This window comes from Thermosynechococcus sp. HY213, from assembly GCF_031460975.1.
Taxonomy (GTDB): Bacteria; Cyanobacteriota; Cyanobacteriia; order Thermosynechococcales; family Thermosynechococcaceae; genus Thermosynechococcus.
Genome location: NZ_JAVKVB010000004.1, coordinates 113,425 through 228,767 on the forward strand (window position 1 = coordinate 113,425; position 115,343 = coordinate 228,767).

The window sequence follows — 115,343 nt, forward strand, 5'->3', positions numbered from 1 at the left end:
TCATAAATGCGAACTTTACCAATGCTCATGCTGTCTCTCAAAGGCTCTGAAATCTCTACGAAGGGGCAAACGGTAGGGCGATCGCGATCGCTCAGGTAAAGGCTACCGTCAAGGTGGAATTAATGGGTTTTAAGGGATGGGTTGGGGCAACTCACTCAACAACAATCTCAAGAGTCGGGGCTAAAAAAATAGAAGTATCCCTATTATTAACGATTTTGGTAGGGATTGATCAGGGCAACAGCCCTAAGGGGGGATCAATTTCAATTCTGCGGGCTGCTAGATCAACCACCGGCACGATGGCTGGCACAAAGGGAATATACACTGATCGGCGGGCTTCTTGCGCTGGGTCGAGTAACTGCACTTCTAGTAAGTCATTGCCGGCATTGACCAAGCCCACCACTTCGCCAACTCGCTCACCGTGGTGATACACGGCGAGTCCAATCAAGTCCATGAGGTGGTATTCATTTGCGGCAAGGGGTGGGCGATCGCTGGCGGGGACTAAAATTTCTGCCCCCTTGAGTGCCTCCGCTGCGGTGCGATCGCTGACTTCGGCAAAGGTAACCACAAACTGTTTGGCACGGGGTAAAAGTCGCCCGCGCACGAGGGTCACCGCATGGGGTTGGGGCTGCCGGGGCGATCGCAACCAACGAGAACCCGCCACGGTAAAGCGTTCGGGAAAATCGCTAAAGGGCTTGACCTTGACCTCCCCCCGCAGGCCGTGGGCACCGACAATTTGGCCGATACAGAGCCATTCACTTGTCTCAGGGAAGGGGGTCACCATAGGCCGTCCAAGCCAACTTGAGTAAACCGTTCATAATTGCTGTGGCAACGCTCACGCCCCCCTTGCAACCCTTAATGGAGATGTGGGGCACCCAAGACTTTTGCAGGCGATCCAAAATGGGGGGGAGAAAATTGGGGGCAGCGTCAATAATTAAGGCAGGGCGAATTTCCTGAGCCTCCACTAAAGTCAGGAGGGGTTCTAGGGCTGAATGATCACTACTGAGGACAAAAATAGCCGTGGGATGGCGTCGTGCCAAGGTTTCTATGCCAAAAGCAATGCGGGACTTTTCCTGCTGCGGACGGGTGAAGGTTTCTGCCCCACAGTAAATGGGATTGCCAAAGGTGTTTTGGGTGTAGGAGAGCACCCCCACCTGCACCATCGTCACATCCACCACAATCGGGGTATGAGCGGCAAGGGCAGCCACACCGGATTGCAGGGCCTGCTCTGAGTAAATAATCAAATTCAGATACTCTAAATCCCCCGTCGCATAAATCACACGGCGCGTAATATCGTATTGTGCTGGACTCAGGTTGTGCCCGGCCAGCAACTGGTCAATAACCCGTAGTTGTGCAACGTCAGACTGGTGCCATTCCATCAAAGGTGCCGCAAGGGAGCTAGGGAATAATCAATATACCAACAAAATTTCTGCCCCACTAGGCGAGGTGGAGCCGTGACATCCTCTAGTGTACGAGGCGATCGCCCGATTTCATGCATGGTGTGGCGATCCACGATTTCAGCGAGACTGGTATGCTGGAAACAGCGTCCTTGAACTTGTGCCACTGTGTCTCAGATTTTCTGTCCTGTCCCGGCAGATCAACGACCGATCAACGAATATCGTGACCTCAAAGCCTCTTGGTTTTTTGAATGGTCGAGTTGGCCGCGGCCGCGTTTTCAAAGGCGTTTGCTACTGCTGTGGGGGATGGCTTGGCTCATTAGTGGTCCGGTGGCGATCGCCAGCTTTTCAGTGCAAGAGGCACCCCTACATGTTTTCTTCGCTGGGGTGCTAGGAGCAAACTTCCTGCTGTTGCTAATTCTTTTGCGCCTTGTACTCGGTTGGGCTTATGTGGGCGATCGGCTGCACCGTCCCACGGTCATTTATGAGGAAACGGGCTGGTACGACGGTCAGGAGTGGCAAAAACCCGAAACTGAATTGGCTCAAGATCGCCTGATCTATACCTACGAGTTGCGCCCGATTTTACAACGGTTACAGGTAACCCTTTTGGCGCTCGTGATCTTTTCTTTGGGACTGACCCTTGCTTGGGCACTCCTGTAGCTGCTGCTGATATTGTTGCTCATTGACCTGCATGACCGAACCTATGTCCAAACGCACCCAAGCCCCTCTGCTCGATGTTTGCTTACTGCGGGAAGGGATTGTTGAGTCGCGCCACCATGCCCATGCCGTGGTCTGTGATGCCCGTGGCCGAATTCTTGCCCTTGCAGGAAATGCGGAAACCGCTGCTTTTATCCGCTCTGCCCTCAAGCCCTTTCAAGCCTTGGCAGTGACAACAACGGGAACGATGGAGCGGTTTGACCTGAGCGATCGCGACCTCGCGATTATCTGTAGTTCCCACCAAGGGCGTATTGAGCAAGTCCGCCAAGTCTTTAACATCCTCTGGCGTGCCGATGTGGATCCCACTGCCTTGCAATGTCCCGTTCCCCCCGGCCGCCAAGGGGCACTGCAGCACAACTGTTCGGGTAAACATGCGGGGATGTTGGCGGTTTGTCAACAGCGCAATTGGCCATTGGCAAGTTATCTGCACAAAAATCACCCCGTTCAGGCTCTGATCCTCTCCAAGGTGGCAGAACTACTGAAGATGCCCGCCGCAGAATTTATCTGTGCCCACGACGACTGTGGGGCGCCCACGTACTTGATGCAACTGGTGCAGATGGCCACCCTTTACGGCCAACTGGCCTCGGGCAATGACTGGGCAATGGAGCGCGTCGTTCGTGCCATGACCCACCACCCTGATTTTGTTGCCGGTCCCGGTGCCTTTGATAGCGAGCTGATGCGCCTCACGGAGGGGGAAATCCTCAGTAAGTCCGGAGCTGAGGGGATTCAGTGTGTGGGTCGTGTGGGCGAAGGGATGGGATTGGCGATTAAGGTGAGTGATGGTGCGAAGCGTGCTAAGTATGCCGTTGCCATTCAATTGTTGAAGCAACTGGGCTGGATTACTCCCAGTGTGGCGGAAGCCTTGGGGGAGCAGTTTCTGATTCCCAACCAATTTACCCGTCTCGAGGTGAATGGTGAACTGACCTTTGCCTAGGGGGCTAAATTCTAGCCTGAATAGGTTCTCCCTTGGGTTATGATTTGTATTCAATTTTAGTGAGCACGGAGGCTGTTGTGGCTGTCACAGCAAATGTCGGAACCATCTTTCCTGTGGTGTGGGCGGGCGATCGCGTGCAGTTAATTGACCAAACCCGCTTGCCAGAACAGTATGAACTCAAGGACATCACCACCGCAGCGGAGATGGCCACCGCCATTCGGACAATGATTGTACGGGGTGCGCCAGCGATTGGGGTTGCCGCTGCCTTTGGCATGGTCTTGGGGGCACGGGAATACACAGGGAGCGATCGCGAGGGCTTCTTGGCTCACCTAGAGAATGTCGCTTCCGAATTGCGGCAAACCCGCCCAACGGCAGTGAATTTATTTTGGGCCATCGATCGCATGCTTGGGGCAGCCCAGCAAGCCACAGCCAGCCTTGAGGAACTGCAGCAGCACCTTCTTGAAACCGCCCAAACCATTGCCCGTGAAGATGTGCAAACCTGTCAAGCCATTGGTGAAAACGGCCTTAGTGTCCTGCCGAAAACGCCCGAGAAGTTGCGCCTGCTTACCCACTGCAATGCCGGTGCCCTAGCGACAGCAGGCTATGGAACAGCGTTAGGGGTGGTTCGTGCGGCTTGGGCGGCGGGTCGCTTGGAGCGAGTCTATGCCGATGAAACTCGTCCTCGTCTTCAGGGAGCGAAATTAACCGCTTGGGAATGTGTGCAAGAGGGCATTCCTGTCACCCTGCTGGCGGATACGATGGCGGCGCACTGTATGCAGCGGGGGATGATTGATGCGGTGGTGGTGGGCGCCGATCGCATTGCCCTGAATGGGGACATGGCCAACAAAATTGGTACCTATAGTGTTGCCCTCGCCGCCAAAGCCCACAACATTCCCTTCTTTGTCGCTGCACCCCTTTCTACAATTGATACTAAAATTGCCACTGGGGCGGAAATTCCCATTGAGGAGCGCCACCCCCAAGAAATTTATCAGGTGGGGTTTAGCCGCATTACACCCGCTGGGGTAGATTTTTACAATCCGGCTTTTGATGTCACCCCTGCCCATTTAATTAGTGGCATTATTACGGAGCTAGGGGTTTTTGCTCCCGCTGACCTTGCACAGGGTATTGGTGCAGCAGCAGGTTAACGGCGGCAGACTGCACGGGCAATATCACCCGCTATCGTACCGGGAGGATAGCTTTTGGTTCCCGTCCAATCCCAACCGTAATAATCACTCTTAACATCGTAGGGATTACAGGACGCCGTTGCCCGATGCCAGTAATCGTCGCCAAGGGTCGAGAGGCTAAAATCCACTTGGATAATGCCATTCCTATTTCTATAAAAGCGACGGGAATCCATATCCACAGTGTAAACACGGCCTCTACTGTCGCGAGCCACTTCCACTTCCATTTCTGCGAAACTAGGCGGGGCGATCGCCAGACTGAGGCTCAACGTTGCTGCCCCCACAAGGGCAACAGGTGTCCGAAACATGGTCACAAAACCTCTTTTTTTGCTAACACGATCGTAGCAACTGTGGTAGAAAATCGTTATTCCCAATTCAAAAAGCTTTATAGAAAAGATGATTTCCTCGCCATCCTCTTTAAGTACAACCGACCTCAACGCCCTTGCTGAACGGATCCGTATCGCGGCTGAGCGAGCCAATGGAAATGTCCATGACCTGTTGGCATTGCTGCGGCTTTTAGAGCAATTGCATCGCGAAATTTGTGACAATCAGTTTCAAGCGGCCTTGCCCACCAACCGCCAAGCGCTCTATCAACTACTGCGGGATATTGAAACCAATGGCGGCTGGCCCTACATTCCCCGCAAACGCCTAGAGTCTTTTTTGGGGGCAATTCAAGAGGAATCAGATAGTCATGAATGTTGAACGCTGGCTGATCCGCCAAGAGCCGCAGTGGCTAGAGCTAGAACACCTCCTCAACCGTGCTGAGACAGAGGGGATTCAAGCGCTATCGGCAACGGAGATTTGCCGCCTCAGTCAGTTGTACCGCTTGGTTAGTGCGGATTTAGCGCGGGCAAAAACTCGCCGCTTGGGCAGTAGCATCGTCAACTATTTGCAGGGTCTCACCTTGCGGAGCTACAGCCAAGTCTATCAGGGTCAGCGCTCCCAAGATTGGCGCAAAGTTTGGTGGTTTTTCCAGCGGGGCTTCCCAGCGGTTGTCCAGCAAACATGGGTCTATACGGCCTTTGCCTTGGGGGTATTTCTGGTGGCGGCGGAGATCGCTTGGTGGTATGCGTGGAGCGATCGCCAATTTTTGGAACTAGTGGTACCCGCAGACATCCTTTCCCTTGTGGAAGAGGAGGGCAAGCTCTGGATGGGATCGATCGTCGGGGTTGAACCCCTAGCCTCCAGTGCCATTATGACCAATAACCTGAGTGTGGCTTTTGCAATGCTAGCGGGAGGTATCCTAGGGGGGCTAGGGACGCTTTATATCCTCTGGAACAACGGTCTGCACATGGGGGCGATCGCTGCCTTGGTGGCTCAAAACAATCTAGGGTATCCCTTTTGGGCTTTTGTCAGTCCCCATGGTGCTTTGGAGCTGCCTGCAATTTTTCTGGCCGGCGCTGCGGGTCTGTTGTTGGGGCAAGCGATTCTCTTGCCGGGGCGTTACCGTCGCCTGAGCGCACTCAAAGGCAATGGCGCCTTGGCAGCACAACTGATGTTTGGCATTGTTCCCCTCTTGGTGATTGCCGGTATTATCGAGGGCTTTTGGTCGCCCAATCCGCTAATTCCCAACAGCGTTAAATATCTTTCTGGCTTAGGGTTATTTGCGGCTTTAGTGCTCTATTTGGCTTGGCCGCTAGAGCGATCGCCCACGGGTGAGGGAAAATAGAAGGATGCTTTATTGACGTTTAGGCCGATCGCGAGAACACTATGGCAGAAAACTGGCGCAGTCGCATCATTACAGAAGGCGTTCAACGCACCCCCAACCGAGCCATGCTGCGAGCCGTGGGCTTTGGCGATGAGGATTTCAACAAGCCGATTGTTGGGGTGGCCAGTGCCCACAGTACGATTACCCCCTGCAATATGGGGATTGCTGCCCTTGCCAGTCGTGCCGAAGCAGGCATTCGGGCAGCGGGGGGAATGCCGCAGTTGTTTGGCACAATTACGGTCAGCGATGGTATTTCCATGGGCACGGAGGGGATGAAATACTCTCTCGTCTCGCGGGATGTGATTGCTGATTCGATTGAGACCGCCTGTAATGCCCAAAGTATGGATGGGGTGCTGGCGATCGGTGGCTGCGACAAAAACATGCCCGGCGCGATGATTGCCATGGCACGGATGAACATTCCCGCCATTTTTGTCTATGGGGGCACGATTAAGCCCGGTCATTGGCAGGGTCAAGACCTGACGGTGGTTAGCGCCTTTGAAGCGGTGGGTCAGTTTAGTGCCGGCAAAATGGATGAGGCGACGCTCCATGCCATCGAGCACCATGCTTGTCCGGGGGCGGGTTCCTGCGGCGGTATGTTCACGGCCAACACAATGTCCTCAGCCTTTGAAGCCATGGGCATGAGCCTAATGTACTCGTCAACAATGACAGCGGAGGATGCTGAAAAAGCCGACAATACAGAGTTGGCGGGCAAGGTGCTGGTGGAGGCGATTCGTAAGAATATTCGACCCCGTGATATTATCACCCGCAAATCCATTGAAAATGCCCTCAGTGTGATTATGGCGATCGGTGGCTCGACAAATGCCGTGCTGCACTTTCTGGCGATCGCCCACAGTGCCGAGGTTCCCCTCACCATTGATGACTTTGAAACCATTCGCCAGCGGGTGCCCGTCCTCTGCGATCTCAAGCCCTCGGGTAAATACGTGACTGCGGATCTACATCGGGCAGGGGGCATTCCCCAAGTAATGAAAATGCTCCTCAATGCTGGCCTACTCCACGGGGATTGCCTCACGATTACGGGGGAAACCATTGCCGAGCGGCTGCGGGATGTGCCCGATACCCCCGACCCCAACCAAGAGGTGATTCGTCCGTTTGACAAGCCTCTCTACGCCACCGGCCACCTGACCATTCTCAAAGGGAATTTAGCCACTGAGGGCGCTGTCGCCAAAATCTCTGGGGTAAAAAATCCGCAGATTACCGGTCCGGCGCGGGTCTTTGACTCTGAGGAGGCCTGTTTAGAGGCCATTTTGGCCGGTAAGATCAACCGCGGCGATGTCATTGTCATTCGCTATGAAGGCCCTGTGGGTGGTCCGGGGATGCGAGAAATGCTGGCTCCCACCTCTGCCATTATTGGTGCCGGTTTAGGGGATAGTGTTGGCCTCATTACCGATGGTCGCTTCTCTGGTGGAACCTATGGCATGGTCGTGGGTCACGTTGCCCCAGAGGCGGCAGTGGGTGGCACGATCGCCCTTGTGGAAGAAGGAGACTCGATCACGATTGATGCCCATCGGCGGCTGCTGCAACTGAATGTCAGTGAGGAAGAACTGGCAGCGCGGCGGTCTAAATGGCAGCCCCCGGCACCTCGCTATACCCGTGGGGTATTGGCCAAGTATGCCAAACTCGTGTCTTCTAGTAGTCTGGGGGCAGTGACTGATCGCTTTGTTTAGAGGTGGCTAATTCCTGCAAAAAGGCCTCGATACCGGCGCGATCGCTCGTTTGGCGCGGATAGACCAGAGCAGGGCGTTGCAGGGTAATCAGCTTCACCCCCAGCTCACGGGCAAGGGTCTGCTTGATCTGCTCACTCTCGGTACCCGAGGCCTTGGTCACCACCGTTGTAATCTGCCACTGTTGCCAGAGGGCACGCTCTAACTCTCGCGATACGGGGGGGAAAATGGCAATTAAGCGCTGGCGATCGAACCCCGCCGCCAAGGCAGCCTCCAGTGCGCTTGTTGTGGGCAAAATCCGTGCAAAGAGGGTAGCCTGACGCTGGAGGGGCGCAAAAGCTGCCAAATGTTTGACTCCTAGGGTCAGCAACACCCGCTCACCCATGAGGAGATCCCCTTGCAGCAGTGTTGGCAAATCAGTATAGATGCCAAGAGCTGGCGGAAATGCTGGGCGTTCAAAGCGCAGGTAGGGCAAGCCAAATTCTTGGCTGATGGCAATGGCAAGGGCAGAGATTGCCACCGCAAAGGGATGGGACGCATCCACCACGGCTTGAATCGAATGTTGCTCGATAAACTCACGGGCACGCTCAGGGGTCAAGCGCTCGATATGGCAACTCAACAACGGATGCGCGTCATAAAGATGGCAGGCCGCCGCTGTGGTCACGCTCACCCAGCAGGGAAACCCTTGGCAGACAATTAATTGGGCAATCCAGCGACTCTCTTGGGTGCCGCCAATCAGCCAAATCGCTCCAGTCACCTAGCCCAGCAACGCTCGGCGAAAGTTTTCTCGATAGGACTTATTCATCAGTAGCGGTAGCCACAGCACGCTGAGAACAAAGCGCGATTGTGTGTAGTAGGTGCGGTGAAACCCTTGCCAAAAGCGCAGCGCAATCAAGAAGTAGAGAACAATTGCACCCAGACCGAGGAGTTCCATAAAGACGTTAGTGGATCTGAACTACCACTTCCACATTACTGGATTCTCCGGATCAAGGGTAGCAATGACCGGCCGGCTAATTTCATCGAGCATGGCCAAAATGGACTTATCTAACTGAAGGTCAGCCGCTTTGATATTTTCTAGCACTTGTTCCGGATGGCGGGCACCAACAATGGCACAGCTTTGCGGTTGATGCAGTAGCCAAGCCAACGCCAAATTCCCGACACTGCTGCCCAAGCTCTGGGCAATCGGTTTCATCAACTCAATCGCTTCAAGGGCACGGTCGTAGGTTTCTCCCTGAAAGAGCTGGTTTTTAGCACGGTTATCCTCAGGGTCAAACTGGTGGCCGGGACCAAAGCGACCCGTGAGCAACCCTTGGGCGAGAGAGGAGTAGGCCAAAACGGTAATCTCATGCTCAATACAGAAGGGGATGAGTTCTGTTTCTGCCCAGCGCCAAAAGAGGGAATAGGGGGGCTGGACACTCTCAATGCGTCCGTACTGCATCGCCTCCGCCAGTTGAGCACGGGAAAAGTTGGAGACCCCAATGGCACGGATTTTGCCCGCCACTTGCAACTCCACCATGGCTTGCATGGTTTCCTCGATGGGCACGATTTCTGAGCCAAAGGAGCCGGCAGGCCAGTGAATTTGGTAGAGGTCAATGTAATCAGTGTTCAGGTTGCGCAGCGATCGCTCGCAGGCGGCAATGACCTCCTTGTAGCGCAAGTGGTTAGCAAACACCTTTGTTGCATAGACACAGCGATCGCGCAAATCACCGACCGCTGCGGCCACAATCCGCTCTGAATGCCCATCGCCATAGACCTCAGCCGTATCAATGGTAGTCATCCCTGCTTCCACAGCCGTGCGGATCGTGCGAATGGACATCTCATCTTCTATACCGACCCACCAACGCTTGCCCGCTTGCCACGTGCCAAGAATGAGTGGCGTAATTTGGATATCTGTACGACCAAGGGGACGAGTTTGCATACAATCCTTCTCTTAAAGGAACAGCTAGGGGGGATGGTGGGAGACTGCACAATGGGTTTGACGATGACGTGATTGCGCTCTTGGTGCTTGGCTTCATAAAGCGCCTAATCCGCTGCATTAAACAGCTCTAAGGGGGAATCATTTCCCCGCGGAATCAGTAAGGCCACCCCAAAGCTCAGTCTCCCACAGCAACCCGCTGAAGAATATTCATGGACAATGTATCTCGCTTGAATCGCCTCCTGCAACTGCCACGCCACCAACTCCGCACCACCAATGTCTGTAAATGTCAATTTTTGTGACAAACCAAGAAGAGTACTGTCGTGCTGCCATAGATTTTAATGCGTTGCTGCTGCCAGCCGATCGCCAAGATCGCCTCTAAATCTGGTGGATTTTTTGTGCGACACTCAACAGCAATTTCTCCCTCAGGGCTAAGACACTTTTGCTGCCAAATTAACTGGAGAACGGGTAGATATAAGTCACTATTATAGGGAGGATCAAAGTAGATGAAGTCAAACTGAGGCACAGGGACTTGGGTCAATTTCTGGCGCACATCTCCCCGCAAAACTAAAGTGTGCTGATGGGGCTGGGCAAGGGTTGACCAGTTTTGGCGGATGACTTGACAGGCTTGGGGAGACTGTTCGATCGCCACCACCCACTGGGCACCCCGCAGCAGGGCTTCTGCTCCCATGGCACCGGTACCAGCACACAAATCCAGCCAGCAACATCCTTGGAGGCGACCTTGCCAAATATTGAAAATGGCTTGGCGAACTTTGGCACGGGTGGGACGGGTACTGTGACCGGAAAGGGTTTTGAGCGATCGCTGGCCAGAAATTCGCAGAGGCATACGCTTAAGGTAACGGCTTTCGCCCAAAATAAAAAGCCCCGGGAGTCTTGCCGTGTTTCGACCCCAGGACTTTTGTTTGCGAATCACTCCTCACTACCTACAAGATACTCTGAGTCCTTGGGAACTCCTGTAGCGACACATGACACTTTCTGAAGCGGCACCCTTTTGGCTTTAGGCTGCGGGCGTTGACTGCATTGTCGTGGTTCCTTTGGTTTGGGCAAGCCTGCCAATTTCCTGATCAATAAAGAAGAGTCCTTGCCCCTCCGTGCCAATCAGTTCAATCTTGTCAAGGATACTCTTGAACAAAAACTCTTCTTGGTGCTGCTCGGCCACATACCACTGCAAAAATTGCAACGTCGCATAGTCAGGCTCCGTATCCGCTAACTGCACTAACTCATTAATTTTGTGAGTTACAAACTGTTCATGCTCATAAACTTTACTGAACATCTCCCGCAGGGACTGAAATGTGTGTGGGGGAGCTTCCATACCGCCTAGGATTGCCAAGGCACCGGTTTCATGCATGTAGTTCAAAAGCCGCCGCATGTGTGCCATTTCTTCATCAGCATGTTGACTGAGGAACGCCGCACAACCCTCAAGGGCTTTGTGGGCACACCAGGAACTCATCTGCAAGTAGAGATGTGCTGAATAAATCTCAAGGTTGATTTGCTCATTGAGCCGGTTGGTCATTGCTTGGGATAGCATTGTTGATTCTCCATTCGTAAAGTTCAAGAGGGTAAAAACCACACTGATGACAGCCGCCACAGTGGCTAGGGATGATTTTTTTCACCCGTCCTTTGCGGATGAGTTGGCTAAGGATCAGTTCAATCATCGCTGGCGGTACCTGAAAATGGGCAACCAATTCTTCCAAGGAAACCACGTGGTGCTTCTGAATATAGTCCTGCAGTTGCAAGAGCATAATTATGTCCCCTGTGGCGAGGAAAACCGCTGGCGATCGCCCCAATATTTCAAGGCCATGATTACCATCCCCATCACTGCCCCTAGAGCCAGTAACCAAATTAGCGAGAACATCGGATGCGCCGCAAAGGTCATGAGTTGGTAGTAAGCAGTGGCGACCCAGTAGGCCAATCCCGTTGTCCAAGCCGCTACAAAGATAGTCCAGCCCAAATTGGTTTCTCGATAGACGGCGGCAGTGGCCGATACACAGGGAAAGTAGAGCAAAACAAAGAGCAGGAAGGCGATCGCTGCCGTTGTCGTGCCAAACCGTTGTGCCATCTGGCCAAATGTTGTGTAGTGCACGCTCTGAAGTTCAGCTGCGGCTTCGGGGTTATCTGCCTCTTGCAACACATGGAACCCTAAAGGATCAAGCACCCGTTGCCCCAGCTCACTGAGATTTTTGGGAATGCTGAGCACCGCTTCCTTTAATCCCCCCCAAACTGAAAAGGGTTCTTCTGGTCTATCTCCAGCTTCAGTGCTTTGGGCTTCTTGGCGAGCTAACTCTGTATAGAGGGCATCCATCGTTCCCACCATCACTTCCTTGGCAAAGATCCCCGTAAAGAGTCCTACGGTTGCTGGCCAGTTGTCGGACTGAATCCCCATTGGCGAGAAAATCGGCGTAATTTGGCGACTAAAGGCGCTCAAAATTGATTGAGTACTATCCTTTTGGCCAAAGCGACCATCGGTGCCGACAGAGTTGAGCAGTCCGAGAATGACCACAAGGACGACAATCATCTTGCCCGCTCGACTAATAAAGGTTTTTAGCCGCTCCCAAGCCCGCAGGAGTACCCCTCTGAAGGTGGGTAAACGGTAGGGGGGCAATTCCATTACAAACGGAGCAATCTCTCCTTGAAAGAGGGTGCGCTTCAGCAAGAATCCCGTGAAGATGGCTGTGGCAATTCCCACCATATAAAGCAAAAACACGATATTTTGGCCGCTGCGGGGGAAGAAAGCAGCAACAAACAGGGCATAGACCGGTAGGCGGGCACCACAGGACATAAAGGGATTCATCAAAATCGTCATCAGGCGATCGCGCCGATTCTCGAGTGTGCGGGTGGCCATAATGCCGGGGATATTGCAGCCAAAGGAAACCATCATCGGTACAAAGGACTTACCGGGTAAGCCCAGCCAGCGCATCAACCGATCCATGACAAAGGCTGCCCGTGCTAAATAACCAGAGTCTTCAAGAAGTGTGAGAAAAATAAAGAGCAAGCCAATTTGAGGAATAAATGTTGCCGTTGTTTGGATACCGCCCCCCACTCCCTCTGCCAGAAGACCAATGAGCCAACCGGGGGCATTAAATGTTTCCAGCACTTGGGTCGGCCAACCCACGACCAGCGTTCCGACACCAATATCAAAAAAGTCAATAAAGGCACCCCCCACGTTAATTGAGATGAGAAATATCAAGTACATGACGGCCAAGAAAATGGGAATTCCCAACCAGCGGTTGAGTGCAATGCGGTCAATGCGATCAGAGACTGTTGTTGTCAGGCGATCGCCCTGTTCCAGAACCTCAGCCATTAGGTGCTGAATCCAGCAATAGCGACTATCGGCAATCACAAGGTCTATGTCTTCTCCTAGGGTCTGGTGAATCCGCTCTCGCCATTGGCGCAGTGGTGCTACAACATCATTGGGAACTGATTCAATATATTGCAGCCAAGCCAAGGCCTGTGCCCGATTTTTGAGGCCTTGAGTCAGCAAATCAGCAATAGCCTCTTCAATCACAGGGGGTTGGGGCACACTAACGCTAGAAACAGGTGGTGCTGCCAAGGCAGTGCGAATAGTTTGCCGCAGTTGAGCAAAATGCTGTTGTTGTTTGGCACAAAAAGGCAGCACCGGTAGACCTAAGCGCTGGCTCAAGGCTGGGATATCCATCTTGATTTTGGTGGCACGAGCCACATCCATCATGTTGAGGACAAGGATGAGGGGGACTCCTAGATCAAGCAATTGTGATGTGAGGTAAAAATTGCGCTCTAAGTTAGCGGCATCCAGAATATTCACTACCAAGTCATATTCCCCCGCCAATAGAAACTTGCGGGCAATCTGCTCGTCTAAGCCAGTGCTATCCTCAGCATCGAGGGCATAGACCCCCGGTAGATCCACAACTTGGACAGTGATGTCGCGATCCCGATAGCGGCCTTCCTTGCGCTCAACAGTAACTCCTGGCCAGTTCCCTACCCGCTGATTTGCCCCCGTAAGACCATTGAAAATTGTTGTTTTGCCACAATTTGGGTTACCAATTAACGCAATTGTTGCTGCCATGTCACACTCCTTTGCTAGAGCAGATGGACTTTGAGGGCATCAGCTTCATCCTTACGCAAGCTCAAATGAAAGCCTCGCACCTTAATATCTGTGGGATCACCCAAGGGGGCATGGCGGACAACCTCAACTTCGGTGCCGGGGGTTAAACCCATGGCTAATAATTTGCGTTTGTAACTGGGGGTGGTAGGGGCATAGCCGATAATGCGCAGGCGAGCACCAAGGGGGGCACTGCGTAGGTTTACAGCTGCCAATTCCAGCTCTTTGAGCAAGATGTTTTGGGCTAGCTCGTGGTTCACACAAAACCGCTTTGAGTCAAGAGCCACCATGACTGCCCCGCGATCGCCCCGATGTAAGATGCTAATTATCGCCCCCGGTGCCAGACCCATCCCCAACAGTTGCTGGGTATTGCTGCACATTAACTTCACAATGCAGTAGCGATCGCCCACCTTAGCTTCAGCAAGGGAAATCAGATTAGACATGCCTCGTCTCCATCGCTGTCTTCGAGAATGGGGGTCGGCGATATAGGTAAAGGGTGGCCACAAAGGTGATGACATATTGCATTTAATGATTTTTTGAAAGCTAGTTATTGCATATAATTCTCAATTTATAGCACAGCTTTGCAGTGGCACCGTGACTTTAGCAAGTCTTAACCTATCTCCAATCATCCTAAGAGCTGAGCCTATTTGAAAGTTTTGGTGTGAATTTTGTCTTAAGTGAGATATTGAGACTTGCAATAAGTCTTTTATTAAGATATTTAATCTCATAAGAGATTTTACAAAGAGCGTTTTTTATGGATGCGCAAAGCTCCTGCAAGTCACGGCGATCAAATCCGCTCAAAACGACGAAAGTCCCTATGGGTTTAGAAATCACCCTTGCTCATAAAGGCAGCTTGAAAATTTGCCTAAGTTTTGTCGTTAGCCAAGTTTTGATGCTGTTTTTCTACGATTGGGTCATCTCCGCCTCGATAAAACAAATAAACAGGCCAGCGAGGTCAGAGCTTGTGATGTCCAAGTAGCGTTTGAACTCATTGGGTTTTTCAGGTCAGTGGGGTAAGGTGTCATCCCCCGTTCCCAGCGCTTTGGCAGCAACGATTAAATCGTAGTAATCGGTGTACCACACCTGCGGATCGTCCATGTCGGGAAAAAGCCGAGCGTTGCCAATCAGGTAAAGAAGAGCGACTAGGATCGTTTTTCTGGTGCGGTAGAGCTGTCTCGGCGGGCAATGTTCTGCTGTGAGCAGATGAACAAGACGAATCAGGGCAAACACGCGACTTAAGGTGATCTCGAAATCTGACCGTACTTGAGAGGGGGATGTTCTTCTCCTTAAGGTTTACAGTTGCCATCCCCAGAGACAAGCGTTGCTATTAAACCCTTGGAAAACGGCTCTACCTGACTGGTTCTGTTTGACCGATTGTGGGTGCCGCAATAGAGCAGATTTTTCAAACTCCCTTTTGAAGAGGGTTTTCACTGCCATAGTTTGAACTATGGACTAAAACTGGACTAAATTTCCTAGGTTGTGCCAACCGCTCCATCGCCATTGAGGAAAACCCCAGCAAGTGTTATCTTAGATAAGTTATCGGGATGTAGCGCAGCTTGGTAGCGCACTTCGTTCGGGACGAAGGGGTCGCAGGTTCAAATCCTGTCATCCCGATTGGTTAGCCTTCAACTGTTAAGATAGGTAATACATACCCTAGGATTGTGTTGTGCTATGACCTCGGCTGCATCCTCAGTTGCCCGTTCTGACTTAGCAGAATTGCGTCGTCTCAAGTCTCTCTTGCCACCAGAGCTGCAAAGCTGGGTGACGATCGAACCGGCCAGTGGGGTGAATCCTCCCCTCATTACCTGCGAAGAAATTGGCAAAGATGAGGTGGAGATTCAAATTGATTTAGCCCGTTGGGATCAATTGGCCAAGGATCAGCGCAATCTCCTCTTTTGGCATGAGGTCGCCCGCATTCAAAATGACACGATTCCCCGCGATGGCTGGGAGATGGCAGCACTAGCGATTGGTTTAGGGGGTGCTGTGGGAGAACTCTGGGTGCAGGATGGCCTGTTGCTGCTGCTTGCCCTTGGGCTGTGTGGCTTTTCGGGCTGGCGGCTCTACCAGCGCAATAATGGTGAAAAGGTTCTCAAGGAAGCCATTGCTGCTGATGAGCGGGCGATCGCCCTTGCGACTCGTTTTGGCTATGAACTCCCTAACGCCTACAAAAGCCTTGGCAGTGCCCTCAAGCTCCTAATTGAGCAAGCCCCCAATCGCCGCCAACGCAAACGCTATGAGATGCGTCTGCAAGCCCTGAAAAAGAGTGCGGCCAAAGCCAAAGCCCGCATGCAGGCCATGCAAAACGACACTCCAGCAGAATCTTAATCATGGCTCGGCCAAAACGCCAACTGCTGCTGCCAACCCTCATTCTCCTATGGACAGTGGCCAGTCTAGGGTTTATGGCGCAGTGGGATTTACATCCTGTCCTGCGGTACTATGGCTGGGTCTTCACGGCGCAAGTTGCCTTTTTGATTTTCTTTGCGCCAGCGATCGCCCGACAGCTCAGGGGTACCAAACGTTCCCAAAAAAATGAAAGCCTGCCTTGAATTCATAAAAAACCCTCGATCGCTCTGACCGAGGGCAGCACCTATGGCTCAAGAGGGGAACTATTGCAATTAATTTTCAAGAGCTGGATTGAGAAAAGTCTCCAATTGTTTGAAATTGAATCCCATGGCGCGCAGGGCATGCCAAAGGTGACCCTGTAGGAAGAAAAAGGCAAGGAAGAAGTGGGCATTGGCCAACCAAGCCCGCGGGGTATGCTGCCCAAGGGGTAAATCAATGGTGTCCGCAAAGTAGGGAGCAATTCCCAGTTTCACTTCTAGGGGTGGTCCGTAAAACTCTACGGGATAGGCGAGGGTATTCACCGCACAAAAATAGGCCGCCACAAATCCCGCGAGGGCAATGCCGCCAAGGGAGTAGGAAAGGATAGCTTCAGCATTAAACATCAGCACTTTCCGTGCCCAATTCAGCGGCGGCACAAGAATATGCCAAATGCCACCCGCAATGAGCAAGAGGGCAACATAGATATGCCCGCCCACGAGATCTTCCAAATTGTTAATACTGGCGAAGTGGGTTTGATAGCCATAGATGACAAAGGGATCCAAGGTGGGCTGGGTGACAAGGCGTACCGTCTGCAAATTGGCATCGTACAACCCGCCCCAGATGGTTGCTTTGAGCACTAATAGCAAGGCACCAAACCCTAAAAAGAGCAAATGATGCCCCAAAATAATCCCCAGTTGTTTCGGATCGTCCCAGCGGAAATGGAAGCGCCGCGCCCGCCCTGTGGCGGTACTGAGATCGTGAGGGGCACGAAAGGTATGAAAGAGGGCACCCGCACCCAGCACGGCTGAGGAAATGAGATGCACGGCGCCAATGACAAAGTAGGGGTACAGATCCACAACTTTACCGCCCTCGCCAATGCCAAACCCTAAGGTCGCTAAATGGGGCAGCAAAATCAAGCCCTGTTCCCCCATGGGTAGATCGGGTTTGTATTGGGAAATTTCGTAGAGCGTAAAGGCACCCGCCCAAAAGACAGTTAGCGCTGCTTGCGCCACATGGGCAGCAATAAATAGACCCGACAGGTTCACGAATCGGGCATTGCCTGCCCACCAGTCGTACTTGACATTGGCTTGGCCATAGGTTTGTAAACCTGCACCTGTTGGTGGTGGTGTAGTCACAGAGGTTGGGGATTCACTGGCGATCGCCATACATTCCTCCTTCGATAAACGCATAATATCGACGCTGAACTTATTGAGGATAAATCTCAATAAAGCCTAGGCCTACTATAGCACCACTATTGAGAATTTTTAGCATCTGGCAAGGATAAAATGTAAAGATATGTAACTCCCCTCCAGCGGCAATCTGTATCTCCGAGAACTTGAGCAAGATCAAGCCAAGGCAGTAGGGTAATAGCAATAGGCTGTTGGCAAGCAAGTATGGCCATTTTGCTTTATCACGACGACGTGGCAACGGCAGCAACGTTGGTCTCCATCTTGACCACTGCGGATCATCGGGTGGATGTCGTTGCCCGCTCTGAAGACCTCTGGGGACTATTGGCCAGTAGTCGCTATCACCTATTGATTGTGGATGAGTCCCATTTAGACACGGCAGTTGAGGCCTTTTGCCAGCAGGTGCGCGATCGCGGGTTTCAAGAGCCAATTTTGATTCTTACCCGCAAGGATTGGCCAACCCAGCCAGAAACCCAAGTGATTTATTACCACTATCCCTGCTCCCCAGCAGCGCTCCTTGAAATCGTCCAGCAGCTCCTCAGCGCGATCGCCACCTCCAAGCCTGACAATCATAACGACTCAGGCCTGCCCCTTGTCCTGCACATTGACAACGACGCCGAGTTAATTCGCTCCCTTGAGGAGCACTCCGTTGATGGTGGGTTCCGCTACGTCGCAATGGATAGCTGGCCGCTGGTCAACACCTTACTTGAGGAATGCTGGCCCAATGCTGTCATTCTCAATCCTGAAGTGATGCCTGATGAGGTAACCACCCGCGAGTTCTTGCAGCAGTTGCGGCAACATCGTCCCCCCATCCCCGCCCTAGTATTTACTGCCCGTGACACCTGGCGCGATCGCCTCGCCGCCATTCGCCTTGGCTCACGGATCACCTTGAGTAAGCCTGTTGATCTTGAGCGACTCTTGCAGACTCTCGAACAGTTACTGCAACCTCAAGAAATGACCTCCGCTAGTATCCTGACCGTGGATGATGACGCCGTCACCCTAGCCATCTTGAAACGGCTCTTGGAACCCTGGGGAATGAGTGTCACCTCCCTTCAGGATCCCGATCAATTTTGGGATGTCCTAGAGGCCACCAACCCCGAATTGGTTATTCTCGATGTCCAAATGCCCGGCATTAACGGCCTAGAACTCTGCCAAGTGGTGCGCAATGATCCCCACTGGAACCAGCTGCCAATTCTTTTTCTTACCGCAACCACTGATCCAGCCCTTGTCACCCAACTCTTTGCCGCTGGCGCCGATGATTTTGTTAGCAAGCCAATTGTCGGCCCTGAGCTAATGACGCGGATCATCAATCGCCTAGAGCGTACCCGCCTCCTGAAACGCTTGGCAGAGGTAGATCCCCTCACGGGATTGAGCAATCGTCGTAAAGCCACAGAAGAGATTGAACGCTTTTTGACCCTTGCCAACCGCCAACAGCAAACTCTTTGCATCGCCGTTTTGGATTTAGACCATTTCAAACGCATCAATGACACCTATGGTCACGACGTTGGCGATCAGGTATTGGTGACCACCGCTCGAATGTTGCGACAGTCCCTACGGATGGAAGATGTCGTGGCTCGCTGGGGTGGCGAAGAATTTTTAATTGCCCTCTATGATATTTCCCTTGATGTGGCCAAACACCGCCTTGCCATCTGTTTACAGCGATTGCGCAACCATACCTTCCACGCCCCCAACCATGACAGCTTCAAGGTGAGTTTTAGTGCCGGCATCAGTCAGTTTCCCACCCACGGGGAGACCTTACTACAACTGGTGAAGATAGCCGATGATGCCCTCTATGCCGCTAAGGCAGCGGGACGTTCTCAGATTGCCACGGCGCCAAAGGAGATGTCTCCAGAGCTGGCCAATGCTTCCCCCCAACAGGAATAAGCTATCCTATAGGAGCACCCTCATTCTTAGTAAGACTTGGCGTCAGCACCGTTAACTGCTCTGAATGTATGAACCTTGAGGCGTCCCCTGCGCAAAATGCCACGATTCTACTGGTAGATGACGACCCTAATCTTGTCCTCTTGGTCAAGGATTACCTTGAGATGCAGGGGTATCGTGTACTGACGGCAGCCCATGGCAACGAAGGTCTGGCAATTCTGCAGCAGCAGACGCCCGACTTAATTATTTGTGATGTGATGATGCCCCAGATGGATGGCTATAGCTTTGTCAGTGCAGTGCGACAACAAACACACCTCAGTTGGTTACCAGTGCTCTTTCTCTCGGCCAAGGGGCAAACCCACGATCGCATCAAAGGGTTGCAAACCGGCGGTGATGTTTACCTAGTCAAGCCCTTCGAACCGGATGAACTCCTCGCCCAAATCCAAGCCCTCCTCAAACAAACGGCTCGCCTGCGGGAAGCGCAACGACTGCAATCCCCTCCTGCGCCTACACCACCCCCCGGTGTCGAACTCACTCCCACAGAAACCCGAATTCTCCAATACGTTGCCCGCGGAATGTTGAATCGTGAAATTGCGGCAGAACTACATATCAGTCAGCGTACCGTAGAAAGCCATGTCAGCAATATTTTGGGTAAAACCGGCTGCCATAATCGCACTGAATTGGCTCGCTGGGCGATCGATTACCATTACGTGTAACATACTCTCGACGATCGCGGGGCTTCCCACCTAGTCGCTAAACCCATATCACCGCTGCATGTGCTCTGCCAATAGGGCTTGGGCGCGGGGTTTATAGAGCAGATAGAAGAGTGCCTCCATATAGCGCATCATGTCTTCGCGGTTTTCTTGGGAAGAGAAGTTCCAGAAGCCGTAGATCTTGGCAAGGGAAAGCAGGCGTGTACAGTGAATTTTCCAAGTGTAGGTGCTATAGACCCGCTGGATACCCGCTTTGGAAATTCGTTGCCACTGCTGCGGATCGCGATCGCAAGCCTCTATAAAGCGGCGGATAGTCTCCGCCATTTCTTCTAGGTGGGTTGGGTTGATATAAAAACCATTCACCCCATCTTGGATAATTTCCAGAGGGCCACCAAAGCGGGTACCAAAGGTGGGCAGACCACTGATCATGGCTTCCAAAATCGTCAGGCCAAAAGCTTCAAACAACGCCGGCTGGACAAAAATCCCTTGGCGATCGGCAATGATGCGGTAAACTTCCCCCGAATCTGCTTTCGGTAAACGAATCCCTAGCCAGCGAATCTTACCGTGGAGATTGTACTCGTGGATGATTTGATAGAGCTTCTCAATTTCGGCGATTTCCTCGCGATCGCTGGAGTCTTCGGTACGCAATTTCCCTGCCACCAAAATTAAATTACACCGCTCTTGCAGTTCTTTGCTGCGGCCAAAGGCTTCTGCCAGTCCTGTGAGGTTTTTAATCCGATCCAGCCGTGCCATCGAAAAGAGAGGGCGTTTGTTCGGATTTTCTAAGTAACCATAGATCTGCTGCGGATCCTCAAGGGTAAAGAGCAGTTCTTCCAACCGCTGGCGATCGCCCTCTAGCCGCTCCGTATAGTGGTAGTAGGGAAAGTAAACCTGTTCATTCACCCCCGGTGGCACCACATTAAATTTCGGGCTAAAGAGTTCAATGCCGTTCACCACATGGTACAGGTCAGGCATCGTAAAGGATTGATAGGACTCGTACTGGCCAATACTGTCGGGTGTGCCCACAATCTCTTGGTAGGTGCTGCTGATGATAAAGTTGGCAGCATTCATGGCAATCAGATCCGCCGTAAATTGCATTGAGAAGTGATATTTATCCTCTAAGTCCTGCCAGTAGAGGTTACTAAAGAGGTACTTGGATTTCTCGAGGGCATGGGCAATGTTGCATTGGGTCACCTTCATTCGCCGCGCCAGCAAAAAAGCCACCAAGTTGCCATCGGAATAGTTACCAATAATTAAATCGGGCACATGGCCAAATTCCGCCCGCAACTCCCGCTCCGCGTCAATGGCAAAGGTTTCCAAATAGGGCCAGATTTCAAAGCGAGAAATCCAGTTTTGGGTCACCTTGGGATTAAATTCGCGAAACGGCACCCGCAGGATCCAAGCGTTGTTGGTGCCGTAGATTTTCTCTAGGCGTTGGTTGCACAGCGTCCCTTCGGCATTGGGAATCAGGCGAGTCAGGACAATAATTTTAGGCCGTGCCTCCAGTACCCCCAGCCCGGCCAGTTCTAAATCCTCCCGCATTTGTTTTTCAAGGCTTTTCACTTGATCGAGGATATAGACCACCTGCCCGCCGGTGTCGGGTCGCCCCAGCACCCCCTCTTGGCCAAACCAGCCGTGGGGAGAAATGAGGGCAATGCGAAAGAGCATCGGAACCCGCGAGACAAAGGCCTCTAGCACTTGGTGATCGGGCGAATCCAAGAGTTGATCTAAAATTTCTAGGGTGTCGCGTACCCGTGCCGCCGTATTGCCCCAACCCGGTTCAAAGCCCAGATTTTGCAGTTCAAAGCGAAACTCACTGTAGGCCTCGTCGGAGGCGCGATCGCTCAAGGCCACAAGAGCTTGCTTCACCTGTTCTGAGAGGTGCTGAGGAGAGCGAATCCGCTCATTGATCAGAAGTTGATAGCCGTTGTAGCGGTGAATTTGCAAAAAGTTAAAGAGGTTCTGCTGCCACTGGCGCGGGTCTTGGAAAAGCTTGCTGGATAAATAGCGATTGAGAAATTCCACCCCCTTACCGATATTCTTGGCATCACGGATAATTGGCGAGTAGTCATAGAAGGGCTGGACATCAATTTCAAAAACATCCCCCTCATTGGGATGGTACCGATTGACTAGGCGATCGCGCAGATCCAGTAGCTCTGGAATTGTCATCGGCACGATCGTCAAATCCTCCACCAGCAGCCGACACACCTCCTGCTGCGCAATCCGTGGCCGAATAATCCAACACAGACTTTCGTTGTCAACAATGATCTCTTGGGTATAGAACACCAGCTTGCTGAGGCGGGATTCGAAGGGTGTGGGGACAGGGCGATCGAGGTCGCGACAGTAATCTGCAAAGGCGCCCAAAATATCATTGCGCAGGAGATAGCGTTTTTCCCCTAGTTGCAGGATGCGTGAAAATTGGCGCAGATCGGCACGTTCATCACTTTCAACAACGGATTTGAGGAGCACAGAGGTCATCGGCAAACTCACAACACGGCTTTTACCTGAGACAGCACAGCGGCTCAAGTCGTTTCTATTCTAGGGTTCTCCCTGAATGGGGTCAATTTTGCGCCAAGGATCGCCGGATTTGGCCATAGTTCCACAATCCAAACACTAACCACAGGCCTAACAGCCCGCCCGTGAGCGCCAGTACAGGCACCACCCCAAAATTACGGATCAGAATTGGTGCCGCCGCCGTAAATAACCCACCGCCGACAATCGGCTCAAAGAGAATCTGTTTGTAGGCAAAACTTTCCAAGGCGCCCGATTGGTTGTGGGGATCCACCATACGAATCAGCAATAGCCCAGTAGATGTCACCCCCATCGATTGCCCCATGTCGCCAATTCCCCGCTCAAACCAGAACATGGGCAAAATTCGCGGCGCTAAATAGAGCATGACAAAGAGATTCCAAGCAATTCCCCCCACACTCAAGAGGAGAAAGGGAATGAGATTTTCACCAATGGCGGCTAAAGAGAGGGTGGCCAAGGCGGTAATAATCGTCACATCCAAGGCGACACCGCCAATACGGTTAATCAGTGGCCGGCTAATCAGGTACTGTTTGCGCCAACGGGTCAGGATGAGCTGCACAATAATGCCACCGATCAGCGCCAAGGGAAATAGGGGCACATAGGCCATGAGCTTTAAACCCGTTTGTCCCCAAGTGAGACGCTCTAGGAGTCGCAGCGCTTCAAGAATCACCCAGCCCACAATAATCGCCAAACCCACAAAACAGAAATTTAATGACAAAGGATCAATGAGTAACTCCCGCAGCAGTTGTCGCCGCCGTTGCCGTGTTTCTAGGTCATCGTGGGGATGAGGGTCGAGATTCTCCGCGGTTTCAGAGTCCACCAAGGGTTTGATCTGCAAGCGTCCTGTGCGCCGTGCCCAGTTGATCAGTGCCACTCCAAAAACCACCCCAGAGACTAAGCCCACAGTGGCCAAGCCCAAGGCCATATCAGCCCCAGCGGTAAAGTTTAACTCCCTAAAGGTATCGGCCATGCCGGCGGCAGTCCCATGCCCCCCCTCAAAGGTGATCTCAATCAGGGCACCAGCAATTGGATCCATGCCAAATACAGGAGTGAGAACAAGCAACGTCAGCAGCAGCCCCACCACGTATTGCCCCCAAGCCAAAATCTGACCAAAGGCGACCTGCGGTGAAGCTTTCTGCCAAATTTCCCGAGGGCTAGGGATGATCTCCCCTAGAAATAGACAGGCAAAAACTATGTTGATGAAAATACTGGGAGACTGTTTCCAAACTTCGCGGATGTCTTCGGCAAAAAGACCGTTCCCTAAACCGGAGTTGGGAGCAATTTGACTGGCGATCGCCCCAAGGACACTAGGGCCAAGAATGAGTCCCAAAACGCCCGCAATGACTGAACTGGGCATATAGAGCGATCGCATCAGTGCCCAACGCTGCCGCACAATTCGCCCCAACAGCAGCAAAACACCAATAAAAATAAACGCCCAGAAAACTGTAATCAGCCTAAACATCTGCCATGCCAACTCTGAAGATTGTCGTGATCATAGAGCCTGCAACCGTAGGACTCAACCCCTCACAAGTTCGTGGCTGCGCAACCAATCCAAAAGCAACGCATTGACGAGATCGGGCTGCTCATCGTGGGGGCAGTGACCGGTTTGATCTAGCTCCACCACTTGCATTCTTGGCTGTGCCTGTTGAAACCGTTGACTTAGCGCAGGCGGGATGAAGCGATCCTGTCGTCCCCAAATCAGCAATAGGGGTTGGGGCACGCTCTTGAGCATTGTCTTGGCACTCGGCCCAAAGTCCGTGCGGCTCATGGCGCGAATGATTTGCCCAAAGGCGCGATCGCTATCACGGTCATAGGCAGGGGTGAGCAGGATGTCCAGCAATTCATCATCCACACAGTTGGGGTTGGCGTAGGCCAATTGTGCCCAACGCTTGACAATGAAGGGACGGCGAATCGTGTAAAAAAGGGTGCGCAGCAGCCAAGGAGCCGTAAAAATCTGTTCAATTCCGCTCACAAGGGGAGCGATCGCCCTCGGAATCAACTCCTCGCGCACCGCTGGATCCGGCAGACTTAGCATCACCACCCCCGCCGTCATCTGCGGATAGCGATAAGCACAGGTCAGGGCAATCAACGCCCCAATGGAGTTGCCAACAATCACCGCTGGCTGCCCGACAATCTTTTGCCAAAAGGCATGAACCTGAGCCGCCCAAAACTCAGCCCCATAGGCCGCAATGGGCTTTTCTGCTGCCCCCAATCCTATTAAATCGAGAGCATAGGTCGGCTGATAGTCTCCCAAAACCCGAAGATTGTATCGCCAATGCCGTAGAGACGCCCCAAAGCCGTGGAGCAAAATCACTGGAGATCTCCCCTTCTTCTCATCTACAGCAGCAGGCCACCAAAAGCTATAGCGACTCTGCCATCCTCGCCAGCACCACTCCCGCTCGACGCCATAACGATAGGGGTCTACCAGTTGTCTCATGCACCTATTCGTCCAATAATGACTTCTATCTTAGTTATGAAGTTTTGCAACAGGTTCATCCAACCCCAAAAAGGAGTTCCACATTGAGTCCATCACCGACAGTACAGACAAAGGATGCGATCGCCCCCCACGGCGGTATCCTCGTCAATCGGATTCTCTCCTCCGAACAAAAACAGGCGTGGCTCGCCCGTGCCGATCAATTGCCCCGCATTACCCTTGATGAGCGCGCTGTCTCCGATTTAGAACTCATCGCCATTGGTGGCTTTAGTCCTCTGACGGGGTTTATGGGACAGGCCGACTACGAGCGGGTCGTTGAAGAAATGTACCTTGCCAATGGTTTGCCTTGGTCAATTCCCATTACCCTCTCTGTCAGTGCGGAGGTGGCTGCTCGCCTAGAAATTGGCCAAACCATTCGCCTCGATAACGCAGCGGGTCAGTTTTTGGGTATTCTCGAACTCACCGAAAAATATACCTATGACAAACGCCGTGAGGCGCGCTGTGTCTATCGCACTGAAGATGACAAACACCCCGGTGTCAAGGTGGTCTATGAACAGGGAGAAGTCAACCTTGCAGGCCCGATTTGGCTCCTAGAGCGGCATCCCCATCCCCAATTTCCCAACTACTGCATTGATCCGGTGGATTCCCGTGCCCTCTTCCGTGAAAAAGGTTGGCGCACCATTGTGGGGTTCCAGACCCGCAATCCGATCCACCGCGCCCACGAATATATCCAAAAATGTGCCCTTGAAATCGTCGATGGTCTCTTTTTGCATCCCCTCGTAGGTGCCACCAAGGAGGATGACATTCCCGCCGATGTGCGGATGCGCTGCTATGAAATCATGCTCGAGCACTACTTCCCCAAAGATCGGGTGATTCTGGCCATTAATCCGGCAGCGATGCGCTATGCAGGGCCACGGGAAGCGATTTTCCATGCCCTCGTCCGTAAGAACTACGGCTGTACCCATTTCATTGTTGGTCGCGATCACGCGGGTGTGGGGGACTACTACGGCACCTACGATGCCCAACATATCTTCGATGAATTTGATCCAGCAGCCTTGGGGATTATTCCCTTGAAATTTGAGCATGCCTTCTACTGCACCCGCACCCAGTCTATGGCCACCAGTAAAACCAGTCCCAGCAAACCCGAAGAGCGCATTCACCTCTCAGGGACAAAGGTACGGGAAATGCTGCGCCGGGGCGAATTGCCACCTCCAGAGTTTTCGCGTCCAGAAGTAGCAGCAGAACTGGCACGCGCCATGCGACAACCGCAACTCACGCCATAGCCTAAACATAAAACGAGGGGGTCAAGCTGATGGCAGCAAGACCCCTAACGAAGTTAGCAATGACGAAGTAACTCAACAACTAACGTGGACAAAACGTGGTTTTAGCTGGCGATCAAAACCCCCACTAGGCGATCTCAACCGATCAAGCTTGGAGCATGGACACTAGGTAATGGATTGCTGTCAACGTTGACGACCTTGGATACTAGGAGGTTACCTAGCTTTGCCTTAACTCCCATGGACGACAGGATGGGGACTTCGGCAGTAACCACACAAACGATAAGGCTGGATAAAGCGAGAGGACAACTATACAACGGTGAAGCTCAAAGGATTGGTTTTGATATTACTCGCAAGACAGGAGTGAGATTTATCTTGGAGTAACTTTGCTTTATCCCGAACTCAAGGACTGGGAGGCACAAGCCTTAAGTTCACTCTTATCGTTAACCTTTCTTTCTGTGCCTACTTTTAAGTTAGCATAGGCCTTTGGGAATGCTCAAATGTTAACGGGAAATTCAATATCTGAAATATTCCTTAACTGATTCTGAAATATGCCGTTAGATTCAGTGGTTGCAACCTTTTGGTGGTACCCTTAGCGCTGAGCGTTATTTCTAGGTTTTAACAGTTTGGGCGATCGCCCCAAGCTCATAAAAAACTGCACCAGCCCCATGATTGCCGCTATGGCGGAGCTGATGCGGAAGGAATACCAGTTATTTTTACCTGTAAAGTCTCTACAGGGATTCTGCTTGCGGAAGACAGTAACTAACTCTTACGGGAGGGTGTTCCCGTAAAGGGCTGTGCTCCTGTGGAAGGATAGTGATCGTTTCGAGGGGTGAAGATGCGCCCAAATGCCTCCATCAAAAAGACCATCATACTTTGCAGTTTCTCACGTAGTGCTTTTAACATAGGTCAACTCCTAAAGAAAGCGATTTAGGCTTCAGCCTTTGGCTTAATGATTGAACACCGCAGGAAAAACTTGAAACTTGCTCTACCGGAGCAACGGAATCGGACTTTGCCTCAAGATCATTAGGTACAGCCCTTTTCACATGAATGGAACACACTCAAAACAAGTAAGGCTCCTATAGAGGAGGTTCATTTCCCCTTATGCAGCCCGTACTTAGAAAAGGGCTGTAAAGGCTGTACTTTTAGTATAAAAAATCAGACCGGTTACCTGAGAGAGTTTGAGACAATTTTTTATATGCTGAATAAGAAAGTTATTCATTTGTGAAATTTTGCTCTGAATGAGATCACACCCATGACATTTATTTCCCCTCTTTCTGATCTTTCACTGCGGGCACAGGTGGCGCAGATGGTGGTTGTACGAGCCAGTGGCTACCTCTACGACAGCCAGATTCAGTATCCCGCTTGGGAGCCGCCCCAAAACACCTTAAAACACTGGATTAAAGACTGGGGAGTTGGTGGGGTGATTCTCTTGGGGGGCAGTGCCGTCGAAGTGGCAGAACGCTGTCGGCAACTCCAATCTTGGGCCACGATTCCACTATTACTAGCAGCGGATATTGAGGAGGGGGTTGGTCAACGCTTCAGTGGTGCCACACAATTTCCCCCGCCAGCAGCTTTAGGCGCCATTGCCCAAAAGAACCGAAAACGGGCGGTTGACCTTGCAAAGGAAATGGGGGCATACACCGCAGCCGAAGCTTTAGCCATTGGCTTGAATTGGGTTCTCGCCCCGGTGGTGGACGTGAATAATAATCCCGCAAACCCAGTGATTAATGTGCGCGCCTTTGGCGAGGAGCCAGACATTGTGAGTGCCCTTGCAACCGCGTTTATTCAAGGGGCACGGGCCTATCCAGTGCTCACAACGGCAAAGCATTTTCCCGGCCATGGGGATACAGCCACGGATTCGCATTTGGAACTGCCCGTGATTCCCCACGATCGCGATCGCCTGCAAGCTATTGAATGGCCGCCCTTTATTGCTGCCATTGCTGCCGGGGTGGATACCGTCATGAGCGCCCATGTCCACCTACCCGCCTTGGATGCCGAGCGACCCGCCACCCTGTCTCCCCCGATTCTCACGGGAATCCTGCGCCAAGAGATGGGGTTTAAGGGTCTAATTGTAACCGATGCCTTGGTCATGGGGGCGATCGCCAACACCTACGGTACCGCCGAAGCTGCCGTCAAAGCCGTAGAAGCAGGTGCCGATATTCTGCTCATGCCCTTGGATCCGCCGGCAGCCATTGAAGCGGTGGTTGCCGCCGTTGAGTCAGGGCGGATTCCTCCTGAGCGCATTCAGGCCGCTGTAGCCCGCATTCAAGCCGCGAAGGCTCGCCTTCAGCCTCTAGCATTACAGTTGGACTATTTCCAAACGACACCAGCCGTTGAGGTGGCCACCACCATTGCCCAAGACAGTCTCGAGCGGGCTGGCCAAGCCTTGCAACCTGTGCCCTTAGGGGTGAATTGTCTGATCGTGGATGATACTCTGCACGCTAGCTTTTTGAACCGTACTTGTCCCGCATTGACACTGCCCCCCACTTGGGGCTTTGACCAACGGGTGGTGATTGATCAGCAAACGCCCCTCACCATGATTGAGGGCTTCCCCAAGGCACCGACCTTAGTGCAGGTGTTTAGTCGTGGCAATCCCTTCCGCGGCAAAGCGGGTTTAAGTGCGCCAGCGATCGCCACCCTCGAACGACTGCAAGCCCAAAATCAACTGGCGGGTCTGGTGGTCTATGGCAGTCCCTACGCCTACCGCGAAATTGCCCAGCATCTGCACTCCGATGTGCCCCGCGTTTTTAGCTATGGGCACTACAGCATCGCCCAAGGTCTGGCCCTAGCGTCCTTGCTAAAGGTTTCCTGATCTTTTGCGAGGGAATCGATAGGGAACCCCTATACTCTCTGTACGTCCCTAGAGATACCCCCATAGAGCTTGGTCTTTCATCACCATGATTAAGTTTCCCACTGCGGTTGGCTTGGCAACGCTCTACACAGTCACCACAACGCTGGCGATCGCCCCCATGAGTTTCGCCGCCCCCCAGTCTTGGCTCGATCAACCGCCGCGCAACTGGAATCCCAACCTTCCTATCCTAGAGATTCCCCCACGGGGCAATCCTGATCCCAGTGAGTTGAACCGCTGTCGCAGCACCCTACGTTCTCCCCAATCCATGGCCGATCGCCTGATCCAACAGCGAGGCTGGTATCTCGTGGGCACCCCCATTCGCCATCAGAATGTGGAAATTATTCTTGGCAATAGTCGCTTTGATGGCATGTGTCGCCCGATGGGGTATCAGGCCTTTGTTTTTTCCGGAGGACGTTACTTGGGAACGCTATCGCCGAATCTCATGGATTCCCGCGCTGATGGCTCATTCCTAGGCGAGGTCAAGTTCCAAAACGATGGCACCTTCACCGCAGACTTTGCCCGCTACACGCCCAATGATCCCCTCTGTTGCCCCAGTCGCATCAGTACTGTCACCTATCGCCTCGAAGGGGGACTCCTACCCCTGCCGCGCTTGGTGCCTGTGGCGGTTTCCACACAAGCAACAGCAAATAACCCTCCCTCCCAACCCCCAGAACTGAGCCTCAGCGGTCAACGCTGGCGTCTCAGACGCATTGGCAATCAAGCCGTGCCAGTGGATACCGCCTTTATTGAGTTTGATAGTGCTAACCGCCGTGCCAATGGTTTTACGGGCTGTAATAGCTTTAATGGTGGCTACACCGCCAACGGCCCGCGGCTGCTTTTTGCCCCCTTAGCCACCACCCAACGCCTCTGCGGCCAAGAACCCCTTCAGAGTGTGGAAACCCAGATGCTACAGGGACTAAGTCGCACCAATCGCTACCGCGTTCAAGGAAATACGCTGCAACTCTTTGAGGGCAATCGCCTGCTATTAACCTTTGAAGCGGGTGCGACGGAAAGTCCCCTCAGTGGCCGCTGGCAACTGCAGCGCCTAGCCAATATGCCGATGCCACCGCGCAATCCCATGAATACGGCGTTTATTGAGTTTGATAGCAATGCCCAGCGAGCAACGGGCTTTAGTGGCTGCAATAACTTTAACGGTGGTTACAGCGTCAATGGCCAGCAATTGCGGTTTTCGGCAGTGGCGACAACGCGGCGCGCCTGTATTGGCCAACGGGCACAAAGGATGGAGATGTCGTTTTTACAGACCCTTGAGCAAACGAACCGCTACCGCATTGAGGGAAATACATTGACGTTCTATGATGGCGATCGCCCCCTTGCGATGTTTCAGCGAACACCCTAGGGAAGATCTGCAATCTTAGTGACTCTTCATGACCGAGAAACCTCGTCCCCGCAAAAAAAACCGACCGACCGCGACCCGCCCTCCTCACCCCCAGCGACGCACCCCAGCTCAACCAATTCGGAAAGCACCCCCACCCCCAACTGCCGAGGATGTCCCCGAACTCCTCTATGGTCGCCATGCCGTGCTCTCAGCCCTTGAAAGTGGCCGTCCCTGCAACCGTATTTGGGTGATTCCCTCGCTGCGCTATGATCCACGCTTTCATCAACGCTTGAATGAAGCTAAACAGCAAGGAGCGATCATTGATACTGTAACCCCCGAACGCCTCGATCAACTGTGCCAAGGGGGGCGCCATCAGGGGATTGCCCTTCAGGTGGCTGCCTATCACTACTGGTCTCTTGAGGATCTCTTGGCCAAGGCCGCAACCGTGAATCAACCCGTTCTTCTAGCGGCAGATGGCATTATGGATCCGCAAAATCTCGGTGCCATGATCCGCACCGCAGAAGCACTGGGCATGCAAGGAATGATTATTCCTCAACGGCGAGCCGTGGGCATTACTGCAACAGTGGCCAAAGCCGCCGCAGGGGCGCTGGAGTATTTACCGGTGGCACGGGTGATTAACCTCAATCAAGCCCTTGAAACCCTGAAGGCGGCGGGCTATTGGATCTATGGCCTCTCGGAACGTGGCGCGGTGCCCCTACCGAAAATTACCTTCGATCGCCCCACCGTCTTTGTCGTTGGCAGTGAAGGGGAAGGGATTAGCCTACAAACCCAAAAACACTGCGATGAGATTGTCGCTATTCCCCTAGCGGGGCGCACCAATAGCCTCAATGCATCAGTGGCAGTCGGTATTGCCCTCTACGAGATCAGTTGTCAGCGATCGCCCGCTTGGGATTTGACCCAAGCATCAGAGGCCTAGGAAACCGCTACCACAGACCGCAGGGCAAAAATTTTATTGAGAACCGCCTCGACCACCTTGTCGGGAGTGGAGGCACCGGACGTAATGCCAATGGTGATTGGGCGATCGGGCAGCCAGTTCTCGGTAACGGTGAGAGCGTGATGCAGCGGTTTGTGTTCAATGCGATTCCCCGGCCCAATGCGATCGGCAGAATCAATGTGGTAGGAAGGAATCCCATGTTCAATGGCAATTTCTTGAAGGTGGGTGGTATTCGAGGAGTTGTAGCCACCGATCACCACCATCAGATCTAAGGGTTCCTTGACCAAGTTCAGCATCGCATCTTGGCGTTCTTGGGTGGCATCGCAGATGGTATTGAAGCTCATGAAGTGCTCATTGAGGCGATCGGGACCATACTTTTGGATCATCGTGCGTTCAAAGAGTTTGCCAATTTGTTCGGTTTCCCCCTTGAGCATCGTTGTTTGATTGGCAATGCCGACCCGCACCAGATCGCGATCGGGGTCAAAGCCCGCAGAACAGGCCTTGGCAAACTTGGCCATGAAGGCCTCGCGATCGCCCCCTTTGAGGATGTAATCGCAGACATAGCGGGCTTCTTCGAGGTTGAGCACAATCAAATAGGTGCCCGCAAAGGAACTGGTGGCGATCGTTTCTTCGTGGTTGTACTTACCGTGAATGATCGAGGTGAAATTGACCTTTTTGTGCTTTTCAACACTGTGCCACACCTTCGACACCCACGGGCAAGTGGTATCGACAATCGTGCAGCCCCGCTCATTCAGCAGTTGCATTTCTTGGACACTGGCACCAAAAGCGGGCAAAATCACCACATCCCCTTGGCGCACCTCACTAAAGTCCTTTGCCCCATTGACCACCGGAATAAATTCCACGGCCATTTGCCGCAGGCGCTCATTCACCGAGGGATTGTGGATAATTTCATTCGTGATCCAGATGCGCTCGGTGGGAAAGTGGGTGCGGGTTTCATAGGCCAAGGCAACGGCACGTTCTACCCCCCAACAAAAGCCAAAGGCCTCCGCCAAGCGAATCGTTACATCTCCCTGTTGCCAGCGATAGCCATTGGCGCGGATTTGTTGAATCAGCGAACTTTGATACTCCCCTTGCAGCTGCTGGTTTACTTCCTCACCGTGACCAAAGCCTTTGCGGTGGTAGTTTTCGGAACTGTGTAGCGATCGCTTGAATGCGCGGGTATCCATTGGTTTTCCTCTGAAGCAATCTGTATGGTATTTTGACACACTCTATAGCGCAATCATGGGGCGAACTCCCCGTTGTGCCAACTCCTGTACCGTTTCTCGCGCCCAGCGATCGGCGGCCAAAATGTCCTCTAGGGTAGGGTTGTTAATGTTTTGGGCAGAGTAGCGATCGCAGGTCATCTCAATCAGGCGGGGAATCTCAAGGAACGAAATCGCCTCGGCAATAAAGAGCGCCACTGCCTGTTCATTGGCAGCATTCAGGACTGCCGGCATGGCTCCCCCAGCGCGACCCGCCGCATAGGCCAGCCCCATACAGGGATACTTTTGGTGATCCGGCGATCGAAAGGTTAAATCCCCCGCCTTCACCAGATCCAGTGCCGACCAATTCGTGGGAATTCGCTCTGGCCACGAGAGGGCATACAACAGCGGCAACCGCATATCTGGCCAGCCCAACTGCGCCAGCACGGAGGTATCCTGCAACTCAATCAGCGAGTGGATAATGCTTTGGGGATGGATCACAATCTCGATATTGTCGTAGTCCATGCCAAAGAGGTAGTGGGCTTCAATCACCTCTAGGCCTTTATTCATCAGGGTTGCCGAGTCCACAGTAATTTTGGGTCCCATTGACCAGTTGGGGTGTTTGAGGGCATCGGCCACCGTCACTTGCGAGAGTTTTTCCACCGGCCAATCACGAAAAGCGCCTCCGGAAGCAGTGAGAATAATTTTCCGCAGTCCTCCCTCGGGCACCCCCTGCAAACACTGAAAAATCGCCGAGTGCTCAGAATCAGCGGGCAAGAGCTTGACACCGTACTCCTGAAGCAGCGGCAAAACCACGGGCGCACCGGCAATCAGCGTTTCCTTATTGGCCAAGGCAATATCTTTACCCGCTTTAATGGCGGCGATCGTCGGCACCAGACCGGCACAACCAACAATGCCGGTGACCACAACATCGGCATCCCCATAGGCCGCTACCGTCGCAATACCGCATTCCCCCGCCACCAGTTGCGGTTTTTGGGGCAGATCGGCCAGTGCCGCCTCTAACTCTGGCAGTTGCTTGGCATCGGCAATACTGACAATCTCCGGCTGAAATTGGCGAATTTGCGGAATCAGTCGCTCCAAGTTGCGCCCGGCAGCAAGGCCAACAATACGAAAGCGATCGGGATATTGGGCAACAATGTCAAGGGTTTGGGTACCAATGGAGCCAGTGGAGCCAAGGAGGGTGAGTGCCTTCACAGTTTTTGGGGGAGGGTCAGTGGACACCTTAATATCTACCGCAGGAGGGGACACAAGGCAAACCCATACCTATTCCGTTGAGAATAGCAAGAGGCGTTTCTCTAGTCTTTCCCAGTCATGGTGTTACCCCTTTTCCAACTGGTGCAGCAACTAAATCATAAAAAGGCCGAATTTCTCAGCTATGACACCGCCCTAGCTCAGGTGCGACAGGCCTATCAACAGGCTCTCAAGACATGGCAGCAGCAAACCATTGCCGACATTACCGCTGCCATTGATCCGCAGATCCCAGATTGGGGGGCACGTCCTATTGAACCATGGCATCAGGGGTGGCGCATTCCCTTGGGGGTACAGTGGCCCCATCGTCAGGCGGCGCGGGAGTGGGCAATGACTCAACTCATGGATGTCACCACTGTGGCGGTGGATGGTTCCCAGATTGTGCCCAGTGAAGAGCTATTTTTGCCCGTGGGTGTGGTACAGGCGGGGTGGTTTCTCAATCCCCATCGGCGCGATCGCCCCTACGCCAAGGAAATTGTCCTTGAACTAATTACACCAGCGGAACTGCGCCAAGCGGAAGAACAGTTGCGACAGCCGCAAATTTATCGCTTCCACGAACGCTATATCCACCTGCGCCGCTTTGAACTGGAACTAAAAACCCTTCGGGAGCGCATGGCCGAGGTAACCGCACCCGCGTTGCTATTGTTTGATGGCTCCTTTGTGGCCACGTTTGCCGAGTCCTATGCCCCCGAGTGGCAGAGGCGATATGTGGCGGCACTGTGCCAAACCCTTGCCGCGAGCCGGCAACACCAGATTCCCTTGGTGGCCTATATTGATAGCTCTCAGGCACGGGATTTGGTGACCCTTTTAGGACATCTGGAGCAGCTGGCGCCGAGTCCCCACCTCTCGGATGCCCAACTGTTGAGCACGGTGTTGACCCAATGGGGCGATCGCTCCCCTGTGTTTATCTGCGATCGCGGCGGCATCCTTGAAAATTACGGTGCTTGGGCCAAGGGCATTGGCTTTTGCTACCTCAAGGCCCATCAAGGCTATCCCGTGCGCCTCGAACTCCCTCTCTGGCTCTACGAAGCGGGCTTACTGGATCAGGTGATTCGCTGGCTCTGCGGGGAGCTGATTACCGGTCAAGGCTATCCCTATGCCCTTGAAGCTGCCGATCAATTGGCCGTTCTCCAAGGGAGCGATCGCCAAGCCTTCCTCAAGCAATTGCAAGTCTGGGCAGAGGGCGTCGGCATGGAACTGCGCTTTAGTCGCAAATGGGTGAGTAAGCAGCAGCGGCGTTAGCTCTATTGGGACGAATTTTGCAGCGCCTTCAGTGCCTGTTCCAATTCCCCTTGCGACCTCGGCATCCAGTCTTTGCCCCGCAATCGCCGCAACATTTCTAGGGCTTCCTCACGGGTTTGACCAGTATTTTGTTGGTGCCGTTGCCAGAAGTCGTCCCACCAGCCGGGGGGTTCCTGCTTGCTGCCTGTGTATTCCGTGGGGCGCCCAGTGTCACCATCAATCACGAGGCTGCCGACATAATCGGCATTGCTATAGACCTTGGCAATTTGATCATGGATGTGGCGCATATCTTCGGCAGCAACAACGCCATTATCGGTGGCTTTATAAAATTGCACCGTGACGCGGATGGGGAAGCGGGGATCCCGCTCGATCGGCAGGTTATCAATTTCAGTGAAGGGGCCTTCCACCTTGCCATAACTAATGACTGCCGCCTCGACATTGGAGCGACCAGCGCTAGGTGCTGCCTCCATGAGGGCGGGGGCGGGCATCGAGAAAGGGGGCATAACCGATCGGGGCCGAGGGGCTTGCTTCAGGGGCACTTGGATCAGCATCACCATATTCATTCCTGCTGCCTCCGCTTGGGCAGAGGTGATCTCGCCACCGCCGCTTCTCACTCCAAAATCACTGGCGCGTTGTCCCACTAGGCTCGCCCGTTCGCCATTCTTATTGAAAAATAATCGCTGTCCCCACGTCCTGCCGGCTTCAAAGGCATCCCGCTTGTTGTCAATAACGGTGGCACTGGTACCTTGGCGCGTGACCAAAATGGCTAAGACGGCTGGGTTCTTTTCATAGCTTTGGTAGTTAAACAGCACAGGGTTAAAGGTGGCTTCCCCTTGGGAGGGAATGGGTAGGAAACAGGCTTGGGCACTGACGAGGACATGGCTATCGCGATCGGCCAAAAGGGAGCGACGATTTCCTGCCCACGATCGCGGGTTGTGGAGATACTTGCGGAAGTTACCAAGAAATTCCTTGAGGTTGACCCGTTGGAGTGGCTTGCCCTTTTCATTGCCCACAAGGATAAAGAAGCGCTCAAGGGGAATATCCGCTGTGCGATCGCTAAAATTGGGAAAGCGAATCACGGGCATCAGACTCAGTTCATAACCCTTGGTGCGTGGGTTGTACTGCTGAATTTGAATCGTCATGTCACTGATATTAGGGCCGACGGCAGAGTTGTGGTAGCGAGCGGTGTCCTCCCATGTGATGTCAAGAATGTTCAAACCATATTGCTCGGCAAGCCGCCGCGCTTCTGAGTTGTGGATCATACTGCGGGTGCGCTCAATGACTTGGCGATAGCGATCATAATCAGCCACAGAAACGCGCGGTGGCGGTTCAGGTTTAGAGAGTGGCGAGGGGTTTGATTCAATTCCCCAATTGGGTTGACCTTGGGCAGCGGACATAAAGTTTTCTCCTGGGGAGAGCAACTTCCCCGCTAAAAGGGTACCGAGAGCGAGTAAACCAATGAGGCCAAGGGAGAGTTTGAGGGGCACAGCCATAGTAGCGTTCTGAATCCTACCCTCTAGCCTAGTCAAGGAGACTGAAAATCCTGCCATGGTTTCACTTTTTGCAACAGGGTTTTAGGATCAAAAAGCATCCTTGCCCGCAAATTGCCTGTGTTATCCGCTGCTGAAATTCGCGATCGCGCCACCCACCTCAAATCAACACTTCCCCCCCATGTCCGCCTGATTGCCGTGAGTAAGTTTATGCCAGCGGCCGCGATTCGGGCTGCCTACGAAGTTGGCATTCGGGATTTTGGCGAAAGTCGCGTCCAGGAAGCAGCCAGCAAACGCGCTGAATTGGCTGACCTCACGGATATTACTTGGCATCTCATTGGCCACCTGCAAACCAATAAAGTGCGGCAGGCGCTGCAACTCTTTGACTGGATCCACACCGTTGACCGCTGGAAATTGGCCGAGCGCATCAATGCCATTCTTAGGGAAACCGACACTCCCAGTCCCCACTGTCTATTGCAGGTGAAGCTCCGCCCCGATCCCCAAAAACACGGCTGGGAAAGATCCGAACTGGAAGCAGCTCTGCCCCAACTCGATGCCCTCTCCCATCTGCGCTGCTGTGGCCTAATGACGATTCTGCCCTTGGGGTTGCCTCCCGCAGAACAATTGCAAGTCTTTCAGGAATTGCGGGCTTGGGGCGAGGAACTGCGTACAAAACCGTGGCAGCAGCTGCAGTGGCAGGAGTATTCCATGGGTATGACGCAGGACTATCCCCTTGCGGTACAGGCCGGGGCAACCATGGTGCGCATTGGCACGGCGATTTTTGGCGATCGCCAAGCAACGCTAGAAATTCACCACGAGTAATGTCCTTGGAAGGGGTTGGTTCGGGAATCATCGCCGGTGGCGGAAAGAGGGGACTGCCCGGCGACCAAAGTTCAACGCTATCGCAGTGCTGATCGTAGTACTCAGGATCAGTGGTGACCCGCACCGCTTGGGGTAGGCCGGGGGCAAGGTAGGCCACATCTTTGCTACCAAGGCCAATTTTGACGGTGACGCCCGGCGGCAGTAGGTGGGGTTGCTCAAGCAGCGATCGCAAGTCGGCCAAGGTATAGGCGGGTTCAGACTGGGGCGGTAGGCTCAAGTCCAAATCAGGGACGGGATCGAGATCAACCGTAGCCGTAGGCGAGGTGGCGGCCATGTCGGAATTCATGCCCGCGGGCGATCGCCAGTGCTTCCTCGGGTGCCAGCTTCCAGTTGGGCGAAAGCGGAATCACCCCCCCACAGTAGGGACACGTCATCGTTCGCGCCCAGAGGAAATTTGTTGGGATAGCATTTGGGTTGGGTTCGTTAGGAAAGTAAGGTAATAGTCTCTCTTCCCGTCGCTTGAGAAATTCATTTTTGAGGCGGTTAAATTCCTCTAAGAGAGCTTTGCCATATTTGGCAGGCCATTCGTAGGTGGCTTTTTGAACCAGAACAGCTACTCGTCGGGCAGAGTCAATTTTTCGTCTAGTTGCAACAGGATCGCAGCGCGAGGCCAACGAATTGATGGAGAGCGAGCGGGGAAGCGTCAGAAAAGAGAGAGTTGAGTCGCAGGACGGTATAGACACCAGAAAGACTTCATCGCGCCGATGCTGTTTTCAGGATATTTGAATGCGGTAGGGTTTGTGAGCTGGCTGAGTCAGTACTGTTTGCCGGCGTTAAAGAGACCTTCGTTGTTGATGATGGATAATGCACCGATTCATCCGAAAGGGGCGATTCAGGAAGCGGTCAAAGCGGCGGGTCACGAGGTGTTATTTTTACCGAAATACTCTCCTGATTTGAATGTGATTGAGCACGACTTCAGTGCGTTGAAGCGAGCGCGGATGTATGCAGGGTCAAACAGTTCGATTGATGAGGTGATGCGCAAGTATTGTGCTGGATGATATCTCATGCTTTATTGGAATAGCTATAGGTTCACTTCAATAATTTGCGGCCGATCCCCTGCTGTAGAAGTGGAAAAGTTGACGACAACCCCTACAGGAATTTTGAGGGTTTCCATATACTTCTTGACTTGCTTGACTTCCTTATCGCCAATGTTCTGAACAGCCTTGAGTTCAACGACTACAACCGCTTGGCCATGGTCACGCACAATGAGATCGGGAATGGCCTCCCCCACAAAATAACCGTGAAAGAAAATCGGTACCTTGCGTTGTTCTTCGTACTCAATTTGCCGTTCCCGCAGGGCAACCTCAAAAGCTTTTTGATAGATGGCTTCGCTGAAACCACTGCCTAATTCTTGGAAGATGTCTTGGGCAATCTCCTGAATAAGCTGGATCCAGTGTCTCATAGGGACGTAGCGTGCTGACGGTACCAAGCAATTGTACGTTCTAAGCCTTCTTTGAGGGGAATTTGGGCACGAAACCCAAAGGCCTCTTTTGCCTTAGTGGTATCTAGGCAGCGGCGGGGTTGACCATTGGGCTTATCGGTTTGCCATTCAATCTGGCCTTGAAAGTCCATCAGGTCGCAGATGAGTTCAACTAAATTCTTAATGGTGATTTCTTCACCCGTACCGAGGTTAATCGGATCAGGATGATCGTAGGCTTGGGTGGCCATGACAATCCCACGGGCAGCATCTTCAACATAGAGAAATTCGCGGCTAGGGCTGCCATCCCCCCACACGGGAATCACCCTCTCCCCCTGTTGCTGAGCAATGTAAACTTTGCGAATTAAAGCAGGAATCACATGGGAACTCAGGGGGTCAAAGTTATCCCCCGGCCCATAAAGATTCACGGGCAAGAGATAGATACCATTAAAGCCATACTGCTGCCGATAGGCTTGCAATTGCACGAGAAGGGCTTTTTTAGCAATGCCGTAGGGGGCATTGGTTTCTTCGGGGTAGCCGTTCCAAAGATCGCTTTCTTTGAAGGGAACAGGGGTAAATTTGGGATAGGCGCAAATCGTCCCCACACAGACGAATTTCTCGACTCCCGCGCGATAGGCACAATCAATGAGTTGTGCCCCCATCATCAGGTTGTCATAAAAAAGTTCAGCGGGCTTGACTTGATTGAGGCCAATTCCCCCCACATGGGCAGCAAGGTGAATGATAATATCTTGGTTTTGAACGACGGCTTGGCAAGCAGAGAGTTGGCGTAGGTCGTAGTCGCGCGATCGCACCACTGTGATTTGCTCAGGCACTGCCCCGGCGTTTTGCAACTGCGCCACCACTTGGCGTCCCAAAAATCCCGCCCCACCGGTGACAAGAATCCTTTTTTTACTGAGATCCATCACTAGTCTGCCTTACTGATAAACTGCCGCTGGGCAATGAGATCCAGCACGGTGTCGGAGGTGGTTTTGGGGGTTGTTCCTTGAATCCCCACCGCATGGAGATCCGCTTCCACCATCAACGCCACCAGTTCCGGAAAGGTAACCGAGGGCTGCCAGCCCAAAACGGTTTTGGCTTTGGTTGGATCCCCCAAGAGTAAATCCACCTCTGTGGGACGCAAATAACGGGGGTCAAATTCCACATAGTCCTGCCAGTTGAGACCGACATGACCAAAGGCGAGTTCTAAAAATTCCCGCACGGAGTGGGTTTCGCCTGTGGCCACCACATAGTCATCGGGTTGCTCCTGTTGCAGCATCAGCCACATGGCACGCACATAGTCCTTGGCGTAGCCCCAATCTCGCTTCGCTTCTAGGTTCCCCAAATACAGCTTGTTTTGCTGGCCAGCCACAATGCGGGCAACGGCACGGGTAATTTTGCGGGTCACGAATGTTTCACCGCGCCGCGGGGAGTTATGGATCCAGCCTTGGCCAATACCGGCATGAAAGGTGCCAGAGGTGGTTGCCAAATCGAATACCCATCCTTCATGGGCGATCGCGTGGGCTTTAATGACTTCGTCCTTGGGTTTACAGAGATGCTGTCCCGATTGGGTGGTCTGGGGACTGTTCAAATTCAGCTTGTAGTAGGTGCGATCGCCCCGTTCTTCGAGGCCAAGGGTAATACGCTGCTCCAAGGTGGTGCTCACCAACCAATAGAGGCCTGCCGCCAATACGGGTGAAGCCGTGCAAAAGCCCTGAAATTCATAGGTACAAGGGGTAGTGCGCAAACCATCCCCAGCGTTAAAGCCCTCAAGAAACGCCAAGCGAGCCGCATGATCAGCGTTGAGAATGCGTTGGGGAATCCGCTTGTGACCCTCACGGGTATAGATTTGGGGGTAGAGGTAGCGGCCATAGTCGCAATTGCCATTGAGATGCAGTTGGGTCACAGGCTGAGCGTTTGGGAAGCTGCTCGCAGCAGTGTACTCACTGGTATATCCTGCGGCAACTTTTCGCCATGTGGCACTGACCCGCGCCAATAATTCTGGGTCTTGGCTAGCGACTTTCACTTTACCGTCAGGGGTAAGATGCCCCTCTGCAACTAGAATCCCGAGGAGCCAAGCTTCGCTGGGGCTGACATCCACTTGCTCCGTAGGGGGGGGCAGATCAATGAGGGCAAGGCGATCGCCCACCTGAACCTGCTGTGTCTCCTTCGCACAGGGCGTTTCCCTATCGAGGACAAAAACTTGATGATCAGCAGTTGTTTCGTAGAGAGCCGCCCCTGCCATGATCCGATGAACGGTTTTATCGCCGCCATTCCAAGTGGCCGTCATACAGGTCACACTGGTCCAGCCTTCGGCATCCCAGACCTCAAAGCGATCCTCGGGTGCCAAGTCGGTTGTGTAGCGTTTACCCTGCTTGGGATCACTGCGATGGGGAACAACATCGGCAATGGGCAGAATATCCATCAGTCCCCGCCGCCGCAGAATCACTGGTGTGGTGCCAGTCACACACTCATGGTTAAAGAGAATCCCATTACAGGCAAAAAGATTATAGGCCTCGCGATAATTCACCGTTTGCCAGTGGGCATAGACCTTGGCACAGGCATAGGGACTGCGGGGATAAAAGGGGGTCGTTTCCCGCTGCGGCACTTCCTGCACAAGGCCAAACATCTCCGAGGAACCCGCTTGGTAAAACTTCACCTGTTTGCCCGTGCGCTCTTGGTATTCGCGAATCGCCTCTAGGAGTCGCAGCGTCCCCATGGCCACCGTTTCGACGGTGTATTGCGGCGCATCAAAGCTCACCCGCACATGGGATTGCGCTCCCAAATTGTAAATTTCATCGGGCTGGCTCAGTTCTAAAATCCGCCGTAGGGTACCGCCATCGGTGAGATCGCCATAGTGCAGGCGCAGGGCAGCCCCCTCTTGGTGGGGGTCAACGTAAATGTGGTCAATGCGATCGGTGTTAAAGGTGGAGGTGCGGCGAATAATGCCGTGGACTTCATAGCCCTTCTCAAGGAGTAGCTCACTCAGATAAGATCCATCTTGACCCGTGATGCCGGTAATTAATGCCCGCTTGCGATCGCCCATCCTTTATTGCCTTGCGCCTAAACGTGTTTGTTCTGGATAGCCCACAGCCCGCTTTAATGCGGCTAGGGAGCGATTATAGTTCAAAATGGCAGCAAGAAGGTTCCCTTGGGCTTGGGTCAAATTCGTTTCGGCATTAGTGACTTCTTGTTGCGTTCCTACCCCTGCTTGAAAACGCAGCCGAGCGAGGCGCAGCCCTTCAGTGGCTTGGGTAACCGCTGTCCGTGCTGTAGCAATGTTTTTCTCATTGGCTCTGAGATTGGTGTAGGCTGTTTCCACCTCTAGGCGGATGATGTTTTTCTGATTGGCATATTGTTCCTCAGCGGTTGCTGCAAGGGCTTCTTGGCGAGCCGCACTGGCGCGGGCATTGCCGCCATCAAAGAGGGCTAATTGCATTTGCAGTCCTACCCCATAGCCAAAACGAGGTGCCAGATCATCGGTGACCTTGTCCAGCAGATTGCCACTGGCAAAGAGACTCAGTTGGGGACGGGTAGCCGCCAATACTACCTGACGATTGTTCAGGGCAATCGTGCGCTGTAGCAGCCGCTGCTCTAGCTCAACACGGTTCTGATAAGCAAGGAGAATACTATCCTCAAGGGAAAGTGACCATTCTTCAGCGGGTTCAACGCGGTCAGCGATCGCCACATCCGCCGTCTGATTCACATTTAAGCGCTGCGCCAACTGTCGCCGAGTGGTGATTTCCAAATGGCGCGCTTGGCTCAAGTTTTGTTGGGCATTGGCAAGGTTCACCTCGGCAGTTAACACATCCAATAGAGTGCCAATCCCGGCTTGCTCAAAGGCTTTAGCATCCCGCAGAGTCACTTGGGCGTTGGTTACCGCCGCTTCAGCAATTTGCACCTGTACCTTTGCCTGTTGTGCCAAGTAATAGTCATTGGTTACCTCAAGGATCAGTTGCTGGCGTTGACGCTGTACCTCCAGTTCACTGAAGCGCACTTGGTTGCGAGCTGCTGCAATGGCCGCCGATCGCCCGCCCCCCGCAAACAACGTATAGTTCATCACTAGGACTGCATTCGATGTTGCCCCACTCGTCGCCCCAAAAAGATTGGTGAAAAAGTTCGTAAAATTGAGTTGATTTACTGGTGCAAGGGTAATGGGAGTGAAGTTGGAGGGGGTAGCCGCCTGACTGGCACTATTTTGCAGTTGTTGCAGTTGCTGTTGCAGCTCAAGGTTTTGCTGATCCGAAAACGCCGTGAGTTGGGGGCCTTGAAATCGCTGTTGTAGTCGTTGCACCTGAGTATTCAAAATACGGCTGGCGGCCAGTTGCTGAGCGAGAAGCTGTTGCTGCGCCTGTTGCTGTTGCTGCTGTTGTAAAGAGAGTTGCTGCTGAAAGTTGAGGGGCAGGTAGGCAGGCTGGCCACCGGGGGAGGTATTTTGGCCAATGCTGGCTTGAAACGCAAGGGTGGGATAAAGCTGTGCTTGCACCTGTCGCAGTTGTGCCCGTGCCCGTTGTAGTTGTAGCTCACTAATCTGGAGGCCAATGTTATTGCGAATCGCCACCTCAATCGCTTGCTCGAGGGTGAGGGGTTGATTGAGATCAATGTTGACCGTTTCAGGAAGCGCCAGTCTATCGGGATTGGGGTTGAGGGGCGTGAGGACATCCGAGGCTGGCGTTTGGGAAGATGCCTGTGCCACTGGAGTCGTGGTGTGTGTAGCTTGAACCGAGCTAGACAGCGTCACGGGGGCGATCGCGAGGAGTCCGGCCATCAGCATTGTCTTGGGATTCAAGGCAAGAGCATTCATCATGAGGACTTAGACGCACAACCTACTCAACTCAGCCCCTAGAGGAATTCGCCTAAGCACCGCTAAAGCTTGCCAGCATCCAGCCATGTGCTTCACTCCCACAACACACCCATTCTGCAAAACTCTAGCATGGATTCTCGATTGCGATCGCCCCCTAGAGCAACAGCCGCAGACCACCAGGATTGAAAAGGGGGAGAAAACTGATCTACAATAAGGAACCCTCAAAAAGGAGAGGTGGCTGAGTGGTCGAAAGCGGCAGATTGCTAATCTGTTGATAGGCAGGTAACTCCTATCCGAGGGTTCGAATCCCTCCCTCTCCGTTGAAGAAAAGATCATCAAACCAATAGCTGACACTTATCCTTTGCTACCCCTCAGCAAAGCGCGAACGGGGCAAGGGCAGGAGATAATGAATTCACATAAACATCTTTGGGATAAGACGATGGCCAGCGACTTAGCAATGACAATTCTCCCCGGTATGACCGTGAAGGTCACCAATCCCAACGATACCTACTACCAATTTCAGGGGATTGTACAGCGGGTTACAGATGGCAAAGTGGCAGTGCTCTTTGAAGGCGGGAACTGGGATAAATTGGTTACTTTTCAGACCAGTGAGCTAGAGCCAGTGGTGACCACGCCCAAAGGAAAAGCGAAAGCGAAAAAGTAAACGATGGCGCGGCGATCGCCTCCCCCCCAGCCCTTTGCGGAAATTATCCAGACAGCAACGGATCACTGCATTGCGCAGTGCCACGAACCCGCTAGCCTCGATTTTCCCGTGGTGCCCGCCTTGGGTAGTTGGGTGCGGATTCCTGAAGGCGATCGCGTCATTTATGGCGTTGTTGCTTATGTAGTAACGGCTCCCCTCGACACCATTCACCGTGCCACCGCCTTGGGGTTATCGTTGGAGCAACTACGGCAAGAGCAGCCCCATATTTTTGCCATGTTGAAAACTGAGATCACGATCGCCATCACTGGCTTTCAGGAACAGGAACGCTTTTATCACCACTTGCCCCCCCGCCCACCCCAAATGCACCAGCAGGTCTATGGCTGTCCTGTTGAGGAAGTGATTGCCTTCAGTGGTACATTGACCTTTTTGCGAACACTGTTGACCCTGCGCTATGGTCCCGGCGATGCCTTGGTGGCGGCAACGCTGCGTTCCTTGTATCAACTCCGCCAGCGCGATCGCCAGTGGCTGGTGCAGGCAGCCCAATACCTGAACCGACTCCTCAAGGATGACTACGATCGCCTGCGGGGCATTATCGAGCAGTTATGATAGCGGGCAAAACAAAAGCAATCACCATCCCCAGCAAAATAACAATTTCTAGGCTCAACAACACTTGATTGGAAGGCTTGAGCCTACCGCCACGCCACCAGTTCCCGATCCGCCGCTCCTCTGGAATGAAAAGCGAGGAGTGCCAAAATCGCGATCGCCCCATGGGCAAGGCGCAGCAGAAGGGGTTGATAGGGAATCGGTTTGGCCATCGTTATTGACGAGCGGGATGTAATTGCTTGACGAGGCGATCGTACTGCTGCGTTTCCGCCCAATCTAGAATTTCCCGTGCCCGCAGCACCGGTAGTGGGTGAGTCAGTTGACTGGCCTGCAATTCCTTGAAAAGGTTGTACCAACCCCGATCAGCGGCCTCATAGTCACGTGCTTGGGCAATGAAGGCATCGAGATTCAGGCGATCGCTCCACTGGGGCGAGCCACCACAGAGTTTCATCAGCACCGAGGCCACAACCCGCGGGTCTTGGGTCACCAACAAGGCCGCGCGATCGCAGGTGAGTTCAGCACAGCGCAACCAATGCATCAATTGGGTTTGCAGTCCTTGCGCCAAGAGCAAGCCCCAAGGGGAGAGTTGACTGGTGGCAAACAGCAGCAGGTTGGCGATCGTCAGATACACGCCATGCTCGCACTTGAGATGTCCCAACTCGTGCGCCAGTACTGCCTGCAATTCCTTGGGTGTCAGCAATTCCACAAGGGAGGAGTGCAGTACCACAAAGGGCTGCTTGCCCCGCATGGCAAAGGTATAGGCATTGGGGACAGGATGCTGTTTCAGATACAGTTGGGGTGGCTCTAGGCCTAAAATACGGCAAGCCTCGATATGAAGCCCGTAAATGTCTGGAAGTTGCTGTTCACTTAGGCGCAGACTGCTGCCAATATTTTCAAGATAAAAGGCCTGCTCCGCCACCGAACCTAGGAGCGATCGCACGAGAAGATCTAACCCCGGCAGTTGTTGGAGGGCTTGGGTGGCCTCGCGATCGCGGGGATGACGAAACTGATCAGCCCTCAGGCTGGAATACGCTGGAACAGGCATGAAATCGTGATTTTTACTTTGACCCCTCTACTGCCAATTTTAAGGTATGGCACAGGTTTCTCGCATCCCTGCCAAAACGTTCGGCGGTGTTGGGCATGATCTGCGACCTGAGACCAAAAAAAGCTACGGCAAGTGCACCCATCGCTTGCTCCTAGATTAGGTGCTCACCTTTACCGTAGCCTTCTTTAGTCAAGGGAGTTTTAGTTAAAAGGCGTCATCCTCCTCTTCCTCCCCATAGTCATCGTCCTCGTCTAGGAGTTCGTCCTCTTCATCGTCAGCATCACTACTGGCGAATTCAAAATCGCGAGTCCGTCCAGTGATCTTTTCAATCACGTGGGGCGCCGTTTCATCGTCAATGAGGACATCCTCACCGAGGTCAGCAGTCACATTGACCGTCATTGAGGGGGGTTCGGGTTCAGGGCTGATAACGTGGGTTTGACCCAAGCGATCTTCACCCTCTTCCCACTCTTCGTCGCCGTTGCTACTTTCCTCGTAGCTGTTGAAGCCGGTGCCCGCTGGGATGAGACGGCCAATGATGACGTTTTCCTTGAGTCCCCGCAGCCAATCGGACTTGCCTTCAATGGCTGCTTCCGTGAGTACCCGTGTTGTCTCTTGGAAACTGGCGGCTGAAATAAAGCTATCGGTATTCAGCGAAGCCTTGGTAATCCCCAAGAGGACAGGGGTATATTGGGCAGGTGCACCACCGGTGAGTGCCATGGGTTCGTTGGCTTGCTCCGCTTGGCGCAGACTCATGAGTTCCCCAGAGAGAACGATTGTATCGCCGGCATCATCAATCCGTACTTTCGAGGTCATCTGGCGGACGACCACCTCAATGTGTTTATCGGCAATCTCAATCCCTTGGGTGAGATACACCGACTGCACCTCATTGACCAAGAAGGATTGCACCTTCTCAAGGCTAATTTGGGCGGCTTTGAGCAACCCTTGGGGTTTGTAGTACTCAAAGTAAATGGAGAGGATGTCGTGGGGATCCACAGGGCCATCGGTGAGGGGGTCAGCGAGATTGACCTTTTGACCATCCACCACCAAGGGGTTTTGACCCGGCAGGACAGGGTATTCCTGAATCGTGCCATCCTCTTCAATGACTTTGATATCTACGCTGTCATCACTGTTGTAGGTGACTTGACAGGTGCCGGGGCGCACAGCCAGCACGCATTTTTCCTTAGGATGGCGCGCTTCAAGGAGTTCTTCAATCCGAGGTAACCCCTGAATAATGTCCCCCGTTTTCGCCCGCTCAAACACCAACAGGGCGAGGTTATCCCCGCGCTGCACAAGGTCACCGTCCTCAATTTGCAGCACTGCCCCCGGCGAGACAAGGTAGGGACGAGCTAAGCGCAGGATCACGTGCTCATCGGCCACCGCCATGACCGCTGCTGTTTCTGGGGCAGTCACCCCCTTGGCCAGTTCATCGCCGGGACGCACGAGATCGCCAACTTTGACCGTGGGTTTAGCCCCGTTGGTCTCGATCCGCAGGCGATCGCTCTCAGTAACGACCAGAATACGGCGAACCGATTCCCCACTGCGCAAGATCCCCTGCACTTCACCTGCCTGCTTGGCTTTGATGTCCGTGCGGGCAATCACGGCACCGGGGCCAATGTGATCGCCATCCTTGACCAAGAGGGAAGTAAACGTACTGCCTTGGGTTTGATCGGCAGCAATGTCACGGCGAATCACCAAGGATTCCAGAATCACCAGTTGGAGGCGCTGGGCTTCTGGATCCACCTCATCCGTCACAATTTCAATGTCAGCAGCCAGTTGGGGGGCTTCGCTGCCAATTTCAAGGACTAACTGTGTCCGCAGCAGATCAACGCCATCAACGGACTTAACTCGCTCATCGTGTTTGTAGGGCAACCGCTGCACAGCCCGCAGGCGAATGGACTGTCCTGAGCTATCACTGGAGTCTTGGCTGGGTACCGATGGCTCATCAGGCACGCTAAATTCTTGGACGGGGCGCAGCAGAATCGCTGGTCCTTCGGGAGTGTCCTCCAGATAATCCACTTGCGAGAGGGTTTCGACCACAAGGCCGGGGAGTACCTCTTCACCCGGACGCGCCAACACACCATGCTTCAGCCGCGCGGCTTCCGGATCATCCACAAGGTGCAGTTCGCCGGGCTTGATAATAATTTCCCGCAGGATGTCGTTTTTCTGGATGACTTCGACGACACCGCTGTTTTGACAGAAGATGTCCTTGACAACCTCCGTCCCTGCTTCGACGTATTGGTTGTCCTCGACCATGAGCAGCGAGATGTCTTTATTGACCTCATGGGTTTCTTCGGGAATCCACAGGAGCGTCCCCCCCTTGAGGACTTCGTAGCCCTGCTTGGCTTTGCCTTTTTTGGCCACTTCAATGTCGGCATATTTGAGGATACCGCCAGTCGTGGTGTGGTAGCGATCGTCAATGAGTTCGGCCACCACTTGACCATTGGCAACTTTCGTACCGGGGGCAGCTTTCAAGGAGAAGCGCTGACCAGTGGCGGTTTCAATAATGTAATGCTCGCGTCCCTGCTGGGTTTCTTTGAGCACCTTGGCTTTATCGAGCATCACCGAGGCAGTAATAATTTCCACCTCGCGACCGCCTTTGCTGTCCTGTTGCTCAGGGAGACGCACGACACCGCCATGCTCGGTTTTCACCGTAGTTTCTGCCAGCACGGCTCCGGCTTCAATGCGATCGCCATTTTTCACCACTGGCTCCGCACCGGGGGGCAGGTTATAGACTTCCCCAGACAGTACCCAAATCAAGCCACCTTTGGGGGCAATGCGCGTTGTGGTGCCTTGGCGATCGCGCTTCTCCTCTGCTTCGAGGTTGACGAACTTCACTTGACCCGCCAAATCCGAGGCCACATCCTTGGTCACTTTCTCCGTGGACTTGCGGACACTGCGGGAGGCCTGCGCCACTTCCGCCAACAATTGACCCGCTGCAACGGTTTCACCCTCTGCCACTAGCACAATTGACCCTTGGGAGAGGTCAAATTCTTGGCTTTGCTGACCACCTTTGATCACAAGCTTGCCAGCGGTTTCGACAATAAAGGCATCATCCCCGTGACGAGTGCGGTAGGGACGTACCCGTAATTTCTTGCCGTACTCCACCGTGCCAGCAAAGGGAGCGCGTTCTTGGCGAGCCACTTCCCCCGTAAACACCCCACCGGTGTGGAATGTGCGCATGGTCAACTGTGTACCAGGTTCACCAATGGATTGAGCCGCAATAATTCCCACCGCTTCCCCCATATCCACCAGTTGGGCATGGGCAAGGCTCCAGCCGTAGCAGAGACGACACACAGAGCCAGTGGCCTCGCAGGTAAGAGGCGATCGCACCACTACTTCTTCGATACCCGCATCAACAATTTTCTTCGCTAGATCAGCAGAGATGGCTTGATTTTTGGCCACCAGCACTTCGCCCGTTTCCGGATGGCAGACATCATTGAGCACCACTCGACCCAAAAGCCGATCCTCTAGCGCCAGTACCTTATCCCCCACCGTCATACTGCGCAGCGTAATGCCCCGCTCCGTTTCACAATCCTCTTCGCGGATAATCACATCTTGAGAGACATCCACCAAGCGCCGGGTCAGGTAACCGGAGTCCGCCGTCCGCAGTGCTGTATCCACCAGTCCTTTACGCGCACCGTAGGAGGAGATAATGTACTCCGTCACCGTCAGCCCTTCGCGGAAGTTGGTTTTAATCGGCAGGTCAATGATTTCCCCTTGGGGATTGGCCATTAACCCCCGCATTCCCACCAACTGGCGCACCTGCGAGAGGTTCCCCCGTGCCCCCGAGAAGGCCATCATATACACGGAGTTGAGGACATCAGTATTACGGAAGTGCCGCACCACCTCGTTTTTCAGTTCTTCGTTGGTGGTGTTCCAAGTGTCAATCACCTTCTGGAAGCGTTCTACCTCCGTAATTTCACCCCGCGAGTAGCGCTCTTGAGCGGTTTTAATTTCCTTTTCAGCAGCTTCGAGGAGTTCCTGTTTTTTCGGGGGCACGAGCAGGTCATCAACACTGATGGAGACGCCGGCGCGGGTGGCATAGCGAAAGCCAAGGTCTTTGACTTTGTCGGCCATTTCCGCTGTGCGGGCGGTGCCAAAGTTACTAAACGACCAAGCAATTAGGTTCCGCAAGCCTTTTTTGTCAATGATGCGGTTAAAGAAAACAGGCTTTTTCTCAGTCATGGTGTTGGGGTCTCCCAAATTAACTGGCTAGGGCTTCTTGAATCGTTTGGTTGTAGATGATGCGACCGGGGGTGGTGCGGATGTATTGGGAAATCAGTTGACCGTTAGCATCCTCCTTGACCCGCCGCAGGGAATACTCCAGTAAACGGGAACCATCTTCATAGGTCGTAATCTGAGGTTCACTGGTATCACCATCGTCCACCTCACCGTCGTAGCGCACCCAGACAAAGGCATGGAGCGGCAAGTGTCCCTGTTCGTAGGCCATGACCACGTCTTGGAAGTTGGCATAGTAGCGATCGCTATAATCTGGCAGCTTCGGATTTTCTGCCGTCAAGTAATAGCAACCCAAAACCATGTCTTGGCTGGGAGTAATAATCGGCTTGCCCGTGGCCGGCGACAGAATATTATTTGAGGCTAGCATCAGCATCCGCGCCTCCGCTTGAGCCTCAATCGAGAGGGGCACGTGCACCGCCATTTGGTCACCGTCAAAGTCCGCGTTGAAGGCAGGACACACCAAGGGGTGCAGTTGAATGGCACGCCCTTCCACCAGAATCGGCTCAAAGGCCTGAATCCCCAAACGGTGGAGGGTCGGCGCCCGGTTGAGCAGCACGGGGTGACCCTCAATCACCTCCTCCAGCACATCCCAAATTTGGGGGTCATTGCGCTGGATCATCCGCTTTGCTGCCTTAATGTTGTTGACAATTTGTTGGCGAATCAAGCGGTGAATCACAAAGGGCTGGAAGAGTTCAATGGCCATTTCCCGAGGCAGGCCGCACTGGTGCATTTGCAGTTTTGGCCCCACCACAATCACCGAACGACCGGAGTAGTCCACCCGTTTCCCCAGCAGGTTTTGGCGGAAGCGACCCTGTTTCCCCTCAATAATGTCGGAAAGGGACTTCAGGGGACGGTTATTGGCGCCCACTACCGTACGACCGCGACGACCATTATCAATCAGGGCATCCACCGCCTCTTGAAGCATGCGCTTCTCATTCCGCACAATAATCTCGGGGGCGAGAATCTCTTGCAGGCGGGCAAGGCGGTTGTTGCGGTTAATGACGCGGCGGTACAGGTCATTAAGGTCAGAGGTGGCAAAACGCCCGCCATCTAACTGCACCATTGGCCGCAGATCCGGTGGAATCACGGGAATGACCGTCAAAACCATCCACTCCGGCTTTGCTCCAGTGGCAATGAAGTTGTCAATGACCCGCAGCCGTTTGATCAGCTTGGCGCGTTTTTGCCCCTTGGAGTTGAGGATTTCCTGCCGCAGTTGGTCGGCCTCCCCTTGCAGATCTAAAGCCTGAAGCAGGCGTTGAATGGCTTCAGCCCCAATACCCACCTCAATACCCTCTAGCTCCGAGTCTTCGCTGTAGATCTCTTCTTCAATTTCCTGCCACTGATCTTCGCTTAGGAGCTGCTTGTAGCTGAGACCGGGGTGATTGCCCGGATCTAGCACTACATAGGAGTTGAAATAGACAATTTGCTCTACATCCCGCAGGGGCATATCCAGCAGGATCGCCATGTAGCTGGGAATCCCCTTCAGATACCAGACATGGGTCACTGGGGCAGCCAACTTAATGTAGCCCATGCGATGGCGGCGCACCCGCGATTCGGTGACTTCAACGCCACAACGTTCGCAGACAATGCCACGATGGCGCACCCGCTTGTATTTACCGCAGTGGCACTCCCAATCCTTAGCAGGACCAAAAATCCGCTCGCAGAAGAGGCCGTCCATCTCCGGCTTGAGGGTGCGATAGTTAATGGTTTCTGGTTTAGTCACCTCGCCCACCACTTGACCGTTGGGGAGCGTGCGCTGCCCCCATTGGATGATGCGCTCCGGTGACGCGAGAGACACTTTTACATAATCAAAGCGTTGCTCGATTCTGGGCATAAACTCACAAATCCTTTGGCGGTGAATGGATCAAGGGGGCGATCGCCCCCCAAACAAGCTGACTCAGTTCTAAGTGTTTAGAATGTCGTTGCCCCTTCTTTGTCGTCCGTGTCGTCGAGGGCACTGTAGTCAATTGTGGGTCGTGCCGGGGTACGGCGAGGGCTGACATCCACCATCAAATCCACCTCGGGGTCAGGTTTCATTTCGCCATCGTCATCAAAGCTGGGAATACTGGCCTTGCGCACGGAAATATCCAAGCACAGGGATTGCAGCTCCCGCATCAGCACCTTGAAGGACTCTGGCGTGCCCGGTCGGGGAATGGATTGCCCTTTAACAATGGCATTGAGGGCTTCATTGCGTCCTTGCATATCATCGGACTTGACCGTCAGCAACTCTTGGAGAATATAGGCGGCACCATAGGCCTCCAATGCCCACACCTCCATTTCGCCAAAGCGCTGACCCCCTTGCTGGGCTTTACCACCGAGGGGCTGTTGAGTAACCAAAGAGTAAGGCCCTGTGGAGCGGGCGTGGATCTTATCGTCCACCAAGTGCACGAGCTTCAGCATATAGGCCATCCCCACCGTCACTGGCCGGTCAAAGGGTTCACCGGTGCGGCCATCATAGACGACCATTTTGCCCGGATCCTCAGGATTAAAGACCCAATCTTGACCCGTGACTTCTTTGGCCTCTTGTAGCTTGGCATGGACGGTTTCGCGGGATTTTTCCTTGCCGTGCATTTCATCAAAGGGAGTAATTTTGAACCGACGACCAAGGCACTCCCCAGCCCAGCCCAGCAAACACTCATAGACTTGCCCCACATTCATCCGTGAAGGCACCCCCAAGGGATTGAGGACAATATCCACGGGGCGACCATCGGGCAGGAAGGGCATATCCTCCACCGGGAGAATGCGGGAAATAATCCCCTTATTGCCGTGGCGGCCGGCCATTTTGTCCCCCACCTGAATTTTGCGCTTCTGGGCCACATAGACCCGCACCACCATATTGGCACCGGGGGGTAGTTCATCTCCCTGCTCACGGGTAAAGACGCGCACATCGACAACGCGACCTTTTTCACCATTGGGCACCCGCAGGGAGTTATCCCGCACATCCCGCGCTTTTTCACCAAAGATGGCACGCAGAAGTTTTTCTTCGGGGGGCTGATCCGATTCCCCTTTGGGGGTGACTTTACCAACGAGAATATCGCCCGCCTCGACAAAGGCACCGATGCGGATAATGCCGTTTTCATCTAACTGTCGCAAGGCATCCTCGGACACGTTGGGCACTTCGCGGGTAATTTCCTCTGGTCCAAGTTTGGTTTGCCGCGCCTCGATCTCGTACTTCTCAATGTGGATGGAGGTATAGACATCCTCTTGAACTAGCCGCTCGCTGATCAGGATGGCGTCTTCGTAGTTGTAGCCTTCCCAAGGCATATAGGCCACAAGGATGTTTTGGCCAAGGGCTAGTTCGCCCCCCTCAGTGGCGGAGCCATCAGCAATCACCTGTCCTGCCTGCACGCGATCGCCGACAAAGACAATCGGTCGTTGATTCAAGCAAGTATCTTGGTTGGAGCGCTGGTACTTTTGCAGCGTGTAGGTCATCTCAGGGCCGTTATCGGTTTTGACGCGAATTTGATTGGCATCTACATAGGTGACCACACCATTGGTCTGGCTGAGAATCACCATCCCAGAGTCCCGTGCTGCCTGAGCCTCTAGACCTGTACCCACTAAGGGACGGTGCGGTCGCAACAGGGGGACTGCCTGCCGCTGCATGTTGGATCCCATGAGGGCACGGTTGGCGTCATCGTGCTCTAGGAAGGGAATCAGCGAGGTGGCCACAGAGATAATCTGTACTGGCGAAACTGCCACGTAGTCCACCTGATCGGGGGTGGTGGTGGTGAAATCTTGACGATAGCGTACCGGCACCACATCCCCAAGGATGTAGCCGTTTTCATCGGTGGGCACATCCCCCGGTGCTACCCGCTTATCATCTTCTTCGTCAGCGGTCATGTAGATAGGCGGCTGATCCCTCAGGACGCGACCATCTTTCACCGGATAGAAAGGCGTCTCAATAAAGCCATATTCATTGACGCGGGCATGGGTGGCCAAGGAACCAATCAACCCAGCGTTGGGACCTTCAGGAGTTTCAATGGGGCAAATGCGACCATAGTGACTCGGGTGAATATCCCGCACCGCAAAGCCCGCCCGCTCACGGGTGAGCCCCCCAGGGCCTAGGGCACTCAAGCGCCGTTTATGGGTGAGTTCCGCGAGGGGGTTGGTTTGATCCATGAATTGGGAAAGCTGGCTAGAGCCAAAGAATTCCTTAATGGCCGCCACCAATGGCTTCGGATTCACCAGCGAAGTGGGCGTCAAAGAATCCGTGTCAGACACCGTCATCCGCTCGCGGATAATCCGCTCTAGGCGATTAAGGCCAACGCGCACTTGGTTTTGCAGCAATTCACCCACAGAACGGACGCGGCGGTTGCCTAGGTGATCAATGTCATCAATCGTGCCCAGATCAAACTCGAGGTTAATTAGATAATCAATGGCCGCAAGAATATCTTCTGGGGTGAGGATGCGTACCGAGTCGGGAATATTCAGCTGCAACTTGCGGTTGAGCTTATAGCGACCCACCCGGCCAAGGTCATAGCGTTTGGGATCAAAGAAGCGCGACTCCAGAAGCTGTTGTCCCCCTGAAACCGTGGGCGGCTCCCCTGGGCGTAGTTTTTTGTACAATTCAATGAGGGCGTCTTCTTCGGAGAATTTGCCTTCTTTTTCAACAGTTTTTTGGTAGTACTCGGGGTGACGCAGCCGCTCTAGAATTTCGCTATCGGTTAACCCCAAGGCCTTGAGGAGAACATGGGCTGAAAGCTTGCGGGTTTTGTCAATGCGCACCCACAGCAAATCATTCTTGTCGGTTTCAAACTTCAGCCAAGCCCCTCGGTTAGGAATCAGGCTGGCATTGTAGGTACGGCGACCATTTTTGTCGGTTTCTGATTTGTAGTAAACACCAGGACTGCGGACAATCTGGTTGACAATGACGCGCTCTGCACCATTGATAATAAACGTGCCGCGATCGGTCATCAGGGGCAGATCGCCGATGAACACATCTTGGTCAATGATATTACCATTTTCTTTGTTAATGAGGCGAGTCGGGACATACATTTGCATTGAGTAGGTGGCATCCCGCCGCTTGGCCTCATCGACGCTATACTTCGGCTCCTTGAGTCGGTAGTCCTTGGCCAAAAAGTGCAACTCAATTTTGCCGGTATAATCAGTAATGGGGGAGAAACTCTCTAGCTCTTCAATGAGTCCTTCTTCCAGAAACCATCGGAAGCTGGCCCGCTGAATCTCGACAAGGTCTGGCAAGGTAAAAGCGGGTGGCGTGTAAATCTGATTACTAGCCATGTATATCCTCTAGAGGGTATCGCTAAAACGCGGATCTTGCATCTTAAATGAAGAGGCGTTGCCCTGTCAAGCACACCAAAAGCTCCGCTTACGGCAAACACTGCCGCCGGAGACCTCTGGCAAGATGAAGCTGTTGGAAACGAGAAGAGTTGACAAGTGCCACTGCCGCGCTTGCAAGCCGCTACCTATGACCATAGCACAGAGTTCTTACAGTTAAGCGACAGTTCACTAATAGTTATGGGGTTTGCTGCAACTTCAATCCTGTGTGCAGGGTTTCCAAAACAAGCGTTAAATGACCGTCTCTTAGGGCTGGCCAGTGTAGCCACAATCCAGAGAAGTGCCCACTGCGAAAAATGCCGTGGTCATCGGGCGCTTGACGGCGGTAGCTTGTTCCTTCCCTGAGATACCAGTGAAAATCCTGCTCCGGTACCACCCAGACCAAGTATTCCTGAACCCCACAGCGACAATAAACCTCTAGTTTGTCGTGGAGATCGTAGGCGGCACTGCTACTGGCAATTTCGACAATGAGTTCAGGCGCCCCTTCAAGATAATCATCCCCGCTGATACAGGAGGTGCCATTGACAAGGCGCAACAGGGCATCGGGTTGCACCACTGTTTGGGCATCTAAGCGGACGGTGGCATTATCGAGCACCATGACGTTGGCTGTTGCCACTTCAAAGGCCATCAACCAGCCCATGACGAGACTGTGGGGACGGCTGTGGGAATTCACCCGCACAGGGGAGGCCACGTACACGACTCCGTTAATGAGTTCAGCTTTTTTAATATGGGGACATTGGGCATACAGGCGCTCAAAGGCCTCGCGACTGAGGCGATCGCCACTCTCCAACATTGGCACTGTCCCCTGCGGAGCTGCAAACATGATCAGCGGATTTGCCCTGCACTGCTTGCCTCTATTCTAGGCTAGGCGGAAAGGCCAATTGTGGTTTCTGAGAGGCGGCCATCTTCCATGTGAATAATGCGATCGGCGACATCAAGAATACGGTTATCGTGGGTCACAATTAAAATGGTGCAGCCCTGTTCGCGGGCAAGGGTACGCATAATTTCCACCACATCGCGACCGGATTTTTTATCGAGGGCAGCCGTCGGTTCATCGGCAAGGACAATTTTGGGATGTCCCACGAGAGCGCGGGCAATCGCCACCCGTTGCTTTTGCCCCCCCGAAAGTTCATGGGGATAGTAGTCAAGGCGCTCTCCAAGGCCAACGGCACAGAGCATGGCTTCCACCCGCTCTCGAACTTCCTGTGGACTGAGGTGGGGTTGCAAATCCAGCGCCATTTGCACATTTTGGCGAGCCGTCAAGGCATGGAGCAGATTGTGCCCTTGGAAGATGTAGCCCGTTTGCCGCCGAATTTGAATCTGCTGCTCTTTTGTGGCGTTGCGTAGCTCCTGACCCAGAACCCGCAGACTGCCCTCTTGTGCCGATCGCAAGGCACCGATCAGGGTTAACAGTGTGGTTTTCCCTGACCCCGAAGGCCCCGTCATGATCACAATTTCACCCGCCTCAATGCGAGCGCAGAGATCAAAGAGAATTTGCTTGCGCAGTTGCCCCTGACCAAAGTAGTGATTGAGGCCTTGAATGTGGATCACTGGCTCCATAACACCCTCCTAGAAAATATCGGCAGGATCAGCCGCTTGGATCCGCCGCATGGCGATCGCCCCCGAAAGGGTACACATCAGCACTGTGAGGGTAAAGACCAAACTGGCGCGCTCTACGGTCATCCACACTGGCAGTGACGTGGCTCTGGCAATCAGGATGTAGAGTAAAAATGACACGATAAAGCCTGGAACATAGCCGATACAGGAGAGAATCAAAGACTCCTGCATGACCACGCCATAGAAGAAGATATCGCGGTAGCCCATGGCCTTGAGGGTGGCATACTCCGCCAAGTGATCCGTGACATCGGTGTAGAGAATTTGATAGACAATCACCGAGCCAACGATAAATCCCATCAGGGCACCAAGGGAGAAAATAAAGCCAATGGAGGTACTCTTTTCCCAATAACTGCGCTCAAACTCAGCAAACTCCTCACGGGTCATCACCAGTACATCATTGCCGAGGGAAGCATTCATCCGCCGTGCCAATGCTTTCGTATTCACCCCCGGCTGCACCCGTACTAAACCCACATCGATTAGCCCCGGATGACGTTCGGGGAAAAGGCGCAAAAAGTTCAAATCACTCGTGAGCAAATTACCATCGGCACCAAAGTTGGCTCCCATGCGAAACAAGCCTGCCACGGTGATTTTGCGGCCAGAGACTTCGGTCGTGACCTCTTCCCCCTGGCGGTATAGCTCAGGAATCGGGCCAAACTCAGCGCGGGATTGGGCATCAAAAAGAACATGGTCCGCTAGCTTAATCGCATCTTGCCAGTGGGGGGTATCGGATACGGCAATGGACACCGCCAGCGGATCGACGCCAATCACCATCAGTTGGCGAGTACTTTTGTTAATGGGATTGCGCCAGAGACCAAAACTCAGGTAGAGGGGAGAAACCGACTCGACCCCTTCAAAGCCCGCTGCTTGGTAGAGTCGCCGCCGCGGGAAGCTGCGCATGGCAATCAGCGCCGTGGATTGGGGACTAATGAGGACAATATCGGTGTTTAAGCTCTCGTGGAAGCGCACTGCCGCCTTAAAGAGGGCATCGCGAAAGCCAAACTGCATCAGCATCAGCACCACTGCAAAGGCAATGCCCGCGATCGCCACCAAGAGCCGAATGCGCTCTCGAATCAGTTGTAGCCAAGCTAAGGGAATTGCAAAAATCATCCTTGAACCTCAGCGCGGATCAATGGCAATTTCCACTTGCATATTTGTTAAACCCGCCACCGGCTCACTGTTGTCAAGGCGAATTTTCACTTCCACAACCCGCGCATCGGTTTTTGCGGCTGGATCCGTATCAGTCACGTCATTCTTGGCCACCACCAAACCCACTTGCGCCACGCGGCCGGTAATGGGGGCCTTCAAGGCACGACTGCGAATTTCCGCGGGCTGACCCACCCGCACACGAGGAACATCGGTTTCATAGACTTCAGCAACGGCATACATTTGATCGGTGTTGCCCAGTTCGAGAATCCCGCGTTCGTTGATGGTTTCGCCGGCTCTGGTGTGAATCCGCAGCACCCGACCATTGCGGGGGGCGCGAATAATGGTGCGCTCAAGGCGGGCTTCTGCCAGTTGCAGATTGCGCTCTGCTGAGAGGAGCTGCACTTGGGTTTGTACCCGTCCCAGATTGGCTTGGGCGGCTTCGATCTGAGCAGTGGCGGTGGCAAGTTCCGTACGCCGTTCCTCCTGTAGGCGAACAAGGTTGGCTTGGGCGTTGCGTAATTCTTCCTGTAAGCTCCGAACGCGAACTGTGCGATCGTCGAGATCCTGTTGCGACACTGCCCCATTGGCAAAAAGTTGGGCAAAACGCTGATATTCGCGGTTGGCGGTCTCGAGTTCCGCTTGAATGCGTTGAATCGTAGCCTGCTGGGCTTGAATGGCAGCAATGGCCGGTTCATTGGCGCGATCGCGCCGCCGCTCGGCTTCGGCAATTTGAGCAAGGGCGAGGCGGGTTTCGGCCTCATAGCGTAAGCGGGCTTCCTGCAACTGACTGACCGCCAAATCGCGTTCGGCTTTGCGCTCCGGATAGGTATCTAAATAGGCAAGGGGTTGACCGGCCACCACGCGATCGCCCTCGCGCACTAACAACTGTCCCAATCGCTCCGTCATCGAGGGAGCACTGACGGCCACAACTTCCCCTTCGGGTTCCAATCGACCCAAGGCGGTAATGCGATCGCTCATGGGATTAGCAAGGGCTGCCTGAATTGTCTGTTCTTCATTGACCCGTTGACGTTGCTGCCAATAGTTCAAACTGAATGCCAAGCTGCCTAATCCGATGGCGATCGCCCCCCCGATCAGCCATGGACGACCAACTTTGCTGAGAAACGGCTGTCCCATGGGACGACCTCTTGAATGCAGTGCAGTCAAAAATAACAAGTGTTACCTCATCTTAATATAGACGCCCTCGGTTATTAAGGAATGCTAAGTGCTAAGCAAGTCGAGGCGGTCGCCGACCACAGGCTCGCCAAAGGGTTTGCCGTTCTTGGGGCAGAACCTCGCGCCATTCTCCGGGGGCAAGGCCACTCAATTGCAGATTGGCGATCGCCACGCGTACCAAGCGCAGCGTGGGTAACCCTACCGCAGCCGTCATGCGGCGGACTTGGCGATTGCGACCTTCCCGCAACGTTAGACTTAGCCAGTGGGTAGGAATAGAACGACGATAACGAATGGGTGGTTCCCTAGGGGGTAAAGGGGGTTCCTGTGCCAGTACCTGGACAACCGCAGGTCGCGTGCGACAGCCTTGGATGACAACGCCTTCGGCCAACTGCGTCAGAGCTGCGGGGTTGGGTTCACCTTCTACCTGTACCCAGTAGGTACGCGGATGGCCATAGCGCGGATCCGTCAAGCGGTGCTGCAACCAACCATCGTTGGTGAGAAGAACCAGCCCCTCGCTGTCATAGTCCAATCGCCCTGCGGGATAAACATCGGGAATGGGAACATAATCCTTGAGGGTCGATCGCCCCTCTTGATCTTGAAACTGACAAAGCACTCGATAGGGCTTATACAGGAGAATGTAGCGATGGTTCATGGTTAGGAAAAGTCTAACCGCGACGCCGTTTTACCTCAGTTTATGACCTAGTAAAGCCTAGGGGGGAATGCTAACCGTAGACTTAGAAGTTTCTGGCTCAATGGCCAGTCTACTGCCGCCCACAGTGTTGATTCCCAAATGTTTTGCAATTGTAGATCACAAAACAATATTGGCAGTCACCAACGTCGCAGCCAAACCAGAGCTACTATAGCACATCTACTCTGGGGGCTGGCTTTAGATATCGAGGTTTTCTAGGGCCAACTGGGGGCCATAGGTCTCGATAAATTCGCGACGAGGTGCCACGCGATCGCCCATCAGGATGGTGAAAATGCGATCGGCCTCAGCAGCATCTTCAATTTCCACCCGTTTGAGAATGCGCGTCTCTGGGTTCATCGTCGTTTCCCACAACTGCTCAGGCATCATTTCCCCGAGACCCTTAAAGCGCTGGATCGTGTAATTGGCATTTTCCGGGAAGGCGGCAATCTGCTGCTGCAGCTCGCGATCGCTATAGCAATAGAAGTGCTGTCGCCCGCGTTCGACCTTATACAGGGGTGGGCAGGCAATATAGACAAAGCCTTGGTTAATCAATTCCTGCTGATAGCGATAGAAAAAGGTCAGCAACAAGGTGCGAATGTGGGAACCATCCACATCAGCGTCTGTATTGTGGGCACACAACCCACCGACACCGCAAATAAAGTTTTCATCCCCCTCCACTGAGAAGTCATAGACATACTCACCCACGGGTGGAATTTCCGCAACTTGCGTCACCTCTAGTGCCATTAAGTCTTCACTAATAGGGGTAAAAGCCAGTGGCTTGTGGTGGGGCGAAGCCAGATAGGCCTTCAGGGATTCACTGTGGGGATGACGCTGCCAAATGGGCCGAGCAGCTTCCAGTTGGGGTTTACCGCTCAGGGTGAGGCAATGCACTTCGTGGCGGGTTTGTACCCGTGAATTGGCAACGGCTTCTGGTTTTAGCGTTGTCCAGCTTGCTACCCAACCCAACTGACCAAACAGGTAGAGGAGGCCATCTTTGAGGGTAGGAGAAGTGGTGGTCATAGAGATGTGGCTGTGGGCGATCGCCCCATCGCCGAGGAAATACCCCTCCAAAAAGGCCAACTGTAGCTCTAGGGGCACCCGCCACACCAAGGAGGGCAGGCACTTCTCGTGGGCTTTGCCCCCCACCCCCAAGGCTTTGAGTAAACAGGCTGCCAAGACACTGTGGAAGTAGAGCTTTTGCCCTTGACTGTCAGGATCCGCATCGCAGCGAGGAGACTCGCCAAAGAGGGTCTCAATGGTACGGCAGAGTTCAGGGATAAAGGGCTGTTTTTTTCGCCCTAAGCTGAGGCTAACTTGATGTTGACTCAGGCTTCCCTCGGCTACATACCAACCTAAAAACCACAGTAACTCCCGATTAACCTCTAAATATCGGCCAAAAGCTTTGTTATGGTGGGCACGGGGCACGAGTTGCACATCCCCAGTGAGGCACTCTAGTTCCGCAAGGGTAAAGCTATCGAGGGGCTGATAACCGCTGATTTGGCGGTAGGGGGCATTTTTGCTGTCGTCACTTTGATGCTGAATCCTCTCAAGCCGCGACGGTAACGTTTGGTATTGCAGTGGCTGATGCCACTGAATGGCCTCGAGGTAATTGAGGAAGTGTTTCAGTGTGGGCGTGGTTTGACCCCGTTCCCATTGGGAAATGATGATGGCCTGTTTGACCCCCACTTGGGCAGCAACGGCCTGTTGACTGAGCCCTTGGACGTGACGCGCTTGCCGTAGGGGTTCCCACAGCTGGGGATCATAGGCAACACGCGGTTCTTGCCCCTCCGAGGAGCACTCGACCCGTGCTAGGAGTTGTTGGTCACACAGGGCTTTGACACCTTCCCCCTTGAGATACAGTCCCTCCGTCAGACCCGCTTGGTAAAACAAGTGCAGCAGATCAATGCGCTCAACAATTGGGGGACGCGGTAAGCGGCGACTGGCAACAAGGCGATCGCCCACTTGAATCTCATTTCCTTTTTTCAACTTGATCTGACCGTCTTCATAAACATAGACACTGTGGGAGGCCGTCACCTTAATGGAGCGATGGTAGCGGGTTTGAATTGCATACATTGGCTCTTCATGGGAATGGCGAATCACTGCCTTCAGGGGTTGAAAGCGAGTCTGACCCGTCTTGGGATCAAAGGACATCACCTGATAGTGCTCAGCAATCCGTTGCCCCTCAATGCACTGATCAATAAACTCGCCAATTTTGACCAATTCCACCTGCCCGTAGGCATTCCTGACAAGGGTGGGTTCATCCCCGGCCACACTCATAATAATGATGCGGTGATAGCGCAACTTGGCAGGGTCAAACTCCTCTCCCTTTACGCCTAAACCAAGGGCAGTAATTAAAGACTGTACCTCGTTATTCTTGTAAATTTTGGCATCATCGGTTTTTTCAATGTTGAGAATCTTGCCCCGCAGCGGCAAAATCGCTTGGAAGCGGCGATCGCGCCCTTGCTTGGCACTGTTGTGAACAAAAACGCCACTAGCCAGCGCAAAGTTATGGGTTCCCGGCACTTCTAAATCGTAAACATCAATCTTTTCACCCATAACCTCAATTGAGACAATGCGATGGTTATAGTTTTTGATTGCTTCTAAGGCACGATTTGAATCGCCATCAAAGTACCGATTACAGAAAGTTTTAAAGCGTAAGAGCGACTTATCACGTGTTTGGCAACGATATTCGCGATAAGACTCTAAATCAATATTAGCTTGTTCTAACTCAATTTTCTTTAGGGCTTTAATTGTTTTGTCAAAGTAGGTCTTTGATAGTGCTTTTTTCCGCTTCTGACGGCACTTCTCCTTAACTTCAGGATGATCTAAGGTTTTATCAATGTGCTGGCGATGAAGTTCAAGATGTGCATCAGCAGACAGACGAATCAGATTCGTGGGATTATTGTTTCGCTTGTTGAAGTCAACATGATGACAATGCTCACCACTTTCTAAGGTGTATTTTCCTTGCCAGCGGTTATACCAATCTGCAAGCATGTGGGTAAACAGCCAAGAATTTGATCGAGGATCCCAAACCCTTTCGTAGCCATCGATCGTAATTCCCAAATCAGCGCTGCTAGATGCTTTTCGATAAAGTGGCATTAGGGAATCATCGGGAGTTAACGCCTGTGCCTCTTTATACTCACCATTGCGGAGCATGAAACGGTGATCGGGGGTGCAGATAATCACCTCGCCGTTGTCAAGGGTGAGCTTAATGACTTCAGCATTTGTTTTAGTTTTGCGGACGTTGACCAGTCGCTCAATACCAATCGTGCCATCGTGGCGAATTGTGTAGCCAAAATGCTCCTTGCCTGCCGCTTGTTCTGCCATTAACTCCACAAAACTGAGGCAACGGCCATCGGCGAGAGCCACCTTTGTATCACCAGCAAAGCAGCCACCGGCAGAATCACCTTCGACAATGAAAATTTCCGAGACAGCGGGATCCCGTGAACTGCAATCCGCCAATTTCCCCGGCAGCGTCGAAGACTCCAGCACCGACTTGCGCCGTACCATTTCCCGTGCCCGCCGCGCCGCTTCAGCCGCATTAAAGGCTTGGATGGCTTTTTCCAAAATCGTGTCGGTGACGGTCGGATGAAAGTCAAGGTATTCCGTTAGGGCTTCGCCCACAATGGCATCCACAATGCCGCGTACTTCGGTATTGCCCAGCTTGGTTTTTGTTTGCCCTTCAAATTCGGGGTTGGGTACCTTGACGGAAATGATCGCTGTCAGGCCTTCGCGAATGTTTTCCCCCGCCAAATTGGCATCCCCCTCCTTGAGTTTATTGCGCTTGCGGCCAAGGGCATTGAGGGTCCGCGTTAGGACTGCCTTTAGCCCCTCCATGTGGGTACCGCCATCAATGGTGCGGATATTATTGGCAAAGCCTAGCAGGTTTTCACTGTAGGCATCGGCACACCACTGTAGGGCTGCTTCCACCTGCACATCGTTTTTTTCCCCCTGAATGTAGATGATCTCTGGGTGAAGGGGTTCCTTTTCCTGCACCATGTAGCGGACATATTCACGGATACCGCCTTCATAGCAGTAGGTTTCACTCAAGGGGGGCGTAACGCGCAAATCCTTGAAATCAATACGAATGCCGGCATTGAGATAGGCCAGTTCCCGCAGCCGTGTCATCAGCACCTTGGCGTCAAATTCAATCGTTTCTGTGAAAATCTGGCGATCAGGAAAGAAGGTCACTGAGGTACCCCGCCGTTCCTCACTATCGGGGGTCTTTTCGAGGGGAGTAATGGGAACCCCCCGTTCATAGCGCTGATGATGGACAAAACCATTACGCCAGACCGTCACTTCTAGCCATTCCGAGAGGGCGTTGACCACAGAGACACCCACACCGTGCAACCCCCCTGAGACTTTGTAGCCACCATCGCCAAACTTGCCCCCGGCGTGGAGCACCGTCATCACCGTCTCAACCCCAGAGACGCCGGTATCGGGGTGAATATCCGTTGGAATCCCGCGCCCATTGTCGGTGACCGTGACGGAGCCATCAGCATTGATCTGAACTAGAATGGTGGAACAGTATCCTGCTAAGGCTTCATCAACGGAGTTGTCCACGACTTCATAAACCAAGTGGTGGAGTCCCTTGGGGCCAGTGCTGCCGATGTACATCCCCGGTCGGGTTCGTACGGGTTCAAGGCCTTTGAGCACCCGCAACTGGGCAGAGGAATACTCGGCGGTCATGGCAACTCCCTAACTGCTATAGAATCGAGGCAAATGCGTCTTCACTTGCCTAAATGTCAAATCTGACCTAAATTTTAGCACATAAGGGTTATAGGCGATTCTAGGAAATTTTCAGGCTGTATTTGAGTGGGGGATGCAGGGCTAATTGTTATTGGGGGGGCAACGGCCACCGGCAAAACGGCACTGGCGATCGCCCTCGCGCAGCAATTGAACAGTGTGATTTTGAGTGCCGACTCCCGCCAAGTCTATCGCGGCTTTGATGTTGGCACCGCCAAGCCCACCCCTGCCCAACAACGCCAAGTGCGCCACCACCTCATTGATATTTGTGACCCCCGCGATACTCTGACCCTGGCCATTTATCAAGCCAAAGCCCAAGCCCTGATTGCCCACTACCATGCCCAAGGGATCACGCCCCTCTTGGTGGGGGGGACAGGATTGTACATCCGCAGTATTACCCAAGGGCTAACGATGCCCCAAGTCCCACCGCAACCACATCTACGGGCACAGTTGATGGCTCTAGGTCAGCAGGAATGCTATCAATGGCTTCAGCAGGTGGATCCTGTGGCGGCGCAACGCATCCATGCCCACGATCACGTGCGTACCCTGCGGGCTTTGGAAGTCTATTACGTAACGGGGGTACCCCTCAGCCAGCAGCAGCGGCGCGAACCGCCTCCCTATCCGATTTGGTACTTTGCCCTAGCGGGGGGCGATCGCCAACAGCAGCGGGCACGGATTGAAGAACGCACCCAGCAAATGCTGGCCATGGGATGGCTCGATGAAATTCGGCAACTGCAAGCGCAGTACGGTGATGAACTGCCCCTATTAGATACACTGGGCTATCGCGAGATGCGCCAATATCTGCGGGGAGAACTCACCCTTGAGGCGGCGATTGCCCTCACGGTACAGCACACCCAACAATTTGCCAAACGGCAGCGGACGTGGTTTCGGGCAGAACCCGGCATCCATTGGCTGCAAGCCACCACCCTAGAGGAGCAACTAGCAGAGATTCAAGCACAACTGGGAATATAGCCCAGCACCACCTCAACAAAGCGGCGGATCAACTGATTGGCGTAGGGGGTAGGACGGGCTGTTTGCTTGAGTTTTTCCAGTTCGGCAGTGCCCAATTGATAGCGATCGCAATAACGGCTAATGCGGGCAATCAGGTCGCGATCGTCCACCTCGGGATGAAACTGAAAGCCATAAAAGGGCTTGCCCTCCAAGCGAAAGGCATGGTAGGGACACAACTCACTGTAGGCCAGTAAGGTCGCTCCCGCTGGCAGGGTCAAGGCGCGTTCCTGATGTCCGGAAATGGCCAAAAAGGGATTGGGAAAGCCAGCAAACAATGGATCCGCAACCCCTGCTGGGGTGAGATACAAAGGGTAGGTGCCCATTTCCATGGCCTCGCGATCCACAATCACTTGCCCTCCCAAGGCCTGCACTGCCAATTGAAAGCCAAAGCAGGAGGCCAACACGGGGATCTCCTGCTCAATACAGGCCAAAATTAAGTCCATTGCCGGCGGTACAAAGCGATAGATCTCTGGCTTGAGCACTGTGGCATCACTGGAGCCACCGATAAAAAGGGCATCAAAGCCTTGAATACAGTCGGGGGTAAAGTCAGCACACTCAAAGCCATTGAGCACTGTAAATTGCTCGGCGGCCAAACCGCTCAAGCGGATAAATTCTGCCAATTCCTCCTGCTGCGTAGTGCGATCGCCCCGTGCCTGAAGCAGTAGAATCCGTAGGGACTTCACCGTTCTCTAGCGTTTAGAAATCTCAATGGGCTGAGGGGTCGGTGGACGTTGGGTGTCCACGAAACTAAAAACCAGAGACGTTTCAAAAAGTCCCACGATTTGCTTGAGGGTTGGCTGCATCCGCGTTTTGCCCGTCATGCCATAGGCCACAGCAAGGCCACAGGCGCCCTCAAGGTCATTGACCTCCTTGATCCAATCGAGGAGCAGCGAACCACTTTCGGGGTCAAAGGTATCCAAAAGCCAAAGATGGTTGGCATTGGTTTGGGCAAGGAGCATGACTATTTGCTCGGGACCTGAGAGGGGAAAGACCGTTAGATGGTGAATGCCGCCCTCCTCAGCAATTTTGGCGGCGAGCGTCTCCGCTGCGGCTTTTTTGGTTTGAATCGTCAACACGGGATAGCCCTCAAACGCCTCGGGAATCTCCCCCCGTTGATGGTAAGAGACGGCTGCTTGTAATTCCTGTAGCTCTTTCGGCGGAAACAACTTAAAGAGGATATAGGCTTCCCCCGGAATTGCTTCCGTATCAATGGGAATCTGGTGCTGTGATTCGCTCTCCTCAGGGTCACCATTGATTTCTGCCATCATCGCTGGCACTGTTGCCACGTGCACCTGATAACTAAGGGCAGAATGGCGGGGTGAAGGAATCTTGAACCTCAGGTCTAGTTCAGGGCACTCCTCCTTCTCAAACTGTTTCTTGGTCTTTTTCCAGAATTTGATCAGAGCCTCGATTGCCACATAGACCATTTCCGCTTCTTCAGGGGCGTAAAAGGGTCGCATTCCCTCCAAAGGATGGATGACACCCGGTTCAATGGTGTAAAGATGCCCCTTGAGGACAAAAGAGAGATCATTGCCTAAATCCCCTTCGTCAACCTCGGAAAAATTCAAGAAGAGACAATCGTTGCGCAGAACCGTTTCCTCTAAGCGCTCATCATCGTCTTCGTCAATGTAGGGATATTCTTGATCAATCTGCTGCCAAAAGTTGCGTAGTGCCTCCTCCCCGCGGTAGAGCATTAGACCAAAGTCACGGTTGGCCCCTTGGGGGTTCACCAGTACCGCAAAGAGGGTGGGAGAGTCCCAAGCGTCGCAGTGGAGTTTAAGGGGGGTAAGACTGTCTAGGCGCCGCCAGATGTCCAGTTGAGCAAATTCCCTAATTTTCTGTTTGTACAGAGAAACATATTCAGGGGGGAGCACCTCGATATCTTCATCATCACTGGTGACTTCCGCCGCAATGAATTCAAAAAATTCAGCCAGCAGGGGAATGTGGGCTTGATACTCCACCTGAATATCGAGAGGAGCCACCACACCGCGCAGAAAAAATTGCAACTCGCGGTCATCAACGATGATGGTGTGGGGACGGCAGGGCTGAGCTTGGGGATGGCGGGGATATTCGATCGCCTGCACCAACAGCCGCATCAGTTGCTCTGGGGTGGGTGGAAACTGACCCACCTCCATGCTGCGTACCCCCTGATCCTTGGGATCGAGCCAAGCCGCACAAAAGACCTCGTCGTTCTCGCTGTCCAGCCTGCGGCCGCCACCGACCCAAATGGCGGCAACTTGCGGTACATTCAACAGACGACGGATGGTCGCAGCGGGTAGGCTCACAGGGCGATCGCTCCCAATTCGATAACCTTTCCACTCTAGCAAATGACGCAAATGGGTCGCACTAAGTATTTATTGGGGTTTGATCCAGGGCGGGACAAGTGTGGGTTAGCCCTTGCCCTTGGTCAAGAAGTGGTGCGCTATGAAGTGGTGGCCAGCGATCGCGCGATCGCCCGTGTCCAAGAGTGGCATCAAGCCTATCCATTTGAACAGGTGATTATGGGCAATCAAACCACCTCCCGCCAGTGGCAGCAACAATTGCAAGCGGCTTTGGCTGTAGAAATTATTCCAGTGGATGAGCGCAATAGTACCCTAGATGCCCGCGATCGCTATTGGCAACTCTTTCCGCCCCAGGGTTGGCAGCGGCTGATTCCCAAGGGGTTGCGCCTGCCCCCCCGACCCATTGATGATATTGTCGCCATTGTGCTGTTAGAACGCTACTGTGGTTATCCCCTGCTGCTCAGTCAGAGGCAATAAACTTTATAATTGTCAGGTTATGGTACAGCACGGCAGCCGTGGAGAAAGGCACCCTCATTGAATTTCGGGTCAATAACCAGCGTCGCTTGGCGGTGATCGATCGCCCCGAAGGTAAAAAGCATTGGATTGCCATTGATCAGCATTTACAAGCCCACACCATTCATCCGCGCCAACTGACCTTTACGGTGCCCGAGGAGCGGTTTCGTCCCCAAGAGATTCCCACATTTTGGCGGCAGGTACAGCCGCTCTTGGATGCCGACAGTCTAGAAGTGGCTTGGGAAATTATCCGCGAGGAAAACCGCCCCATTACGCCAGCGGATCTAGCGGAGCTGCTTTTTTCGGAGCGATCGGCGGTGGCCTGCTATGCGGCCTACTATCTCCTTAGCGAGGATCGTTTCTACTTCAAGCTCAAGGGGGAAACCTACGAGCCTCGACCGGCTGCCCAAGTGGCAGAACTCAAACATCAAAGCGAGCGGGAAGCCCAACGCTTGGCGGAGGAAGTTAGCTTCCGTGAACATTTGACCCAAGCCCTGAAGGGCGAAGCCGTGGCGTGGTCTGCCAGCGATCGCAAACGCCTTGAGCAGTTAGAACGTTATGCTATAGCCATTGAACCCAGTGGCCAACACCAAGCAGCCATTGACCTCCTCAGTGAATTGCAGCGTCCCACCCAACCCTTGGGCGCTTTCCAACTGTTGGTGGATCTCGGCCTCTGGTCAGAGCACGAAAATCTGTTCCTGCGCCGGAGTCAAATTGACGTTGAATTCTCTGCCAAGGTACTTGCTGTGGCCCATGAACGCCTCACCTCACCCCCTACAGATATTGACGCTCCCCTGCGCCGCGATCTCACCCATCTCAAGGTCTATACCATCGACGACGAAAGCACCCAAGAAATTGACGATGGCCTCAGCCTCGAAGTCGTGGGCGATCGCCAAAAGCTGTGGATTCACATTGCCGATCCCACCCGCTGGGTGATGGTGGATGATGTCTTGGATCAGGAGGCTCGCCGCCGCGCCACAACGGTCTATCTACCGACGGGGATGATTCCCATGTTTCCCACGGAGTTGGCCACAGGACCGATGAGTTTGGTCGCGGGACAAACCTGTTGTGCGCTGAGTTTTGGCATTCTTTTAGCCGACAACGGCGAAGTGCTGGAGTACGAAATTTGCCCCAGTTGGATTCGCCCCACCTATCGCCTGAGCTATGACGATGTGGACATGATTTTGGAGCAGGGGGTGACTGGGGAAGCGGATCTGCTGGCGATCGCCCAATGGGGACAGCGGCGTAGTGAGTGGCGACAACAACGGGGAGCGATTCGCATTAATATCCCTGAACCCAACATTAAAGTGGCTGGTGAAGAGGTGGAAATCTCGCCCCTCCATGACTCCCCCGCCCGCCAACTGGTGGCAGAAATGATGATTCTTGCCGGTGAAGTAGCCGCCCATTTTGGCGCCCGTGAGGGCATCCCTCTGCCCTTTCGCAGTCAATCACCGCCAGAACTGCCCCCAGAGGAGGAATTGTTGCAACTGCCCGCTGGAATGGTGCGGGACTGTGCCATTCGTCGCTGTATGCCCCGCAGTGAAATGAGTACCCAACCCAATCCCCACGCCAGTCTGGGTCTTGATGCCTACTGCCAAGTGACCTCCCCGATTCGTCGCTACACGGATCTGCTGGCACACCGTCAGATTAAAGCCCACCTGCGGGGAGAAAGGCCGCCCCTGACACCAGAACAACTCAATGAAATTTTATTGGGACTGATGTCTTCGGTTCAGGAGTCCGCTTTGGTGGAGCGGCAGACCAATCGTTATTGGTGCCTAGAGTACTTGCGGCGGCATCGCGAAGAGGTGTGGCGGGGCATTGTGCTGCGTTGGTTGCGTCCGGAGGAGGGACTGGGGCTAGTGCTGCTGGAGGATTTGGGGCTAGAACTGGCCATGCGCTTTCAACGGCAGGCAAAGTTGGGAGAATCGGTACTGGTGCGGGTGAGTCGGGTTGATCCGCGAGGCGATCAAATTTGGCTGGAGGAAGTGCCCCCAGATGCACTGACCTCAACAGAAACGGTCGCTTTATCTTCAACATGATCCCGATGAGAAAATGGCAATGCATGCAGGGGTGTGGCGCCTGTTGTTACCTTGAGTTGCGCGATCGCTCAGAAGTGCCCACCATTCTCAATGCAGAGGAATTTGCCCTCTACCAATCCCTCATTGGTGCCGATGGCTGGTGTATTCACTTTGACCCCCTCAGCCGCTGCTGCCGCATCTACGAGAATCGCCCCCGCTTTTGCCGCGTCACGCCAGAAGTCTTTGAGGATTTGTATGGGATTACGCCTGAGGAGCTAGACGAGTTTGCCATTCAGTGCTGCTGCGAACACATTCACGATCGCTACGGTGAGCGGAGTTTTGAACTGCTGCGCTATGAATATCTGGTGGGTCAGGGCGTAGATCCCCCGCAGGGGGAGGAGGCTCCCTAGGGCTGTCCTTTGTGAACGGACACCTATAATGACAGCAAATGACAACAGTTGTGTGCAGCCAGAGCCTATGGATGACTATCGGATGCGGGTGAACTTGGTCGAAGGCTCGGTGAGTTTTCGCTTCTCTCGGACAGCCGCAGAGGCCCTACGGCAAGAGATTCAGACTTTAATGGAACGCATGCGGGCGATCGCCCATGCCAAAGCCAGCGGTACTCCCCTGTCTCCCCAAGCGGCCATGGAATATCAGCACGTGGGCGAGGTCTTCCTCGAAGTGTTTTGTAATCCCAATATCTGGCCCAATCCCTATGCCGCCAAGGTTCTATTGACCGTGCGAGATGATCGCATGCGCCTGACGACAGAGGCAGAGCTAAATCGTCTCGTGGAAGACCTCAACCAGTTTCTCGAAAGCGCTCCCCCCTAGGGGGACAACATCTGTTAGGTTGAGGATATGGTTACTCTTCCTAAGGCTGGCCGCTCTGGCCGTTTTCGTCGCCTCTTGGCCTATTTGCGTCCTCACCAAACAAAAATTTGGGGGGGGATTGTTGCGCTTTTTATCGTCAACCTTTTGGGCACCTATTTGCCGCTGCTCATTGGTACTGCGGTTGATGAATTGCAGGCCAAGTTTGACTTTCAGCGGGTGGTGTTCTATGCCCTGCTGCTGATTGGCTTAGCCTCGCTGATGTGGCTGATTCGCATGGCCTCGCGCCTCTGGATCTTTGGTGCTGGGCGATTGGTGGAATTTGACCTCAAGCAACGGCTCTTTGAGCATCTGCTGCGTTTAGAACCCAGTTACTTTGCGGAGAATACCCCCGGGGATCTCATTAGCCGTGCCACCAGTGATGTGGATAATATTCGCCGTCTGGTGGGTTTTGCCCTTTTGAGTGCGGCGAACACCGTGTTTGCCTACGGTATGACCCTGCCCGTGATGCTGGCAATTCATCCGGGGTTGAGCTTGGGGGCGATCGCCGTTTATCCAGCGGTTCTTTTTATTGTCCAAACCTTTAGCGATCGCCTGCGGGCAGAGCAGCTCGATGTGCAACAAAGCCTCGCGGAACTCAGCGATCTCATTCAAGAGGACATGAGTGGCATTGCCCTGATTAAAATCTATAGCCAAGAAGCCAATGAACAACGCCAATTTGACCAGTTAAATCAAGACTTACTCCGCAATAACTTGGTCTTGGCTAAAACTCGCAACATTCTCTTTCCCCTCTTGGGGGGGATGGTCAGCTTTAGTTTGCTGATTTTGCTGTGGTTTGGCAGCCGCATGATTGCAGCCAACACAATTCAGGTGGGGGATTTTATTGCCCTACTGCTGTACATTGAGCGGCTCATTTTCCCGACGGCACTCTTGGGCTTTACGATTACCACCTACCAACGGGGGGAAGTGAGCATTGACCGGATTGAAGCCATCTTGAGCGTGGAACCCCGCATTACCGATGCCCCAGATGCCATTGCTTTACCCCGCGATCGCGTTCAGGGACACCTGCGTTGTCAGAATCTAACTTTTACATATCCCAATCGCCGCACCCCTGCCCTCAATCAACTTAGTTTTGAAATTCAAGCAGGGGAAATGGTGGCGATCGTTGGCCCCATTGGCTGCGGCAAATCCACACTGGCCAGTGCCCTGCCTCGACTCTTGGAGATTGCCCCGAATCAGATTTTTCTGGATGGCATCGACATTACGCAGCTGCGCCTTGCTGATCTGCGGGGGGCGATCGCCTACGTGCCCCAAGAAAGCTTTCTCTTTAGCACCACAATCAAAAACAACATTCGCTACGGCGAACCCGATGCCACGGAGCTAAAGGTGATTGCCGCCGCCAGCCAAGCCCAAATTCACAATGAGATCCTCAACTTTCCTAAGCAGTACGACACCCTTGTGGGCGAGCGGGGCATTACCCTCTCTGGGGGACAGCGTCAACGAACCGCCTTAGCCCGTGCCCTACTGGTGGATGCGCCGATTTTAGTCCTCGATGATGCCTTGGCCAGTGTTGATAACCAAACGGCTAGCCAAATTTTGCAAGTGCTGCGGGAACAACGGCGCACACGCACGGTGCTCTTTATTTCCCATCAATTGTCGGCAGCGGCAACCTGCGATCGCATTCTGGTCATGGATCAAGGGCGCATTGTTCAACAGGGTACCCATGATGAACTGGTGGCAGCAGGGGGGTTATATCAATCCCTTTGGCAGCAGTATCAGTTAGAAAGCTCCCTTGGATAACTGGATCGCCTGCTGGAGAATGCCAATTTCCCATTAGAAGGGGGCAACCCTGACGGCTACCCCTAGCTTCAGTATCATTAAGAATAGACAATATCGCTAAAAGCTAAAAGGAACTACTGCCCTGGTGTTTGCGGACTGGGGGACTCGGTTGGCGTTTGGTTATCGGTACCACCGCCGCCACCACCACAGGCAACCAGCGTTGTCGAAAAGCCCACTAAAATTAACCCTAAGGCGGCGAGTTTGTAAAGAAATTTCATAGAACTCCTCACGGCAGATAATTAGGCAAGGATTGGACAGTTCTTTTCTACCAATTCTGCTCGGGGATTGGCAACTCTGTGGCAACGATTGGTCTATAGAGATTTCCCTCAAAAGTGCCACCACATCCTAGAAAGCAACTATACCCCCTATGACAACTGAGCGATTACAAAAAGTCCTTGCCCATTGGGGAGTGGCCTCGCGACGCCATGCAGAAATACTCATCCGCAGTGGTCAGGTCTTCGTGAATGGTCAGCGGGCAAAATTGGGGGACAAAGTGGATCCCACGCGCGATCGCATTGAATACAAAGGACAACCCCTGAACCCACCCCGCCCACCCCAACGGCTCTACCTGCTGCTCCATAAGCCCAAGGGGGTTCTCTGTACCTGTCACGATCCCCAAGGGCGCACCACCGTTTTGGATCTTTTGCCGCCTAGGTATCAGGGTGTGGCCGGTCTTCATCCTGTGGGTCGCTTAGATGCCGACTCTAGCGGTGCCCTGCTGCTCACCAATGATGGGGCGTTTACCTACTATCTCAGTCATCCCCGCCATCACATCCCCAAAACCTACCGCGTTTGGGTGCAGGGACAGCCTACGGAAGGGGTCTTGCAACACTGGCGAGAGGGCGTTCCCTTGGACGGGGTGATGACACTACCCGCAGCCGTTAAGCTCCTGCGCACCGAGGGCGATCGCTCCCTCTTGGAAATCATCCTGCACGAAGGTCGCAACCGCCAGATTCGCCGTGTGGCCGATCAGCTGGGTTATCCTGTTGTTGCCTTGCAACGGATCGCGATCGGCCCAGTTCACCTCGGCAATCTTCGCCCCAGAGCCGTTCGCCCCCTCAGCCGCCGTGAATTGGCCGCCCTTGCTTATCCAGCCAACCGCGAAGGCTCAGCCTGAGAGCCAGTCATTTTGGGTGGAATATGCTGCACCGGATGATCGGGATGGGTGGCTTCCCATTCGGCAAGAAATTCCTGTGTGTCTTTGACGGGCGGTAAGGGCAACGAGCCACCGGGACCCGCCAAGGGGCGCAATCCATTCAACTCCGCTAAGATGGCTGTGCCGTTGTTAATAACCACCGCCAAAATCGGGTCAAGGGCAAAGAAGACCCCCGACAGCAGCGCACCAATATTAGGAATGGCCACGATCGCTGTATTTTGCCAGACAATTTCCATTGCCTGCTTGGCAATCCGAATCGCAAGGGTCAATCCCCGCAAGTCATCCTCCATGAGCACCACATCGGCGGTTTCACGGGCAATATCGGTTGCCCCGGCAAAGGAAATAGAGACATCGGCATAGGCAAGAGCGGCAGAGTCATTGATACCATCGCCACAGAAAGCCACGACTTTACCGCTGTCATGGAGGGCACGCACCACCTCCACTTTCTTTTCCGGGAAGGCTTCGGCGTAGATATGCTCAGGGGCAATGCCTAAGTCTTTGGCCACCGCACGGGCAACGCGGCCAATGTCACCCGTCAGCATATGGGGAGTAATGCCTGCCCCCTTGAGTTCACGGATGACTTCAGGACTTTCATTGCGGATTGGGTCACTGTAGAGAATCACCCCAATCAAACGCCCATCCCCGGCCACATAGACAATTGACGCCCGCCCAGAATCGAGATCGGGGAAACGTTCATTGAGATCAATCAGGCAAATGTTTTCCTGCTCCATCATGCGGCGGCTGCCCACCCGCAGATCCACACCCCGCACTTTTGTGGCCACACCGAGGCCAACGCGGTATTCCCAGTCTTCACAGTCAAAGAGGGGCTGATGGGTTTCGCGAGCATGGCGGACAATGGCTTCAGCCACAGGGTGGGTGAGTCCCTGCTCGGCACTAGCGGCCATACTGAGAATGTCATCAGCACTGAAGCGCGGATCCATGACTTTAATATCCGTCACGCCAGCATGACCTTGGGTCAGGGTGCCCGTTTTATCAAAGACAATCGTGTCAATTTGCGCCAGTTTTTCAATCGCCCGACCACTGCGAATGAGAACGCCATGTTGGGCTGCATAGGTGAGCGCCGACAAAATCGTGGTAGGCACCGAGACCCGAATCCCTGTACCGAGGTCAAGGGTCAGCAGGGCGATCGCCCGATTGAGATCCCCTGAGAGTAAGCCAACACCTGTGCCAATGGCCAAGGTTGGAATGACGGCTTGGTTGGCCACCATGGCAGCATAGTTTTCAATGCGCGTGTCATGCACCGGTGCCGACTGCATTAAGTTCACAATCACACCTGCACGGGTATTGTTGCCTACTCGCTCCGCTAAGATCACCAGTTGCCCCTCGACCAGCAGCGTTGACGCAAAAACCTCCATTCCCTCGCTGCGCGTTACCGGCACCGATTCACCCGTGAGTTTGCACTGATCAATGAGACCTGTACCCCGCAGGATGATGCCGTCAACGGGAATTTGATCCCCTGGATAGACAACCACGCGATCGCCCTCGACAAGGTCTTTCACTTCAACTTCAACCTCAACCCCGTCCCGTTCCACAAAGGCGGTTTTGCCGAGGCAATCCAGCAAATCAAGGTTGGCGCGCTCCGATCCCCGTGCCGTGAGGTCGCGGATCACTTCCCCCCCCTCAATCAGACCCAGCATAAAGGAGGGGGCAAAATAGTGCCCTTGCATGGTGTGGAGGGAAATTGCCAAGCCATCGAGGAAGTCAATCGTTAACTGTTTCTCCTCTTGAATCGCTTCCCATGCTCGCCGAAACACCGGCATTGCCCCGGCAATCACCACACTGGCAATCACATAGCCGGGAATCGGTACCCCCATCAGGGAGGCCACACTCAACCCCAAGCCCAGAGCCGGTAAGCCCAAGCGTTCCCAATAGTTAATTTCGTGAGCTTCCGCCGCAGGGGTGGCCTTCTCAGTACTTAGGGCGGGAAGATCTGGATTGGCCGCCACTTGAATCGACTCAAAAATTTGCCCTTGAATCGTTGCTAGGGCTTCCCCAAAGAGCTTGGGATTATATTCCACCACAAGGGAGCGGGCAGGGGGGTTAATGCGTGCCGTTGTCACTGCGGGTAAACTGCCCACAATGTAGAGCAGCCGTGCCCCATATTCAGCATCAAAGCCCAAGCGCGGAATGCGAATCCGAAAGCGACCCCTAATCCAATGCACAACTTGATAGTGAACGGTCTCTGTGGTGATAGGGTGGGTGAGTACTTCAGACTGCGGGGAACGACTTCGGGCAATAGTGGTCATAATGGATTCCTACGAATGGTCGGGCAAGTGAAGCTGGCTAAAAGTCTTAGTAATCGTTTTCCCCCAATTGTGGATGATAGACACCAAAATTGAGTCAAATTAAACCAGTCTTAGACAAGAAAGGCAATGCAATACAGGACACTTTATAGCTTAGGTCATCCTTAAGCCATTTCAGTTTTATCGGGCATCTATCGTACAATCTAGCTGCATATTGAGGAACAAGCAGATGATGGATACGGCGATCGCAACGATTCGTGCCCGCGAAATTCTCGACTCGCGGGGGCGCCCCACGGTAGAAGCAGAAGTTGAACTGGATTGTGGCATTGTTGGACTGGCGCAGGTTCCTAGTGGTGCCTCAACGGGGAGTTTTGAAGCCCATGAACTGCGGGACGGCGATCCCAAGCGCTATGGTGGCAAAGGTGTCCTCACAGCGGTGGAAAACATTGAAACCACGATTCTCAGTGCCCTTGTGGATCTCAACGCCCTTGATCAGACAGTGATTGACCAGTGCCTCTTGGAACTGGATGGCAGTGAGAACAAATCCAACCTTGGCGCCAATGCCATTCTTGCGGTTTCCCTTGCCACGGCCAAAGCAGCCGCAGAATATCTCGGTCAACCCCTCTACCGCTATTTGGGGGGGCCTCTGGCCAATGTCCTCCCCGTGCCGATGATGAATGTGATCAACGGGGGTGCCCATGCCGCCAACAACATTGACTTTCAGGAATTCATGATCATGCCCATTGGTGCCCCTAGTTTTCGGGAGGGACTGCGCTGGGGGGCAGAGGTTTTTGCCGCTCTGAGTAAAGTGCTAGCTGATAAGGGGTTACTGACCGGGGTGGGGGATGAAGGGGGCTTTGCGCCTAACCTCGACTCCAACCAAGCGGCCTTGGATATTTTACTTCAGGCGATTGAAACCGCAGGTTACACCCCCGGCACTGACGTTGCCCTTGCCCTCGATGTCGCCGCCAATGAATTTTATGAAGACGGCAAATATGTGTTTGATAATGCCAGCCGCACTGGCTCTGAGTTAATTCGCTACTATGAAGAATTGGTGAGCAACTATCCCATTGTCTCGATTGAGGACGGCTTGCAGGAGGAGGACTGGGATCACTGGGCACTCTTGACCGAAACCCTTGGCAGTCGTATTCAACTCGTGGGGGATGACTTGTTTGTCACCAATCCCAAACGCTTACAACGGGGGATTGACAATGGCGTGGCCAATGCCATCTTGATTAAACTCAATCAGATTGGTTCCTTGACAGAAACGCTGCAAACCATTGATCTGGCGACTCGCAAGGGCTACCGCTCGGTGATTAGCCACCGCTCTGGCGAAACCGAAGATACCACGATTGCGGATTTGGCTGTAGCTACCCGTGCGGGTCAAATTAAAACCGGTTCCCTCTGCCGCAGTGAACGGGTTGCCAAGTACAATCGCCTGTTACGCATTGAAGCGGAACTAGGGGATCAGGCAGTCTATGCGCCCACGGTGGGCTTGGGGCCGCGCTAGGTGATTCGTGCCCGCAAACGGTTTGGCCAGCATTGGCTGCGTAGTGAATCGGTTTTAGCTCAGATCATTGCAGCGGCTGAACTGCACGCGGGCGATCGCATCCTAGAAATTGGTCCCGGTTGGGGTGCCCTCACTCGCCCTCTTCTAGCCAGTGGTGCTGAGGTGGTGGCCGTTGAACTGGATCGGAATCTGTGCAGTAAGTTGCGGCAGCGGTTCAGCGGGGATCGATTTCAGTTGATTGAGGGGGATATTCTCAAAGTTGATTTAGCCCCCTTGAACTGCCACAAAGTGGTGGCCAATATCCCCTACAACATCACAGGGCCGTTACTGGGGCATCTGCTTGGCAGTATTGCCCGACCGCGTCGCCCGGCCTTTGAGCGGTTGATTCTACTGGTGCAAAAAGAAATTGGCGATCGCCTGATGGCCACCCCCGGTAGCAAGGCCTACGGTGCCCTCTCCGTACGGGTGCAATTTCTGGCCACCTGTGAGCCGGTCTGTGCAGTGCCCCCCCGCGCCTTTCAGCCGCCGCCTAAGGTGGATTCTGTGGTGATCTGTCTGCGACCCCACGCGACACTGCCAAGGGTGCGATCGCCCCAATGGTTAGAAACGTTGCTGAAACAGGGGTTTGCCACTCGCCGTAAGATGCTGGCCAATGCCCTCAAGTCCCTTGTCGAACCCGATCAAGTGCGCCAAGCGCTGCTTCAGTTGGGGCGAGATGTCAATAGCCGCGCCGAAGCCCTTAGCTTGGAAGACTGGCTAGCCCTCAGTGAACTCCTACAGCAGCCCCACCAAGATTAACAAAATCCCCAACCCACCACAGGCGGCAGCGCCAATGGTTGAATAGAGTACGGCATTACTGGTGTCTTGACTCAGGCTGTCTTCTGATTTCAGGGAGACAAAGAACTTTTGTCCCTTGACGGTGGGACGTTCAATGCGTAGCGTGCCCGTTTGATCACTGGCGGTGCCCACGACCAACACCTGCCGATCCACTGGCGTGATCCATTCCTGATAGCGATAACCAATGGTATTGCCACTGCCAAAGGTGAGGCTGCCCACGTTTACTTGGAAGCTGCCAAAGCCAAAGCGGGCAGTGTTATTGGCGGGTCGAAATTCATCGAGGACTTGGACTGTTTCCATATCAGCCCCCCGCGGATCCACTTCAATCTCGCCGTAGCGATCGCGCACGCGGAAGGGAATGGTTTGGCTATTGCTGCTAATCGTGTCGGAGCGGCGTTCAGTGCGCCAGCGGGTGCGGCCTTCGCTATCGGTTTCGCGCACCTGTTCTTCATACTCGCGGCTGACACACATGCGGTAATGGACGCAGGGCACCTGCTTTAACTCCGAGATCAGGGGCTGATCGACAACAATCTGACCAGAGACCTTCACATATTCCCGTAGGTTGCCACCGCCAATTTCCTGCGCCACCTGCTGTTGGAGCTGATGGAGATCCGCCGTGGTGGATGGCGTGGCTAGCTTAAGACTACGCAGCTTCAGGCGATAGTGGCGCTGTACAAAAAAGAGGGCAATCGCCGCAATTAGCAAAAGGCCACCAAAAATGCCCATCGGAGACTCCGCAACAGTAGCGCCGCCAATCCCTAGTTTAGCGATGGGTAGCCCATTATGTTATGGGGCGATCGCCCGCCCTTCGGGGTCTTCAAGGACAAAGCCAGCATCGGCAATCATTTGCCAGTCTTGGTGGGGGGCTTGGCCGGGGGTCGTTAGATAATCGCCGACAAAAATGGAGTTGGCAGCATAGAGGCCAAGGGGTTGCAGCGATCGCAGGTGTACTTCACGGCCACCGGCAATGCGAATCTCCTGACGCGGCAATAATAGGCGAAACAGCACCAAGATGCGTAAACAGTGGCGCGGATTGAGGTTGTGCTGTGTCCCAAGGGGTGTCCCCGGAATGGGAATCAGAAAATTCACTGGTACACTGGTCACCTGACGCTGCCGCAGGGAAAGGGCAAGATCAATGACATCGTCATCGGATTCCCCCATACCCAAAATGCCGCCAGAGCAAGTTGTAATTCCAGCGGCTTGGATATTGGCCAAGGTCTGGTCGCGATCGCTAAAGGTGTGAGTGGTGCAAATTTCGCCGTGGAAGTTTTCCGAGGTATTTAGGTTGTGATTGACGCGATCGACGCCTGCTGCCGCTAGCCGTGCCGTTTGCTCAGCGGTGAGTAAGCCCAAGCAGGCACAGATTTTCAGGGGATAGCGCTCCTTAACTGCCCGAATAGCAGCAAGTACCTGCTCAAAGACCTTCTCATTGGGCGATCGCCCGGAAATGACCATGCAAAAGGTACCAGCCTTGAGTTGGGCAGCGCGATCGGCCGCAGCAAGAATTTTTTCCTGCGAGAGCAGGGGATACTTTTCAATCTCAGCCGTGGAGATTTTTGATTGTGAGCAGTAGTGGCAATCCTCTGGACAGAGACCACTTTGGGCATTGAGCAGATAGTGCAGCCGTACCCGATTCCCCCAGTAGTGGTAGCGCACCCGATAGGCCGCCGCCAGTTGATTCAGGAGTTCAGTATCCGCGGCTTGTAACACCGCCCGCGCTTGATCGCGGCTGAGGCATTCATCGGCAAGGGCTAAATCGGCAAGGTGCTGCCAATCGGTCGTCAATACTGTGTTCATGGTTTTTTCTTAGCTACGGAGGGTCACGGCGTATTTTTCCACAAGGCTGTCGCGAATGCGCTGATGTAATTCATTCACCTCGGCCTCGGTGAGGGTGCGATCGCTGGCGCGGTAGGTGAGGCGAAAGGCCAAACTGCGCTGCCCTTCGGGAACACCAGTGCCACTGTACTCATCAAAAACCTCGACACTCTCAAGGAGGGAGTCGCGCCCGCCTGCAGCTTTCCAAATGGTGCGGCTGAGTTCTGCCACAGTGAGATCCGCCGGCGCAAAAAAGGCGAGGTCGCGATCGCTGGCGGGATAAGTTGAAAAGGGCTGAAAGATAATCTGGCGATAGCGTTCCTCAAGGCGGCTCAGGAATACCTCCAGATCCAGTTCAAAGACATACACCGCCGCCGGCAGGTCGAGGGTCGCCGCATACTGCGGGTGTAACTGGCCAAAAATACCGAGCCGTTCTCCATTCAAACAAAGGGCCGCCGTCCGCCCCGGATGCAAGCGTTCGTCTTGGCGATCGCTCTGATATTCCACATGCAAACCAAACCGCTGAAAGACACTCTCGAGAATCCCCTTGGCTTCATACCATGTGAGGGGTTGGGCTTGCTGTGAGCGGCGTACCCATTTCCCCTGCCACGGATCGCCACCGATGATGCCCCCAAGGCGATCGCTTTCCCAGAGACCCTCTTCATCTTGACCAAAAACACGGCCAATTTCAAAACCATTGAGGGGCGGATTCCCCTGTTCTTGGTTGTAGCGGAAGGCTTGGACGAGACCCGTAATTAGATCCGTACGCAGCGAGGAAAACTCCGCCACTAGCGGATTCACGACGGTCACTTGGTTGGGCTGACCACCTTTTACCCAAGAATAGTGCATCAATTCCGTCAGACCCGCCCCGCGAAAGGCCGCCCGTAGCTCCCGCAGTAGGGTGAGTTCCAGCGGTAGTGCTCCCAATTCCGATTGAGCGGGCAAGGTTTCCTCAAAGCGGTCGTAACCGTAGAGCCGCGCAATCTCCTCAATCAGATCCACCTCTCGCTCAATATCCCGGAAGCGGTAAGGGGGCACCGTCACCGACCACACCACTAACTCGTCCTCAAAGGTTTCTTGACGGCTGAGGTGAAAGCCAAGACGGCTGAGTAGCTCTTCAACGGTCTCTGCGTCCAAATAGGCGACTTCCTCGCTCTCCGCTTCGTCAGCAACCACGGCCCCCAACAGCCGGTGCACTTGTTCCAGCCGCAGGGTGAGGGTGCGCTCAAGGGGCGGACGCTGATCCGCTAGTGTAGTGTAGGTCACTGTCCCTTGAGCCACTTCAGTCAATAGGGCGATCGCTTCAGCGGTGGCCGCCTCTAGTTCTGCGGGGTTCACCCCCCGTTCATAGCGAGCCGAAGCTTCCGTGCGTAATCCTTGGGCGCGAGCCGATCGCCGAATCACTGGACTGGCAAAGAGTGCCGCCTCAAGGAAGACATTCTGCGTACCCTCGTAAACTTCAGTCTCTTCGCCCCCCATTACTCCGGCAAGGGCAACGGGCACATCCCCGGCGGTAATCAGGAGATTGTCGGCACTCAGCACCCGCTGCTCACCATCGAGGGTTTTCAGGGTTTCCCCGGCCTTGGCAAAACGCACGCCGACACTCACTGGGGTTTGGGTAGCAACCCCTTGCAACCGATCCCAATCAAAGGCATGGAGGGGCTGACCCCACTTCAGCAGGATGTAGTTGGTGATATCCACCACATTATTGATGGCACGCAAACCGGCAGCCTCTAAGCGTTGCTGGAGCCAATGGGGCGAAGGGGCAATCTGGACATTGGTGATCAGTGTGCCACAGTAGGCAGGGCAGGCTTGGGAGTCGGCGATCGCCAGCTGTACAGGTACCTTAGCACGGGACTTTTTGGGGGCGATCGCCTTTGGGGCGGGTAGCGTCAGGGGAGCACCAGTAAGTGCGGCCACTTCACGGGCAATGCCTACCATACTCAGGGCATCCGCACGGTTGGCAGTTGAGGTCAGGTGCAAAATCACATCATCCAAGCCGAGGAGAGGACGTACATCTTCCCCGACGGTTACTGCATCAGCGAATGTGTGAATGCCCTCAGACGCTTTGGTTAGCCCCAACTCAGCAAGGGAGCAAATCATCCCCTCAGATTTCACGCCCCGCAGTTTTGCCGGTCGAATTTTCAGATCAATTTTGGCCAGATATGCCCCCGGTAGTGCCACAGGTACATACAAGCCTGCGGCGGCATTGGGTGCCCCACAGACAATCGTGCGGGGTTCCCCTTGACCCACATCCACTTGGCAGACCCGTAATTTTTGGGCATTGGGATGGGGTTCACAGGCCAAAATATGACCCACCACAACCCCTTCCGCCCATGTGCGCCGATCTTCAATTTCTTCGACTTCAAACCCCGCCATCGTCAGGCGATCGGCCAAAGTCATCACATCGAGATCAACAGCCACTAATTCCCGTAGCCACCGAAGGGAAACCCGCATGGAATCCTCAACAAAACGTCATACTTTGCCATTCTTCTTCAGCCTACCAAAATTCGCCGCAGTGCTCCGCCTATACCGCAAAGCGGTTAGGTGGTAGTGAGGTGATAGGCGACCATAGGGAGCAGTCACTCAATCTCAGCTTGTTGCTGGATATATTGAGCTAGCACCGAACATCGGGCGCGACTAATAGCTATAGTCCACTCATGCTCACCCTGACGTACGAGTACAGGCTAAAACTAACCCAGCAGCAGGCCAAGCAGATCGACTACGATCTAGACGTGTGTCGCCAAGTTTGAAATGATGCGCTGAGGGAGCGCAAAGACTGGATTGCTTCGCGCAAATGTCCAGTCAATGCCTGCTCTGTGCCTAGCGAGTACATCATCCCAGCGGATGCCCCCTACCCCAGCTTCAACGTGCAGTGTCAACGATTCACCCAAGCAAAGCAGTTCAACCCTGATTTAGCGTCGGTTAACGCCCAAGCATCAGCAAGTCTTGAAGCGGGTGGTTGGCCTCGATGTTGGCTTGGAATACTTTCTCTCCACCTCGGACGGACTTCAACTAGCACGGCCTAGGTTTTTCGTAGAGATGCAACGCAAGCTTCAATTGCTGCAACGCAGACTGAAGCGGAAACAGATTGGGTCAGCCAACTGGAAGAAGATTCAACGCAAGGTGGCGAAGCTGCATGAACAGATTGCCCGCACCCGCAGGGACTGTCACTTCAAGGTTGCCCACCAACTTTGCGACGGGGCTGATGTGATTGTGGTGGAGGATTTGAATCTGATTGGCCTCAGTCGTGGGACGCTGGGCAAGCACATGCTGGATGCGGGTCATGGGCCATTCCTGAACTCGGTGTTGCCTTGGGTGGCCTGCAAGCGTGGCAAGGTGGTTGTCAAGGAGAAAGCAGCGGGCACCTCTCAAGAGTGTCCCAACTGTGGCGAAGCAGTCCGCAAAACGCTATCAATCCGTTAGCATGAGTGCCCCTGTGGCTGTTCAATGCCTAGGGATATTGCCGCTGCATTCGTGTTGCGGAATCGATTGATAGGCGGTGGGGCGTACCGTCTTGAAAATGCCCCTGGAGAGGTTCTGGCGGGGATGACTTTCGGGTCATCTAGTCAAGACTCTGTGAACGGGGAATCTCCTGCTATACGCCTAGCGTTAGCGGGATGAGCGTCAATCTCCTGTGATGGCATTACACAAGTGTAAGTCGGTATGAAGCAAGGATTTCAAGAACGATCGCCGATGCCAAGGGGTCAGGCCGTACTGATCAAGGGCTTGACGGTGTTGGGGGGTGCCGTAGCCCACATTGCGTTCCCAGCCATACTGGGGATAACGCCGAGCTAAGCGTGCCATGAAGCGATCGCGCCGTACCTTGGCAATAATCGAGGCACAGGCAATACTATAGCTGTGGCGATCGCCCCCGATAATGGCCGTTACCTTTTCAAAGGGCGCTGTTTTTGTTAATTTGCCGTCAATCAGGGCATGATCCCAAGGGGCAACCCGCGCTAGGGCACGCGCCATGGCTCGATAGGTGGCTTGCAGGATATTCACCTGATCAATTTCCGCCACACTGGCACTACCAATGCCAATGGCGATCGCTTGGTTATAAATCTGCCCAAAGAGGCGCGATCGCTGGCGGGCACTCAACTGTTTGGAGTCGCGCACCTCTGGAAGAGGCACACAGTCTACTGGTAAAATTACGGCTGCTGCCACCACTGGCCCCGCCAAACAACCCCGACCCACCTCATCCACACCGACCACGCGACAATAGCCCTGTTGCCAGTAGGCTTGCTCATAGATCAGGCTGGGCGGTTCCATGCTTAATGGCCAATCCCCACATAGCGGAAGCCGAGTGACTCTAGCCTCTTGCGATCCAAGAAGTTGCGGCCATCAATGATCACGGGTTGGTGCATCACCTTGGCCAGTTCCCCATAATCCACCTCTTGGAACTGTGGCCAGTCGGTCACCAGCACCAAAGCATCACAGCCATCGGCAAGGTGCAGCAGATCCGTTTCCACAATCACATGGGAGAGACCCGATCGCAGACCCGACTGGGACACGAGGGGGTCATAGGCCTTGACCTTGGCACCCAAGCGATACAGTTCCTCGATCAAATTCAGGGCAGGGGCATCCCGCAGATCATCGGTGTTGGGCTTAAACGTTAACCCCAAAAGGCCAATGGTTTTACCTTTGAGGATTTTTAGCACCTGTTGTAGTTTTTCAATGACAATAAAGCGTTGCCGCTGGTTGACTTGAACGGCTGCTTTGAGCAACTGGGCATCGTAGCCGTAGTCTTCCGCCGTGTGGATGAGCGCCGAAACATCCTTGGGAAAACAGGAACCACCCCAGCCCAAGCCCGCTTGCAGAAATTTCTCGCCAATGCGGGAATCTAGGCCAATCCCCTTGGCCACTTGAACCACATCCGCCCCCACGCGATCGCAAATATTGGCAATTTCGTTGATAAAGCTGATTTTAGTGGCCAAAAAAGCATTGGCAGCGTACTTAATCATTTCCGCCGAACTGAGATCCGTCACCAACACCGGCACGGGGGGCAAGGTGGGATCAGCCGCATACTTACGTTCAATGATCGGCGCATAGAGTTCCTGCATGATTTGAATCGCTTTGCGGCTACTACTACCCAAGACAATGCGATCGGGATTAAACGTGTCATAGACCGCTGAACCTTCCCGCAGAAATTCAGGGTTGCTGACCACATCAAAATCCAACGGCGGATGGGTCGCCCCCCCTTTAATGGCATCCGCTAGATCCGGTTCGCGCTCCACCACACCATCGAGAATAATCATTCGCACCCAGTCTCCTGAGCCAATCGGCACTGTGGATTTGTTGACAATGACTTTGTACCCCAAATGCAAATGGGCACCAATACCGCGGGCAACCGCTTCCACATAGCGGGTATCGGTTTCACCATTGGGTAAGGCGGGTGTACCGACGGCGATAAAGAGCACGTCACCAAACTCCACCCCAGCGCCAAGATCACTACTGAAGCGAATGTGGCCACTGGCAATGCACCCACGGAGTAACTCCGTCAGACCGGGTTCATAAATGGGGGATTCCCCCTGTTGCAGCAGCTTAACTTTATCAATGTTGTTGTCAATGCAAATCACCTCATGGCCGATATGTGCCAAGCACACTCCCGTCACCAAGCCCACATAACCGGTGCCAATCACACATACCCGCATTCCCTGTGGCCTCCCTAAACTTCCACCATCATAGGCGTATAGGGCACGCCTAGTCGCTCGGCAAAGTCAGGAATTGTGCGCTGTAATCCCTCGAGGAGGGGGACGGTCGGTTGCCAGCCCAACACCGTGCGAGCAAGGGTAATGTCAGGACGACGGCGCTGGGGGTCATCACTGGGCAGGGGCTTAAACTGAATTTCCACCCCCGGATTAATCAGGGCTTGGATTTTTTGGGCTAGCTCCAGCACGGTGTATTCATCAGGGTTGCCCAGATTCACAGGGCCAATGTGATCGCTATTCATCAGCCGAATTAACCCTTCCACCAAGTCGCTGACATAGCAAAAACTGCGGGTTTGGGAGCCGTCGCCATAAACGGTGAGGGGAATGCCCTGCAAGGCTTGAACAATAAAATTGCTGACTACGCGGCCATCGTTGACTTGCATTTTGGGGCCATAGGTATTAAAAATCCGTGCCACCCGCACATCCACATTGTTTTGGCGGTGGTAGTCAAAGGTGAGGGTCTCTGCCACCCGCTTGCCTTCGTCGTAACAGGAGCGGATACCAATGGGGTTGACATTCCCCCAGTAGGACTCAGATTGGGGATGCACCAGCGGGTCACCATAGACTTCTGAGGTGGAAGCAAGGAGAAACCGTGCCTTTACACGTTTGGCCAACCCCAGCATGTGGAGGGTGCCCATGACATTGGTTTTAATCGTTTTGACGGGGTTGTACTGGTAGTGAACTGGCGAGGCGGGGCAAGCCAAGTGATAGATTTGATCCACCTCAAGGCGAATCGGATCGGTGACATCATGGCGGATCAGTTCAAAATTGGGGTGACCCATCCAGCGCAGAATGTTGCGCTTTGTACCAGTGAAGTAGTTATCTAAGCAAATGACCTCATGACCCGCTTCCATCAGCCGATCAACTAGATGGGAACCAATAAACCCAGCACCGCCAGTAACCAGAATACGCATTGTGTTGCCTAAATAGAGTTACGCTATTCCTTTGCCTCAGATTAGCACGAGTTCATAGGAACCCAGTAATGTCTCATTCCAGTTCGCGATCGCTCCCCGTTAGCTGCCAAATTGAAGGGGGCGGCCACGCACGTCGGTATTCACCCGCCCTTGGCTAAAAACAATCTCACCATTGACAAAGGTGTAAACTGGCCACCCCGTCAATGACCAGCCCTCAAAGGGACTCCAGCCGCACTTGGTGAGCAGTTCCCCGCGGCGCACTGGGCGATAGGTCTGCAAATCCACGAGCACCAGATCCGCATCGTAACCGGGGGCAATTTTGCCTTTATTGGGAATGTCGTAGGACGCAGCAACGGCAGTGGACATCCAACGCACCACTTGGGGCACCGTACAGCGACCGGCCATTGCTTGGGTCAACATCAGGGGCAAAGAGGTTTCCACCCCCGGCATACCCGAAGGGCTTTGGGGATAGGGCTGCGCCTTTTCCTCTAGGGTGTGGGGAGCATGATCGGTGGCAATAAAGTCAATCACCCCATCCAATAGTCCCTGCCAGAGTTTTTCATTATCTCCTGCGGTGCGTAGGGGCGGGTTCATTTGGGCAAGGGAGCCAATGTTGGCATAGGCCTCTGTGGTCAGCAATAGGTGCTGGGGGGTAACTTCCACCGTTATCCAAGGAAGCTTGTGCTCGCGCAGAAAGTCCACTTCAATTCCTGTAGACAGATGGAGAATGTGCAGGCGGCGTTCGTATTTACGGGAGAGCTTCACTGCTAACTGGGTGGCGTTGAGGGCAGCAATCTCGTCTTGAATTTGCGAGTGTACGGCCACATCGCTAATGCCAGCAAATTGTTCGCAACGGGCACGGATTCGCCCTTGATCTTCGGCATGGACAGCAATGAGGCGTTTGCCCTCACTAAAGATACGGTCTAAAATTGGCTCCTCATCCACCAAAAGGGGGCCGTGCATTGACCCCATGAAAATCTTGATGCCACAGATGGGGTGAACGGTGTTGAGGACGGCAAGGTTATCCTTAGTGGCGCCAATGAAAAAGCCATAATTAACAACACATTTGGCAGCAGCACGGGCGAGTTTATCGTCGAGGGTGGCCTGATCAATGGTCAGTGGCCGAGTATTGGGCATTTCTAAAAAACTGGTGACCCCCCCCTTGGCACAGGCACAACTGGCAGTAAATAGATCCTCTTTGTGCTCTAAGCCCGGTTCACGAAAATGGACTTGGGGGTCGATCACACCGGGCAAGAGAGTGAGACCGGTAGCATCAATAACCGTATCCTCTGGGTGGATGGTGACAGTTTCTGCGACTTCGGTGATGCGATCGCCCTCAAGGCGTACCTGTTGTTGTCGCAGTTCTCCCTCTGGGGTACAAATCACCGCATTTTGGATTGCGATCGCCACCCTGTTCTCCTGCAAAATTGGCTCTCTCCCTTGATCCTACTGGCATCTGAGACCCAAAGACACGAGGTGTAAACTATAAACATCTGTAATACTTGTGGTGATAAAAATTTGCCCCAGATCTATCTTCGTAACGGAAATAAAACCCTTATACTGTAGAGCGTGTCTGTAGGTGGGGCGCGATCGAATCGCTATGGAATCTGGTATTGACTTACAGGGGCAGTTTATTCGTGCATTGGAATCCCTTGGCCTCTCCCATGATCTGGCCAAGTTGCTATGGTTACCCCTGCCAATGTTAATGATGCTCATTGTGGCCACCGTGGGCGTACTGGTGGCCGTTTGGCTAGAACGGAAAATTTCTGCCGCTGTGCAACAGCGTATTGGCCCGGAATACATTGGTCCATTGGGGATTTTGGCACCCTTAGCCGACGGCCTAAAACTGATTTTTAAGGAAGATGTTCTCCCCGCGAATACCGATCGCTGGCTGTTTACCCTTGGGCCGGCGGTGGTCGTGATTCCTGTCTTTTTGTCCTATATTATTGTCCCCTTTGGCCAAAACCTACTGATCTCCAACTTGGCGATGGGGGTCTTTCTCTGGATTGCCCTCTCCAGTATTGCGCCCATTGGCCTGCTGATGTCGGGCTATGCCTCCAACAACAAATACTCCCTACTGGGGGGACTGCGGGCAGCGGCACAATCCATTAGCTATGAAATTCCCCTTGCCTTGGCGGTGTTGGCAGTGGCCATGATGTCCAATGGCTTGGGTACGGTGGAAATTGTCGAGCAGCAGTCGGAGTATGGCATCCTCACTTGGAATGTCTGGCGGCAGCCCATCGGCTTTTTGATCTTTTGGATTGCAGCTCTGGCAGAGTGTGAGCGCCTCCCCTTTGATTTGCCGGAAGCCGAGGAAGAACTCGTGGCTGGTTACCAAACAGAGTACGCTGGCATGAAGTTTGCCCTCTTTTACCTCGGTGCCTACGTTAATCTTGTGCTTTCGGCACTCTTGGTCAGTGTTCTTTACTTTGGGGGTTGGAGCTTTCCCATTCCCCTAGAAACCATTGCTAATCTTCTTGGGGTGAGTGAGAGCAATCCCTTTTTGCAGATTGCCTTTGCGGTGCTGGGCATCACGATGACCCTGATTAAGGCCTACTTCTTTGTCTTTTTGGCGATTCTGCTGCGCTGGACTGTGCCCCGTGTGCGCATTGACCAACTCCTAGACCTTGGTTGGAAATTCCTATTACCCGTGGGTCTAGTGAACTTGCTGCTGACCGCTGGCTTGAAGCTCGCCTTTCCCGTAGCCTTTGGCGGTTAAGAAACTCCCCATTTCCATGAGGTGACACCATGAAATTCCTCCATCAGATTACCAACTATGCCAAAGAGGCAGTGCAGTCCGCTAAGTACATTGGTCAAGGCCTCTCCGTGACCTTTGATCACATGCGGCGGCGGCCGGTGACGGTGCAATATCCCTACGAAAAACTCATTCCGTCGGAACGGTTTCGGGGACGGATTCACTTTGAGTTTGACAAGTGCATTGCCTGTGAAGTGTGCGTGCGCGTCTGCCCGATTAACCTGCCGGTGGTGGATTGGGTCTTCAACAAAGAGATCAAGAAGAAAGAACTGAAGCACTACAGCATTGACTTTGGTGTGTGCATCTTCTGTGCCAACTGTGTGGAATACTGCCCCACCAATTGCCTTTCAGTAACAGAGGAGTACGAACTGGCCACCTACGATCGCCATGAGCTGAACTACGACAGTGTGGCAATGGGACGCATTCCCTATAAAGTGACCCAAGATCCGATGGTGACCCCGATCCGCGAGTTTGCCTACCTGCCGGCGGGGGTAATGTCTGGTCATGATTTGCCTGCGGGTACCCAACGGGCGGGAGAGCGTCCAGAGGCGATCGCCAACACTGCTGAATCATCTGAGAACTAGGAGTTGTTGCTGTGGACTTAGCCACCCTGACCCAAACGATTACCTTCTTTGCCCTTGCCGCTGCAGTGATTGTTGCTGCCCTTGGCGTTGTGCTCCTGAACAATGTTGTCTATTCTGCCTTCTTGCTGGGGGGCGTGTTCCTGAGCATCTCTGGGCTGTATATCCTCATGAATGCTGACTTTGTCTCAGCGGCGCAAATTCTCATCTATGTCGGCGCGGTGAACGTTCTCATCCTCTTTGCCATCATGCTCGTCAATAAGCGTGAGGCCTATACCCCAGTGCCGGGGCGTTGGCTGCGTCAGGGGGGTGCCGCAGTAGTCTCCCTTGGCGTCTTTGCCCTGCTGACAAAAATGATTTTGCAAACTCCTTGGCAGCTCAGTTCCCTGCCGCCCACGACTGACAGTATCACAACCATTGGCCAGCACTTTTTTAGTGACTTTCTTCTGCCCTTTGAGTTGGCCTCGGTCTTGCTGTTAATGGCCTTGATTGGGGCAGTGGTGCTTGCACGGCGCGAACTGGTCTTGGAACCTGAACCCATCTTAGGGGAAGAGGTGGTACCCCCCTTGGAGTTGCCGGAACGTCCCCGTGAACCTGTAGCCTTGTCTGAAAAATAGGGGAAGACGATGCAGTTAACCTATGTTTTGATCTTGGCAGCACTGCTGTTTTGTATTGGCATCTATGGCCTTGTCACCAGTCGCAATGCTGTGCGTGTGCTCATGTCCATTGAGTTGCTTTTGAATGCTGTCAACCTCAACTTGATTGGGTTTGCCAACTATCTGGATGGCCAGCAAATCAAAGGGCAAGTCTTTGCCGTGTTTGTGATTACGGTAGCAGCCGCCGAAGCAGCCGTGGGTTTAGCCATTATTTTGGCCATCTATCGCAACCGTGACACTGTTGACATGGAGAAATTCAACCTCCTGAAGTGGTAGACTAGAAGTCGGAACTTGCTTCCCTCAATTGCCGTCTACTTTCAAGAACCAGTGTCAGCAAAAGGGCAATCACCTATGACAGTGCGTCTTGGTAAATCGGTCACTTATCTGTCGTTAATGGCATTGGGGGCAGCCGCTGCAATGTTTGCCACCCACCTAATGCCAGCGTCATCGCCCTTGGTGACCCCCAGCTTGGCGCAGTTACCGGCACCGCTACCAGCGGGAAATGACATTAACTTTATTGCCCGTGCTGTTGAGCAAGTCGGCCCGGCGGTGGTGCGGATTGATGCTTCCCGTACGGTGCAGACCCGTGTGCCCGCCATCTTTAATGACCCTTTCTTTCAGGAATTTTTTGGGCCAATGATGCCCCCCCGCAGCCGCGAGGAGCGGGGTCTTGGGTCTGGCTTTATCATTAGCAGTGATGGCTTGATCCTCACCAATGCCCATGTAGTGGATGGTGCTAACCGGGTGCGAGTAACCCTCAAGGATGGCCGCACGTTTGAGGGGCAGGTTTTGGGTCAAGACCGTCTGACGGATGTGGCCGTAGTCAAGGTGAATGCCAACAATTTACCGGTGGTGCGCCTTGGCAATTCTGATCATTTACGTCCCGGTGAGTGGGCGATCGCCATCGGCAATCCCTTGGGTCTCGATAATACGGTGACTGCGGGCATCATTAGTGCGACGGGACGTTCCAGCGGTGATATTGGCGTGCCCGATAAGCGGGTGGGCTTCATTCAAACCGATGCGGCCATTAACCCTGGCAACTCTGGTGGCCCCCTGTTGAATCAACGGGGAGAAGTCATTGGCATGAATACCGCGATTATTGGTGGTGCCCAGGGCTTGGGATTTGCCATTCCCATCAACACGGCTCAACGAATTGCCAACCAACTGATTGCCAACGGTCGCGTCGATCACCCCTTCTTGGGTATTCGCATGGCCAATCTCACCCCTGAGGTGCAGCAACGTCTCAACGCTAATCCCAATAGTCCCGTCCGCGTCCAAGAAAGTTCGGGAGTTTTGATTTTTCAAGTCCTGCCTAACTCGCCAGCCGCCCGCGCGGGTCTGCAACCCGGCGATGTGATCCGTCGTATCAATGGCCAAAACATCACCAAAGCGGATCAAGTGCAGCAAATGGTGGAAAGCACAGGCATTGGTCGCACCATGGAACTGGAAGTGCGCCGTAGGGGTCAAACGGTGACCGTGGCCGTGCAGCCGGCTCCCCTCCCTACTCAGGCTAGTCGCTGACGTGCTGACGGCCGTTCTGATCATTCCAACGGGCATTGGGGCTGCCATTGGTGGCTATGCGGGTGATGCGATTCCAGTTGTTCGTGCTTTGGCGCAGGTGTGCGATCGCCTGATTACCCATCCTAACGTTCTCAATGGGGCGATGCTCTATTGGCCGCTGCCCAATGTTTGGTATGTGGAAGGCTATGCCCTTGATGAATTTGCGGTTGGCCGTTGGGGATTGCTGCCACCGCGTCCAAATCGCATTGGCCTGTTACTGGATGCAGCGATTGAAGCGGATCTCCAACTGCGCCATCGTCAAGCAGCGGCGGCCTGTTCTGCCACCTTGGGTCTAATGATGACTGAACCTGTGATTACAGATGAACCCTTGGGCGTGCAGTTGCAAACCGCTGCCTCGGGGGCAACCTGGGGGACTCTGGCGAACCCCGCTAGTTTATTGCGGGCGGCAGAAAAGCTGATTCAAGTGGCTCAGGCAGAGGCGATCGCAATTGTGACCCGCTTTCCGGATGATCCGGGCACAGACGCATTGCACCACTATCGCAGTGGCCAAGGTGTCGATCCCCTCGCCGGGGCAGAAGCGGTCATTAGTCATTTGGTTGTCCAGCACTTTCAGCTTCCGGCAGCCCATGCCCCCGCCCTGCAACCATTGCCCCTAGAGGAGACTGTGCACCCCCGTGCCCTTGCCGAAGAAATTGGTTATACCTTTTTGCCGTCCGTGTTGGTGGGGTTGAGTCGTGCTCCCCGCTATAGCCCGACTGCCCCGCAGGCGCTGTGGCGACAGGAGGTGAATGCGGTGATTGTACCCGCCACTGCCCTTGGTGGACGGGGAATTCTGGCCTTGGCTCAGCAGGGCGTCCCCATCCTAACGGTGACTAACAATACCACAACCCTTAATGTTACAGCTGTCGATTTGGGGATAGAGACAATCCCTTGCCAGTCCTATGCCGAGGCCATTGGCGTGTTGAGTGCGATGAAGGCGGGCGTGTCTTGGCAAACGGTTACACTGGCAACCTGAAAAAATTTTTGCTTCTATCCCCATCGTCAAGTGGAACAAGTGTCCTTTGAACCCTATGAGGTGTTGGTGAATAGTCATCGCCTGCATCGGGTCTATCTGAATGAACTGGGGTCACTTGAGGCGTTGCCATTGAGCCTAGCGCTGATGCAGCTCACAGTGTTACCCGAAGCAGAGATGCCGACAGCAGCACGGTTGTTGGCAGAGCGAACTCGCACAGAGGCAGTGCCAAGGCCAAAAGTCATAATAGAGTTATATGGCTATTCCAATCACTGGAACGGTGGTCGGGGTGCCCCTGCTGGACAAGTGATGCTCTGAAATGTGGAAACGCGGCAAGTGGTGGGCACATGGCCTGCACGGCTGGAAAATCGCTACTATTGGGTCGTGCAACCCGAAATTGTGGTAGCGCCGGGGCGGTATGCAGTGTTGACCTCCAGCCCGCAAACGTGGTCTTATAATGCGACTTCCAAAAATGCTGGCATGACTTGGATTGAAGGGTACCCAATGCCTCGCTAGTGTCAAAGTTGGAGAAATTGTTGGCAGGGGGGCGATCGCGAGTCGCAGGGCGGGGCTTTAGACCCAATTCTTTGGTAAGCTAAAGAATGCTTTCTAAAACCGTGCTAAAACCTCCTATGGCTGCATCCGTAAGCTTTGACCTCGATGCCCTGAACCAACGCTTTGAGGGGGCACATCCCCGTGAAATTCTAGCGTGGGCAGTGGCTGAAATTCCCCAAGGGCTGGTGCAGACCAGTGCCTTTAATGTCGATGACATGATGATTACGGATTTGCTCTACCGTGATCTACGCCCCAATCCGCCGGTGCCTGTTCTCTTTTTGGATACGCTGCATCACTTTCCAGAAACCCTTGAATTTGTGCAGCAGGCCAAGGAAAAATATGGTCTGGATTTGCGCACCTACAAAACCCCCGATGTGGACAGTCGTGAGGCCTTTGCTGCTCGCTATGGCGACAAGCTTTGGGAAACCAATGTTGAGCAGTTTCACCATCTCACTAAAATTGAACCACTGCAACGGGGCTTAGCAGAACTCAATACGGTGGCTTGGATTACGGGACGGCGTCGGGATCAGGCGGTTACCCGCGCCAATATGCCCTACGTGGAACTGGACAAGCAGGGTCGTCTGAAAATTAATCCCCTCGCTGCTTGGACACGCAAACAAACATGGGCCTACGTGATGGAGCACGGAGTAATTTACAATCCCCTCCACGATCGCGGCTATGCCAGCATTGGCGATGAACCCCTCACTACCCCTGTAGCCGAAGGGGAAGACGAACGGGCAGGTCGCTGGCGTGGCATGGGCAAAACCGAGTGCGGCATCCACATCTAAGCCCATGTACTTTCAGGACGTTATTGCCACACTGCACCAGTTTTGGGCGGCTCAGGGATGCCTGATTGCCCAGCCCTATGACGTGGAAAAGGGCGCCGGTACCAAAAGCCCCCATACCTTTTTGCGTGCCCTCGGCCCTGAGCCTTGGGCAGTGGCCTATGTCGAACCCTGTCGCCGACCCGGAGATGGCCGCTATGGCGAGAATCCCAACCGCTATCAGTACTACTACCAGTACCAAGTGCTGATTAAGCCGTCCCCTGAGAATATCCAAGAGATCTATTTGGAGTCGCTACGCGCCCTTGGCATTCGCCCCCAAGAGCATGACATTCGCTTTGTTGAAGACAACTGGGAGGATGCGGCCGTTGGCGCGTGGGGTGTGGGCTGGGAGGTCTGGCTCGATGGTATGGAGGTGACGCAGTTTACCTATTTCCAGCAGTGTGGTGGCTTAGATTGTCGGCCGGTGTCCATTGAGATTACCTATGGCTTGGAACGGTTGACCATGTACCTCCAGGAGGTGGATGCGATCGCCAGTATCCGCTGGAACCCCACGCTCACCTATGGCGATGTCCATTTGCAAGGGGAAATTGAACAGTCCACCTACAACTTCGAGGCCTCAGATCCGGAACGATTGTTCACCCTTTTTAGTCTCTACCAGCAGGAGGCGGAGCAGCTTCTAGAAAAGCAGTTGGTACTACCCAGCTTGGATTATGTGCTCAAGTGTTCCCACACCTTTAACCTGCTGGATGCCCGTGGTGTGATTTCGGTGGCAGAGCGCACTCGCTATATCGGTCGCATTCGTGGACTGGCACGGCGCGTCGCCCAAACCTATGTGCAACAACGGGAAGCCTTGGGATTTCCACTGCTAAAGGAGCCAACGCCGATCGCCCCCTAAGTCACCATCGCTCAAGGAGTATCCATGGGACGGCAGTGGTACCTGTCGGTGGTCTTGGCCTTGTTTGCAGCATCGGCAACGCTAGCAGCGGATGTGCCACGCTTTCTCAGTCCTAGCAAGTTTTGGGGGCAGTTGGTCTCTCAAGTCAAACCCTTGAAGCCCGAAAAAGTGGTGGCGCTGACCTTTGATGATGGCCCTTGGGGAACCTCAACCCGCCAAGTGCTGCGAATTCTCAAGGAGGAGGAGGTCAAAGCCACATTTTTTGTGATTGGTAAGCACGCCCTCATGTACCCCGATATCATTGCTGACATTGTCAAAGCCGGTCATGCCGTTGGCAACCATAGTTGGAGTCATCCCTATCAGCCCGTTGGTCCTGAAGTCGCCAAGCAAGAAATTGAAAACACCTCTGCGCTCATTGCCAAGCAAAGCCAAGCGCAAACGCGCCTGTTTCGGCCACCGGGGGGCAATCTGACCACGGGGCTAGTGGATTATGCCAAGTCGAAAAACTACGCCATCATCCTGTGGTCGGTGGATACCCACGACACCCGCCCCAACACCACAGCAGCGGACATTGTTGAGCGCACCCTCAAGGAAGTGAAACCGGGTAGTATTATTTTGCTTCACGATGGCGGCGGCGATCGCGCCACTACCCGCAAAGCTCTCCCCACGCTGATTCGTCGCCTGCGGCAAAAAGGTTATCGCTTTGTCACTGTGCCGGAACTGCTGCAACTGGCAGTTAAAGCCCCCACGCCGAAGCCTGAACCAACACCAACACCTCCGCCTCCACCGACAATCACACCAACACCCACCCCTGAGCCAACTGCCACCCCGAAACCCAGTCCTGAGCCGATACCTACCCCTCCCGTCCCCAGTGAACCGCAATTGGAGACGCCACGCATGCCCCCTAACTAAGGCTCTAGGGGAAATTCACTAATCTGTGGCGTCGAGGTACCATTGAGGGTTTCCCCCAGTTGATGGAGGGGTTCATAGACCGGTTCTAAACTGGCTTGGGTGTGGGCGATCGCCCGCAGGAGTTCAGCCGTGAGATATTCCAAGGGATGGGGAGGGGGCGGTTGGCGGCGGCGGTATTTGGGAGTGGGCACAAACTCACTGGCTACGGCCTGAAGCTGGTAGGCCAATGCTTTCACCTTGGCAAGGTAGGTCAGGGTTTCCTCAAGGTGCTGGGTAATTTGCTGGTGTTGGGCTTGCAGTTGTTGCCACTGTTCGGGGGCGATCGCACCCGCTGCTGGTTTGAGATCGAGGGGAGTCAAATCCTGAAACAGTGCTTCTATATCTGGGGTTTCACTACTCACGAGTCCCTCCAACAAGGCCGCATCAAATAGCTCCCTGAGCACTTCGGGAGAGACGGCTGCCCACTCACTGGGGGAAGAAAATGCAGGGTCAGGCGCTGTCATGGGCATTTACCAAGTCGCGTTGGGCGGGATTGCAGTGCATCAAAAGGGGACGGTTGCCCTAACTTTGTTAACCTTATAACGGTTTTGTTTGGTGATCGCGGTTGTGACCTCCTCTTCTTTGCCAATTGTTTTGGGTGTAACGGGTGCATCGGGTCTCATTTACGCAGTGCGTGCCATTAAATTTCTATTACAGGCGGACTATCCTATTCAATTAGTGGCATCAAAGGCCGTGCACCAGGTGTGGCAAGCAGAATATGGCCTCACCCTGCCGATTCAGCCCGAGAAGCAGGAACTGTTTTGGCGCCAACAAGCCCAAGTCTGGACGGGATCCCTCACCTGTCACCGACCCACGGATGTGGCAGCGGCGATCGCCAGCGGTTCCTTTCGCACCTTGGGCATGGTGATTCTGCCCTGTAGTATGAGTACGGTCGCTAAGTTGGCGGCAGGACTGAGTTCGGATCTCCTAGAGCGGGTGGCCGATGTCCACCTCAAGGAACACCGTCCGTTGGTGCTGGTGCCCCGCGAAACGCCTTTTAGTCTCATTCATCTGCAAAACCTCACCCAATTGGCAATGGCCGGGGCGCGAATTGTACCCGCCATCCCTGCATGGTATCACCGGCCGCAGACCATTGAGGATCTAGTGGATTTTGTCATCGCCCGTGCCCTTGATCAGTTAGGGTTAGATTGTGTGCCGCTGCAACGTTGGCAAGGACCCCTTTCCTAATGCGCGCTTGGATTTATCTGGGGGCGATCGCCCTGCTCAGTACACTGGTCGTCCAAAATTGGCAGCCGCTGGTCTCGCTGCGCTTTTTGGGACAGCAAACTCCGGCGCTCCCCCTTGCCGCTTGGCTTGTGGTGGCAGCCCTCTCAGGAATCGTGGCGGGGCAGTGTTTACTCTGGCTAACCGCAGAAGCGCCAGTAGCGCGGCCAACCCCGCGATCGCAACCCCCTGAACCAGAACTGGATGCCTCGATGCGTCCGCCGGAGGATGAACCAGAGATCGATACCAGCGATGTGGAGGATTGGTTTAGCGAGCCTGAGCCAGCCCCCCGCGAACCAGAGATTCAAGATCGCCCCCGCACGACCTACTCGTACCAATATCGCCCTTCCCGCAAAGCCACCGCCAAAGCCCCGCCACCCCCAGAAGAGGTTGTGGATGCCGAATACCGCATTCTGACGCCGCCACCCCCCAAGGACGCTACCCCTGAGGATGAAGAAGACTGGGATATTCCCCTATGATCAAAGGCGTTGCCATCGGAGGAACAGCTTGTGAAAGTTGCCGTGGTTGGTGCCACAGGTCGCACGGGTCATCGCATTGTGAATGCCCTACAAGCGTCTGAGCATCAGGCGATCGCTGTTGTGCGCAATCCCGCCAAAGCCCAAGGGCGCTGGCCAACGGTAGAGATTCGCACCGCTGATGTGACCCAGCCGCAGACGCTACCCCCAGCGCTCAAAGAGTGTGAAGCAGTCATCTGTGCCACGGGAGCCAGCCCCAGCCTCAACCCCTTGGAACCCCTAAGTGTGGATTATCTGGGCACCAAGAATCTGGTGGATGCCGCCAAAGCTGCCCATGTGCAGCAGTTTATTCTCGTCTCGTCGCTGTGTGTCTCGCAATTTTTCCATCCCCTGAATCTTTTTTGGCTGATTTTGTATTGGAAGCAGCAGGCAGAACGTTATCTCCAAGAAAGCGGTCTAACTTACACGATTGTGCGGCCGGGGGGTCTGAAGGAAACCGATGACGGTGGCTTTCCGATCATTGCCCCAGCAGATACCCTCTTTGAGGGGAGTATCGCGCGATCGCGGGTGGCGGAAATCTGTGTGGCAGCCTTGGGCGAGCCGAGTGCCTACAACAAAATTTTTGAGGTGGTCAGCCGTCCTGATCAAACCCCAGCCGCCTATCCAGAGTTATTCCGCTCAATTGCGGCAGTGTGAGGATCAGTTGGTGCGGTTTTCCCGTTGGTTGCTGGCGATCGCTCTTCTAGTGGGCATGGGCTATTTCTTTTTTGGGTCGCGTTCAAGTGCCCTCTGGTGGTACTGGTACCGCTGGCAGCCGGGTCAAATTGCCCCCTTAGTCATGCAGGGGGGTGATCCCTATGTACGGGCACTGATGCGCACCATTTCTGCCAGTGAGGCCAACGACGCCAATCCCTACACCCTGCTCTATGGTGGCGAACACGTCCAAGACCTCAGCCAGCATCCCGATCGCTGTATTCCCATTCGCCGCGGTCCCAATCAGCACCTATGTACCACCGCCGCAGGCCGCTATCAATTTCTCACCACCACTTGGGAAGAAAAAGCCGCCCGCTATCATCCCCAACCGCCGAGCTGGTTTTGGCAGGGCTATAGCTTTGCCCCAGAGTATCAAGATCAGGTGGTCTATCGCTGGCTGACAGATCCGGCTGCTTGGAATGCCGATATTCCCCAACTCTTGCGGGAGGGGCGTGTACAGGAAGTTTTTGCCCTACTGTCGGATACATGGACTAGTCTGGGCTACGGCCTTGAAAGCAACCTGATCACACCCCACCTCGAAGAGATTTACCAGCAACTGTTGGCTCAAGAATTAGCCGCCTCCCAGACTGCACACTCTCCGGGGAGGGATGCGTTACGCTAGTCAATTTTCTCTGCCGACGGATCTATTCGAGTGCCCCAATTTCTGATTCTTGCGTAGAATCCCTCGGAGTCCCTCTAGAAGAGGGTTTGAGTATTTTCAGTGGCTTCGTAGAAAATGATTTGACACCCCTCGCAGGGGATCCCTCGGAACAGGGGGTTGCAATCCGCTCAGGGAGAGGCTATATTGAAGATGCTCTTGCTTCCCTTCGGGGAAGTAGATTAAATGGAAACACCTCCTTAAATAAATCGGAGGTTTCTTTTTGTTCTTTTTCTTGCTTCCCTTCGGGGAAGTAGATTAAATGGAAACCAGGGTTTTTGCAACCCTGCGTTTGTTTTTCTTTCTCATCTTGCTTCCCTTCGGGGAAGTAGATTAAATGGAAACAGCGGAAATAATATCCGCCAATAGGGCGTTGTTCTTAGCTTGCTTCCCTTCGGGGAAGTAGATTAAATGGAAACTGAGCTTGAAAATATGTTTATTGCGCTTTGTGAACTAGCAGCTTGCTTCCCTTCGGGGAAGTAGATTAAATGGAAACAAAAAGTTATCTGGGCAGGAAAAAAGCTATCCCGAAACTTGCTTCCCTTCGGGGAAGTAGATTAAATGGAAACAGGATGTATAACATCCTCATATAACCCAAACTGGAACTTGCTTCCCTTCGGGGAAGTAGATTAAATGGAAACTATAAAAAGCTTTTCTGGTAAGTGTACAGCTTTAAGTCTTGCTTCCCTTCGGGGAAGTAGATTAAATGGAAACTAGATCTAGAGCGTCATTAGTGATTTTTACTATCACTTGCTTCCCTTCGGGGAAGTAGATTAAATGGAAACACCCACAAAACTGTGTCCTGCTGCGGCTTGGAGAATTTACTTGCTTCCCTTCGGGGAAGTAGATTAAATGGAAACACCACCTGAGCATGCAGATGTCCCCGCAGGTCTTGCGGGCTTGCTTCCCTTCGGGGAAGTAGATTAAATGGAAACAATTGAAATAGGTTTCATGTTTGGTTCACTCAATGCAACTTGCTTCCCTTCGGGGAAGTAGATTAAATGGAAACAACAAGAACAGAGAAATACTGTCATCAAAAACAGGCTGAGTACTCAGTTTTTTGAAGGGGGGTGTTGAATTCTATTTTTTCTGCACCCCTAATTTTTTTGTCGCAAGAAGTGTCAAGGCCGAGCTGTCAGTTCCATCCGTGAGCAAAGGGCTGTACCGCTCCCGGAGAGATTAAAATCAGAAAAACCCTCTGGTGCAAATCGGCTGGCCTTGGTGGATGTCTATGTCGTTTCTTGAGTATCTCCATGCAGAACCGCGGCGCGTCATTGTCTTTGATGGCGCAATGGGCACGAATCTTCAGGCGCAAAACCTGACGGCAGAGGACTTTGGGGGCAAGGCGTACGAAGGCTGCAATGAATACTTGGTCATCAGCAAGCCAGAGGCGGTGGCCAAGGTGCATCGGGACTTTTTGGCAGCAGGCGCCGATGTCATTGAAACAAATACCTTTGGAGCCTCCTCCGTTGTTCTCAGTGAATACAATTTGGGCGATCGCGCCTACGAAATTAGCAAGAAAGCCGCCGAACTGGCCAAGTCCGTGGCCGCTGAATTTAGCACCCCCGAAAAACCCCGCTTTGTCGCTGGCTCAATGGGGCCTGGTACCAAACTCCCCACCCTTGGCCACATCGACTACGACACCCTCTACACAGCTTTTCGCGAACAAGCGGCGGGTCTCTTTGATGGCGGGGTTGACCTATTTATTATTGAAACCTGCCAAGACGTGCTGCAAATCAAGGCGGCACTCAATGGGGTAATGGCCGTCTTTCGAGAGCGGGGAGAACGCCGCCCTCTCATGGTCTCCGTGACGATGGAGCAGCAGGGCACGATGCTGGTTGGCTCGGAAATTGGTGCTGCCCTGACGATTCTGGAACCCTATCCCATTGATATTTTGGGACTCAACTGCGCCACAGGGCCTGACCTGATGACGGAGCATATCCGCTACCTCTCGCAGCACTCCCCCTTTGTGATTTCCTGCATTCCCAACGCCGGCTTGCCTGAGAACATTGGTGGTTGTGCCTACTACAAATTAACACCGATGGAACTGCGGCTGGCTCTGACCCGCTTTGTCGAGGACTTTGGGGTGCAAGTGATTGGCGGCTGTTGCGGCACTCGACCGGATCACATTGCTGCCCTTGCCGAAATTGCTGCCACCCTGACCCCCAAGGCGCGATCGCCCCAACGGATTCCCGCGGCTGCCTCGATCTACAGCCCGCAGCCCTACGACCAAGAGAATTCCTTCCTGATTATTGGTGAGCGGCTCAATGCCAGTGGCTCGAAAAAATGCCGCGATCTCCTCAATGCCGAAGACTGGGATGGCCTCGTTGCCCTTGCCCGTGCCCAAGTGCGTGAAGGTGCCCACATCCTTGATGTCAACGTGGACTATGTGGGGCGCGATGGCGTGCGGGATATGCACGAGTTGGTGTCGCGGTTGGTTACCAATGTCACCCTGCCCCTGATGCTTGACTCCACTGAATGGCAAAAAATGGAAGCGGGGCTAAAGGTGGCTGGCGGGAAATGCCTGCTCAACTCCACCAACTTTGAGGATGGTGAACCCCGTTTTTATAAGGTCTTGGAACTGGCAAAAACCTACGGCGCTGGCGTTGTGGTCGGCACGATTGATGAAGAGGGGATGGCACGAACGGCTGAGAAGAAGTTTGCCATTGCTGAACGGGCTTATAAAGCCGCCCTTGACTACGGCATTCCCCCCTACGAGATTTTCTTTGACCCTTTGGCACTGCCGATTTCCACAGGGATTGAGGAGGATCGGGTCAACGGACGTGAAACCATTGCCGCCATTCGCCGTATCCGCGCTGAACTGCCGAACTGTCATATTTTGCTGGGGGTCTCGAATATCTCCTTTGGGTTAAATCCAGCGGCGCGGCAAGTCCTGAACTCGATGTTTCTCCATGAGGCGATGCAGGCGGGCATGGATGCTGCCATTGTCAGTGCTGCCAAGATTCTGCCCTTGGCGAAAATTGAGCCAGAGCACCAAGAAGTGTGCCGTGATCTGATCTATGATCGGCGGCGATTTGAGGGGGACGTGTGTGTCTATGACCCCCTTGCGGAACTGACCCGTCTCTTTGAGGGCAAAACCACCCAACCGGATCGCTCGCAGATGGAGAACCTGCCCATTGAGGAGCGGCTAAAGCGCCACATTATTGATGGCGATCGCCTGGGGCTGGAGGACACCCTCGCCAAAGCCCTTGAAACCTATGCTCCCCTTGAAATTATCAATACCTTCTTGCTCGATGGCATGAAGGTGGTGGGTGAACGCTTTGGCGCTGGGCAGATGCAACTGCCCTTTGTTTTGCAGTCCGCAGAAACGATGAAGGCCGCCGTCGCCTACCTCGAACCCTTTATGGAGAAATCTGCCACGGGGGACACCGCCAAGGGCACTGTCGTTATTGCCACGGTGAAGGGGGATGTCCATGATATTGGCAAAAACTTGGTGGATATTATCCTCACCAACAATGGCTATCGGGTGATTAACTTGGGGATTAAGCAACCCGTTGAAAATATCATCCAAGCCTATGAGGAGCATCAGGCAGACTGCATTGCCATGAGCGGCCTCTTGGTGAAATCCACCGCCTTTATGAAGGAGAATCTGGAGGTCTTTAATGAGCGGAGCATTACCGTTCCCGTGATTCTGGGGGGGGCGGCCCTCACGCCCAAATTTGTCTACGAGGATTGCCGCGCCACTTACCACGGTCAAGTGATCTATGGCAAGGATGCCTTTGCCGATTTGCACTTTATGGATCGGTTGATGCGGGCAAAGGCCGCAGGGCAGTGGGACGATCGCCAAGGATTTTTGGATGGCACAACGGTCTCTCCCCCAGAGGCAGAGGCCACACCGGCGATCGCCCCCGAACCCCCCTCGGTGACTGAACCCGAAACGCCAGAAGTAGTAGATACACGCCGTTCTGAAGCTGTTGCGGTGGAGATTCCCCGCCCCACACCCCCCTTCTGGGGCATTCGTCACCTCAAGGCGGATCAGATTCCCCTTTCTGAGGTCTTTGCCTATCTGGATCTCCAAGCCCTGATTGCGGGTCAGTGGCAGTTTCGCAAACCCAAGGATCAAGACCGTGCCACCTATGATGCTTTCCTTGCCGAGAAGGTCTATCCCATCCTTGAGGAGTGGAAACAGCGCATCCTTGCGGAAAACCTACTCCATCCTGAACTGATTTATGGCTACTTCCCCTGCCAAAGTGAGGGTAACACGGTCTATCTCTACGATCCGCAGCGGGTTGGTGACAAAAGTGCCTGCATCCCTGAGCGGGCGATCGCCCAGTTTACCTTCCCTCGTCAAAAGAGTGGCCGCCGCCTCTGTATTGCCGACTTTTTTGCCCCTGTGGCATCGGGCATCATTGATGTCTTTCCCATGCAAGCGGTGACCGTTGGTGAAATTGCTACCCAAGTGGCGCAGGAGCTATTTGCGGCCAATCAATACAGTGACTACCTCTACTTCCACGGCATGGCGGTGCAAACGGCGGAAGCCCTCGCAGAGTGGTGTCATGCCCGCATTCGCCGTGAATTGGGCTGCACTCCCGATCCAGAGTCGATTCGCGATATTCTTGCCCAGCGCTACCAAGGCTCCCGCTATAGCTTTGGCTATCCTGCCTGCCCCAATATGCAGGATCAATATACGCAACTGCGACTCCTCGAGAGCGATCGCATGGGGATGTATATGGACGAGAGTGAACAACTCTACCCTGAGCAATCCACCACGGCGATCATCTGCTACCATCCCACCGCCAAGTATTTCAGCGTCTAAGCCTCAGCTTTCTGCGTGCTAAAACTAATCATTCAAAAGACGCTGCCATGGGTACACCAAGGGCATCCCCTAAACAGGCACCCAATAATCCATTGACAACAAGCATTCATAGGGAGCAACCAGATCGGATTTTTCAAGAGTTCTCAAGAATTCTTATCACCCTAGGTACCCCATGTTTTAGAAAAGAACTGTCGCGATCGCCCCAATGATAAACTGCAAACGAAAGAGTGTCGGAGATGCCCTCGGTGACGCGCCCAAAAATTATTGTTCTAGATGATGACCCCACCGGTTCGCAAACAGTGCACAGTTGCCTGCTGTTGACCCGCTGGGATGTGGATACCCTCTGTCGTGGCCTCACCGATAGGGTGCCCATTTTCTTTATCCTCACCAATACCCGTGCTTTGCCTCCAGAAATCGCAGCGGAGGTCACGCGCACCGTTTGCTGTCATTTGAAGGCGGCGATCGCCCAAACTGGTACCACCGATTACATGGTTGTCAGCCGTTCCGACTCCACCCTCCGCGGCCACTACCCCCTTGAAACCGATGTGATTGCCGCTGAACTGGGACCCTTTGATGCCCATTTTCTGGTGCCTGCCTTTTTAGAGGGGGGGCGCATTACCCGTGATAGCCAGCACTATCTGCTTGTTGCAGGTCAGCCGGTGCCCGTTCATGAAACGGAGTTTGCCCGCGATTCCGTCTTTGGCTATCACCACAGCTACTTACCCGACTATGTGGCCGAAAAGACCCAAGGGCGCATCCCCGCCGCAGCCGTAGAGCGTTTTGTCCTTGCCGATGTGCGCAATCCAGAGACCCTGCGCAGCCGCTTGAGTCAGTTACAAGGCAATGTCTGCGGGGTGGTGGATGCCGAGAGCCAAGAGGATTTAGACCAATTTGCAGCAGCAGTGCTTGAGCTTGCCAGTCAAGGAAAACGCTTTTTGTTCCGCAGTGCTGCCAGTTTGCTCACGGCCTTAGCGCAGCTGCCGCCCCAGCCCACCCCCCCAGAGGCAATGGCCACCTATTGCCGCCCTGGCCGCTATGGTGCGATTTTGGTGGGTTCCCACGTGCGCAAAACTACTGAACAACTGACCGCTTTGCTGGAGGAACCCGATGTGTTTCCCATTGAAGTGCCCGTGGCTCGATTGCGCGACAGTGGGGCGGCTGAACCTGACATTATCAACGAAGTCTTGGCGGCAGTGGATCAGGCGATCGCCAGTGAGAAAACCCCCGTCATCTTTACCAGTCGTGAGGAACTCACCTTCGCGGATGCAGTGACACGGTTAGCCTTTGGGCAGCGAGTCTCGGAAGTGCTGATGGCGATCGTCCAGCAGTTGCCCGCCGATTTGCGCTACCTGATCAGCAAGGGGGGCATCACCTCCAACGATGTGCTGAGTAAGGGCTTAAACTTAGCCACGGTTCGCCTCTTGGGGCAAGTGATTCCGGGCTGCTCCGTGGTGCGCACGGGTGCTGATCATCCCCGTTTTCCCGCATTACCAGTGGTGCTGTTCCCCGGCAATGTCGGCGATCGCGAGGCATTGCGCATGGTGTATCGTCGCTTTTACAGTCCTTAGTGGATAGCTCAAGCCCTTGCTTTTGTCTAGGAATTTTTACTTAGTGGCTTGAATCTCGCTGAGCTCAGGGTTTAGAATGCAGTTGTAACAATAATAAACAATTTTTAATCTTTCCCGATAAGTGAATGAGTTTAGTCAACACGGTTGGGGTTCGATCAACGGTATGGCGCTGGCTGCTGCCTGTCTTGGTCGTGCTGGTGGTGGGTGGCGGTTGGGGGGTTTCTCTGCTATTGCCCCTGCGGGATCCCTACATTCAATCGGTACGAGCAGCGGTGGGCGATCCGAGTCGCGGCGAGCAAATTTTTATTCTCAACTGTGCGGCTTGCCATGGCATTGATGGCAAGGGCGAAGTGGGTCCTAGCCTTGTGCAGATTAGCCACCGCCGATCGCAAGCAAAGCTCATCCAGCAAATTATTAGCGGCGATACCCCTCCCATGCCCAAGTTTCAAGCCCAACCCCAAGACATGGCCGACCTATTAAGCTACTTGAAGACACTCTAAAACTTTTGACAAAAATCTCACAGGCGAAACCAGTATATTAAATTGAAAATTGTGCTACCAGAATTACGCATTTCGAGCATTCTTTGGTGGGAATGGAAGAAGCCTTTGCGGTGGGCGATCGCGTTCGCCTTGTGGAACTGCCCCCCTATGTGAAAACAGCGGAGCCAATGCCAATGTTGCGTCCCGCCAGTATCCTCACCCTCGGTGAAGAGGGGGTGATCCTCGGCCAGCAACCGGGGAACTATTGGGTCGTGCGCCTAGCGCGGGGTGCCTTTTTGCTGGAAGCCAAGTATCTCAAACGGCTGTAGTGCCTTCGCTGCTATGGCTCCGCTGCTGTCTCTGTGCATGATTGTCAAAAACGAAGCCCATCAATTACGGCGCTGCTTGCAGTCGGTGCAGCCTTGGGTGGATGAAATCATTGTTGTAGACACGGGTTCCACCGATGAGACGATCGCCATTGCCCGCGAGTTTACTCCCCATGTCCATGCCGTTGTCTGGCAAGCGGATTTTGCTGCCGCCCGCAATGCCTCCCTAGCCCATGCAAGCGGGGAGTGGGTCTTTTACATTGATGCCGATGAAGAATTGGTGGTTACAGATCCCCAATGGCGAGACCAGTTGAGCGCTGCAAGTGGGGATGCCATCAATCAGTGGAGTCTGCTGCGCCGTGAACAGGCGAGCGATCGCAACTGGAGTGAGTTTTGGAATGTCCGCTTTGGCCGCCGTTTTCCTGATCTTCACTTTGCCGGGGCACTCCATGAGCAACTGTACTATCGGGAGCGGCAGACAGTGGTGGGTCAGTTGCAGGGGGTCTATCTCATTCACCACAACCAACAGACGCCAGATCAGTTTCTGGCAAAGCTTCGCGATCGCAATATTCCCATCCTCGAAAAAATGGTGCAGCAGGGCGATCGCCGACTGCAAAACTTGGTGTGTCTTGGAGATCACTATGCCGCCTGTGGCGATGGCGATCGCGCCCAAGCTTGGTATGAACAAGCCCTTGAGCAAATTGCCCCTGCCGTGGCACAGGGAATTCTGCCTCAGGAGACGACTTGGCTGCGCCATCTTCTTTTTTGGGTGAGCTACCGTGCCTTTGAGGCCAAGGACTACGAAACGGCTCAGTATTACCTCAGCTATGGCCTACGCTTCTTTGATCGCTATCCACCCCTACTCTATGTTGCTGGACTCCTCATCTTTGAATTGGGCTTGCATCGGGGGGCACTGCCCTACTTTCACCGCTGTTTAGAGCTTTTTGAGCAGGGAACCTACGATCGCGCTGAACCCTTCGATCGCCAGTGGATGACCACCCAACCTGCCTATAGTCTAGGTTTTACCTACATGACCCTTCAGGAGCGCGATCGCGCCATCGCCTATTTTCAAAAGACCCTTGAATTTAACCCTGACTATTCCCCTGCGCAGATGTACCTGCAACAACTGTTGACGGCATCGGCAAATCAAGGGTGATGCGAGTTCCCGCCCCTGCTGCCGAGCGAATCCAGTGCTCAACGCCTTACGGCATCAGAGGTAGAGGCACTAGCTAGTAGAAAGTAGGAGATTAACATGAACGTGCTCAACGCCTTACGGCATCAGAGGTAGAGGCACAGACCAATTAAACCCCCAACTGATTTTTTTAATGTACGTGCTCAACGCCTTACGGCATCAGAGGTAGAGGCACATAACCAAATTTTCGGTTATGCCACTTTGACAGTAGAGTGCTCAACGCCTTACGGCATCAGAGGTAGAGGCACCAGCTGTCTTGGATGCACTCTAACAACACTGCGAAATGTGCTCAACGCCTTACGGCATCAGAGGTAGAGGCACTGGCTATTTTTTACCACGGCAAACAGCTAAATACGTGCTCAACGCCTTACGGCATCAGAGGTAGAGGCACTATAAAACAGGAATTGTACCGCCTCTTTCAAGTACTCTATTAGGTGCTCAACGCCTTACGGCATCAGAGGTAGAGGCACTAGCGTCGTTGTCGTTTGTTTCTGTTGTAGTGTTGTGCTCAACGCCTTACGGCATCAGAGGTAGAGGCACAAGTGGTCACCATTGACGTGCTTCCGTTAGCGCTGTGCTCAACGCCTTACGGCATCAGAGGTAGAGGCACGAGCTTGCTTATTCTAAAAACATTTTTGTGCAAGACAGTGCTCAACGCCTTACGGCATCAGAGGTAGAGGCACACGCTTTTCGATTTTGAGTGTGTATTGCTCAAAAGGTGCTCAACGCCTTACGGCATCAGAGGTAGAGGCACCGCTAAAGGCGCTAGCCTGACCGTTTTAGTACCTTGTGCTCAACGCCTTACGGCATCAGAGGTAGAGGCACCACCACCATCGATCGCCACAACCTTGCCCCACCGTGCTCAACGCCTTACGGCATCAGAGGTAGAGGCACACCAATAACTAAGATTTTCAGTTTTCTAACCTAGGGTGCTCAACGCCTTACGGCATCAGAGGTAGAGGCACAGAAGCAAACGATAACGATGCTATTCCTGCTAACGCGTGCTCAACGCCTTACGGCATCAGAGGTAGAGGCACTTTCTAGATCCAAGGCAAACAGTAAACGAGTTACTGGTGCTCAACGCCTTACGGCATCAGAGGTAGAGGCACATCTAGTTAGACCTGAAAAGTTTTTAGCCAGAGATGTGCTCAACGCCTTACGGCATCAGAGGTAGAGGCACCATTACTTCTGTATATCTTTCTAAAGGTATCTCAATGTGCTCAACGCCTTACGGCATCAGAGGTAGAGGCACAGAACTCATTCTTGCTTGTGCAGAAGCTTCAGAAAGGTGCTCAACGCCTTACGGCATCAGAGGTAGAGGCACCTATACCGCGGGTATACTTGTAACAAGATTCCCCAGTGCTCAACGCCTTACGGCATCAGAGGTAGAGGCACTGTCTGGCTGCCCATCTAGGCGCGTGACTTCCAGAAGTGCTCAACGCCTTACGGCATCAGAGGTAGAGGCACAACTGTCGCGGGAAGCCGAGCCCTCCCAAGAATTGTGCTCAACGCCTTACGGCATCAGAGGTAGAGGCACAGTGTCGGAAAGCCCTACAGCTGCCGGACTTTTCTCGTGCTCAACGCCTTACGGCATCAGAGGTAGAGGCACTGGTTGGTTGGCGCCCCGGAAGTCTCCAGCGTATTGTGCTCAACGCCTTACGGCATCAGAGGTAGAGGCACACGACGCGGGATTTTTGCTGTCCCGGCTCAGTGGGTGCTCAACGCCTTACGGCATCAGAGGTAGAGGCACCATCAATCCAGATAACCTACACTTGCACTTTTATTAGTGCTCAACGCCTTACGGCATCAGAGGTAGAGGCACGCAGACTCGGTATCCATCTGGGCCGGACGTTCCCTGTGCTCAACGCCTTACGGCATCAGAGGTAGAGGCACAGCGGCGCCCTAGAAATGCCTCTAGGACTAGCTTAGCACAGTCACTTTTCAAGCACCTCTGGCACTTGGTTTTTTTGTGACTGTAAAATTTTTAGCCTCGGCCAGTATTCAGTTGTCAATCCCGCTCTGGGGAATAGGTTCAGAGATTTTCAAGCACCTCTAAATCTAACAAAAACTCTCAAACCAAGTCAAGGGGCTATCTTTGAATATCAGCCGTATCAGAGAATATTTGAATCCAGAGGTGCTTGCATGCGCCACAATCTTGGACAAAACTCAGCTGGCATTCTCTGGGGTCTCGCAAATTTTAGTGCTGCTGACCCGTCAGCAAGAGAAAGATTAACTGCTCTTAGCAAAACTGCAAAGCAATTGTCCCAGCGCCTCAGCGTTCTTTCTTGTGCCCCTATTCCAGAAAAGAGCAGGTTGGCAGTTTGTTAGGATCAAGGGGAAGTGAAGCGGTTGAACACTATGGCGCTGCTGGGACAGTCCGCAGTAGAGTTGAAAGCATGGGTCGAAGCCCAAGGGCAGCCTAGCTATCGGGCACAACAACTCCATCAGTGGCTCTATCAAAAGGGGGCGCGATCGCTCCAAGAGATTACAGTTTTTCCCAAACGGTGGCGTGATACCCTCGCAGGAGTAGAGATTGGCCGCTCAGAGATTCGCTATCGCCATGATGCCCAAGATGGCACTGTGAAGCTTCTGTTGACCTTAGCTGATGGCGAAACCATTGAAACGGTGGGCATTCCCAGTGGCGATCGCCTGACGGTGTGTGTGTCTTCCCAAGTGGGTTGCCCCATGGCCTGTGATTTTTGTGCCACGGGCAAAGGGGGCTATCGCCGCAATCTGGCTTGCCATGAAATCGTCGATCAGGTGCTAACGATCCAGAGTGAAATGAGGCGGCGCGTCAGCCATGTGGTGTTTATGGGTATGGGAGAGCCACTCTTAAACTTAGCGGCTGTTATCCCAGCGGTCACCTGCTTGAATCGCGATATTGGCATTGGTCAGCGGCACATTACCCTCTCAACGGTTGGTATTCCCCAACAAATTCAGCGACTGGCACAATATCAGTTGCAAATCACCCTTGCCGTCAGCCTCCATGCCCCCAACCAAGGCCTGCGAGAGCAGCTCATTCCCAGCGCCAAGCACTATCCCCTCAGACAGCTAATTGCCGATTGTCGTGCCTATGTGCAGCAAACGGGGCGCCGCGTCACCTTTGAATATACCGTTCTGGCGGGGGTCAACGATCGCCCCCAGCATGCTGAGGAGCTAGCGCAGCTATTGCGGGGCTTTCAGAGCCATGTCAATCTGATTCCCTACAATCCGATTACTGAGGCAGCCTATCAGCGTCCCAGTGATCAGCAATTGCGACAATTTTTGGCTCAACTGCACGCCTTGGGGGTAACCGCCAGCATTCGGCGATCGCGGGGTCTGGATCGGCAAGCCGCCTGTGGCCAACTGCGCCAAGCCCAACTCAGTGCCTAAAGATTTTTTGCTATCATGATTCTCTAATTCATGTTATTCCTATCACATTTCCTTTTTGAATGAAGCCAGAGCTTTGGTTGATTGCTCCTGTTAGCGCGATCGCCCTCGGTGGTATTGCCACACTGATTCAACCCCAACAACCCTTAGCAACCCTTTTAGGGAGTGGCATCGGTGCCCTTGCGGGTGCGCCCCTCATTGAAAAGAACCAACGCCGTAGCGATCGCCTCATTCGAGACATTCACACCGTCCTCTCCTCCTCCCCAGAGAGCACCGAACTCAAGGCACTGCTGCTGCAAGAACTGGCACAACAACGCCAACAACTCACTGACCTTGAACAGCAACTGCACCAAGCACTTCCTGAAGCCCTGCACCCAATTCACAACGAGATCATGCAGAGGCTGGAAACCCTCAAGGACAATCAAAGGGACGCTGCTGTTAACACGGCGACGGCGCAGCAACTTGAACCGCTCATTGAAGCCATTCATGCCCAGAGTGCGGCTCTGCAAACCATTCAGACACTCCTGCAAAGACCCCAACCCCCAGCAACTGCCCTAAAAACCGCTGTCCTCTACGACATTGAGAACTTAGTCTTTAACCAAGGGCAGCGACTAGACCCCGCCAAAGTGAATGAGCTTGTTTCCCTAGACAACGTTCTGGAGGCAATTAAAAGCACTATTGATCTGGGGGAAATCGCCATCCAGCGTGCCTATGGGAACTGGCAAAATCAAATTCTCCAAGCCCTCAACGCTCAACTGGAGCGATCGCAAATCGAGCGGGTAGGGGTCTATGGTCGCAATCACAATCAGCGTAATGCAGCGGACATTCAACTTGCCCTTGATGCCATTGATCTAGCCTACCAGCATCCCGACATCAATACTTTTGTGCTCATCTCCGGCGATGGTGGCTTTGGCTCCATTGCCCTACGCCTACGGGATTACGGTAAAACCGTGATTGGCTGTGCCTACCGTAATGCCGCCAGTGATAGTTTTCAGCGGGTGTGCCACCAATTTATTTTCCTTGAGAATCCCTTCATTCAGTCCGACCCCGCCACCAATGGCAGAAACGGCACGCCTCCCCCGCGTCAACCCAATCGAGAAAATCGCACCGCGCCATCCTCACCTCGGCGTCTTCCCATTGAGCCGTTGAACTATGAACAAATTCCGCCATCGGCGATTCAACAACGGGAAACTGAAAAACTTTTGGAGCTATTCTCCTACTACACCACTGATGCAACAAGACGGCGAGAATTGGCTAGGGGTATGGTCTTTAATACCGTATTTTTAGAAATGAGATCCGTTGCCCCCCAATTGGATCCGCTGCGATTTGGCTTTTGCAAGCCCTCTGAATTAGTGGCCTACTTAACCACACACCATCAGTTACAAATTGGCGTTGCGGTGAATGGTCAATTGGGTAGAACGATTCTCTGCTGGCGCAATAACCTACCTGAGCGCTACACCCTGCGCACCTCCAGTCCCCAAACCATTCACACCGTCTCGATCTACCGTGGTATCTTTGCCGATGAAGTGGCGGCAGATTTTTTACTGACTCAGGTGGGACAGTGGTTAATTGCCCATCGTCCCCGCAATGCCCCTTTTGAGAGAATGATAAATATTATTCTTGAGCAAGCTCGTCGGCGGCAGCAGCGCATTGGTCAGCAGGGGATTAAGCGGGCGATCGCCAACTATGTCAAAGCGGGCGTTCTAACACGAACAGGGAACACCCTCACCCTCAACCCTGCCATCACGGACTTTTCTAGTTTGGCGATCGAGCTACAAATTCGCTTTCGCCAAGCCGTGGCAGAACGCCTCAGCAAGATTGGTGAAACCATCAATGAGCAGGTCTTTGCCCAAGCGGTTCCCCTCAAGCCTCTACAACTACCGACTGCGAACAACCCAACCTAGGATGCAGATGGTGGCTCAATCTGACTGGGCAGTTCCAGACAGTAGCCAGCCCCATAGACGGTTTTGATATAGCGCGGATTCCGCGGATCCGGCTCTAGTTTTGTCCGCAGGTGGCGGACGTGGACGCGAATAGTTTCAATATCATCATCGGGGTCATAGCCCCAGACTTCCTTGAGAATTTCACTGGGGGAGACCGTTTGGCCATGGCGTTGCAGCAGGCAGTGCAGGAGTTCAAATTCAAGGCGCGTCAGCTTAATAATTTTGCCAAACCAAGAGACCTCAAATCGTTCAGGCACTAGTGTCAATGGCCCATAGCTGAGGATTTCGCGATGGCCTGCCGTGGCGGGAATGCGATCGGCGCGGCGCAAGAGGGCGCGTACCCGGGCCAGCATTTCCTCCAATTCAAAGGGCTTGGTGAGATAGTCATCGGCACCGGCATTAAATCCTTCCACTTTATTATGGGTTTGGCTGAGGGCCGTCAACATCAAAATCGGAATATCTTGAGTACGGGGATCGCGGCGCAGGCGTTGGCAAATTGTAAAGCCATCCACTTGGGGCAACATCAGGTCAAGGAGAATCAGATCGGGAGAGAGTTGCACGGCGAGGGCTTGCCCTTGCATCCCATCTAAGGACTTTGTGACCTCGTAGCCCGCCATTTGCAGGTTAATTGCCAAAACGTCAGCGATCGCAGGGTCATCATCAATGATTAAGATGCGGGGCTTCATAAAATTGACAGTACTCAATCCTCACGGGCGGCCAACTACCGCTTCTGAGAGAATTATAAACATGGCAGCAAAAACCTTAAGACTTTGTTGAGTTTCTTTAGATTTTCTGAATATTTGACACCAATCTAGGGATACAGAACTTACTCTAAAATAAGGGATACCTCCAGCAGATCAGAGGCTATCCTGCATCAACTTGTCCAGTGCTGAGCGTGGCCAATCTATAGGACACTGAACAATCGAGAATTGGCCTAGACCACTTTCTAATCAGCACTTGGCGCAGTCTGAAACCCAGTTCTAGGCTGGCATTACGCGCAGCAAGCTAAACCGGAATTACGTTCATGCCGCGAGCTCTATGCGGTCTTGAGCGGATTTTCTACAAACCTAGGCTATACTTTGGGAATGCAACTTTTGGGCAGAAACGATGATCCTGTCCTGACTTTTGCGAACTGCTCACTCATGTAATGCTGTGGTTTGGATCGAATATGCTTGCTCCCATTCTTGTGGCACAAGCCGCTCTAGCAACTCCACCCCAACATGCATCCACTCTGGTACAGGGATATTCGCTTCGCTCGAATGTTGTTGTCCAAGCCAATACTGTACCCGCCAATCTAAGACCCCCTGAAGTCC

At 53.7% G+C, this 115,343-nt stretch carries 101 protein-coding genes, 2 tRNA genes, 1 other RNA gene, 5 pseudogenes and 2 CRISPR repeat arrays (2 of these 111 only partly in view); of the genes and pseudogenes, 54 read left to right on the plus strand and 55 right to left on the minus strand.

Going from position 1 to position 115,343, the window contains the following annotated elements; all coding sequences use genetic code 11:
* The 4 genes from infB to RHK62_RS01810 all read right to left on the minus strand — a co-directional run.
* On the minus strand, window positions 1–29 hold the beginning of the coding sequence (infB, locus tag RHK62_RS01795; protein ID WP_302677143.1) for a translation initiation factor IF-2. 2,857 nt of this gene lie to the left of the window's left edge; the window shows 29 of its 2,886 coding nt (coding positions 1–29); its start codon is at window positions 27–29; its stop codon lies beyond the left edge, outside the window.
* Window positions 30–229: 200 nt separating this feature from the next.
* Window positions 230–781: a ribosome maturation factor RimM gene (gene rimM / locus RHK62_RS01800; protein ID WP_310453182.1), complete on the minus strand. Its 552-nt coding sequence runs from the start codon at window positions 779–781 to the stop codon at window positions 230–232.
* On the minus strand, window positions 762–1,376 hold the full coding sequence (locus RHK62_RS01805) for a precorrin-8X methylmutase (RefSeq protein ID WP_302677778.1): 615 nt from the start codon (window positions 1,374–1,376) through the stop codon (window positions 762–764). Before RHK62_RS01805 ends, rimM begins: the two co-directional genes overlap by 20 nt.
* Window positions 1,376–1,561: a hypothetical protein gene (locus RHK62_RS01810; RefSeq protein WP_302677145.1), complete on the minus strand. Its 186-nt coding sequence runs from the start codon at window positions 1,559–1,561 to the stop codon at window positions 1,376–1,378. Before RHK62_RS01810 ends, RHK62_RS01805 begins: the two co-directional genes overlap by 1 nt.
* A 1-nt stretch (window position 1,562) precedes the next feature.
* On the opposite strand from RHK62_RS01810, the gene RHK62_RS01815 reads away from it, so the two are divergent.
* From RHK62_RS01815 to mtnA, 3 genes are all read left to right on the plus strand, one after another.
* Complete coding sequence (locus tag RHK62_RS01815; RefSeq protein WP_310437936.1) at window positions 1,563–2,054, plus strand: CGLD27 family protein; 492 nt, start codon at window positions 1,563–1,565, stop codon at window positions 2,052–2,054.
* Window positions 2,055–2,097: 43 nt separating this feature from the next.
* Window positions 2,098–3,045, plus strand: a complete 948-nt coding sequence (locus tag RHK62_RS01820; protein ID WP_255451666.1) for an asparaginase — start codon at window positions 2,098–2,100, stop codon at window positions 3,043–3,045.
* Window positions 3,046–3,122: 77 nt separating this feature from the next.
* Window positions 3,123–4,190: an S-methyl-5-thioribose-1-phosphate isomerase gene (gene mtnA, locus RHK62_RS01825; protein WP_206200819.1), complete on the plus strand. Its 1,068-nt coding sequence runs from the start codon at window positions 3,123–3,125 to the stop codon at window positions 4,188–4,190.
* Here mtnA and RHK62_RS01830 read toward each other — a convergent pair.
* The gene (locus tag RHK62_RS01830; RefSeq protein ID WP_206200820.1) at window positions 4,187–4,534 is read right to left on the minus strand and encodes a hypothetical protein; all 348 of its coding nucleotides are present in this window, start codon (window positions 4,532–4,534) and stop codon (window positions 4,187–4,189) included. The two genes, mtnA and RHK62_RS01830, sit on opposite strands and share 4 nt — an antisense overlap.
* 88 nt (window positions 4,535–4,622) lie before the next feature.
* Here RHK62_RS01830 and RHK62_RS01835 point away from each other — a divergent pair, with 88 nt between their 5' ends.
* Genes RHK62_RS01835 through ilvD form a run of 3 tightly spaced genes read left to right on the plus strand, consistent with a single transcriptional unit; the run spans window position 4,623 to window position 7,619 of the window.
* Window positions 4,623–4,928, plus strand: coding sequence for a hypothetical protein (locus RHK62_RS01835; protein ID WP_206200821.1), 306 nt, complete (start codon window positions 4,623–4,625; stop codon window positions 4,926–4,928).
* Complete coding sequence (locus RHK62_RS01840) at window positions 4,918–5,895, plus strand: stage II sporulation protein M (protein WP_310453183.1); 978 nt, start codon at window positions 4,918–4,920, stop codon at window positions 5,893–5,895. Before RHK62_RS01835 ends, RHK62_RS01840 begins: the two co-directional genes overlap by 11 nt.
* 41 nt (window positions 5,896–5,936) lie before the next feature.
* Window positions 5,937–7,619: a dihydroxy-acid dehydratase gene (gene ilvD, locus RHK62_RS01845; protein ID WP_310453184.1), complete on the plus strand. Its 1,683-nt coding sequence runs from the start codon at window positions 5,937–5,939 to the stop codon at window positions 7,617–7,619.
* Here ilvD and RHK62_RS01850 read toward each other — a convergent pair.
* From RHK62_RS01850 to RHK62_RS01895, 10 genes are all read right to left on the minus strand, one after another.
* Entirely contained in the window at window positions 7,582–8,373 is a 792-nt protein-coding gene (locus RHK62_RS01850) for a cobalt-precorrin-6A reductase (protein ID WP_206200824.1), read from the minus strand. The two genes, ilvD and RHK62_RS01850, sit on opposite strands and share 38 nt — an antisense overlap.
* Complete coding sequence (locus tag RHK62_RS01855; protein WP_206200825.1) at window positions 8,374–8,550, minus strand: hypothetical protein; 177 nt, start codon at window positions 8,548–8,550, stop codon at window positions 8,374–8,376.
* Window positions 8,551–8,571: 21 nt separating this feature from the next.
* Window positions 8,572–9,534 (minus strand): aldo/keto reductase, encoded by a 963-nt coding sequence (locus RHK62_RS01860; RefSeq protein WP_310453185.1) that lies wholly within the window; start codon window positions 9,532–9,534, stop codon window positions 8,572–8,574.
* Between the two features lie 104 nt (window positions 9,535–9,638).
* On the minus strand, window positions 9,639–9,824 hold the full coding sequence (locus RHK62_RS01865) for a hypothetical protein (protein WP_206200827.1): 186 nt from the start codon (window positions 9,822–9,824) through the stop codon (window positions 9,639–9,641).
* A complete protein-coding gene (gene rsmD, locus RHK62_RS01870; RefSeq protein ID WP_310453186.1) occupies window positions 9,821–10,378 on the minus strand; it encodes a 16S rRNA (guanine(966)-N(2))-methyltransferase RsmD in 558 nt (185 codons plus the stop codon). The genes RHK62_RS01865 and rsmD overlap by 4 nt, the downstream gene beginning before the upstream one ends.
* A gap of 171 nt (window positions 10,379–10,549) precedes the next feature.
* Entirely contained in the window at window positions 10,550–11,080 is a 531-nt protein-coding gene (gene ftnA / locus RHK62_RS01875; protein WP_206200829.1) for a non-heme ferritin, read from the minus strand.
* Window positions 11,046–11,294, minus strand: a complete 249-nt coding sequence (locus tag RHK62_RS01880) for a FeoC-like transcriptional regulator (protein ID WP_206200830.1) — start codon at window positions 11,292–11,294, stop codon at window positions 11,046–11,048. Before RHK62_RS01880 ends, ftnA begins: the two co-directional genes overlap by 35 nt.
* Before the next feature lie 2 nt (window positions 11,295–11,296).
* Window positions 11,297–13,594, minus strand: a complete 2,298-nt coding sequence (gene feoB / locus RHK62_RS01885) for a Fe(2+) transporter permease subunit FeoB (RefSeq protein WP_310453187.1) — start codon at window positions 13,592–13,594, stop codon at window positions 11,297–11,299.
* A gap of 14 nt (window positions 13,595–13,608) precedes the next feature.
* Window positions 13,609–14,148, minus strand: a complete 540-nt coding sequence (locus RHK62_RS01890; RefSeq protein WP_399364497.1) for a ferrous iron transport protein A — start codon at window positions 14,146–14,148, stop codon at window positions 13,609–13,611.
* Window positions 14,149–14,635: 487 nt separating this feature from the next.
* Window positions 14,636–14,860, minus strand: coding sequence for a hypothetical protein (locus tag RHK62_RS01895; protein WP_286649666.1), 225 nt, complete (start codon window positions 14,858–14,860; stop codon window positions 14,636–14,638).
* Window positions 14,861–15,170: 310 nt separating this feature from the next.
* On the opposite strand from RHK62_RS01895, the gene RHK62_RS01900 reads away from it, so the two are divergent.
* The 3 genes from RHK62_RS01900 to RHK62_RS01910 all read left to right on the plus strand — a co-directional run bounded on the left by RHK62_RS01900 (window position 15,171) and on the right by RHK62_RS01910 (window position 16,176).
* Window positions 15,171–15,244, plus strand: a tRNA-Pro gene (locus RHK62_RS01900).
* A 57-nt stretch (window positions 15,245–15,301) separates the two neighbouring features.
* Complete coding sequence (locus RHK62_RS01905; protein WP_302678700.1) at window positions 15,302–15,955, plus strand: DUF3318 domain-containing protein; 654 nt, start codon at window positions 15,302–15,304, stop codon at window positions 15,953–15,955.
* A 2-nt stretch (window positions 15,956–15,957) separates the two neighbouring features.
* A complete protein-coding gene (locus tag RHK62_RS01910; RefSeq protein ID WP_206200833.1) occupies window positions 15,958–16,176 on the plus strand; it encodes a hypothetical protein in 219 nt (72 codons plus the stop codon).
* Between the two features lie 69 nt (window positions 16,177–16,245).
* Here the strand turns inward: RHK62_RS01910 and RHK62_RS01915 are convergent, their stop codons facing one another.
* Window positions 16,246–17,337 (minus strand): chlorophyll a/b binding light-harvesting protein, encoded by a 1,092-nt coding sequence (locus tag RHK62_RS01915; RefSeq protein ID WP_302679141.1) that lies wholly within the window; start codon window positions 17,335–17,337, stop codon window positions 16,246–16,248.
* Between the two features lie 228 nt (window positions 17,338–17,565).
* On the opposite strand from RHK62_RS01915, the gene RHK62_RS01920 reads away from it, so the two are divergent.
* Entirely contained in the window at window positions 17,566–19,242 is a 1,677-nt protein-coding gene (locus RHK62_RS01920) for a diguanylate cyclase (RefSeq protein WP_310453188.1), read from the plus strand.
* A gap of 68 nt (window positions 19,243–19,310) precedes the next feature.
* Window positions 19,311–19,955, plus strand: coding sequence for a response regulator transcription factor (locus RHK62_RS01925; RefSeq protein ID WP_302678702.1), 645 nt, complete (start codon window positions 19,311–19,313; stop codon window positions 19,953–19,955).
* A 48-nt stretch (window positions 19,956–20,003) separates the two neighbouring features.
* Here RHK62_RS01925 and RHK62_RS01930 read toward each other — a convergent pair whose 3' ends face one another.
* The 3 genes from RHK62_RS01930 to RHK62_RS01940 form a co-directional block, all read right to left on the minus strand.
* A complete protein-coding gene (locus RHK62_RS01930) occupies window positions 20,004–22,430 on the minus strand; it encodes a sucrose synthase (protein ID WP_310453189.1) in 2,427 nt (808 codons plus the stop codon).
* An 82-nt stretch (window positions 22,431–22,512) separates the two neighbouring features.
* Entirely contained in the window at window positions 22,513–23,943 is a 1,431-nt protein-coding gene (locus tag RHK62_RS01935) for a sodium/glutamate symporter (RefSeq protein WP_310453190.1), read from the minus strand.
* Window positions 23,944–23,997: 54 nt separating this feature from the next.
* Window positions 23,998–24,918 (minus strand): alpha/beta fold hydrolase, encoded by a 921-nt coding sequence (locus RHK62_RS01940; RefSeq protein WP_310453191.1) that lies wholly within the window; start codon window positions 24,916–24,918, stop codon window positions 23,998–24,000.
* An 83-nt stretch (window positions 24,919–25,001) separates the two neighbouring features.
* On the opposite strand from RHK62_RS01940, the gene sat reads away from it, so the two are divergent.
* Window positions 25,002–26,198: a sulfate adenylyltransferase gene (gene sat / locus RHK62_RS01945; protein WP_302678705.1), complete on the plus strand. Its 1,197-nt coding sequence runs from the start codon at window positions 25,002–25,004 to the stop codon at window positions 26,196–26,198.
* A gap of 756 nt (window positions 26,199–26,954) precedes the next feature.
* Here sat and RHK62_RS01950 read toward each other — a convergent pair.
* Window positions 26,955–27,098 carry a hypothetical protein gene (locus RHK62_RS01950; protein ID WP_181495457.1) on the minus strand — a complete coding sequence of 48 codons (144 nt, stop codon included), beginning with the start codon at window positions 27,096–27,098 and terminating at the stop codon, window positions 26,955–26,957.
* 349 nt (window positions 27,099–27,447) lie between these two features.
* Between RHK62_RS01950 and RHK62_RS01955 the strand changes: the two genes are divergently transcribed.
* The 3 genes from RHK62_RS01955 to rlmB all read left to right on the plus strand — a co-directional run bounded on the left by RHK62_RS01955 (window position 27,448) and on the right by rlmB (window position 31,319).
* Entirely contained in the window at window positions 27,448–29,007 is a 1,560-nt protein-coding gene (locus RHK62_RS01955) for a glycoside hydrolase family 3 N-terminal domain-containing protein (protein WP_310453192.1), read from the plus strand.
* 85 nt (window positions 29,008–29,092) lie between these two features.
* Complete coding sequence (locus tag RHK62_RS01960) at window positions 29,093–30,403, plus strand: META domain-containing protein (protein ID WP_206200841.1); 1,311 nt, start codon at window positions 29,093–29,095, stop codon at window positions 30,401–30,403.
* A gap of 28 nt (window positions 30,404–30,431) precedes the next feature.
* Window positions 30,432–31,319: a 23S rRNA (guanosine(2251)-2'-O)-methyltransferase RlmB gene (gene rlmB / locus RHK62_RS01965; protein ID WP_310453193.1), complete on the plus strand. Its 888-nt coding sequence runs from the start codon at window positions 30,432–30,434 to the stop codon at window positions 31,317–31,319.
* Here the strand turns inward: rlmB and RHK62_RS01970 are convergent.
* Both RHK62_RS01970 and RHK62_RS01975 read right to left on the minus strand, forming a co-directional pair.
* Window positions 31,316–32,524, minus strand: a complete 1,209-nt coding sequence (locus RHK62_RS01970; RefSeq protein WP_206200843.1) for a 4-hydroxy-3-methylbut-2-enyl diphosphate reductase — start codon at window positions 32,522–32,524, stop codon at window positions 31,316–31,318. The two genes, rlmB and RHK62_RS01970, sit on opposite strands and share 4 nt — an antisense overlap.
* Window positions 32,525–32,566: 42 nt before the next feature.
* Window positions 32,567–33,754 carry a 1-deoxy-D-xylulose-5-phosphate reductoisomerase gene (locus RHK62_RS01975; RefSeq protein WP_302679142.1) on the minus strand — a complete coding sequence of 396 codons (1,188 nt, stop codon included), beginning with the start codon at window positions 33,752–33,754 and terminating at the stop codon, window positions 32,567–32,569.
* A 117-nt stretch (window positions 33,755–33,871) separates the two neighbouring features.
* Here RHK62_RS01975 and RHK62_RS01980 point away from each other — a divergent pair, with 117 nt between their 5' ends.
* Complete coding sequence (locus RHK62_RS01980; protein WP_206200844.1) at window positions 33,872–35,050, plus strand: DNA double-strand break repair nuclease NurA; 1,179 nt, start codon at window positions 33,872–33,874, stop codon at window positions 35,048–35,050.
* A gap of 2 nt (window positions 35,051–35,052) precedes the next feature.
* Here RHK62_RS01980 and RHK62_RS01985 read toward each other — a convergent pair whose 3' ends face one another.
* Entirely contained in the window at window positions 35,053–36,543 is a 1,491-nt protein-coding gene (locus RHK62_RS01985) for a hypothetical protein (protein ID WP_225901620.1), read from the minus strand.
* A gap of 117 nt (window positions 36,544–36,660) precedes the next feature.
* On the opposite strand from RHK62_RS01985, the gene RHK62_RS01990 reads away from it, so the two are divergent.
* A complete protein-coding gene (locus tag RHK62_RS01990; RefSeq protein WP_310453223.1) occupies window positions 36,661–37,362 on the plus strand; it encodes a YggS family pyridoxal phosphate-dependent enzyme in 702 nt (233 codons plus the stop codon).
* A 302-nt stretch (window positions 37,363–37,664) separates the two neighbouring features.
* Here RHK62_RS01990 and RHK62_RS01995 read toward each other — a convergent pair whose 3' ends face one another.
* Window positions 37,665–37,796 (minus strand): hypothetical protein, encoded by a 132-nt coding sequence (locus RHK62_RS01995; RefSeq protein WP_255521481.1) that lies wholly within the window; start codon window positions 37,794–37,796, stop codon window positions 37,665–37,667.
* Between the two features lie 255 nt (window positions 37,797–38,051).
* Here RHK62_RS01995 and RHK62_RS02000 point away from each other — a divergent pair.
* Window positions 38,052–38,420, plus strand: a pseudogene (locus RHK62_RS02000) (transposase); the annotation flags it as partial.
* A 23-nt stretch (window positions 38,421–38,443) separates the two neighbouring features.
* Here the strand turns inward: RHK62_RS02000 and RHK62_RS02005 are convergent.
* The 5 genes and pseudogenes from RHK62_RS02005 to RHK62_RS02025 form a co-directional block, all read right to left on the minus strand.
* A complete protein-coding gene (locus RHK62_RS02005; protein WP_302678709.1) occupies window positions 38,444–38,824 on the minus strand; it encodes a GxxExxY protein in 381 nt (126 codons plus the stop codon).
* Window positions 38,821–39,762: a GDP-L-fucose synthase gene (locus RHK62_RS02010; RefSeq protein WP_149820529.1), complete on the minus strand. Its 942-nt coding sequence runs from the start codon at window positions 39,760–39,762 to the stop codon at window positions 38,821–38,823. Before RHK62_RS02010 ends, RHK62_RS02005 begins: the two co-directional genes overlap by 4 nt.
* A gap of 2 nt (window positions 39,763–39,764) precedes the next feature.
* Window positions 39,765–40,274: pseudogene (locus RHK62_RS02015) on the minus strand (GDP-mannose 4,6-dehydratase); the annotation flags it as partial.
* Between the two features lie 1,032 nt (window positions 40,275–41,306).
* Window positions 41,307–41,882 (minus strand): annotated as a pseudogene (locus RHK62_RS02020) (GDP-mannose 4,6-dehydratase); the annotation flags it as partial.
* A gap of 3 nt (window positions 41,883–41,885) precedes the next feature.
* Window positions 41,886–43,643, minus strand: a complete 1,758-nt coding sequence (locus tag RHK62_RS02025; protein WP_310437945.1) for a TolC family protein — start codon at window positions 43,641–43,643, stop codon at window positions 41,886–41,888.
* A 225-nt stretch (window positions 43,644–43,868) separates the two neighbouring features.
* Here RHK62_RS02025 and RHK62_RS02030 point away from each other — a divergent pair.
* The 3 genes from RHK62_RS02030 to RHK62_RS02040 all read left to right on the plus strand — a co-directional run bounded on the left by RHK62_RS02030 (window position 43,869) and on the right by RHK62_RS02040 (window position 44,910).
* A tRNA-Ser gene (locus tag RHK62_RS02030) sits at window positions 43,869–43,960 on the plus strand.
* A 119-nt stretch (window positions 43,961–44,079) separates the two neighbouring features.
* Complete coding sequence (locus RHK62_RS02035) at window positions 44,080–44,304, plus strand: NAD(P)H dehydrogenase subunit NdhS (protein WP_399377902.1); 225 nt, start codon at window positions 44,080–44,082, stop codon at window positions 44,302–44,304.
* 3 nt (window positions 44,305–44,307) lie between these two features.
* A complete protein-coding gene (locus tag RHK62_RS02040; RefSeq protein WP_310453194.1) occupies window positions 44,308–44,910 on the plus strand; it encodes an HAS-barrel domain-containing protein in 603 nt (200 codons plus the stop codon).
* An 83-nt stretch (window positions 44,911–44,993) separates the two neighbouring features.
* Here RHK62_RS02040 and RHK62_RS02045 read toward each other — a convergent pair whose 3' ends face one another.
* From RHK62_RS02045 to RHK62_RS13085, 13 genes and pseudogenes are all read right to left on the minus strand, one after another.
* Window positions 44,994–45,119 (minus strand): hypothetical protein, encoded by a 126-nt coding sequence (locus RHK62_RS02045; RefSeq protein WP_302677173.1) that lies wholly within the window; start codon window positions 45,117–45,119, stop codon window positions 44,994–44,996.
* A gap of 2 nt (window positions 45,120–45,121) precedes the next feature.
* Window positions 45,122–45,952 (minus strand): M48 family metallopeptidase, encoded by an 831-nt coding sequence (locus RHK62_RS02050; protein WP_302678712.1) that lies wholly within the window; start codon window positions 45,950–45,952, stop codon window positions 45,122–45,124.
* A gap of 204 nt (window positions 45,953–46,156) precedes the next feature.
* On the minus strand, window positions 46,157–50,137 hold the full coding sequence (locus RHK62_RS02055; protein ID WP_302678713.1) for a DNA-directed RNA polymerase subunit beta'': 3,981 nt from the start codon (window positions 50,135–50,137) through the stop codon (window positions 46,157–46,159).
* 19 nt (window positions 50,138–50,156) lie between these two features.
* A complete protein-coding gene (locus RHK62_RS02060; RefSeq protein ID WP_302678714.1) occupies window positions 50,157–52,025 on the minus strand; it encodes a DNA-directed RNA polymerase subunit gamma in 1,869 nt (622 codons plus the stop codon).
* A 77-nt stretch (window positions 52,026–52,102) separates the two neighbouring features.
* The gene (gene rpoB / locus RHK62_RS02065) at window positions 52,103–55,429 is read right to left on the minus strand and encodes a DNA-directed RNA polymerase subunit beta (protein WP_302677177.1); all 3,327 of its coding nucleotides are present in this window, start codon (window positions 55,427–55,429) and stop codon (window positions 52,103–52,105) included.
* Between the two features lie 235 nt (window positions 55,430–55,664).
* Window positions 55,665–56,309 carry a Uma2 family endonuclease gene (locus RHK62_RS02070; protein ID WP_302678715.1) on the minus strand — a complete coding sequence of 215 codons (645 nt, stop codon included), beginning with the start codon at window positions 56,307–56,309 and terminating at the stop codon, window positions 55,665–55,667.
* 41 nt (window positions 56,310–56,350) lie between these two features.
* Window positions 56,351–57,046: a DevA family ABC transporter ATP-binding protein gene (locus RHK62_RS02075; protein WP_206200858.1), complete on the minus strand. Its 696-nt coding sequence runs from the start codon at window positions 57,044–57,046 to the stop codon at window positions 56,351–56,353.
* Between the two features lie 9 nt (window positions 57,047–57,055).
* A complete protein-coding gene (gene devC / locus RHK62_RS02080) occupies window positions 57,056–58,210 on the minus strand; it encodes an ABC transporter permease DevC (protein WP_206200859.1) in 1,155 nt (384 codons plus the stop codon).
* 9 nt (window positions 58,211–58,219) lie between these two features.
* The gene (locus RHK62_RS02085; RefSeq protein ID WP_206200860.1) at window positions 58,220–59,383 is read right to left on the minus strand and encodes an ABC exporter membrane fusion protein; all 1,164 of its coding nucleotides are present in this window, start codon (window positions 59,381–59,383) and stop codon (window positions 58,220–58,222) included.
* A 91-nt stretch (window positions 59,384–59,474) separates the two neighbouring features.
* On the minus strand, window positions 59,475–60,074 hold the full coding sequence (locus RHK62_RS02090) for a pseudouridine synthase (RefSeq protein ID WP_310453195.1): 600 nt from the start codon (window positions 60,072–60,074) through the stop codon (window positions 59,475–59,477).
* Window positions 60,075–60,084: 10 nt separating this feature from the next.
* Window positions 60,085–60,271: non-coding RNA, 6S RNA (ssrS, locus tag RHK62_RS02095), on the minus strand.
* A 37-nt stretch (window positions 60,272–60,308) separates the two neighbouring features.
* Window positions 60,309–62,654 carry an LAGLIDADG family homing endonuclease gene (locus tag RHK62_RS13080; protein WP_399377914.1) on the minus strand — a complete coding sequence of 782 codons (2,346 nt, stop codon included), beginning with the start codon at window positions 62,652–62,654 and terminating at the stop codon, window positions 60,309–60,311.
* A pseudogene (locus RHK62_RS13085) lies at window positions 62,643–64,727 on the minus strand (ATP-binding protein); the annotation flags it as partial. The pseudogene RHK62_RS13085 and the gene RHK62_RS13080, both read right to left, overlap by 12 nt.
* 198 nt (window positions 64,728–64,925) lie before the next feature.
* Between RHK62_RS13085 and miaA the strand changes: the two are divergent.
* Window positions 64,926–65,828 (plus strand): tRNA (adenosine(37)-N6)-dimethylallyltransferase MiaA, encoded by a 903-nt coding sequence (gene miaA, locus RHK62_RS02105; RefSeq protein WP_310453197.1) that lies wholly within the window; start codon window positions 64,926–64,928, stop codon window positions 65,826–65,828.
* Here the strand turns inward: miaA and RHK62_RS02110 are convergent.
* Window positions 65,807–66,550: a type 1 glutamine amidotransferase gene (locus tag RHK62_RS02110; RefSeq protein WP_206200864.1), complete on the minus strand. Its 744-nt coding sequence runs from the start codon at window positions 66,548–66,550 to the stop codon at window positions 65,807–65,809. The two genes, miaA and RHK62_RS02110, sit on opposite strands and share 22 nt — an antisense overlap.
* A 6-nt stretch (window positions 66,551–66,556) precedes the next feature.
* Window positions 66,557–68,152, minus strand: a complete 1,596-nt coding sequence (locus RHK62_RS02115; protein ID WP_310453198.1) for a DUF6930 domain-containing protein — start codon at window positions 68,150–68,152, stop codon at window positions 66,557–66,559.
* 42 nt (window positions 68,153–68,194) lie between these two features.
* On the opposite strand from RHK62_RS02115, the gene RHK62_RS02120 reads away from it, so the two are divergent.
* The 5 genes from RHK62_RS02120 (at window position 68,195) to RHK62_RS02140 (ending at window position 73,308) form a co-directional block, all read left to right on the plus strand.
* Window positions 68,195–68,626 carry a resolvase gene (locus RHK62_RS02120; protein ID WP_302678719.1) on the plus strand — a complete coding sequence of 144 codons (432 nt, stop codon included), beginning with the start codon at window positions 68,195–68,197 and terminating at the stop codon, window positions 68,624–68,626.
* A 38-nt stretch (window positions 68,627–68,664) separates the two neighbouring features.
* Window positions 68,665–70,701, plus strand: a complete 2,037-nt coding sequence (locus RHK62_RS02125) for a ribonuclease R (RefSeq protein WP_310453199.1) — start codon at window positions 68,665–68,667, stop codon at window positions 70,699–70,701.
* 5 nt (window positions 70,702–70,706) lie between these two features.
* Window positions 70,707–71,090: a YkgJ family cysteine cluster protein gene (locus RHK62_RS02130; protein WP_315863516.1), complete on the plus strand. Its 384-nt coding sequence runs from the start codon at window positions 70,707–70,709 to the stop codon at window positions 71,088–71,090.
* A gap of 67 nt (window positions 71,091–71,157) precedes the next feature.
* The gene (locus tag RHK62_RS02135; RefSeq protein WP_206200869.1) at window positions 71,158–71,511 is read left to right on the plus strand and encodes a hypothetical protein; all 354 of its coding nucleotides are present in this window, start codon (window positions 71,158–71,160) and stop codon (window positions 71,509–71,511) included.
* A 27-nt stretch (window positions 71,512–71,538) separates the two neighbouring features.
* Window positions 71,539–73,308 carry an ABC transporter ATP-binding protein gene (locus RHK62_RS02140; protein ID WP_310453201.1) on the plus strand — a complete coding sequence of 590 codons (1,770 nt, stop codon included), beginning with the start codon at window positions 71,539–71,541 and terminating at the stop codon, window positions 73,306–73,308.
* A gap of 113 nt (window positions 73,309–73,421) precedes the next feature.
* Here the strand turns inward: RHK62_RS02140 and RHK62_RS02145 are convergent, their stop codons facing one another.
* Complete coding sequence (locus RHK62_RS02145) at window positions 73,422–73,565, minus strand: hypothetical protein (protein ID WP_206200871.1); 144 nt, start codon at window positions 73,563–73,565, stop codon at window positions 73,422–73,424.
* Between the two features lie 149 nt (window positions 73,566–73,714).
* Between RHK62_RS02145 and RHK62_RS02150 the strand changes: the two genes are divergently transcribed.
* Window positions 73,715–74,464, plus strand: coding sequence for a pseudouridine synthase (locus RHK62_RS02150; RefSeq protein WP_310437955.1), 750 nt, complete (start codon window positions 73,715–73,717; stop codon window positions 74,462–74,464).
* Here the strand turns inward: RHK62_RS02150 and RHK62_RS02155 are convergent.
* A complete protein-coding gene (locus tag RHK62_RS02155) occupies window positions 74,434–76,770 on the minus strand; it encodes a heavy metal translocating P-type ATPase (RefSeq protein ID WP_302677194.1) in 2,337 nt (778 codons plus the stop codon). The two genes, RHK62_RS02150 and RHK62_RS02155, sit on opposite strands and share 31 nt — an antisense overlap.
* Window positions 76,771–76,996: 226 nt before the next feature.
* Between RHK62_RS02155 and eno the strand changes: the two genes are divergently transcribed.
* Together eno and rsmA are read left to right on the plus strand one after the other, a co-directional pair.
* Complete coding sequence (gene eno, locus RHK62_RS02160) at window positions 76,997–78,277, plus strand: phosphopyruvate hydratase (protein WP_206200874.1); 1,281 nt, start codon at window positions 76,997–76,999, stop codon at window positions 78,275–78,277.
* A 3-nt stretch (window positions 78,278–78,280) separates the two neighbouring features.
* A complete protein-coding gene (rsmA, locus tag RHK62_RS02165) occupies window positions 78,281–79,075 on the plus strand; it encodes a 16S rRNA (adenine(1518)-N(6)/adenine(1519)-N(6))-dimethyltransferase RsmA (RefSeq protein ID WP_399377916.1) in 795 nt (264 codons plus the stop codon).
* Here the strand turns inward: rsmA and RHK62_RS02170 are convergent.
* The 3 genes from RHK62_RS02170 to pheT are packed head-to-tail and all read right to left on the minus strand — an operon-like array spanning window position 79,052 to window position 83,386.
* Complete coding sequence (locus RHK62_RS02170) at window positions 79,052–79,840, minus strand: E3 ubiquitin ligase family protein (RefSeq protein WP_302677196.1); 789 nt, start codon at window positions 79,838–79,840, stop codon at window positions 79,052–79,054. The two genes, rsmA and RHK62_RS02170, sit on opposite strands and share 24 nt — an antisense overlap.
* A 60-nt stretch (window positions 79,841–79,900) precedes the next feature.
* A complete protein-coding gene (gene bioB / locus RHK62_RS02175) occupies window positions 79,901–80,911 on the minus strand; it encodes a biotin synthase BioB (protein ID WP_206200876.1) in 1,011 nt (336 codons plus the stop codon).
* A 9-nt stretch (window positions 80,912–80,920) separates the two neighbouring features.
* A complete protein-coding gene (gene pheT / locus RHK62_RS02180; protein ID WP_310453203.1) occupies window positions 80,921–83,386 on the minus strand; it encodes a phenylalanine--tRNA ligase subunit beta in 2,466 nt (821 codons plus the stop codon).
* Between the two features lie 501 nt (window positions 83,387–83,887).
* On the opposite strand from pheT, the gene RHK62_RS02185 reads away from it, so the two are divergent.
* Complete coding sequence (locus tag RHK62_RS02185) at window positions 83,888–84,355, plus strand: transposase (RefSeq protein WP_310453225.1); 468 nt, start codon at window positions 83,888–83,890, stop codon at window positions 84,353–84,355.
* A gap of 201 nt (window positions 84,356–84,556) precedes the next feature.
* Here the strand turns inward: RHK62_RS02185 and RHK62_RS02190 are convergent, their stop codons facing one another.
* The 4 genes from RHK62_RS02190 to RHK62_RS02205 all read right to left on the minus strand — a co-directional run bounded on the left by RHK62_RS02190 (window position 84,557) and on the right by RHK62_RS02205 (window position 88,964).
* Window positions 84,557–85,201, minus strand: a complete 645-nt coding sequence (locus tag RHK62_RS02190; protein ID WP_310453204.1) for a ribonuclease HII — start codon at window positions 85,199–85,201, stop codon at window positions 84,557–84,559.
* A gap of 2 nt (window positions 85,202–85,203) precedes the next feature.
* A complete protein-coding gene (locus RHK62_RS02195; protein WP_302678728.1) occupies window positions 85,204–86,583 on the minus strand; it encodes a UDP-glucose/GDP-mannose dehydrogenase family protein in 1,380 nt (459 codons plus the stop codon).
* A gap of 14 nt (window positions 86,584–86,597) precedes the next feature.
* Window positions 86,598–87,554, minus strand: coding sequence for a UDP-glucuronic acid decarboxylase family protein (locus tag RHK62_RS02200; RefSeq protein WP_149820594.1), 957 nt, complete (start codon window positions 87,552–87,554; stop codon window positions 86,598–86,600).
* A gap of 99 nt (window positions 87,555–87,653) precedes the next feature.
* Complete coding sequence (locus RHK62_RS02205) at window positions 87,654–88,964, minus strand: dihydroorotase (protein ID WP_310453205.1); 1,311 nt, start codon at window positions 88,962–88,964, stop codon at window positions 87,654–87,656.
* Window positions 88,965–89,154: 190 nt separating this feature from the next.
* Here RHK62_RS02205 and nuoH point away from each other — a divergent pair, with 190 nt between their 5' ends.
* From nuoH to RHK62_RS02260, 11 genes and pseudogenes are all read left to right on the plus strand, one after another.
* Window positions 89,155–90,273, plus strand: a complete 1,119-nt coding sequence (gene nuoH, locus RHK62_RS02210; RefSeq protein WP_206200881.1) for an NADH-quinone oxidoreductase subunit NuoH — start codon at window positions 89,155–89,157, stop codon at window positions 90,271–90,273.
* A 29-nt stretch (window positions 90,274–90,302) separates the two neighbouring features.
* Window positions 90,303–90,893 (plus strand): NAD(P)H-quinone oxidoreductase subunit I, encoded by a 591-nt coding sequence (gene ndhI, locus RHK62_RS02215; RefSeq protein ID WP_206200882.1) that lies wholly within the window; start codon window positions 90,303–90,305, stop codon window positions 90,891–90,893.
* A gap of 11 nt (window positions 90,894–90,904) precedes the next feature.
* A complete protein-coding gene (locus tag RHK62_RS02220; protein WP_206200883.1) occupies window positions 90,905–91,507 on the plus strand; it encodes an NADH-quinone oxidoreductase subunit J in 603 nt (200 codons plus the stop codon).
* Window positions 91,508–91,516: 9 nt separating this feature from the next.
* The gene (gene nuoK / locus RHK62_RS02225) at window positions 91,517–91,822 is read left to right on the plus strand and encodes an NADH-quinone oxidoreductase subunit NuoK (RefSeq protein WP_011056517.1); all 306 of its coding nucleotides are present in this window, start codon (window positions 91,517–91,519) and stop codon (window positions 91,820–91,822) included.
* Window positions 91,823–91,897: 75 nt separating this feature from the next.
* Window positions 91,898–93,067 carry an HhoA/HhoB/HtrA family serine endopeptidase gene (locus tag RHK62_RS02230; RefSeq protein WP_206200884.1) on the plus strand — a complete coding sequence of 390 codons (1,170 nt, stop codon included), beginning with the start codon at window positions 91,898–91,900 and terminating at the stop codon, window positions 93,065–93,067.
* Window position 93,068: 1 nt separating this feature from the next.
* Window positions 93,069–94,082, plus strand: coding sequence for a DUF3326 domain-containing protein (locus RHK62_RS02235; protein ID WP_302678731.1), 1,014 nt, complete (start codon window positions 93,069–93,071; stop codon window positions 94,080–94,082).
* Between the two features lie 24 nt (window positions 94,083–94,106).
* A pseudogene (locus RHK62_RS02240) lies at window positions 94,107–94,397 on the plus strand (DUF2887 domain-containing protein); the annotation flags it as partial.
* A 3-nt stretch (window positions 94,398–94,400) separates the two neighbouring features.
* Entirely contained in the window at window positions 94,401–94,595 is a 195-nt protein-coding gene (locus RHK62_RS02245) for a hypothetical protein (RefSeq protein ID WP_206200887.1), read from the plus strand.
* A gap of 116 nt (window positions 94,596–94,711) precedes the next feature.
* Window positions 94,712–95,422, plus strand: coding sequence for a phosphoadenosine phosphosulfate reductase (gene cysH, locus RHK62_RS02250; protein WP_255521485.1), 711 nt, complete (start codon window positions 94,712–94,714; stop codon window positions 95,420–95,422).
* Window positions 95,423–95,426: 4 nt separating this feature from the next.
* The gene (gene glyQ, locus RHK62_RS02255; RefSeq protein WP_206200889.1) at window positions 95,427–96,314 is read left to right on the plus strand and encodes a glycine--tRNA ligase subunit alpha; all 888 of its coding nucleotides are present in this window, start codon (window positions 95,427–95,429) and stop codon (window positions 96,312–96,314) included.
* 24 nt (window positions 96,315–96,338) lie between these two features.
* Window positions 96,339–97,226 (plus strand): polysaccharide deacetylase family protein, encoded by an 888-nt coding sequence (locus tag RHK62_RS02260; RefSeq protein ID WP_302678733.1) that lies wholly within the window; start codon window positions 96,339–96,341, stop codon window positions 97,224–97,226.
* Here the strand turns inward: RHK62_RS02260 and RHK62_RS02265 are convergent.
* Window positions 97,223–97,729, minus strand: coding sequence for a hypothetical protein (locus tag RHK62_RS02265; protein ID WP_302678734.1), 507 nt, complete (start codon window positions 97,727–97,729; stop codon window positions 97,223–97,225). The two genes, RHK62_RS02260 and RHK62_RS02265, sit on opposite strands and share 4 nt — an antisense overlap.
* A 103-nt stretch (window positions 97,730–97,832) precedes the next feature.
* On the opposite strand from RHK62_RS02265, the gene RHK62_RS02270 reads away from it, so the two are divergent.
* The 11 genes from RHK62_RS02270 to RHK62_RS02320 all read left to right on the plus strand — a co-directional run bounded on the left by RHK62_RS02270 (window position 97,833) and on the right by RHK62_RS02320 (window position 113,991).
* A complete protein-coding gene (locus tag RHK62_RS02270) occupies window positions 97,833–98,453 on the plus strand; it encodes a flavin prenyltransferase UbiX (RefSeq protein WP_302678735.1) in 621 nt (206 codons plus the stop codon).
* Window positions 98,453–98,968, plus strand: a complete 516-nt coding sequence (locus tag RHK62_RS02275; RefSeq protein ID WP_310453206.1) for a hypothetical protein — start codon at window positions 98,453–98,455, stop codon at window positions 98,966–98,968. Before RHK62_RS02270 ends, RHK62_RS02275 begins: the two co-directional genes overlap by 1 nt.
* Before the next feature lie 30 nt (window positions 98,969–98,998).
* The gene (locus tag RHK62_RS02280) at window positions 98,999–99,661 is read left to right on the plus strand and encodes an SDR family oxidoreductase (protein ID WP_302677212.1); all 663 of its coding nucleotides are present in this window, start codon (window positions 98,999–99,001) and stop codon (window positions 99,659–99,661) included.
* Window positions 99,662–99,716: 55 nt separating this feature from the next.
* On the plus strand, window positions 99,717–100,340 hold the full coding sequence (locus tag RHK62_RS02285) for a lysozyme (protein WP_399364952.1): 624 nt from the start codon (window positions 99,717–99,719) through the stop codon (window positions 100,338–100,340).
* A 194-nt stretch (window positions 100,341–100,534) separates the two neighbouring features.
* Window positions 100,535–101,385: a CRISPR direct-repeat array (repeat unit 36 nt; unit sequence CTTGCTTCCCTTCGGGGAAGTAGATTAAATGGAAAC).
* A gap of 216 nt (window positions 101,386–101,601) precedes the next feature.
* The gene (gene metH / locus RHK62_RS02290; protein WP_310453207.1) at window positions 101,602–105,153 is read left to right on the plus strand and encodes a methionine synthase; all 3,552 of its coding nucleotides are present in this window, start codon (window positions 101,602–101,604) and stop codon (window positions 105,151–105,153) included.
* A 236-nt stretch (window positions 105,154–105,389) separates the two neighbouring features.
* Window positions 105,390–106,721 (plus strand): four-carbon acid sugar kinase family protein, encoded by a 1,332-nt coding sequence (locus RHK62_RS02295; RefSeq protein WP_310453208.1) that lies wholly within the window; start codon window positions 105,390–105,392, stop codon window positions 106,719–106,721.
* Between the two features lie 125 nt (window positions 106,722–106,846).
* Complete coding sequence (locus RHK62_RS02300) at window positions 106,847–107,221, plus strand: cytochrome c (protein WP_302678739.1); 375 nt, start codon at window positions 106,847–106,849, stop codon at window positions 107,219–107,221.
* Between the two features lie 92 nt (window positions 107,222–107,313).
* A complete protein-coding gene (sipA, locus tag RHK62_RS02305; RefSeq protein ID WP_302677217.1) occupies window positions 107,314–107,529 on the plus strand; it encodes a regulatory protein SipA in 216 nt (71 codons plus the stop codon).
* Between the two features lie 13 nt (window positions 107,530–107,542).
* Window positions 107,543–108,682, plus strand: a complete 1,140-nt coding sequence (locus RHK62_RS02310) for a glycosyltransferase (RefSeq protein ID WP_310453209.1) — start codon at window positions 107,543–107,545, stop codon at window positions 108,680–108,682.
* Window positions 108,683–108,716: 34 nt separating this feature from the next.
* Window positions 108,717–110,611: a CRISPR direct-repeat array (repeat unit 36 nt; unit sequence GTGCTCAACGCCTTACGGCATCAGAGGTAGAGGCAC).
* Window positions 110,612–111,076: 465 nt separating this feature from the next.
* On the plus strand, window positions 111,077–112,090 hold the full coding sequence (rlmN, locus tag RHK62_RS02315) for a 23S rRNA (adenine(2503)-C(2))-methyltransferase RlmN (RefSeq protein WP_310453226.1): 1,014 nt from the start codon (window positions 111,077–111,079) through the stop codon (window positions 112,088–112,090).
* 59 nt (window positions 112,091–112,149) lie between these two features.
* Window positions 112,150–113,991 (plus strand): NYN domain-containing protein, encoded by a 1,842-nt coding sequence (locus RHK62_RS02320; protein ID WP_310453210.1) that lies wholly within the window; start codon window positions 112,150–112,152, stop codon window positions 113,989–113,991.
* Here the strand turns inward: RHK62_RS02320 and RHK62_RS02325 are convergent.
* Entirely contained in the window at window positions 113,988–114,716 is a 729-nt protein-coding gene (locus tag RHK62_RS02325) for a response regulator transcription factor (RefSeq protein WP_206200901.1), read from the minus strand. The genes RHK62_RS02320 and RHK62_RS02325 overlap by 4 nt on opposite strands.
* 482 nt (window positions 114,717–115,198) lie before the next feature.
* Between RHK62_RS02325 and RHK62_RS02330 the strand changes: the two genes are divergently transcribed.
* A protein-coding gene (locus tag RHK62_RS02330) for a DUF3370 domain-containing protein (protein WP_302678743.1) crosses the window boundary here: on the plus strand, window positions 115,199–115,343 show its 5' portion. 1,523 nt of this gene lie beyond the right edge of the window; the window shows 145 of its 1,668 coding nt (coding positions 1–145); it begins with the start codon at window positions 115,199–115,201; its stop codon lies beyond the right edge, outside the window.

What these genes read in the sequence shown, in the direction of transcription:
- rimM (WP_310453182.1), bottom strand. Translation starts at nt 781, where the DNA reads ATGGTGACCCCCTTCCCTGAGACAAGTGAATGGCTCTGTATCGGCCAA.
- RHK62_RS01805 (WP_302677778.1), bottom strand. Translation starts at nt 1,376, where the DNA reads ATGGAATGGCACCAGTCTGACGTTGCACAACTACGGGTTATTGACCAG.
- RHK62_RS01820 (WP_255451666.1), top strand. Translation starts at nt 2,098, where the DNA reads ATGTCCAAACGCACCCAAGCCCCTCTGCTCGATGTTTGCTTACTGCGG.
- RHK62_RS01830 (WP_206200820.1), bottom strand. Translation starts at nt 4,534, where the DNA reads ATGTTTCGGACACCTGTTGCCCTTGTGGGGGCAGCAACGTTGAGCCTC.
- RHK62_RS01835 (WP_206200821.1), top strand. Translation starts at nt 4,623, where the DNA reads ATGATTTCCTCGCCATCCTCTTTAAGTACAACCGACCTCAACGCCCTT.
- RHK62_RS01840 (WP_310453183.1), top strand. Translation starts at nt 4,918, where the DNA reads ATGAATGTTGAACGCTGGCTGATCCGCCAAGAGCCGCAGTGGCTAGAG.
- ilvD (WP_310453184.1), top strand. Translation starts at nt 5,937, where the DNA reads ATGGCAGAAAACTGGCGCAGTCGCATCATTACAGAAGGCGTTCAACGC.
- RHK62_RS01855 (WP_206200825.1), bottom strand. Translation starts at nt 8,550, where the DNA reads ATGGAACTCCTCGGTCTGGGTGCAATTGTTCTCTACTTCTTGATTGCG.
- RHK62_RS01860 (WP_310453185.1), bottom strand. Translation starts at nt 9,534, where the DNA reads ATGCAAACTCGTCCCCTTGGTCGTACAGATATCCAAATTACGCCACTC.
- rsmD (WP_310453186.1), bottom strand. Translation starts at nt 10,378, where the DNA reads ATGCCTCTGCGAATTTCTGGCCAGCGATCGCTCAAAACCCTTTCCGGT.
- ftnA (WP_206200829.1), bottom strand. Translation starts at nt 11,080, where the DNA reads ATGCTATCCCAAGCAATGACCAACCGGCTCAATGAGCAAATCAACCTT.
- RHK62_RS01880 (WP_206200830.1), bottom strand. Translation starts at nt 11,294, where the DNA reads ATGCTCTTGCAACTGCAGGACTATATTCAGAAGCACCACGTGGTTTCC.
- feoB (WP_310453187.1), bottom strand. Translation starts at nt 13,594, where the DNA reads ATGGCAGCAACAATTGCGTTAATTGGTAACCCAAATTGTGGCAAAACA.
- RHK62_RS01890 (WP_399364497.1), bottom strand. Translation starts at nt 14,148, where the DNA reads ATGTCATCACCTTTGTGGCCACCCTTTACCTATATCGCCGACCCCCAT.
- RHK62_RS01905 (WP_302678700.1), top strand. Translation starts at nt 15,302, where the DNA reads ATGACCTCGGCTGCATCCTCAGTTGCCCGTTCTGACTTAGCAGAATTG.
- RHK62_RS01910 (WP_206200833.1), top strand. Translation starts at nt 15,958, where the DNA reads ATGGCTCGGCCAAAACGCCAACTGCTGCTGCCAACCCTCATTCTCCTA.
- RHK62_RS01915 (WP_302679141.1), bottom strand. Translation starts at nt 17,337, where the DNA reads ATGGCGATCGCCAGTGAATCCCCAACCTCTGTGACTACACCACCACCA.
- RHK62_RS01920 (WP_310453188.1), top strand. Translation starts at nt 17,566, where the DNA reads ATGGCCATTTTGCTTTATCACGACGACGTGGCAACGGCAGCAACGTTG.
- RHK62_RS01925 (WP_302678702.1), top strand. Translation starts at nt 19,311, where the DNA reads ATGAACCTTGAGGCGTCCCCTGCGCAAAATGCCACGATTCTACTGGTA.
- RHK62_RS01930 (WP_310453189.1), bottom strand. Translation starts at nt 22,430, where the DNA reads ATGACCTCTGTGCTCCTCAAATCCGTTGTTGAAAGTGATGAACGTGCC.
- RHK62_RS01935 (WP_310453190.1), bottom strand. Translation starts at nt 23,943, where the DNA reads ATGTTTAGGCTGATTACAGTTTTCTGGGCGTTTATTTTTATTGGTGTT.
- RHK62_RS01940 (WP_310453191.1), bottom strand. Translation starts at nt 24,918, where the DNA reads ATGAGACAACTGGTAGACCCCTATCGTTATGGCGTCGAGCGGGAGTGG.
- RHK62_RS01950 (WP_181495457.1), bottom strand. Translation starts at nt 27,098, where the DNA reads ATGTTAAAAGCACTACGTGAGAAACTGCAAAGTATGATGGTCTTTTTG.
- RHK62_RS01955 (WP_310453192.1), top strand. Translation starts at nt 27,448, where the DNA reads ATGACATTTATTTCCCCTCTTTCTGATCTTTCACTGCGGGCACAGGTG.
- RHK62_RS01960 (WP_206200841.1), top strand. Translation starts at nt 29,093, where the DNA reads ATGATTAAGTTTCCCACTGCGGTTGGCTTGGCAACGCTCTACACAGTC.
- rlmB (WP_310453193.1), top strand. Translation starts at nt 30,432, where the DNA reads ATGACCGAGAAACCTCGTCCCCGCAAAAAAAACCGACCGACCGCGACC.
- RHK62_RS01970 (WP_206200843.1), bottom strand. Translation starts at nt 32,524, where the DNA reads ATGGATACCCGCGCATTCAAGCGATCGCTACACAGTTCCGAAAACTAC.
- RHK62_RS01980 (WP_206200844.1), top strand. Translation starts at nt 33,872, where the DNA reads ATGGTGTTACCCCTTTTCCAACTGGTGCAGCAACTAAATCATAAAAAG.
- RHK62_RS01985 (WP_225901620.1), bottom strand. Translation starts at nt 36,543, where the DNA reads ATGGCTGTGCCCCTCAAACTCTCCCTTGGCCTCATTGGTTTACTCGCT.
- RHK62_RS01995 (WP_255521481.1), bottom strand. Translation starts at nt 37,796, where the DNA reads ATGACGTGTCCCTACTGTGGGGGGGTGATTCCGCTTTCGCCCAACTGG.
- RHK62_RS02005 (WP_302678709.1), bottom strand. Translation starts at nt 38,824, where the DNA reads ATGAGACACTGGATCCAGCTTATTCAGGAGATTGCCCAAGACATCTTC.
- RHK62_RS02010 (WP_149820529.1), bottom strand. Translation starts at nt 39,762, where the DNA reads ATGGATCTCAGTAAAAAAAGGATTCTTGTCACCGGTGGGGCGGGATTT.
- RHK62_RS02025 (WP_310437945.1), bottom strand. Translation starts at nt 43,643, where the DNA reads ATGATGAATGCTCTTGCCTTGAATCCCAAGACAATGCTGATGGCCGGA.
- RHK62_RS02035 (WP_399377902.1), top strand. Translation starts at nt 44,080, where the DNA reads ATGGCCAGCGACTTAGCAATGACAATTCTCCCCGGTATGACCGTGAAG.
- RHK62_RS02040 (WP_310453194.1), top strand. Translation starts at nt 44,308, where the DNA reads ATGGCGCGGCGATCGCCTCCCCCCCAGCCCTTTGCGGAAATTATCCAG.
- RHK62_RS02045 (WP_302677173.1), bottom strand. Translation starts at nt 45,119, where the DNA reads ATGGCCAAACCGATTCCCTATCAACCCCTTCTGCTGCGCCTTGCCCAT.
- RHK62_RS02050 (WP_302678712.1), bottom strand. Translation starts at nt 45,952, where the DNA reads ATGCCTGTTCCAGCGTATTCCAGCCTGAGGGCTGATCAGTTTCGTCAT.
- RHK62_RS02055 (WP_302678713.1), bottom strand. Translation starts at nt 50,137, where the DNA reads ATGACTGAGAAAAAGCCTGTTTTCTTTAACCGCATCATTGACAAAAAA.
- RHK62_RS02060 (WP_302678714.1), bottom strand. Translation starts at nt 52,025, where the DNA reads ATGCCCAGAATCGAGCAACGCTTTGATTATGTAAAAGTGTCTCTCGCG.
- rpoB (WP_302677177.1), bottom strand. Translation starts at nt 55,429, where the DNA reads ATGGCTAGTAATCAGATTTACACGCCACCCGCTTTTACCTTGCCAGAC.
- RHK62_RS02070 (WP_302678715.1), bottom strand. Translation starts at nt 56,309, where the DNA reads ATGTTTGCAGCTCCGCAGGGGACAGTGCCAATGTTGGAGAGTGGCGAT.
- RHK62_RS02075 (WP_206200858.1), bottom strand. Translation starts at nt 57,046, where the DNA reads ATGGAGCCAGTGATCCACATTCAAGGCCTCAATCACTACTTTGGTCAG.
- devC (WP_206200859.1), bottom strand. Translation starts at nt 58,210, where the DNA reads ATGATTTTTGCAATTCCCTTAGCTTGGCTACAACTGATTCGAGAGCGC.
- RHK62_RS02085 (WP_206200860.1), bottom strand. Translation starts at nt 59,383, where the DNA reads ATGGGACAGCCGTTTCTCAGCAAAGTTGGTCGTCCATGGCTGATCGGG.
- RHK62_RS02090 (WP_310453195.1), bottom strand. Translation starts at nt 60,074, where the DNA reads ATGAACCATCGCTACATTCTCCTGTATAAGCCCTATCGAGTGCTTTGT.
- RHK62_RS02120 (WP_302678719.1), top strand. Translation starts at nt 68,195, where the DNA reads ATGACGCAAATGGGTCGCACTAAGTATTTATTGGGGTTTGATCCAGGG.
- RHK62_RS02130 (WP_315863516.1), top strand. Translation starts at nt 70,707, where the DNA reads ATGAGAAAATGGCAATGCATGCAGGGGTGTGGCGCCTGTTGTTACCTT.
- RHK62_RS02135 (WP_206200869.1), top strand. Translation starts at nt 71,158, where the DNA reads ATGGATGACTATCGGATGCGGGTGAACTTGGTCGAAGGCTCGGTGAGT.
- RHK62_RS02140 (WP_310453201.1), top strand. Translation starts at nt 71,539, where the DNA reads ATGGTTACTCTTCCTAAGGCTGGCCGCTCTGGCCGTTTTCGTCGCCTC.
- RHK62_RS02145 (WP_206200871.1), bottom strand. Translation starts at nt 73,565, where the DNA reads ATGAAATTTCTTTACAAACTCGCCGCCTTAGGGTTAATTTTAGTGGGC.
- RHK62_RS02150 (WP_310437955.1), top strand. Translation starts at nt 73,715, where the DNA reads ATGACAACTGAGCGATTACAAAAAGTCCTTGCCCATTGGGGAGTGGCC.
- RHK62_RS02155 (WP_302677194.1), bottom strand. Translation starts at nt 76,770, where the DNA reads ATGACCACTATTGCCCGAAGTCGTTCCCCGCAGTCTGAAGTACTCACC.
- eno (WP_206200874.1), top strand. Translation starts at nt 76,997, where the DNA reads ATGATGGATACGGCGATCGCAACGATTCGTGCCCGCGAAATTCTCGAC.
- RHK62_RS02170 (WP_302677196.1), bottom strand. Translation starts at nt 79,840, where the DNA reads ATGGGCATTTTTGGTGGCCTTTTGCTAATTGCGGCGATTGCCCTCTTT.
- bioB (WP_206200876.1), bottom strand. Translation starts at nt 80,911, where the DNA reads ATGAACACAGTATTGACGACCGATTGGCAGCACCTTGCCGATTTAGCC.
- pheT (WP_310453203.1), bottom strand. Translation starts at nt 83,386, where the DNA reads ATGCGGGTTTCCCTTCGGTGGCTACGGGAATTAGTGGCTGTTGATCTC.
- RHK62_RS02190 (WP_310453204.1), bottom strand. Translation starts at nt 85,201, where the DNA reads ATGGAACCGCCCAGCCTGATCTATGAGCAAGCCTACTGGCAACAGGGC.
- RHK62_RS02195 (WP_302678728.1), bottom strand. Translation starts at nt 86,583, where the DNA reads ATGCGGGTATGTGTGATTGGCACCGGTTATGTGGGCTTGGTGACGGGA.
- RHK62_RS02200 (WP_149820594.1), bottom strand. Translation starts at nt 87,554, where the DNA reads ATGCGTATTCTGGTTACTGGCGGTGCTGGGTTTATTGGTTCCCATCTA.
- nuoH (WP_206200881.1), top strand. Translation starts at nt 89,155, where the DNA reads ATGGAATCTGGTATTGACTTACAGGGGCAGTTTATTCGTGCATTGGAA.
- ndhI (WP_206200882.1), top strand. Translation starts at nt 90,303, where the DNA reads ATGAAATTCCTCCATCAGATTACCAACTATGCCAAAGAGGCAGTGCAG.
- nuoK (WP_011056517.1), top strand. Translation starts at nt 91,517, where the DNA reads ATGCAGTTAACCTATGTTTTGATCTTGGCAGCACTGCTGTTTTGTATT.
- RHK62_RS02230 (WP_206200884.1), top strand. Translation starts at nt 91,898, where the DNA reads ATGACAGTGCGTCTTGGTAAATCGGTCACTTATCTGTCGTTAATGGCA.
- cysH (WP_255521485.1), top strand. Translation starts at nt 94,712, where the DNA reads ATGGCTGCATCCGTAAGCTTTGACCTCGATGCCCTGAACCAACGCTTT.
- glyQ (WP_206200889.1), top strand. Translation starts at nt 95,427, where the DNA reads ATGTACTTTCAGGACGTTATTGCCACACTGCACCAGTTTTGGGCGGCT.
- RHK62_RS02260 (WP_302678733.1), top strand. Translation starts at nt 96,339, where the DNA reads ATGGGACGGCAGTGGTACCTGTCGGTGGTCTTGGCCTTGTTTGCAGCA.
- RHK62_RS02265 (WP_302678734.1), bottom strand. Translation starts at nt 97,729, where the DNA reads ATGACAGCGCCTGACCCTGCATTTTCTTCCCCCAGTGAGTGGGCAGCC.
- RHK62_RS02275 (WP_310453206.1), top strand. Translation starts at nt 98,453, where the DNA reads ATGCGCGCTTGGATTTATCTGGGGGCGATCGCCCTGCTCAGTACACTG.
- RHK62_RS02285 (WP_399364952.1), top strand. Translation starts at nt 99,717, where the DNA reads ATGGGCTATTTCTTTTTTGGGTCGCGTTCAAGTGCCCTCTGGTGGTAC.
- metH (WP_310453207.1), top strand. Translation starts at nt 101,602, where the DNA reads ATGTCTATGTCGTTTCTTGAGTATCTCCATGCAGAACCGCGGCGCGTC.
- RHK62_RS02295 (WP_310453208.1), top strand. Translation starts at nt 105,390, where the DNA reads ATGCCCTCGGTGACGCGCCCAAAAATTATTGTTCTAGATGATGACCCC.
- RHK62_RS02300 (WP_302678739.1), top strand. Translation starts at nt 106,847, where the DNA reads ATGAGTTTAGTCAACACGGTTGGGGTTCGATCAACGGTATGGCGCTGG.
- sipA (WP_302677217.1), top strand. Translation starts at nt 107,314, where the DNA reads ATGGAAGAAGCCTTTGCGGTGGGCGATCGCGTTCGCCTTGTGGAACTG.
- RHK62_RS02310 (WP_310453209.1), top strand. Translation starts at nt 107,543, where the DNA reads ATGGCTCCGCTGCTGTCTCTGTGCATGATTGTCAAAAACGAAGCCCAT.
- rlmN (WP_310453226.1), top strand. Translation starts at nt 111,077, where the DNA reads ATGGCGCTGCTGGGACAGTCCGCAGTAGAGTTGAAAGCATGGGTCGAA.
- RHK62_RS02320 (WP_310453210.1), top strand. Translation starts at nt 112,150, where the DNA reads ATGAAGCCAGAGCTTTGGTTGATTGCTCCTGTTAGCGCGATCGCCCTC.
- RHK62_RS02325 (WP_206200901.1), bottom strand. Translation starts at nt 114,716, where the DNA reads ATGAAGCCCCGCATCTTAATCATTGATGATGACCCTGCGATCGCTGAC.